Here is a 115,343-nt window from a genome sequence, read left to right as displayed (position 1 = left end):
TCCGATTCGCCGGTGTAAGGTGGAAGCTCCGGTGCTCTGCCCCGATGATTAAATATCAAAATCTAAGTCGGATTAAAGTTTGGTAAACAAGGTGTATTACTGTACCTTTGCGCTCCCTTAATAAAAAACTTGAGCCATGCCCAAGATGAAAACGCACAGCAGTGCAAAGAAACGCTTTAAGATCACCGGTACCGGTAAAGTGAAGCGTTTCCAGGCTTACACGTCGCACATGATGCGCAACAAGTCCAACAAAGCTAAACTTCGTCTTCGTGACGGAGCTATGGTTTCTGTAGCGGACGAGAAGCGAATCAAGCGCCTCCTTTGTAAGTAAGCCGAGACAAACTTACTTCTGGCCACGTTATTAATTTGCCTGGTCAGTGTCTCACCCCAAGAAATTCCCAGCGAGGAATCTCTATTTTTCACGAGAGTACGGGCCTAAAGAACCAACCGGTCTCCGTACTGTACAAAAACAGAGCTATATGCCACGTTCAGTAAATGCGGTTGCAAGCCGCGCGCGCCGCAAGCGCTACCTCAAAGCCGCCAAAGGTTACTTCGGCGCACGTTCCAAAGTATACACCGTTGCTAAAAATGCCGTTGAGAAGGCATGGAGCTACTCCTACCGCGACCGTCGTAACAAGAAGCGCGTATTCCGCCGCCTTTGGATCGCCCGTATCAACGCCGCTGCGCGTCAGAACGGAACAACCTACAGCCGTCTCATGCACGGTCTGAGCACCGCTGGTGTTGGTCTTAACCGTAAGGTCCTTGCTGACCTGGCTATGAACCACCCGGAAGCTTTTACCGCAGTAGTGAACAGCGTGAAGAAATAAGGGTTTACCCCTCTGAATCCCACGAACTTCTTTTTGCAGCCCCGTTGATCCCTCCCGGATCAGCGGGGCTCTTTTTATTTCCTGACCTGATGAACAGCCTGCGGAGAGGAAAGCCCGGTCAGCTCAGGTTCGTCAAACAGGCGACCTACAAGCTCTTTATTGACCTGACAGCCGCAAAGTACAGCTTGGTTTCTTCTATCTTGTTCTGTAGCCAGATGATCACCGACGGATAGTCCTCCCGACGATCAACATTAAAAGTAATCTCCCTGCGCCCGCCCCTTTCCTTCCCGAACACAACCCTTTTATCTCCTTGCCGGAAAATGCTCTTCCCGAGGTATGAACATCAGTTATCCGCCAAGGGAAAACTGCGTAGCAGTTGATTCCCTGGCCCCTGCCGTTGCTCAGGTTCCTCTCCGTACTCTCCAGGTATTGAAGCACTAATATTTCTGCTCATGCGCTGTTTATTTCTTTGTTTCCTACTTTCCCTTGGTTCGGCTCTCTTCGCGCAGGAGAACACATCTTTTTTGTGTGCTGACGGTATTGACAACGATAACGACGGGCTTATTGATTGCGATGATCCGGATTGCGACGCGCTCCCCAACAATGGCTGTGCCGTTTGTCCGAATGGGTTGAGCTTTGCGGACGTAGTCTTGCTCTTCGATCAGAATTGCGGAAATCAGGTCGGAGAGTTAGAGAATTCTCTTGGCGTTGCCGACTGGTCCGAAGAAATAATGATAAATACGTCCGTCCTTTCTCTTGGAAAAGGAGGTACGCTGAGGCTTGGTTTCACCAACAACCAAATGGCCAATTCAGGGAGCAACGCTCCCGATCTTTGGGTATTCGAAGTGGGTACCGCTGCGGAACGGACTTCGGTCGCGTTGCGGCCCGTTAACGCTTCTACCCGTTCTGCACTAATTTCAGCAGGACACGTGGACGAAGAAGGTGACGGCTACTATACCGTAGGTCTGATAGCCGGCTCAACCACGGCTTTCGATGTAGACGCTGTCGTGCCAGGATTTGAGGAAGGCGCGTTGCGTTTCGATGCCGTCCAACTGCAGGATGATCAGGCAGGAGACTGCGCGGGAGCCATAACGGGAGCCGACATTGATGCTGTTTGCGCCCTCTCCACCCTACCACCGGTAGACTGCAGAGGCGTAGCCGGAGGCACTGCACTACTCGATGCCTGCGGGGTATGCCTGGAGCCCGACGACCCCGCCTTCAACCAATCATGCGCTGACTGTGCGGGCGTACCGAACGGGCTGTTTGTAATCGACTCTTGCGGGACATGTTTGTCCGTCTCGAGCCCCGACTTCAACGCTGCCTGCACCGATTGTGCCGGGGTATTGAACGGTACTTCGCTTACAGATCGCTGCGGACTTTGCTTGTTGCCGGAAGACCCGCGTTTTAATCGGACCTGCTTCGATTGTCTGGGGGTTCCCGGCGGGCTTGCGGTAGTTGATTCTTGTGGTGTATGCCAGAGCCCTTCAAACCCAAATTTCAATAAGTCCTGCCTGGATTGTGCCGGCGTACCGAACGGGCTCGCCGTTTACGATGATTGTGGTTTCTGCCTGATACCGACCGATTCAACCTTCAACCAGCGATGTGCAGACGAAGAACCCTTATTTGTCCCAAACGGATTTTCTCCCAACGGAGACGGCATCAACGATACGTTTCGGGTGTTTAAATCGGCGGGGATACGGGCTCAGGTACAGGGCGGCCGGATCTATGACCGTTGGGGAGGAATGGTTAAAGAATTTGGCCAATCACCATTCACTGACCATGCGGAGCTATGGGACGGGAAAGATGCTGCATCCGGTGTCTACGTTTACGTAATTGAGATTCGCTACCAGCGGGGCACCGTGAAGACGCTGCGGGGCCTGGTTACTCTGATGCGGTAAGCTTTCTGAAGTAAGGGTTATTCCTCCTTAAAACAACGGTCAGTTTCATTTTACTTAACCTCAGCCCCCCCCGTTGAGGTAGAATTCAGTTACTTCTTCATGTGTACCAAAAAGCCCCGCTGCTCGGTATCGAGCAGCGGGGCCAGTCATTTTGCCGAATGGTTGGAACAACACTTCGGCAGGTCCGGATAAACCTTAATTACGGATTCTGATCCGCGGAAGTAAGGTTCGGGTTGGCGTTGATTTCCGACAGTGGGATTTTGAAAACCCACTTTGGATTCATGGAAGGCTTCTCCTGGAAGAATCCGTCCTGGTACAGTACTTCAGAAGCACCTGAACCTCCGTTTGCAGCGTGGTCGATCGGGTCGTCCCAGCGGATTTTATCCTGGAACAGGAAGCCTTCACCCCACAACTCGATGCCTCTTTGGAACTTGATGTGTTCGATGAACTCTTCCTGGGTGTCAAAGACAGTTGGGTCGTATGCGCTGTCACGCTCTTCGCCCAGTGGGCGAATGGCTTCCTGGGCGCCGGAAAGGTCGTCCATCATCGCTTTAGCTTCAGCTTCGATCAGGTACATCTCAGAGGCCCGCATGTAGATGATATCATCCGGCTCAATGCCTCCTGGCTGTTGCTGTCTCAGCTTCACGTGCATGTAGGGGTGCGTATTGTGAGCAGATGTCCAGCCCCATACAGTTGCGAGGCGGTCTATTTCAGCCTCAAACTCTTCCTCTGTGGTGTACAGCGGATTCGTGTTGTTGGCAAAACCGCCCATTCCGTTAGAAGCGGAAAGGTTCGAGTTAGGAGCATCCACGAGGAACATGTCCTTTCTGTAATCAGTGTCAGGAGCTGCGTCGATCAATCTCCGGTCAGCAATCTTTGGGTTATTTCTTACCTGGCTACCGTTAAAGGTGTTTGAAGCGAGGTAGAAGTAAGAGCGGAAGAAAGTAGTCTCGGTAGTAATTACGTTGCTACCCCACATCACTTCGGGAAGCAGTGTAGTGTTGAAACCGGCTTTCCAGTCATCTTCGCCCATGATCGGGTAATCCTGGCGTGCGTTTACCGCAGCAGTGGCGGCAGTAGCCCAGTCTCCGGTAGCAAGTGCAGTTCGGGCTTTGAGGCCCCATGCAACGTCAATGTTGAGATTCGCTTTATCGAAAGCGCTACCTGTTGGGCGCGCCGATGCGTTCTCAAAGCTGCTGATAGCAGCATCAAGGTCAGCGTTGATCTGATCGTAAACCTGCTGTACAGTTCCACGTGGTGCACTCTCGAAAGGAGCTTCCGTAGCGAGTAGCAGGGGAACACCCGGATCAGTAGAAGGATTGCCAATCAGGTAACCTTTGGAATAATGCTGAACCAATGAAAGGTAAGAAAAAGCTCTGTAGGCGTAAGCCTGTCCAACAATTTCATTCAAAGTTGGCGTTTCCGGCAACTCCCCTTCAGCAACTTTATTGATGATGGAGTTGGCGTTCGTGATGGTATTATAGCGGTGGTACCAGAGCGTCTCTACGGTCAATGAAGTTTGATCGGTATGAGATGTCCACTGGGCTTCATCTCTCCATCCCAGGTTGTTGGCATTGGCGCTGTGAATCAGACCGCCGGCAAGGTTGTCACCAAGAGGAACCCAGTAGTGGTCTCCTGCTCTGTTCGAGCTGGCAACTGCAGTACCGCCGGGAAGAACTGTTTGTCCCTGAGCGTACATAGTACGGTGCATCCCATTGATTACAAGAGACAGGTTTGCCTCAGTAGCGAGTGCATCGGCCGCTGAAATGGCATCAGTCGGTCTCGTTTCCAGAAAATCTTCGTCACAGGAAAATATCATCAACGCTGTGAAAATCAGAAACGGATACTTTATATAAGAAAACATAATTATCAGTTTTAAAAGTGGTTCTCTGTCAGTCCCTGCAGCCCAGCGGCAAACAGTGACAACGGCCGGTTAAAGTCGTTTTTGCCCCTGTCTGCCGCTGGGCTGCAGAAATTGTCAGCGTGGGTTAAAAGTTTGCGTTCAGTCCAACGGAGATAATCCGTGCCGGATTAAAGTCATTTCCAGATGGGGTTCCACCCAGGTTGTACTGTGGGTCAAGACCTTCCCTTTCGGTGAGCAGTAGAAGGTTTTCTCCGGTAACAGAAAGTCTCAGGCCTTCAAACCCGATTTTGTCGGTAATAGCGTCATCAAATGTGTAACCGAAGTTTACGTTACGAAGAGACACGAATGAGGCGTCGGTCAGGAATCGGGTAGACTGCGTGCGAACCAGGTTCACGTTACCGTTCTCGAGTCTTGGGACGTCGGTGATGTCACCGGGCTCACGCCATGCGTTCAGGATGTCGGGGTGGTAAGAGCTGCCGTAGTTGCCACTGTGCATCATTGCAGCGTATCCGTTGTCGAGGATTTCACCTCCGATGCCGAAGTTCATCAGTACGTTCAGGGAGAAACCTTTGTAAAACAAGCTGGTAGAAACCGAGCCGAGCATGTCAGGGATAGAGCTTGCGCCGGTGTAGGCGAGTTCTGTGTCCTGCCAGTCGTTGGTTTTTTCGTGGTTTCCGTCTGCATCGAGAACGGGGATACTTTCGCCACTCTCGTCAAGTGCGTACTTGAAGAACAACTGGTCTCCTGTTTCAGGATCAACGTTGGCGGCGTGCAACAAGTAGAAGTCAAACCGTGAGCGTCCTTCGGCCCAACGCTTAGAACCATTGATGAATGGATCCGGCAGGCTGGTGATTTCGTTTTTGAAGGTAGAACCGGTTACGGTAAGTCCCCAACGGAAATCACGGGTAGTAACGAGGTTGGCAGTAAGGCCTAACTCGATCCCAGAGTTGTACATATCACCAATGTTGCCGGGGAAGGAGTTGGCACCGTTACTGAGTGCGATCGGCAGGTCGTAGAGCAGGTCTGAAGAGTTTCTCTTGTAGTACTCGATGGAACCATCCAGGAAGTTGTTGAACAAAGTAAACTCAAGGGCTACGTCGAAACTCTCGATGGTTTCCCACTGCAGCAGTTCGTTACCAATCTCAGAGAAGATGATGGCCGGGTTACCGGCGTTGGAAGACAGCGCGTAACGCGGCTGAGACAGGAAGAAGTCCAACAGGTCATCGTTACCAACCTCACCGTAAGATGCGCGAAGTTTCAGGCGGTCTACAAACGTCAGGTTCTGCATGAATGGCTCTCTTTCCAGACGCCAGGATGCTCCAACAGAGTAGAAGTTACCCCATCTTGCATCTCTGGAGAATACGGAGGATCCGTCTCTACGTGCAGATAGGCTGAGGAAGTACTTGAGGTCGAAGTTGTAGTTTGCCCGGGCAAAGTACCCCTCGATTCTCTTGTTGGTGGTAGAACCACCAACGCTGATGGGAGTAGCGAAGTTATCGAACTCGAAAATGCCCTCTGCGGTCTGATCAACGGCCAGGCCGCTGTTGCTCGTGAAGTTCCGGTCAAAACTTTCGTGGCCCAGCGTAACGTCGAAGTTGTGGATATCGCTCAGACTCTTACGGTAAGTAAGGATCTGGTTGAAGTTTTCCACCTGTCTTCTGAACCGGGTCTCGCCGTAGCGTCCGGTTGGCTGTGCATCACCAATGATGTTGTTCTCGTATTCTTTTTCAAGACCTTCGTTGATATCACGACCATAGTTGAGGCGGAAATCTAAGCCTTCCAAAAGGTGGAAATCGGCGTAGAAACGGAAACCGTAGGTGTTGTCCCGGTCCCGCTCGTCGTTCAGAAGCAGTTCCTGAAGTGCGTGACGCCCCTGGTTGATAGGACGTGAACCGATGTTGTACTCAGGGAAACCTTCTCCGGAATCGAAGACCGGGTTGCCTGCAGCATCCGTCACCAGGTTACCCTGCTGATCGTTGATGTAGACAGGGTAGATAGAACCGATGTTTTTCGCGAATCCGAATGGGTTTACGATGCTACCCGTACCAGCAGAGCTGGGTCCTGCAGCATTGGACAGCGTTACGTTTGCGCTACCGCCCATGCTCAGCCATTTGTTGGCGTCGAAGTCCGCGTTTACGCGTGAGGTCAAACGGTCGTACTCAGATGACTTAACGTAGCCTCCTTCCTCGAGGTAAGAGGTAGAGAAAAATACACGGTGAGATTCACCACCGCTCGATACGTTAACGTTGTAGTTAGTTCTGGTGCTGTTAGACTGCTCCAGTGCATCGTACCAATCCAGGCTCTGATAGATCAGGTTGGCATTTGGGTTCAGGAGGCCGTCTGTTCCTACAATCTGATCGTTAGGAACGTCGAACGGGTTGTAACCCAGGCTGTTGAAGATATTCGCAGAAGCGAATGCCGGATCTCCTCCGCCAGCGCTTGAGTTTCTCAGTGCTTCCCACATCGTTTCGTAGTACTGACCAGGAGTTACCTCTTCGTACTGAGGAACGGCTCTGGAAACCGCACCGTGGTTAACCGATACAGACACTTTAGTTCCTGCTTTGGATCCTTTCTTGGTGGTGATCAGTACAACGCCGTTGGCTGCTCTGGAACCGTAAAGAGAAGTTGAAGATGCATCCTTAAGGATGGTCAGAGACTCGATGTCTTCCTGGTTGATGGTACTCAGGTCACCTTCGTACTGAACGCCGTCTACAATAAAGAGCGGATCAGTACTACCGTTCAGGGTACCGACACCACGGATCACGATTCCCGGAGAGGAACCCGGGCCGCCGGAAGCAGAGGTAAACTGAACACCGGTTGCTTTACCTTCGATGGCCGCAATCGGAGAAGTTACGTTTCTGAGTGCAAGGTCTTCAGCACCAACAACATCTGCAGACCCCGAAAAGGCCTCCTTAGTGGTAACGCCGTATGCGGTAACGATCACCTGCTCCAGAATCGCAGCTGAAGGTTCGAGCGTCACATCGATAACGGAGCGGTTGTTGACGTCAATCTTCTGGTTCGCAAAGCCCGTGTAGCTGAAAATCAGGACACTGCTTCCTTCAGGTACGGTAATGCTGTAAGATCCGTCCAGATCGGTCACAGTACCTGTACCAGCTCCTTCAACAAGGATGCTGACCCCGATTAAAGTTTCGCCTTCGTCGTCGGTTACCTGTCCCGTAACAGTCTTTTGTGCCATGGTAATCCCCATGACAAAAAGCATTAGTCCTAAGACTAGTGAGAATCGTCTCATCTTTTAATGGTTTAATTGGTTAAGTTTCGAATGAATATGAATGCTCTGGTGAATGTATCTACAAATACCCGACCTGTCGTCTAACCCGGGTGGGCCATTCAACTAAGTATGCCGAAAGTAATTTCAGGCGAACAGGTTCTCAGTAAATTTCCAGGAGTTAATCAGCGAGTATAAAATATGAATACCTACCCTACAACGGGAAGATATTTTGTGGTTAGTTAGTGAAATTCAGCAGCTCAGCTAAATTCAAATCCATGTATAGGTATGAATATCAGCAATGTCTTTAGTGTCACTTCGATCCAGCACAATGTGTAGATCAACTTTACGCAATGTGCTTTTGCAGGGGTGAGGTATAACTGTAAGTCAGGAGCTGGTATGATTGCCCCTGTTGAGGTTGTAAGTTAACAAACTCATAACGAATGTTCCAACCTGTACGCTGCCTCCAACAATGAAACAACCTGCTGGAAAGTCTGCTCAACTAACAGAAAATTACTCGGTCACCCGCAGGCCGGATCATCCGTTTCAGTATTTACTTTTGGTACCGACCGGAGCTCTCCAACGCAGGTAGAGCCTAACAATCTGCCTGAAAAAGAAGACATGAGTTCACTATTCAGGGGTTACAATAGCATGCTCCGGCAGCCCCCTTCACCGCCAATCTTAGCGGCACCCGCACAGCCAGTCTCAATTGTCACCTTACCGACACTAAAATTTCGTCGGATTCATCCACCATTCACAAAAACAGTTAAGGATTGAAGAGCAGGTGTCAAATTGGGTTTGTCTTCTCAGCAGCTCTGTTGAGCTGGTAAAACACCTCTCAGCAAGTGCTTTACTATCAGGCAATCGTCGGCACCTTACGGGCTTGAGCTAAGGGCGCCGGAGCGCAGGTGCAAAGACTGGTGAAGGAGCGGGGACAGGAAGCATACCGGAAGACTTGACCTGGCCTCGAAACTTCTCCTTGCACCCGCGTTCGCGCCGCTTAATTGAGCTATCAATCACACTACTGTCCGTTTTTGATTCTTTACCTCACCGTACGCCCTCTCCACCATTTTTCGCCTAAGGCTGAACGGAGAGGGAACCAAAAATGCCCAGCAGTGTATCCATCATTGCAAACCGGGTTTGCAAAAACCCTGCTTACGCACCTGAAAGATCGAAAAAGTGAAACTTAGTCAGTAGCCGGGTTAGCTACCACTCCACCCCGCTCCGTATATTCGGCACACCAAACCAAAAGCCACCATGAAAAACTTCCCCCTGTTTGCGCTGTTATGCCTGCTGGCAAGTTGTGCCTCCGACACCCCAAAAGAAGCTATGACCAATAAAACAGTCGATTACCCTAAAATTCCCGTCACCTACACTGAAACAAAAAAAACGGAACACACCGACACTTACGGTGATGTAGAAGTCCGCGACGACTACCACTGGCTGGAAGACGACAACGCCGAAGACACCAAGAGCTGGGTAACCGCCCAGAACGAAACCACCTTTGGTTACCTCGAAAAAATCCCCTTCCGCAAAGCCTTCGAAGACCGGATGACCGAGTTGGTGAATTACCCCCGTATCGGCGCGCCCAATAAAGTGGGCGATTACTACATCTGGAGCAAAAACGACGGTTTGCAGAACCAGTCCGTTTACTACTACCGCAAGGGTGAAGACGGCGAAGAAAAAGTCTTCATGGACCCCAACACCATGAACGAAGAAGGCACCACCGCCATCGGCCTGCTTGGCAGCGACAAAAACGACCGCTACATGGCCTACCGCCGCAGCGAAGCCGGCTCCGACTGGGGCAAGATTTATGTTCGCGACATGGAAACCAATACCGACCTGGAAGACGAACTCGAATGGGTTAAGTTCGGTGGTGCCGGCTGGTACAACGACGGTTTTTTCTACAGCCGCTACCCCGCCCCGAAAGAAGGTGAAGCGCTGAAAGGCAACAACCTGATGCACAGCGTGTACTACCACAAACTCGGCACACCGCAGAGCGACGACAAGCTGATCTACGAAGACAAGACCAACCCCACCTTCTACCACTACGGCGGTACTACCGAAGAGGAAGATTACTTTGTGATGTACGCAGCGCCCGGCACCGACGGCTTCGCGATGTACTACTTGCCGCTCGATGGCAAGAACCTGCCCAATAAAAAGCCCATCGCCCTCTTCCCCGAGACAACGCAGAAGAGCAGCATGATCCACAACGAAGGCAACGACTTCTGGGTAATGACCGACGTAGATGCCCCGAACTACCGCCTCGTAAAGATCAACCTGGACAAGCCCGGTAAAGAAGACTGGACCGAAATTATCCCCGAAGGCGACAACCTGCTGGCCGGTGTCAACACCGGAGGTGGCTACCTCTTCGCCAACTACCTCGAAAAAGCAACCGATCGCTGGTACCAGATGGGTTTTGACGGGAAGGACAAAAAGGAGATCCAGCTGCCCGGCCTCGGTAACGCCGGTGGTTTCGGTGGTGAAAAAGACGAAAAGAAGCTGTACTACGGCTTCACTTCCTTCACCTACCCCTACACCATTTTCGAATACGACGTGGAATCAGGTGAAAGCCGCCCATTCTTTCAGCCCGACCTGAAGTTCGACCCAACCGACTTTGAAGAGAGCCAGGTAACCTACACCAGTAAGGACGGTACGCCGGTAACGATGTTCCTGGTTCACAAAAAAGGCCTCAAACTGGACGGTAAGAACCCGACGTACCTCTACGGTTACGGCGGGTTCAACATCAGCCTGAGCCCGAGCTTCAGTGCCTTCCGCATTCCGATGCTGGAGAACGGCGCAGTTTACGCCATGGCCAACCTGCGGGGCGGCGGCGAGTACGGAGAAGAATGGCATAAAGCCGGGATGTTGAAAAACAAGCAAAACGTATTCGACGACTTCATCGCCGCCGGAGAGTGGCTCATTGCTGAAGGGTACACCAATAAAGACAAGCTGGCGATCGCCGGTGGCTCCAACGGTGGTCTCCTGGTAGGTGCTGCCATGACGCAGCGGCCCGACCTCTTCGCCGTAGCCTTCCCGGCCGTGGGCGTGATGGATATGCTCCGCTACCACAAATTCACCGTCGGCAAAGGCTGGATCCCCGAGTACGGCAGCAGCGAAGACCCTGACATGTTCCCCTATCTCAAGGCTTACTCTCCCCTTCACAACCTGAAGGACGGCACCGAATATCCCTCTACGATGGTCACCACCGCCGACCACGACGACCGGGTAGTTCCAGCCCACTCGTTTAAGTACGCTGCGCGCCTGCAGGAAGCGCACGCCGGGGAAAACCCCGTCCTGATCCGCGTAGCAGTAGACGCCGGCCACGGGGCCGGCAAGCCAATCTCGAAAACCATCGAGGAACAGGCCGACATCTGGAGCTTCTTCTTCTACGAGACCAAGAGCCCGGTTAAGTATGGAGTTGAAGGGTGATCGATATGCGATTCTCGATATGTGATATTTGATATGCGATTTGCTTTGCATAGCAGGGGTTAGGAAGGTTTGGATTTGAAGGCTTACAGAATTTGTTGTATCGATCCTGAAAGTCCTTTGAGCCCTGACAATTCTAACCCCTTTTGCCCGCCACGCTCCTTGTTGCCAGCATCTTCAGGGTATGCGCCATTACTTCAGCCTGTTTCTTGCTTTGTTTGCTGCAATTTTCGGCTTTTACCTGATCTGGCAGTTCGCACAGCCGGAGCTAAACGGTCATTGGGAGATTGTAGAAGGAGGCGCAGAGATGGGAAGCCCGCCAATTACGTCCCTTTATATATGGAGTTGAAGGGTGACCGATATGCGATTCTCGATATGTGATATTTGATGTGCGATTTGCTTTGCATAGCAGGGGTTAGGAAGGTTTGGATTTGAAGGCTTACAGAATTTGTTGTATCGATCCTGAAAGTCCTTTGAACCCTGACAATTCTACCCCCTTTTACCCGCCACGCTCCTTGTTGCCAGCATCTTCAGGGTATGCGCCATCACTTCAACTTGTTTCTTGCTTTGTTTGTTACAATTTTCGGCTTTTACCTGATCTGGCAGTTCGCACAGCCGGAGCTGAACGGTCATTGGGAGATTGTAGAAGGAGGCGCAGAGATGGGAAGCCCGCCAATTACATCCCTTTATATTGGGCCTACTGGCAACGTGATGGCTACTCAACCCGGCATAGAAGGATATACCCTTTCCGGAGAAACCAATCGCTACCGGCATGAAATAAGGTTAGGACCTCCTTCTCATGCTACTTATTTTGATTTGAGTTGGTCGGGAGACACCCTGCTGTTTTCAGCAATGTTCCCTCGTCATTTTTACCTTAATTCGCATAAGCTTACGGGGAAAGTTATGAAGGGAGTTAGAAGGTAACCGGTAAATATCCTCACTTTCCTTCTCAGCCTAATCCGTAACTTTACCAGCGTCCCAATCGTTTCAGAAATATGGAAGCTTTACAACTGGAAAAACGTCGCTACTCGAGAGAGGAGTACTTTGCTCTGCTCAAAGAGTCGGTGTACAAGTTGGAATACCTTGACGGAGAGATTCGGATGATGTCAGGAGGCAGCATCGCGCACAATGATATTATTGATAATGTCTTCGGAAATTTATGGTCGAAGCGCAACTCCTGTAAAGTTAAGAATAGCGAAAATGCTGTTTTCATCGAAACGTTGAACAGCTACTTTTTCCCCGACTTGACCGTTACGTGTAATAAGCCAACCTACGAAGAGGGTGGAATCGCAAAACTCACTAATCCGGAGTTGATCATAGAAGTGCTTTCCGAAAGTACGGCTGATTACGACCGTACAGACAAGTTTACCGCCTACCGCCAGCTTGAAAGCTTCAAAGAATACATCCTCATCGACAGCCGCCGGATGCGGGTAGACACCTTCTACCGGAACACCAATCAGTACTGGCGCATCGGCTCCTACTACGAACCTGAGCACGAGGTCGAAGTGCGAACGCTCGGTTTACAGCTCCCGCTAAGTATTATCTACGACGATGTCGTATTCCCGGTAAAGGACTAATGGTCAACCACTAAAGCACCACCACGCGCCCCGCTGCGGTTTTACCGCCCTCCAAACCGACACGGTATAAGTACAAGCCTGGCGCCAGCCTGGCTTGCCGCAGGTCAACGCTTTGCTGATGGCCGGTTCCTGTGAATTTAGCCACTACCCTGCCCGTTGCGTCCAACAACTCTATTTCGCTGATTTGAGTGGTTCCGGGTAAGCGGAAGGAGAGTTCTCCCGCAGTTGGGTTAGGGAACACTTCCAGGCCAATGGCCTGCGGACTTTGCGGCGCATTGGTATCCGAGAGAACAGAGCTGGTACAGCTGTCGTCGTAGAAGTCTTTTATGCCCTGGGCGGCGGCGAATATCGCTACGGTATCCGGACAACTTCCGTCCGGGTAGTCTACCCCAAAGATCGTGGTGACGGCAAGGGTAAAACTGGTGACTGCTCCCGGTTGCAAGTTGTAGGGCCCGGTACTGTAGACCTGGCGGACGTCGGCAATTTCAGCGGGGACGTTGCACTGCCGCCAGAGGCCGTCCTCTATCTCCCCTCCGTCAAAGACAAATAAGGTTGTATCTCCAACAGTATCATATCCCAGGCTCGAACGGGTAACGGGATGTCCGTCCCGCCAGCGGCCCGTCAGGTAGTTGTAGTATTCATCAGAGGTAGCCGGGGAAGTAGTTGCCGGAAGGGGACTACCTACCGCTGCGTTGTAGACATTCATCAACGAACTCATTAAGGGATCTTCCACTGCTGGATTTCCACCACCAACATCAGAGCTAACAACCTGAAAAATGTTGACGGGCGCGGTATTCCCGTAGCCCTCTACAAAGCCCTCACAGGTCTCCGGGTCGGTGCCGTCCTGGTTGTAGATATAGAACAATTCGTGCTCCGGAGAACTGCCCATGAGATCATTGGTAAAGCACCCGAGATCCGAGTCGATCCAGTGCCCGGCGTACAGTTCCAGTGCGTCTTCCTGCCCGCGGTTGATGATTGTATACTCGTAGAATGTGGTGCGGTGAAGCACACTATCTTCGGAGGCAAAGGCATAAGCCAACAGGTGTATTTCCGCTTGCAACTGGGTCGGGGTATTGCTATTGGCGTGGGGAGCTCCGGCGTCATTGAAAACCGCCCAGATGGCCTGGTCTCCGCAGAAGAGCGGATAATCTCCTAAGCGGGGATTGTACATGCCGTCGAGGTCCACATCGAAAAACGGAGCCAGTCCCTGCGGAGTATCTGGCAGCGCAAAACCGTATACGCTTTCGAACTCCGGGTTCCCTGTAGCTGGCCAGCCCAGCACTTCCAAAGGGATGCGGTTCGCCGGAATCGGCAAATTACCCTCAGCCAGGGCTTCTTCGTAGACGGCCAAAAAGACATCGACGCTGGTTCGGTTTATTTTGAAGAGGCGGTCCCAGTCGGAGCAATCGCCCTCGGCGGGTGCGCCATCTTCGGTTAGCGGACCGGGGAAGTAGTCGAAAAAGCCTTCATCACTAAAGCCCCGGCCGTACTGCTGTGCGGCTACCTTGAGGCCTCCTCCCGGGTCCTTAGCGCCAAGCCACAGGCCACCGGCAAAAATGGCCACTACGGGGTTTTCACCCGGGGAGTCTTCGGCCGCGGTAACTTCGTAGCGGCCATTCTGGCCATCAAACCAAAGGTCGCCGCCGTTGGTGATGAGCGCATGAACGCCGTTGACATCAAGCTCTGCGGTAGCAGTGGGGTTTATGCAGTCCGTAGCGCGTTGTTGCCCCTGTAACGAGCAAGAAAAAAGGAGAAATGTACAAAGTGGGAGCAGGCTCCGTAGGTTGATAAGGGTCATGGTGTAAAGGAGGTTTTCGTTATACTTTCTAATATAAGCTCTCTTCAGAACCGACGTGACCGTTCAATTAAGTTAAGACGTACAACAGACATTATTTGGGCGGGGCCGCAGGTGCAGAGACGGTTTTCCGGAAAAAATCGCCTAAGGGATCAGCAATCAAAAGAGCCTGGTTACCTGACGTTTACGCGCAGCACAAGGGCCTCTTACGCACCTCTACGGATACTCCGTATCTTAGCTAAAACCTCAGCCCCGGTGCCGGATGAGACAAATTCCAACAACCTCCCCTGCACCTGCGCCCGCGCCTTATTGTTCTGTTATTTGCTACCGATCGGCTACTGCTCACTCCCCCACCAGTCTGCATTTGGACGCCAGTTTTCTTCGAACATCTGCGCCCTACGGTCTTCCATCCGGCGCAGCAAAGTATCCCGCCGGAAAGCCGCAACGGCTTCGAATTGCTCCTCGCTGAAATCTGGATCGGGGTCGGGATAACGGGCGCCGGCACCTTCCAACCATGCCAGCAGTTCGTCCCGCATAACTTTAGTTATTTCGGGCTGGTCGCCGCTGATGTCTGTTTGTTCGGCGGGGTCTTTTGCCAGATCGTAAAGCTCATCTTCGTCGTTTTCCCAGTAATGAATGAGTTTGTAATCTCCGTCCATCATAACCGAAGACGGATCACCTCCCTGGTTGCCGTAGTGCGGATAGTGCCAGTAAAGTTTGCGTGTCTCCTGCAGTTCCTTCCCGGCAGAGGGGTTAAAGGGCGCTCCGTCAACGTGTGCTTCCGGTTGCTGAGGCAAGCCCGCAAGGCTAAGCAGCGTCGGGAAAATATCCGCGCCCGTAATCGCCTGCTCCAGCTTATTGCCCGTCATTTCCATCTTCGGGTAGCGTAGCAACAGCGGCACCCGCAGGCCGCCTTCCCACTGGTAGCCCTTGCCGCCGCGCAGCGGCAGGTTCGAGGTAGCGTATGCATCGCCCGAGGCCACACCACCGTGGTCGGAGGTAAAGACGACGATGGTATTGTCCAGCAGCCCCGCGGCCTCGAGTTTGTCCAGCACGATGCCGATGGCCGTGTCCATATCGTTCAGCAAACCGGCGTAAACAGGGTGGTCCTGTTCCGTCCGGACGGGCAGGCGACGCTCCATCGTAAAGCCGTTGGCGGCTGGTTTGCCCTCCACGGCTTTTGCCCGAAAGCGAGCCCACTGGGCCTCGCTCGTTTGCAGCGGCCCGTGTACGGCGTAAAAAGACAGCATCGCGAAGAAGGGTTCTTCGCCCTCCTGCTTCCCGATCCAGTCGGCCGTCTCCCGCGCGAGGCGCTGGCTGAGTTGCTCGCCGGGCTGGCGGTTGGGGAGGTCGGGGTTGGTGTACGGATCGAAGTAGCCGCCCGCAGGGCTGCCCTTGTGGTTGCCTCCTACATTTACCTCAAAACCATGCTCCAGCGGACCGGAACCCTCGCCCCCCAGGTGCCATTTACCGGCGAAGAAGGTGTTGTAGCCAGCGTCCCGAAAAGCCTCGGCCATCGTTACATCGGCCGTGTCGAGCGCATGGATGTATTCGGCGGGGAGTAGTTTGTCGTAGTGGCCGGACTTGCGCCAGCCCGTCCCCGTTTTCGCGCCGATCCAGTCGGTGATCCCGTGGCGGGCGGTGAACTGCCCCGTCATGATGCTCGCCCGTGCCGGCGAGCAAACGCGGGAGCAGGTGTAAGCGCGGGTGAACTGAAGGCCGCTGCGGGCCAATGCATCAAGGTGCGGCGTCTCGTAAAAGGTACTGCCGGTGACGCCGAGGTCGTGGTAGCCCAGATCGTCGGCAAGGATGAAGAGGACGTTGGGTGCTGATGCAGCATGTTCTTTGTCGTTTGAACAGCCTAAAAAAGCGAGGAATAGAATGGCAAAAGCCAGGCGGTATATTTTCATAAGGCTGAATATAGGTCGTTTACCCAAACTGCCATCAATTTCTGGGCACGCAGGTGCCAGCCATAACTTCAGCTATCCGCATCCCTCCTTCGCGCTTTCAGCGCATAACCTGAGGATCTCGAAGCGCTTGTGAGAACGCAGCCGCAGGCGGAGTTACCGCAAGTCTTCGCGCCTCCGGTCTCCAAAAGCAAAACTTCACCCCACCCGCCAAAGAATCCACTACATTTACCCCGTGCAAAACATCCTCTCCCACTTCAACCTCTCCGGGGCTGTCGCCCCGCTCGGCTCCGGCCACATCAACGACTCCTACCGGGTCGGCGACGACTACCTCCTGCAGCGCATCAATCACGAAGTGTTCCCCGATGTGACCGGTCTGATGAACAACATCAACCTGGTTACCGGGCACATCCGGCAAAAGATCGCCCGCTCAGCGGGCGAAGCAGCTGAGCAACAAACCCTCCGGATCATCCCCACAACAACCGGAGAGCTCTTCACCAAAGATGAAGCGGGCAACTACTGGCGTGTCTACAGATTCCTGACCGGCCTGCACTCCCACGATCTGCTGGAAACCCCGGAGCAAGCCTACGCCGGAGCCCGATCCTACGGCCACTTCTTCCGCTTCCTCGACGACTTCCCCGTCGGGCAGATCACCGATGTCATCCCCAACTTCCACAACATCATCTCCCGCCTCGAAGCCTTCGAAATCGCTGTGAAAAACGACTCCGAAAACCGGGTCAGGGAATGTCGCAAAGCAATAGACTACGTTTACGCGTTGGCCGACCGGATGACCATCATCCAGCGCGTATGGGCTGCCGGAAAACTCCGCACCCGCGTCACTCATAACGACACCAAGTTCAACAACGTTATGTTCGATGCCGCAGGCAACGGTCGTTGTGTCGTAGACCTCGACACCGTCATGCGCGGTGTCGTCCATTTCGACTTCGGCGACGCCATCCGGACCGGTGCCGCCACCGCCAACGAAGACGAAGCTGACCTGCAAATTATAGGCATCGACAAAGAAAAAGCGGAGGCCATCACCGAAGGCTACCTCTCCCTAACCCGTGATTTCCTTACCCCCGAAGAACTCGAACTTCTTCCCCGTTCCGGTGAACTGCTCGCCTACCTCATGGCCGCCCGCTTCCTGACCGACTACCTGACCGGAGACCGGTACTATAAAATCGCCTATCCCGAACACAACCTGATACGGGGAAGGAATCAGTTACAGCTTGTTAGATCCCTGGTTCGTTAGTCTATTGGATCGTTGGTTCTTTAGTTCGTTGGGCTGCCGCGGGTACCACTCACTTCGCTTCACTCGTTCGCCTGGAGAGAGCAAACGGTACGCGCGGCAGCCCCAAAAAAATCAACGTTCTAACAATCCAACGGTCCAACAAGCTAACTCCCCAATACATCTTTCCCGAACCGCTTCCGAATCTTGTCCATCGCCGCCAGCAGCGCACTGTCTTCCTCGGTATCGTTGAACAAGTCCAATTGTGTGTGGCCCGCGGCGAGTTGATCAAAACGGACACCAACCAGACGGATACACTGCCGGCGCGTAAACAGATCATCGAACAAACGCTCGACGACAGGCAGCAACTGCTGATCGTGAGCGGTGTACCTGATCCTTTTGCTACGGGTATAGGTATTAAAATCGGTATAGCGGATCTTCACCGTTACCCGGGCGGTGAGTTTCCCCGCCTGGCGGAGGTCGAAACCAAGGCGCATCGTAAGGTCACGGAGGCAGCGCTTCAGGGCTTCCACGTCAAGGGTGTCGGTCTGGAAAGTGTGTTCAGAAGAAAGTGATTTACGATCGGTGTAAGGAACGATCGGCCGGTTATCGATGCCGTTGGCGCGGCGGTGGAGTTCCCGGCCGGGCTTACCGAACTCACGCTCCAGCAGGTTGATGGGCACCTGGCTCAGGGTCCCCGTTTTGCGGATACCCAACAGGCTGAGTTTACGCGCCGTCTCCCGCCCGACCGACGGGATTTTACGGACGGGCAACGGAGCGAGAAAGGCCCGTTCGGCCCCGTCGGCAACCCAGCCTGATCCGTTGGGCTTCGCCTCCCCTGCCCTTACCTTGGCGACCAATTTATTGACAGCTAAGCCCGCAGAAAGTGGCAGCCCCGTCTCTTTCCCTATTCGTTCCCGCAGTTCCTTGCTCCACTGCACGCAGCCGATGTATTTGTCCATCCCCGAAATGTCGACGTAAAACTCGTCGATGGAGGCCTTCTCGAAGAGTGGGCCTTCTTCAGCAATGATCTCGGTGATGATGGCCGAGTGCTTTTCGTAGTCTTCGTAGTCGCCGCGTACCACCTTCGCCGCCGGACAACGCCGCAGCGCAATCGCCATCGGCATCCCCGCATGAATACCGAAGTGCCGTGCTTCGTAGCTGCACGAACTGACCACAGCGCGCCCGCCCGTGCCGCCAACAATAACTGGTAAGCCGACCAAACGGCTGTTTTTCATCACCTCAACGGACGCGAAGAACGCGTCCATATCGAGATGGAGGATAGCTTTCTGAAACATGTGCTTTGGCGAGTGAAGTCAAACAAATAATCGTAAAATTCGACCACCGACAAGCACAATTCAAAACAAAACGTGTTATTTATTTCAGAAAGCGGTGTTTCCTGAAAAGGAAACGGTTGTCCGTTCCCCCACCGGCGTCCTTCAGGCTGAAGCCTGAAGGACAGCGATCCGCTGGTTACCGCACTACGGTAACCGTCCCCACGAAACTGTCCCGAACTCCGTTGACGTACAGTACCGACGCCCGCCAGGTATAGGCTCCTTGCAGGATAAATTCATCACTGTCCGGCTTCCGCCCGTCCCAGCGGCCGGTCGGCGAAGAGTCTTCCAGTTCGCTGGTGGAGTAAACAATTTGTCCCCATTTACTGAAGACCTCAAGCGTGTATTCAGCGACGCCGAAGCCTTTTGCGCCCCAGGAGCGGACCTCGTCGGGTCCGGATTCCGGAGAAATGGCCGTGGGCACGAAAAAGGTCGTAATCCACTCGGGTTCTATCTCTTTCCGGATGGTATCGGAGCAAACAAGCCCCTGCCCGTAGGTTTCGGTAACGGCGTGGGTAACGGTAATATCCCGGTTGATCCGGTATTCGTGGATAAAGTTGGCGGCGGTATTCGTCGTCCCGTCCCCAAGGTCCCAGAACAACTGCGTGCCGCCGGTACTCTCGGAAGTAAAGTGAACGTCGCCCAGGCGGTTCGGAAGTTCGTCTTCCTGAAAACGGAATTCGGCGACCGGTGAAGGTTGCAACTGCAGGAAATTACTGGCCCGCAGCGTATCCCGGCATACTTCGTCGTAGATCGCAATCAGCGTGAGATCGTAGCTGCCCGGCTCCGCCAGAACGGTATCGAAACGCTGCCCGACGCTGGGGCTGAAGGCATCGTTGATGTACCATTCATAACGAATGGCCGCCGTTGGGTCTGCCTCGATACTGAGTGCATAGGGCGAGCAGGAGATTGGTTCTGGCAGCGCAAAATTGGCCACGGGATCGCCGGAAATAACGAGTTCGGCCTCTGCAGTATCCCGACAGCCGAAGGCTGTCGTAGCGATGAGGCGCGGCTGGTAAAGACCTTCCGTTGTGTAAACGTGCTCGGGGTTAAGCGTAGTGGCCGACTGCCCGTCACCAAAAATCCAGTCGTAAGACAATGCACCGGTACTTGCGTTGGTAAACTGAACCGGAGCGGGTGTACCGCAGCGCAAGCTTTCTTCCAGGGAGAAGGCTGCTTCGGGAAGAGGGTGTACAACCACCGTGGCGTAGGCCGTATCTGCGGGGCAACCGTTAACGTCGCTCACAATTACGCTTACGTCGTATGCTCCGGCGGATTCGTATCGGTGCCCGAAATTGATGGAGGTTCGCCCGGTGCCGTCGCCCAGGTCCCACAGCAGGTCAGTCAGGGGGCTCGACCCGCTGGCGTCCAGAACCGACAGTTCGTCGAGACAAACAGAATCCGGCGTCGCCGCTAACATTGCTTCCGGGCTGGGCAAAACAGAGAACACTTCGCTCGTATCAGCCTGGCAGCCAAAATCGTTGGTAGCTATGAGATTTACGGTGATGTCGCCGGGGGTAGTGAACGGAACCACGGGCGGGGTTCCTCCGTAGCTTTGGCCACCGATGGTCCAGTCCAGCATCGTTGCCCCGGTGGAGGAATCGGCAAGAACGAGGCTGTCGTATCCGGTACAGAAGCGATCATTAAGGGGCGCAAACGCAGGTACAGGGTCAGGATGAACAATGATTCTGCTCAGGAAAGTATCGCTTTGGCAACCCGCTGCATCGGTCACCTGCAGGCGTGGAACGTAAGTTCCCGGCTCTTCAAATGTGTGGTTTGGGGTAGCTTCGTTGCTGGCGTTGGCACCGTCGTCAAAGGTCCAGGAGTAGGTTAGCGAACCGGGGTTCGCTGCCGTATTACTGAAGCTGGTGGTAAAGGGAGAGCAACCGGACGAATCCGTTGCCATGAGTGCCAACTCTGGCAGTCCTCCCACCTCCACGGTTGTCGATGCGCTGGCCGGGCACTGGTTGATCGTCGAGAAACCGGTGAAGGAAAGAGTATACGTTCCGACCGAATCGTACCCGACCAGCGGGCTTAGCTCTTCGCTCGTCCGCCCGTCGCCGAAGTTCCACGCTCCTCCGGAAATACCAACGGAGGTGTTGGTGAGTTGTAATAGTTCTCCTTCACAGATCCTCGGCATATCCGCGACGAAGCTCACCTCAGGCGCTGGCAGGACTTCCACGAAGACGGTATCAGCGTCTTCGCCGCAGCGGGCGGCCTGCAGGACAACCCGGTAGGTTCCCGATTCATCGAGCTGGAAGTTTGGGGTAGCATTGTTGCCGGTTGCTACCACCGCCCCGGCCGAGTTGGTTACTTCCCAGGCCAGGGCGGAGCCTGGCGTCGAAAAACTCTCAGGCTGGAAGGTCCACGGCTGGCAGCCCGCAATGGTATCGAGGCCGATGAAGGCCTCTACGTCCGGCGGGTAAACGGTTACGGTACGCGTCATCGTGTCCCGGCCACAATCATTGGTGGCAATGAGCATAATCTCGTAGGTACTCACCGAATCATCCGGCGTTGTGTAGGTAGCGGGCGGAGGGATGCTGTCGGTCCCCGTTGTACCGTTCCCCATATCCCAGCGCCAGCTCACGGGGTTACCCCGCGTTACGTTACTGATCCGGGGCGTGAAGGGGGAACAGTCTTCGTCGAGGTCCAGACCGAAGTTCACCGTTGGGTACGGTCTCACCAACACACTTTGCACCTGCGGCCGCGCCCCGCAAAAATTCTCTGCAATCAGCGCAATGTCGATCGTGGTGTCCGCAAAGAATCCATCGATGGTATAGTTCAGGTTTTGGCCGCCGGGAAAGGTGTCGTTATTGACGATCCAGACAGACGTCAACTGATCGCCCGTGCTTTCGTCCTCCAGGTCAAGAACGAAGGGCGCACAGCCCATGCTGCTGTCCAGCGCAAATGACGGAACGGGCGGCGTGGTTACGTAAATGGAAACGGTGGTATCGGCAAAACACCCCCGGGCAGAAGTGACGCGCAAAGTGAGGTCGTAATTTCCGCCCGCCGTGTAGGTATGGCAAATATCGGCCCCGGTTCCCATCGTTCCGTCGCCAAAACCCCAACTGACGGAGTTCCCCGCAACAGCAGGAACGGAGAGGCAAAACTCCTCGTTGATACACGGTGCTCCGGCCATCGCAAAATCGATCACCGGCCGTGGGTAGTAGCTCACCGTTTTCATTGCCGCAGCGTCACAGCCGGGCGTTGTCGCGCTCGAAACGGAATAAATAAATTCATAATCGGCGCCCGGCACGAGGCTGTCCAGATCAACCGTTCCCGCTACGGGATCGGTAACGCCGGGCCCGGACCACATTCCGCCAGCGGGCGAACTTCCGGTAAGCGTCAGCATCAGATCGTTGCCTTCGCAAGCCTCCTGGTCGCCGCCGGCTTCGATGGAACTGCCGGGGTCTTCTACGGTTACGTTTTGGCTGGTCGTCTGTTCGCAGCTTCCTCCCGGTTGGAAGGTATAGTTGTACGTATGGTCTCCGCCACCGGCCACCATCAGGTCAACTTCGCCGGTAGCAGGGTCAACGCCCGGCCCCGACCACATTCCGCCGCTGAGGTTTGCACTTAGCTGAAGCGTTCCTTCACTGATGCAGACGTTGTCCTGTGGGTCGAGCATCAGCACCGGGTTTTCGATCACGTTAAGTTTGGTAGCTCCGGCAATCATACACGGGCCGCTTTCGTAAGTGAAGGTGAGATCATACACGCCCGGGCCCGGCAAATCGCTTTCCGGATTGAAGGTTCCTCCCGGCAATTCGGTACCGTTGAGTGTCCATACAAAGTTGCCATCATCCGGCACCGGGTTTGCCTCCGTAATCCCGATCAGTTCGACATCTTCGTTCACGAAACAGGCAATGGCGGTGTCCGTCGTTGTCGCCGTAGGCAGGGGAATTACGTTCACTTCCGGGCTGACGGTGACGACACAACCGTTGCCGTCCACATAGGTATAATCGGGGAAGAACATCCCGACGTCGCTGGAATCGGGATCGAAAGTACCGGTGTTTGCGTCGGTGATTCCCGTTCCCGACCATGTTCCCCCGCCGGGGATCGCGGAGAGGTCAGCAGGATCGCCGTCAATACAAAAAGATGCGTCGGTAGCCGTTACGGTTTCGCTTTCCACCACGTTCAGCGTGATGGTATTTTCGTTCACACACAGTCCGTTGTCGATCCGGTAAGTGATTACGTTGTCCCCTATTTCCGCATCACCCGGATCAAACAGACCAAGGACATCATCAATAATTCCGTCTCCGATCCATACTCCGCCGGGGATGTTAGCGCGCAGGGTATCAGGATCGTTGCCGCTACAGTATTGTGAAAGGCCGGTCAGCATCGGTATTTCACTTGACTGGATGATTACATCGGTCCTGCGCACCGTTTCACCACAAAGGCTGGTGACGACAAGTTCGACGGTGCCCGATTCGGTGAAGTCAATGCTGCCGAAGTCTTCGGTACACACATCAGCCAGGCTTCCGTTCGTGAAGCGCCAGCAGATGTCGGTAGTACTACCGGTTACCTCGTAATCAAGGTCCGCAGGCGTCAGGCTCACCTGGTCACAGGCACCGATCATTGGCAACAAATTGACCGTTGGTGCGTCTTCGATAACAATATCGACTTCGCTCCTTTCGGTATCACAGGCGTTGCTGCCCACCAATTCGATGTTGAAGGTCCGGGTCTCTTCGAAGCGGATGACGATGGTATCCGAAAACGCGTTCATGCTCGTATCGATGAACGACCAGTTACTGCCCCCGGCGGAGCCGGGGCTTATGTTCCACTGGATATTGGTGTCTTCGTTGGACCGGTTGATGAAGGTGATTTCGGTGCCCCGGCAGGCCACCAGATCATCATCGTCCAGGTCGAAAAGTGCATTGGGGGGCGTAACAATTTCCACCGTTTGGCTGGTGGAAGTATTCAGGCTGCTGCAACTCGAGATTCCGTCTACCGTAAGGGTGACGACGTAGACTCCCGGGCTGGCGTAGGTATGGGTAGGGTTTTCCTCGGTGGAAATGGGGGAGCCATCGCCGAAGTCCCAACGCCAGTTATTGGCGTTACAGCTGTTGTCCATGAAGGTAAGTTCACGCCCCGAGCAAACTTCCGTTGGTACGATCATCCTTGCCTGAGGCCGCGGTCTGATGGTAAAATCCAGCCTGCCCGACTGGCAACTGAAACCATCATTACACTGCTTGACTCCACGAAATTCGATACCAAAAGAGCGGGGTTCTTTACACTCACCGTCTTCTCCGTCGGGCAGTGTGTAAACGTGACTGATGTTGGAGTAGTCGTAAACCGTGTCTATCGCTCCGTCCTGCCAATCGAGTATGAAGAAATCGAGCCCGGGAGCCGACGTGTTCTCCAGGATAACGGTGGCTCCTTCGCAAAAAACGATCTCCATATTTGCGGCAGCGAAGCTGGCGGGAATGTCTCCACAAACGTCATCGGGGCAGACATCCTGGGCGCGAACGCCGGTGCAGGCGAGGGCTACTAAGAGCAGGGTAAGAAGACTGGTATTCGTGCAAAACCCGGTAAATTTCCTGAATGTAAAAGACATAGTTCAAAGCGTTTGAATGGGTTGGGTGAAAAGCGGAAAATTCTGAAGCTAATGGTCTGTAGTCAATCCCGACGGACGATTTTTTCGCATTTTCTGTCCTGAGGGAATAGTCTGAAATGCTGATTTCTCTGTGATGGTAAAATGGCTACGTGCAGGTTCAGGTAACGTGGCATTCCCCGCAGGACTCACCTGGCGTCCCGGTACCAGATGTTATCGTAAAGGCGGTTACGGGCGGAGGTGAAATTATGGCAGCTCGTCCCGCTTTTGCGGGCCATGTTGGCCTCGCCGTCTACGTCGTAGCCAAGCAGCGCGCAGGCGCCGCTGGTCCCGAAGCTAAAGGTGGCCGTGAGTTCGAGGGGCGGACGAACGGTGTTCTTCAGCCGTCCGTACTGAAAGGAATAGCTGAGAGCAAGGTCAATACGAGATTTCTGTCGCTGGGTGCGCGGACCGGGCAGAATCGAACCGACCTCTACTTGCAGGCTCGTCCAGTTGACATTGGCTCCGGCAGACTGCGGATTCGCCTGGTGGTAATAAGCCCCAACGAGCATGTTCTTGTTCCAGGAAACACCCGCTCCGGCTTCCAGATAGCCCAGGCCTGCCTGCTGCTGTACCAGCAGCAATGGCCGGACCGACCAGTAGCGGCCGTTCACTTTCGCGAAGACATGGTCCAGCACACCCGAGAACACCCAACGCTCACCAAGGGCGTTATCGAGGCCGAGCAGGGAAGCTGTCTGCCGGCTGTCCGGCCCAACCAGAAAGCCGAGGTTATGTACGGACACCCCGACGTCGAAAGTGGTAGAGCGCGTTTTCTGCAGGTTCAGTCCGCCCTTCAAGGCAAAGCCAAGGCTCGGGGTGGTGTAGCGCGGGCTGAGCCCGCCACCCGAAGATGGTTGGAAGCCGGTAGGGTTTGCGTTGCCGTCGGCATCGTTCAGGCCGAAGAAAGGATTGAGTTGGTCCAGAAACGTCAGATCTCCGAAATTGATGGATCGCTGCCCGGCCGTGAGGCCGAAACCTATCCTCAGGTTATACTGGTTACTGGCCCGCTTTCTGGAAAGTGGAAAGGCCGCTGCTACCCTGCCGCCAAATTCGGTGGTTTTCAGTTGGCCCTCGCCTTCCGTTCGTTCGTGGAAGAAGAAGCCGTAGTCGAGGAAGAAGCAGGGCATCGTCTCTTCGTAGGTAAAAGTCCGGGCGGAGTATTCTGCCGCCGTAGCTGCGCCCCACTGGCTGCGGTCGCTTACCGAAAGGCGGACGGCCCCTTTCTTACCCGTGAAGGCCGGGTTGAAGGCCGATTCGTTGTTGTTGAAGTGCTGGGCGCCGTTGGTTTGGGCTTGAAGAACAACAGTACCCACCGTACACAACACGGCGAGAAAAATGAGTTTTAAATCAGGCATTTCTTCAGGTTTATGGGGATCCCTCGCAGAGGTTTCAATTGGGTGTAAAAGGTTTCAGCGAAAACGACAAACTCTATCCAAATTCAAACACGAAACAGCCCTGCCCGGAGGAGGGAAAAACATCCTGCTGGTGTGCGCTGAATATCTTGCACATCCGGCTTTATAGCGGCAAAGGGGAATTTTGGTACGCAGACGACAAATTTCGGAACTTTATCTGACTTTTATGTTAAGGTATCTCTTAATTCAGTCCTCCTGCGTCAACCCCGGTAGTGGGTCCCGCAACCTTGCGCAGAAACAACTATTCCGGCGACGAAAACACGGTACAGCCATCGGGGCTTCACTTTGCACCTGCGGCCGCGCCCGGGACCTGCCCGGGGAAGCACACAGAAGCGATCATTTTGAGCCAAGGCCTCTTCCATTGCAGACAGCAATATGACTGCATGCGCCCGTTGTTTACTTCAGTACTTCACCCAAAATTTTATCGAAAGCCTTTCCCGCCATATCCCGCACCCGCTGGTCGGGGCTCTCGAGGTTGAGTCGCAACAGCGGCATAAAAGTTTCGTCTCCCATGTGCCCGATGAGGTAGATGACGGAAAGTTTGAGCCGGACATCACGCCCCCGCAAGATGCGTTGAAAGTTGCGAAACTGAGCGATCCTGAGCTCTTCGGCATCCATCAGGGTTGATCGTTCATCGATCTCCGCAAGACGGATACCTTGCTCCACGACCGGTATTATGAGGCGCTTGAGATTGTTCTCCAACAGTATATCCAGAAACTCCAGCGCGCTGATTTTTTCCTGGTGGTTCGCGGCGTGAAGGCCGCGAAAAATGGGAATGATGTCGGCCGGCTGGTAACGAAGCCCCAGCAGGCGAAACAGCCGATCCAGATTGCCTTCCTGGCGCTGGTGGAGGAGATTAAGGAGCCCGTTACGTGCTCCCTGAAGCTCTTCGCTCCCCTGGTTGCGCTGCGCAAGCTGCGCCTGAAGATTGTTGATGGTGGTCTGGTAAGTCTTGGTCTCGGTAAGAATTTGCCGAAACACCTTTTTGGTTGGCATTTGCAACAGCGGAAAGTCGCGGCGCATAGCGTTGAGCGCCTTGAGTACCTCCAAGCGTACTTCGAGGTCTTCGGGGTTGTAACGCTCCACCATGGCGAAGAGGAGGTCTACAGTTTGCTGACTGGGGATGCGTTCGAGGACGGCGGGCAGCCTGCGGATATCGGCCAGATCGATGAGGTGTTTCTTGAAATAAGCCGGAAGAAGGTTGACAAGACCGAGCTCGTACTGCACGAGTGCAGATTTGGCGTACGGGCGGTAAGGTGCTTCGGAGAGAAAGTCGATAAGCCGGAGCAGGTAGCGTTCGTCGAGACTTTCCCCGGCGGCAAGGATGGCCTCTTTGGCTACGGCGAGGTTGAGGCTCTCCATTTCTTCGGCGATGAAATCTTTCCCCAGTTCGCTGCCCGATCGGCCAGCTGCTTTGAGGAGTTTCAGGCGCCATGTCACCGCGTCGGGCCCGGTGAGCCAGCGCAGTTCTCCGCGGCGGAAATTAAAGTGTTTCTCCAGTTCCCACTCTTTACGCATGTCTGGGTTTGAGCGGGTTTCCACGAGTAGTTGCACCAGAGCAGTACCGGATACATTGGGGTCAGGATCTTTGAGTTGCTCTTTGATCAACTCCCGGGTTTCCTCCAGGTGGTGAGAAATGCAATACTCCAGCGCTGCGTTCCGGACGACGACTTCGTCATCGATCATCAGCGGGATGATGTGGTCGAGAAGGTTGGGCCCATCCCGCAGAGCGAGACTCCGCAGCGCCTTGGCCCGCACCGCTGGTTTAGCATGACCTAACAGCTTCACGATGGGCTCGTGGAACTTTTCGTCCGACAGGTCATCCGTTCTCTCCAGAACGTAGAGAAGTTGCTTGTCGTCGAGGTTCATTTTGGCATCCTCAAGCACGCGCATGAAACCCGCGAGGACTTCCTTATGGCGGGATTTGAGGCGGCGGGGTTCTTTTTGCGGCCGCAGGTGCCGCAGTTGATCACGAAAAGCCTCCAGGTACTCATCCCGCACCAGCAAAACGCAAACAAACCACGCCGTTACGAACACAAGCACCGGTACGCTGATACCGACAATAGAAACGCCCAGGCCGTCTACCAGCATCAGTAGCAGCAACCCACCGAGGCCACCGGCCACAGAATCGATGAGCACATCGATGTAAGTCTTGATGCGTCCCTTTACCGCAGTGCTGACGGGGAGGAAGAGCATCTCCACTCCGGCACGATGCAGGCTTTGTTTGAGGCTGCCGTCCGTTAGCCGGCTGAAAATGGCCGCTCCGAGCCCCGGCACGAAAAACATCGCAATGGCTCCGGCAGCAAGGCCCGTCGGCAAAAACATAAGTGCCCCCGAAACCCCAAGCCGCTGGACAATACGCTGGGTTAGTAAAAGCTGAATCCCCAGCCCGATTACATTGAAAGTGGAGAACCAGAAACCGAAAAAAGCAGTAAGCTGATCTTCGTCGGCATAACGCTCTGCGGCAAGTGCACTAAACTGATAGTCGACTAATTTGGCCGTGATGACGCTCGTTGCGATAATACCACAAAGCAACATGAGGTGTTTTGAACCGAGGATGAGCCGGTGCGGAGACTCCCGTAACTGTGAAGTCTTCTTTTTCCGCGAAAGCTGGCTCATCTGCTTACTGATGTATTTCCGCCAGATGTAAATACTGATGAGCATCACCGGAACCAGCGCCGCAATCGCTACGAACAACAAAGCCCGGATTCCGAAATTACCCGCAATGATGGTGGCCAGGTAGCCACCGGCAATCCCGCCGGCAATAGCACCGGCACCAATCGGCCCGAACAGTCGTTTGGCCTGCCGTACATCAAAAACGAGGCTTGCCATCATCCAAAACTGAGACGCGGCAAGAACACCAAACAAAGCCACCCAGAGGTACAACCCGACCGCTACAACATCGCGCGAAGAACTGTAAGGTATGATGGTCGCGAAGACCGCCAAAAGCAGCAGGCAAATGCCCAGGCTCCACAGGTTTACCCTCAGGATAGTGAAGTATTTCAACGCCTGAGAGTACGCCGTGGAGATAACCGCGGCGGCCAAAGCCGTAACAATGAACATATAGGGCAAAGCCCCGGAACCAAAGCGAGAAAGAAATATCCCGCTGCCCGCCGGCTTGGCAATCAGCAGGACCCCAATGATCAGAAATATCTGAACCTGTAACAGCAATACAAGCTTGCCTTCGCCGGGGCGAATGCGGAGAACTTTACTGATGAAGCGCTGTAGAGGTTTGATTTTTAGCCAGGGGATTAGCGGTTTGCGCTAAGGTAGAGACTTTAGTTGGGAGTGGATAGTACTGCCGCAAACAGATGCTCGCTTTGCCGGTAAAGAGCAAAGCGAGCATTCACACTACAACCTGCGACAGTACCGGGCACTGCCTTTTGCTGATGGTCTATTGCTTGAGCATACCGTCAAGAACAGCTGCCAGTTCCCGGCAGATCTGCTCTCCGGCAGGATCATCGACCAGAGCGGTCATGATGTAATTACGGCCTGGCCCCTGCACCATCGCCACATCGGCATGAAACGAGCTCCACGAGCCCGATTTGCGGTACACTTTGGCGTCGGGAGCAACACGGTCGAGGGTATTGACAAATTTGTGGTGGAGCTGAGGGTCCACAAGGTAGCGGCGCATTTTCTCACTGCTTTCCTCGCTAACGAGCTGGTTGTTGGCGAGAAGGTAAAAGTACCGACAGATTTGCTCGGTCGTTGCTGCGTGGCTGATGCCCTTCATCGGGTCCGGACTACGCTTGCCGCCGGCAGCATAACGCTTACCCACCCAGAGGCCACCGCCGAAAGCGGGGTCGTAAAGTTTGAGCGAAGGGTCAGTCATTGTGCGCTCGATGTGGGCGAAGCCCACACGGTCGATCATCCTGGTCGTTGCAGCGTTGTTGGATTTAGCGATCATCAGCAGCATATCGCGCTTCACCTCGGCGGTTTCCTTGAGTTCTCCGCGCTCAATGGCGTCGTGAGCAGCTGCCAATACAGCAATTTTCGGTAAGCTTGCCGCGTACATCATGTGCCGGCCGTTGAGAGCGGCGTACTTCACGTTGCTGTCATCGGACATATCGACGATGCCGACAGACATACGCTTTTCCCGAATCAGTTTGCGCCAGGTCGGGTTAGCCTCGAGCTTACGCTTCAGTTCTGATTTGAGCTCCTCATCCGTACGGCCACGGAGGGCGGGGACTGCCTTTTCTTTCACTACATCAGCAAGAGAAACACCCTCCTTAAAGAACGAATCGATAAGGACAGAGGAAGACTCTTCCGCAGGTGAAAGGAAAGTTGGGAGCGTGACGACACCGGCTTCGGTTAGCTGCTGGTTGATCGTATGATCGCCGTCGTACCGAACAGTGCTCATGAAGAGGATGGTCAGGACGGACAGGAGGAAGAAGAAACTACGTTTAAACATAAGTGCCATTAAACCGGCCCAAAACTGTGCAAATGGGGCCGGATGAGTTAAATAAAGACGGTCAGGTCTGTTGTGAGGAAAATGGCTAAAATCGGGTTGGTGTTGGTTTTATTAAGCTGGCGTAAACAATGCTGTTTCAATTAAAGTTCTGCAAATATAAGGCATCTGCTTCTTTTACGCAGACCTTAACGTCAGCTTAACGTATTTTAGTATGCACTGACAACCAAACGATTAGGCCGCTTTGAGGGCGCTGGCGCAGGTGCAAAAAACGGTTAACTCCACCAAATCACGCCGTTAGGCCTCGTAAGTATATTGTTGGACGCTTCTTATGCCTCTGTACCGACATGGGGATCTTTCAAACCCGCTTTGCACCTGCGGCCCCACCATAAAATAAGCCAAAAAGCCCCAAAAGCGGCCCCGGAGCCAGCAACAGGAACAACCACCGGGCGTCAAGCCACCCGTCCGTTCCGCTGAGTAGTTGCAGGCTCACAATAGTTGTAGCGTACCCCAGACAGTTGACGATCGTGAGTGCTGTACCCTTTACTTCCTGCTCCGCACTTTCTGCAACAAGCGTTGAAAACAAAGGCGAATCTGCCACCACCGTCATTCCCCAAACGAAGAGGAAAGGAAGAAACAAGAAAGGGGAAGCACCGAACACCAAAGGAGAGATCAAACAGCATCCTCCGGAAACGGCAAGCGCCAGGGCTGCCACCCGCTTGACCCCGAATGCGCCGGATAAATACCCGGCGAGTACGCAGGCCAGTCCCCCGGAAGCAATCACCAAAAACGTCAGTAAAGAAATGTTGACCGGCAAGATCTGACCAGAAAAGTACGCCGCCAGCCACACTGGGATGAAGGCCCAAAATGTGTACAACTCCCACATGTGCCCGAAATAACCCAGCGCAGCAGCCCGGAAGGGGCCGTTGCGGAATACCCGGATAAAGGCTGTGAATTTGGGCCTGCTTCCGGAAACCCGGTACGGGCCATCGGGCACAAGCCCCAAAATCATGAGTCCGCCCGCGGCTGCAAACGCAGAAGTGCAGTACAGTATCGCTTTCCACGGCAGGGCTCCGCCCACCGCTTTCACCAGATGAGGAAAGGCCGTTCCGAGTACGAGTGCTCCCACAAGAAAGCCCAAAGAGCGCCCCAGTCCTTTCTGGAAATAATCTGCTGCAATTTTCATCCCTACCGGGTAGATGCCCGCCAGAAAAAAACCGGTCAGGAAGCGACCGCCCAGTAAAGTCGCAAAGGTATTGGCGTCCAGCGTTGCGCAAAAGTTGCACAGCGCTGCGGCAAGCGCAGACACACAGAACACCCGCGACGGCGAGAAGCGATCTGCTATGGCCAACATCGCAAAAACCAGGGTTCCGCAAATAAAACCGAACTGAACCGCCGAGGTGAGTCCGCTTAGTGCAGAGGTTGGCAGGCCGAAGGTTTCTATCAGTTCAGTCAGCACCGCGTTGCCCGCAAACCATACGGATGTACAACAGAATTGCGCTAAAACGATGACGGGGAGGACGGTTGATTTCATTTGCTTGCGGTTCTGGCCGTGAAGGTCGTCCTCCTTCGGGTTGATCAGCGAACTTTCATGAATAAAAAGCGATTGCCGACAGATTCGGCAAATCGTGGGCAACTGAAACCTGATGGTGTATGGCGTTCGCTGGAGGTACTGAGTTCCTTTCCGAGGTGGGAGTCGGGAGGTGGGAGTCGGGAGTCGGGAGTCGGGAGTCGGGAGTCGACAGGCCAACTTTTATCCGGCTTCGCCAGGCTAAAAGAATTGGACTGGCGACCCGCCGGGAAAATACCCAACCCGTTTTAGGACTTTAAAACCTTGCAACCTACCTTTGTTTTATGGCAAAAAAACACCTGACCCTGACCATCATCGCCCTGTTAACCGCCTGTTGGTTCTCTGTGGGTTTTCACCAGGGAGACGAACACTTCCAGATCCTGGAATTTGCGGGTTATAAACTCGGTTTCATCGATGCCGAACAACTACCCTGGGAATTTGGAGAGCAGATGCGCCCAGCAACCCAACCCGCAATTGCTTACGCGCTTTATCGGCTATGCGGCGTAGCTGGCGAAGTAAACCCTTACTATTTCGCTCTTCTTTTGCGGTTGCTTTCTGCAGCAGGTTTTCTGTTTCTCGCCACAAGAGTCTACGCACGTTTTTCCGAACGAATGCCAACCGGGCGCCTACTCAGCTGGCTGGCCTTAGGCCTGCTTTTCAACTGGTGCTCTGTTTACTCCGGAATTCGTTTCTCGGGCGAAAACTGGTCGGCGATGGCCTTCGCTTTCGGACTGTTGCTCTACCCGGCTGCCGTACCCGAACGAGAAGATACTTTCACGCCCGCTAAAACGGGCGGAGCAGCAGCGTGCTTCGCTGCCGGCTTACTTTTCGGACTCGCCTTCCTGTTCCGGTATCAGGTAGCAATCATGGTGGTTGGCTTCGGAGCCTGGCTGATTTTTATAGCTCGGGAACGCTGGTCACGACTAGCGCTTGTCATCGCCGGAGGATTGATAATGCTGGGCATCGGAACACTCCTCGACCGCTGGTTTTACGACGACTGGGTAATCGCCCCCTGGCATTACCTCCGCTCTAACCTGATCGAGGGCAAAGCTGCCACATTTGGCTCGGCTCCGGTTTGGGGTTATTTCCAGATGGTCTTCGAGAAAGGAGTACCTCCCCTGAGCTTAATCTACATTGCCGCCCCCTTATGGTTTGCGTGGCGGTTCCGGCGCGACCCGATGACCTGGGTGCTGATCCCCTTTCTGCTGGTTCACTTCCTCCTCTCCCGCAAAGATGTCCGGTTTTTATTCCCGCTCCTCCCCTTCCTTCCCGTTATGGTGATGGCCGGAGCCGTTGCGCTGCGGCGCAACTACGGCACTGACTTCTTCGATAAAAAGTGGGTAGCCCGCGGCGTGAAATTTCTCTGGGGGGTCAATCTGGTATTACTCAGCCTGGTTCTGTTCCGGCCTATGATCAGTGAAGTGAACGTCAATAAATTCGTTTGGGACAACTACACTGAACCGGTAACGATTCTGGCCGATGGCCGGCACGTGTTCACGTACGCTAACCTGACCATGCACTTCTACCAACGCCCCGGCAAAGTAACCATCTACCGAACCGAAGATCGCGCGGAATGGCCTGAATGTGAAACTCCTGTCTGTCTCTATTCCCAACTGACCCGCACGCCGTCGCCTCCGGCCGGCGCACGCCTCGTCTATACCAGCCGACCGACGTGGGCCGATAACCTGGGCCTGGAAGGCCTGCTGGATGGGATGAAATGGTGGTCTGTTTATGAGTTAGAATAAAGCGCTACTGACCTGCTGTAAATTCCTCCAGATTTTTGCGCAAAGAAGCCAACACAAACTGGTGCTCCTGTTCGATCCCCCACCCTTCCAGCGGTTCCCAGTAAATACGCGGATTCAGCAACGATTTATACGAACTGGTTCGGGTGATTTTGGTTTGTCCGTTCTCCCGCGCAAAAGTGTAGGTGGCGTCAACAAAACGAAACCATTCGCGGCCAGTGAGGGAGTAGTCTACTACGTCCATTTCCAGAACTTCCCCCTTTTCATACCTGGTAATTTCGGCAATAATCGAGCCGTTCTCGAACAAACAATGACGCTTAGCTCCAATGGTATCGGCCTCCAATACGCAACGGTAAGGTGAAGGCAGCCCCAACCGGATGCCGAGCGGTTTTTCCGCATCCAGTTTATCCATTGCCTTCACCTGATCGAAAACCAGTTCGGCGGGGTAATCGAGCAGAACTGAGGTAGTGATCGTAACGACTTCTGGTTCTGGCAAAATCATCTGCTCAATGGGGTCCAGCGCGAGCAAAACAACTAAGGGCATAACAGACACGACCAGATGATCCTGGGTACGTTTTGTCTTCCTCACCGACGTCACTTTCCGGATCAGGTACCCAATCCACATAGCAAGTAAAAAAATAGGCAAAGCCATTGCAACACAAATCAGCCCCTCCAATTGCCCCGCCAGCAAAAAACCAAAAAACAAGATCGCCGCAAGGCTAAGCGATAACCAACTTCTTTGCTCCTTTGGGTGAGTTCCCAGCGCAAAACCAACGGCCAGAGGGAAAATGAAGAAGAAGGTAGTTCCGTAGTTCACCAGCCCAAAGTGCAAAAACAAAAAACCAATGCTAAGAATAACAGCGGAGGTGAGCCAGGAGTATTTTGTAAGGCTGGTCATAAGGTGATGGAATTAAACCGTTACAAAGATAAAAATAAACTTTCATTTTTTTCTGAAAATAATGAACAATCATAATTATCAAGGATATATTCAGTCGATTCCTCTTGAATCGAAAGTCCGATGCCCTGCCAGGAAAGGCTTCATTTCCGGATAGTAAAGACTACTGCGGAGTATTTCCAGTTGCTATGATGTAGTTCCAGGCGCGGCCGCAGGTGCAAAGTTGAGAACGGACAACCCGTAAAATTAAATTTGTCTTCCAGCCTGCGAACCAGAACAATAACCCCTCACGTAGGCACACTGTTGGACTAAAAAATTACAAAGCGCCTTTCCGGCCGTTTATTCTACCTACCTTCGTAATTACTTAGGGATAATAACTTTATACATGTCAAGGGATCAGGTTTCATACCTTAACAGTACGTTTTACGTCTGCTACAAAACACTTCTACTACTACTTTTTCTGTTTTCTTTCCAGGCCTTATCCGGTCAGGGTCAGGATTGTGGAGATGCTGGAATCGTCTGCGACGGTAGTCCTATCGTTTACGATCCCGTCGGAGCGGGATCAGATGATTTTTCGGGCGGAACGAACCAGGGATGCATCTCTGGCGGAGAGCACCTTTCTGCCTGGTACTTTTTTGAGCTAAGCGACCAGACCCCTCCGGGAACGGTCCTCACTTTTCTCATCGTTCCCGATGCCGGAGCGGGGCAGGATTACGATTTTGCGGTGTGGGGACCAACCACTCCCAACAACCCGATGGAATGCGGTAACCTTGGCGATCCGATTCGCTGCTCCTGGGCTGCCTCCGGGGCATTTGGCAACGGAAGTACAGGACTCTCTACAAACGACAACCAGAATTCAGAAGGCGCAGGCGGCAACGGCCTGGTCAGAGAACTCATTGTGAACCCCGGCGAAGGTTACTGGCTGATGGTAGATAATTACGATAATAACAACACCGGTTTCTCTCTTTCCTGGAACAGTTCCGGCCAGTACCTCAACTGTGATGAGCCACCAGTATGTGGAGGAACCTTTGTTGATCCGGGAGGTGAATCCGGTAATTACCAGAATAACACCTTCGTAGACTATACCATCTGTCCGGACATTCCCGGCACTTCAGTTATGCTGGACTTTACGTCCTTCAGAGTCCAATGTGACGATGAATTAAACATTTACAGCGGAACCAGTACAGCAGACCCTCTTATAGGTTCAGCTGTCTGCGGAACCGCTATCCCCGGCCCGTTCATTTCTACCGACCCCTCTGGCTGCCTTTACATCACTTTTACTTCAGATGGTGCCAACACCGCCAGAGGCTGGACGGCAGATATAATTTGCGAAGACTGTGTCCCTAATTGTACAGAAACCACCGTGGTTCCCTGTGACGATGGAGATCCGTGTACTGAAAACGACATGGAGACTATAGACTGCGATGACAGCATCTGTATTCCCTGCATGGGAACACCCGTAGCCGCTTGTAGCCTAACCGCCACCCGCTCCTGCGACGACGGTGCCCCTTGTACCGAAAACGACATGGAAACCATCGATGACTGTACCGGTGATGTCTGTGTTCCCTGTATGGGCACTCCTCTACCAGCCTGTACCGACGTTTCCGTTCGCCCCTGTGACGACGGCGACGACTGTACGCAAAACGATATGGAAACCGTAGACAATTGTACCGGTGACATCTGCATTCCCTGTATGGGTACCGATCTACCTGCTTGTACCGAAGTTTCCGTTCGCCCCTGTGATGATGGCCAGGACTGCACAGAGAACGATATGGAAACCATCGACGATTGCTCAGGTGATGTCTGCGTCCCCTGTATGGGAACGCCAGTCGCTGATTGTACAATGACCTCCGTACGCCCCTGCGATGACGGAGACCCATGTACCCTGGACGATATGGAAACCGTGGACGATTGCTCAGGCGACATCTGTGTTCCGTGTACCGGCCGTGCCGCACTCGACTGCGAGATCACCAGCGTTCGCCCGTGCGACGACGGCAACGACTGTACCATCAACGACATGGAAACCGTAGACGATTGCTCAGGCGACATCTGTATTCCCTGCCAGGGAACGCCCATCGATTGCTCTAACGGACCAACCCGAGTGGTTTCCTGCGACGACGGCGACCCTTGTACTGAAAACGACGAACAGACACTCCTCAATTGCGACGACTCCGTCTGCATCCCCTGCCAGGGAACTCCACTCGATTGCTCGACCGGGCCGTCAAGGGTAGTTCCCTGTGATGATGGCAACCCCTGCACCATCAATGATGAACAGACACTCCTCGATTGCGATGACTCCGTCTGTATCCCCTGCCGGGGAACTCCACTCGACTGCTCCTCCGGCCTGACTCAGGTCGTCTCATGTGACGACGGAGACCCGTGTACTATTAACGACGAGCAGACCATCCTCGACTGTGATGGTTCCATTTGTATCCCCTGCCAGGGTGTTCCGCTGGACTGTTCCTCCGGCCCCACCCTTATAGTCCCCTGTGACGACGGAGACCCGTGCACCGACAACGATGAAGAAACAATCCTCGAGTGCGACGGTAGCATCTGTATTCCTTGTCAGGGTCTCCCAGTGGAGTCTTGTTCCGAAACCATCTCCCTGCCCTGCAACGACCAGAATGATTGCACCCAGGCTGATGTGGAAATTGTAGATGCCTGCTCCGGAGAAATTTGCGTTCCCTGCGCCGGCGAGCCCGTCCCTGACTGTAGCATGCGGGAACTACTCCCCTGTGATGACGGAGATCCATGTACAGAGTTCGACTTCATCGAAATAGACGCCTGCACCGGCGAGGTATGCCTGCCTTGCTCGGGTAGTCCTCTGCTTTCTTGCGATCGGACTTTCACCCGACCGTGTAACGACTTTATTGATTGTACCGCCAATGATGTGGAAGTAGTTGACGAATGCACCGGCGAAATTTGCATCCCCTGCGCCGGAGAAGTGCAAGACTGCGCAAACGGCGAAACAACCCTTCGCCTTTGCGATGACGGCGACCCCAACACCATCGATGATGTTGAAACCCGACTCGATTGTGACGGCTCTATCTGCATTCCATGTGCGGGAGTTGCTTCCGGGTGCAGCTCAGGAACCACGACCACTCAGCCCTGTAACGACGGCAACGACTGTACCATCAATGATATGGAAACCGTCCTCAACAGTGACGGAAGCACCTGCGTACCCTGTACAGGAACACCCATCGACTGCAACGACGGCCCCACCGACGTAAGACCTTGCGACGACGGCAACCCATCCACCATCAACGATATGGAAACCTTCCTGCTCTGCGACGGATCGGTTTGCATCCCTTGTGTAGGAGAACCGGCAAACTGTGACGACGACGAAACAATGATGCAGCCCTGTAACGACGGCAACGATTGCACCATCAATGATATGGAAACCGTACTCACAGCCGACGGCTCCATCTGCGTACCCTGTGCAGGAACACCCATCGACTGCAACGACGGCCCAACCGACGTAAGACCTTGCGACGACGGCAACCCATCCACCATCAACGATATGGAAACCTTCCTGCTCTGCGACGGATCGGTTTGCATCCCTTGTGCAGGAGAACCGGCAAACTGTGACGACGACGAAACAATGATGCAGCCCTGTAACGACGGCAACAATTGCACCATCAATGATATGGAAACCGTACTCACTGCCGACGGCTCCATCTGCGTACCCTGCGCAGGAACACCCATCGACTGCAACGACGGCCCCACCGACGTAAGACCTTGCGACGACGGCAACCCATCCACCATCAACGATATCGAGACTTTCCTCCTTTGCGACGGATCGGTTTGCATCCCTTGTGCGGGCGTACCCGCCAACTGCGACGACGATGACACGATGGTCCTCCCCTGCGACGACGGCAACGACTGCACCATCAACGATACGGAAACCGTGCTCACTGCCGACGGCTCCATCTGCGTACCCTGCGCAGGAACACCCATCGACTGCAACGACGGCCCCACCGACGTAAGACCTTGCGACGACGGCAACCCATCCACCATCAACGATGTAGAAACCTTCCTGCTCTGCGACGGATCGGTTTGCATCCCTTGTGCGGGCGTACCCGCCAACTGCGACGACGATGACACGATGGTTCTCCCCTGTAACGACGGCAACGATTGCACCATCAACGATACGGAAACTGTGCTCACTGCCGACGGCTCCATCTGCGTACCCTGCGCAGGAACACCCATCGACTGCAACGACGGCCCCACCGACATAAGACCTTGCGACGACGGCAACCCATCCACCATCAACGATATGGAAACCGTCCTACTCTGCGACGGATCAGTTTGCATCCCTTGTGCGGGCGTACCCGCCAACTGCGACGACGATGACACGATGGTCCTCCCCTGCGACGACGGCAACGATTGCACCATCAACGATATGGAAACCGTACTCACTGCCGACGGCTCCATCTGCGTGCCCTGCGCAGGAACACCCATCGACTGCAACGACGGCCCCACCGACATAAGACCATGCGACGACGGCGACCCATCCACCATCAACGATATGGAGACTTTCCTCCTTTGCGACGGATCGGTTTGCATCCCTTGTGCGGGCGTACCCGCCAACTGCGACGACGATGACACGATGGTCCTCCCCTGCGACGACGGCAACGATTGCACCATCAACGATACGGAAACCGTGCTCACCGCCGACGGAGCTATTTGCGAACCCTGCTCCGGAACGCCCCTGGATTGCACCAGCGGCCCCGCCTCCATAGTCCCTTGTGACGACGGAAACCCCAATACCGAAAACGATGTAGCTACGACCCTCGACTGCGATGGATCAATCTGTATTCCTTGCCAGGGTACACCTGTCGATCCATGTCCGACGCTGACGTTCCAAATCGACGTCATTTCCGGTCACGCTGGCGGCGGTGTCAGTTGTTCTGGCGCAGCAAATGCAGCTCTTCAGGTGAGTAACGTTCCTGATGGCGTAACGCCTGAGAATATCCGCTGGAGCAATGGCCAGACCGGACTCGTACAAACAGAATTAACCGGCGGATGGTATACCGTAACACTGACCGATGCTAACGGATGCTCCGGTACCGATAGTCTGTTGGTCCCCGAACCAGAACCTATTGCCATTGCCCTGACGGCCAACGACAGCCAGTGCTTTGGGGCAGACAATGGATCCATCCGGTTTGACGCAGTAGTTGGTGGCACCCCACCATACTCCTACAGCATCGACGGCCTTCTGTTCAGCGACGAACCGCAGTTCAATTTCCTCTCGCCGGGCATGTATAACATTGCGGTAGAGGATGCAAACGGATGCATGCTAATGCAACAGGTGGGCATCGCCGAACCAGGCGAAATCACGGTGGATTTTGGTCGTGACACCATAATTGATTTGGGAGAAAACATCGTACTCGACCCGGCTTACAACATCGTGGTGGTCGACAGCTTCATCTGGCTGGGAGTAGATTGCATCAATTGTCCGGAGGTTGACCTACTTCCCCTCGACAACAGATCTGTTTCGCTAACCATTACCGACCTCAACGGCTGCCTGGGCGACGATGGCATAAACATCGGCGTAAGAACCGCGCCTGATGTTTACGTTCCTTCCGCCTTCTCGCCCAACGGCGACGGCGTGAACGACCTGATTTTCCCGTTTGTCGGAAACGAAGTAGAGGCCGTAACGGCCTTCAGGATTTTTGACCGCTGGGGCGAGATGGTTTTCGACGCCGGCAACTCAGCGACTGATTTAAGTACCGTCGACGGTTCCATCCCCCGCAACAATCCCAACTTCGGCTGGGACGGAATGCTGAACGGGAAACCGATGAATCCGGCTGTGTTTGTTTTCTACGTGGAGGTTCGCCTGATCAACGGAGACGAAGAAGTTGTGAAGGGAGATTTCGTTCTGATGAGATAACTCCTCGGGCGCGGCCGCAGGTGCAAGGTGACGGATGGAAGAACAAGCGTGTTCCGTTCATTCGGCCTCTTTTTCCTTTTGCTCCTCTTTTTCTTTTTTTCGGGCTGCACGACGCGCCTGGCGGCGCTCCTTGCCGGTCATTTCTTCCTCTTCGCCCTCCTGAAAGGCATCCTGATATTCGATGTCTTCGTCGGGCTGCTCTTTGAAGGCACTGATGAACGCATTTTTGAAGATGCTGGTAACGGTAGGCCAGATGCTCGCCGTGACTGCATTCAAGTCCCCTTCCAGGGGGACTTTGGTCGCGAAAGTGTCCGTTTTCTGGTTCTGAAGTACGAACTTAAAGAACCCGACCAAACCTTCCCAAACTGTTTCCAGCAGGCCATCTTCCTTACTATGAAACTTACCGTTTTCGAGCATTGGCTTGAAGTACCCCTTCATGTAGCCATCCGCGATGGCCACTTCGCTGTACATGTTCACGGTCCCGGACGCAAAGTCGACTCCGGCGTAATACTCCGTATAATCGTTGAGGGCCGGAGCATCGATAGATTCCAAAGAAAACGTCAGGTCCAAATCCGGAATTTCTTTGATCACATTCACATTCCCCTCCAGCACCATATTACCATTACCGATAGACACCGCAGTTGCCCGAAAGGGAGAGGGTAAAGTTCTTTCTTTGGCCACTACGTTACGCAGGTTATCTACCGTCATGTGTAAACTATGAAGGTGGAGGTCGATATTCGGTTCGGTGTTGACTTCTACGTAGGCCAGTTTACCATCGATGATCTCAAAGTGGTTGATGTCCACCGGTACAATATCGGTAATTGCTTTGGTCCAGTCTTCTATCTCAGGTGCTTCGGCTTCGGTCAGGGTTTCCTGGTCTTCGAGCAGGTAAATCAGCTCGGGGTTGTAGACGTAAATCTCACTAACGAATTTCCCTTTGAAGAGCGACTTCCACTCCACCGAAATGTCCGTTCGTGGCAGTTTAAGAAAAGGGACTTGGGTTTGTCCGTCCACTACGTTGAGGTAAAGCCCGTCGATGGCGTAGGCACCACGGTACAGCGCAATGTCAATATCCTCTACATGGCCGTAATAGCCCGGAATGTTGGCAAGGGCTTTATTGACCTCCTTCTTCACGATGCCGGGTAGTAACAACCGAAATACGATCAACAGCACCAGCAGAACAGCAGGAATCAGGAATTTTTTCTTGCGGTAAAAGGGACGTTTCGCAGTACTTGCCATTTTTGGTTTTCCCGTGAAACGTATGTTATACAACGTACGTTCGGTCGGTAAATCAATGGGTTGTCCTCCGGAGAATCAGGTGACTGAAACCACCCTTTAGCCCGTGCGCTCCGGAGGACAACCCCGTAGCCATTAAAACGTCCGGTAGGGCGAGTCCAGAAAAGCATTCGCTTTTTCTTCCCGGAAACGGGCGGAAGCGTTGTCCCAGTGCAGCGTTTCACCAGGGAACCGCCCTGCAATAACCCCCAGTAGTATTGTTTCTGTAAGCCGTGCCGCGTAGTCGAACGGCGCGGTACACTCACCTTCGCCGAGACAGGCATCCACAAACTGGTGGTAATGTTTCGGGCTCTCGGAGGCGTAGTCGCGCACGGGCTCGGGCATATTGTGTTCTTTCTCTACGGCGGTGATCTCCGTACTGATGTCGACGTATTTGCCGTCCACGATCTTACGGGGCAGCTCCATGAAATGGGGCAACAGAAGCGTTCCTTCGGTTCCGATGAAAAGCGCACCTTGTTCCGGCAGCGTTTCTCCGTCGGGGAGTTGCATTTCAGGGTGCTCCGTATCCGGGACGCCGGGGCCATCATACCAAACCCATTGAAACTCATCGGTGGTATACTTCGTTCCGGGGAAGGTGTAGGTTACCACGTTGTTTTCCGGGAAGCCGAACCCGTTGGGCGGGCGGCATTCGGTCTTGATGGTATTCGGCACGTCCAGCGCAAGCGCATTGTAGGGTGTATCGAAGATATGGACACCCATATCGCCGAGGGTTCCACAGCCATAATCCACGAGTTTACGCCAGTTCATGGGGTGGTACACTTCGGCTTTGTAGGGCCGTTCGGCGGAGGTTCCGAGCCAGAGGTTCCAGTCGAGGGTATCCGGCACAGGGTCTGAGCCTTCCGGCGCGGCGGCATCGGTGCCCCAGTTTTTTGGAGACCAGGCGCGTACCCGTTTCACCTTACCGACGATGCCGGACTGAATCAGCAGCGTCGCCAGTTTATAGTCGTAGAACGAATGCACCTGAATCCCCATCTGGGTAGTCAGGCCCTTGTCGGCCGCCATTTTGCGCATCGCCCGCGCTTCGGAGACGTGGTGCGTCAAGGGTTTTTGACAGTACACCGGCTTGCCCATTTCCATGGCCTTCATCGAAGCGGGCGCGTGGGTGTGATCCGGAGTGGAAACGATCACTGCATCTACGTCATCGCCCAACTCCGTAAGCATCACACGGTAATCTTTATAGGTTTTTGCGTCGGGGAATAATTCGGAAGCGGCCCTGAGATAATTGTCGTCCACGTCGCAGAGCGCCGTTACGATCACCTTACCATGAGAGGCCACGGCCTTCAGGTCTTCGAGGCCCATATTGCCGATTCCGATATGAGCGGTCCGGAGGTTAGTTAGTTTTTTCGCTACGGTCGCAGTAGCAGTTTCCGTGGCGGAACCGCCACAGCCGGGCAGGGTTACTGCCGCAAGGGCGGCGGCAGAAGTGGTTATGAATGTTCTTCTTTTCATTGGTTGAAATTTGGACTTGCTGTCCGGAATCAAAAAAAACCGGACTCCGTGAGTGCTTTACTTGATCGACCTTGCCCGGCGTAACGACCTCGTTCCTCCGGGACCTTAATTTCAGGACTACTATAGTCGTTTAATCCTGATGTTCCGAAACCACAGCGCGCTGTCATGGTCCTGCAGGCCAATATAGCCCGTTTTGAATTTTCCGTAGTCGGGTGCGTTGTCCCATTTACCGCTGTTTTTGCGTTCTTTCCAGTCATCTGACCAGGGGACAAAAGAGACGACTTGCTTACCGTTGAGCCAATACTCGGCGCGTTCGGGCGTAAAGATGATCCGGGTAGTATTCCATTCACCGGCTGGCTTCAGGTTCCGCTCATCCATCGGCGCGGGGTACATGGCGTAATCGGCGCCCGTGGATTGCCAATCCTGCAAATCGGCGGAATAGCCGAGGCTTTTGTTGTAAGCTGTAATGTCGTGGTATTTGGTATAGTTCTCGTCGTCGATGAGCTGGTATTCCGGTGCGACTTCCGAAGGAGCGCCGTAGCCTTCCTTCACGTGATAAAAGATACCGCTGTTGCCACCGGGGGGAATCTTCCACTCCAACTGCAGCTCGAAGTTGTCAAATTCCTCGGCGGCGTAGATGATGTCTTTGCCGCCCTCGTACTCTGCGTCGGAGGTTTTTGCGCCGTCGTCGAAGGTGAGCACGCCGTCCTCAATGACCCAGCCGGGGGGCATGGTTTCGGCGTTGTAGCCGCGCCAGCCTTCGGTGGAGGTACCGTCGAAGAGGGTGATCCAGTCGTCGGAGGCGGGAGTGGTGGTTTCGGTAGAGGTAGCTTCTGAAGCCTCATCCGGAGTGGCGTTACAGGCAAAAGTGCCCAGGGCCAATAGTAACAATATTGCTTTTTGCATTGGTTGTTTATTTATAATCTTTGGTCCCCCGACCCTGAGACCGGCGAGCAGAGCAAAAAGCCCAAATCTCCCGCCGGCCTGAAGGTCGAAGAACAAGTACCTACTCCTCAATCACTGCATCCCCACTCTCAATCCAGGCCAGCATCCGGTCTTTATACCGGTTGTGTACTTTCGAGCGCTTGATTTTCAGCGTGGGGGTCATCATGTCGTTCTCCACCGTAAACGGCTCTTTGACGATCACTATGCCGGCAACTTTTTTATAGCTCGCGAGCTTGGCGTTCACGAAAGTAAGCTGGCCCCGCAACGCTTCGTGCACTGCATCCCGCGGCCGCGCCTCCCCGATCTCGCTCAGGGAAACCAGCAGGATAGGCTGCGGCATACCGAGGCCGAGCAGACACATTTGCTCGATGTCGTCGTTGCCAATGAACTTGTCTTCAATTTCGGTCGGAACGATGAATTTCGCCTTCGCTGTTTTGAAGGTATCCTTCACCCGGCCGGTCAGAAACAGGTAGCCGTCGGCGTCGATTTCGCCCTGGTCTCCGGTGTGGAGCCAGCCATCGGCATCGATGGTTTCGGCGGTTTTCTCGGGGCTTTTGTAGTAACCGAGCATGGTGTAGGATGAGCGCGTGAGCACCTCCCCCGTTTCCGGGTCGATCTTATGCTCGGTGCCGTTCTGCGGGCGGCCAACAGAACCTGGCTTGTTTTCCGCAGCGGTGATCATATGGCTCGTTGCGCCGTTCTCCGTCATGCCGTAGGCTTCCGAGATCGGGATGCCCAGGCGTCCGAACCAGGCTTTGGTTTCCGAAGGGATCGGCGCGGCACCGGAGACGTTGCAGCGGCTTTTATCGAGCCCCAAACCAGAACGTATTTTGCGTTTCACCAACATCGAAACAATTGGTATTTTCAGCAGCCGATCCAATTTTTCAGCGGGCATTTTACCCAGAACCCCGAGGCGGAGTTTCGTCCAGATTCTCGGAACGGCGAAGAAGAAAGTTGGCCGGGCATCCTGCAAATTCGCCGCGAAGCGGGCGATGCTTTCGGTGAAGAAGATTTCACCTCCGTGGGTGAGGCACATGGTCTCGATCACGCCGCGCTCCGCAACGTGATTCAGCGGCAGGAAGCTGAAGAAGCGATTACCACCTTTGTAATCGAGCTTCAACGGGTTGGTGGGCCAGAGCTTATCCATCAACTCGATGAGTGCCTGATTGGTCAGCATCACGCCTTTAGGCGTGCCGGTGGTTCCGGACGTGAAGATGATGGTCCAGAGGCCATCAGGATCAGGCAGTGGGCTGTCTTTGATAGGTTCGTATTCCGCCATGATGTCGCGCCAGGCTTTGCCGCGCATGACGTCGGAATTACCCTCGTAATGCGGAAAGCGGATGATCGGCATGTCTTCGGGTACGCCCTTGCGCATATCGTCCCATACTTCCATTTTTCCAACGATCAGCAGGTCGACGTCGCCTAGTTTGAGAACTTCGGCAATCTGTTTTCCGGTGAGGGTCGCGAAAAAAGGAACACTCACGTGACCCGCCATCATGATGGCGAGATCAGCGATGATCCACTCGCGGCAATTTTTGCTAACCAGGCCGATGTGGCTGCCCGGTTCCAGGCCCAGGCTACGCAGGTAGGCAGCGACTTTGCGCGCCATCACCCCGGCTTCGCCCCAGGAGTAAGTCTCCCATTTTTCGCCAAACGGCTGGTGGAGGAACGGCAGTTTGGGATGTTTTTTTTCGCGCTCGTAAAAAGCCTCAAGAGTTGTTTTGTTGTACATGATCTAACTTTAAAAAAGGTAAGGTAGTAAAATAGTTTGTTAGTTCTACCGGTCGGGGACGAGGTGTGCACAACAGATTTCAAGTTCAGATAATGGTGGAGACTTTCCACGCCAAACCATACGCTCACTTGACGTACAGCATCGTAACCAGAGAAATCTAAAACGCGAAGCCCTTATAGACTGGCCTGGTTAAACTCCCCGGGGATTACAATTATTTCCCCTTCGCTCAAACGGACAGATTTGCGGGCGCGGTCGCAGGTGCGGTGGGAAGGCTTGAGTAAAGAGCCTCTCCCTACACTTTGGTCATCGTGATTGTCCGCCCCGAATAAGGATACTCAGGACGCGACCGGGTTTCCGGACCAGCTTCAGTTTGCTGGCCTGTACACCGCCGGGCGCGCCCTGCACCCACTATGGAGTTTAGTTTTTTGCGCGGTCGCAGGTGCGGGGCAGGGCTAACGCATAGGCTAGTTTAGCCGTGTTAAACCCCAGCCCAACCCGTGAACTTCGCTGTTGCCTTCGGCGGGCCCACGGGGGATGGGCTAGCGAAAACGCTACGCGTTTTGGGTTGCAAACTGTTAGGCGGTGACTATGATCTCGGTCTAAAAGCTTAAAATCGAATCCTATGTGTTAGCCCTGCAGGTCCGGGGGGAAGGCTTTTGAGCATTCCTCCACACCATCAATGCTAAAACGTATCTTGCGCTCCACCATTATCCGTAAAAGAATGCCAGTCACTACGGCCGAACAATTGGAAACGCTGCAGGATCAGGTCCGGGCTTCCGTCCTGAAGAACACGTCAAAAGCCCTTCGCATCCTCACCGACAGCCTGCCTTCAGGCAGGGCCAAACACAATCAGGTGCTGGTGCTGACCGGGCGGGCCAACGATATTATCAACCACGAAATCGGCAATACGCTCCCCCCCGACCTACTGGCCATCCTGAACAACGAATTACGCAAAGACATCCTCATTTTTACCGATCACCTGACGCTTGCCGACTTCGGGCCGAAGCCTGACCTCCGCCCCGAGCTTAAACCCGGTCACCTTCTCTACAAAGTGCCGCCGGTCATGGAACTGAGGAAGGCCTACCACTGCATCATCCGCATCGCTCACGAGCTGAACCATGTTCTCGACGGCATTAAGATGGACGAAAGCACCGGCCTGGGGCAAGTCTCCGTTTCTGAGGTCATGGAGATTGAAGTGATCGACCCCAGCGCTCCCGGCAACCCTGCCTTCGACATCGTCCTGCTCTCCGACGGAGAGCAATTTGTGGACGAGTACAGCGCCACCGAATGGGTCTTCAACGTGCGTCCGCTACGGGAAGGAACCCACAGCCTTGCCCTTAAAATTTCCGTACTCCTCACCATCAACGGAAAGGAACGGACCAAGAACATCGTCCACCAACGCGAAATCTCCGTACGGGCCGAGGCTGCAGTGGCTGACGTTGAGTTTGTTCGTTCGCCGGCAGGAACCGCGGCCGAAGAGACCGAAGGAGCGGATTTCCCCCGGGCCGAAAGGCTTCCTCCTAAACCCTACCCTGCACCTGCGCCCGCGCAAAAAACCGATACAACTGCTCTACCTCCGCCGCCGGTTATGGCACCTGCTCCCCACCGGAAAAGTAAGCGGTTCGCTTACCTTTCAGCAGCGGCGACCGTAATGCTATTGTGCGTGGTAGCCATTTTCATGTTACCTAGCAACAAACAGAGCGAAGGCAACAGCGATAAAATCAACGACGGACCTTCTCCGATCAGGCTTCCCGAAGAAGACCTATCCGAAGACACACTTACTTCTATTCCGCTGTCCCGTCCCGACAGCTTGTGATAAATCTTATTTCGATCATATGAAAACCAGCATCAACAACCACATCGCGACCCTCACTTTCGCCAACCCCGACCGCGCTAACTCGCTCGACGAAGCAGCCTGGGAGGCTATGAAAGAGGCTTTTGAAGCAGCAGACGCAAACGACGACGTACACGCTGTCATTCTGAACGGCGAAGGCAAACATTTCTGTGCCGGCATGGACCTCGCGGTGCTGGGCAGCCTCCAGAGTCGTATGGCCCCTACTCCTGAGGAGACAAAAACCCAGCTGATTGCATTCATTGAAGGCATCCAGGCTACCATTACGGCCATCGAGCGCTGCCGCAAACCGGTGCTGGCGGCCATCCACGGCGGCTGCATCGGCGGCGGAGTGGACATTATTACCGCCTGCAATATGCGCTATTGTACCGAAGATGCGTACTTCACCGTCAAGGAAATCGATTTCGGTATCGTGGCCGATATCGGTACGCTGCAGCGTCTGCCGCATATTCTGCAACCCGGCCTTGTTGCCGAGCTCGCCTTCACCGGCCGCAAAATGTACGGCCCCGAAGCGCTCGCTTCCGGCATGGTCAACCGCACTTTCCCAAACCGTGATGCACTCATCGCTGGCGTTACCGAAGTAGCAACAGCCATCGCCGCTAAACCAACAAAAGTGGTACAGGGCATAAAAAACAACCTCCTGTACAAGAGAGAACACAGTACCGAAGAAAGTCTGAAATACGTGGCGCGCTTTTCCGCGGATTTGTTGCTCGGTAATAAGTAGGCGCGAACGCAGGTGCCGGGAAGGTTAATAGTCAGGGTAAATCACGGCACAAACAGCAAACTTTTTGTTTTTTAACACCAATCCAGCATCAAATCAAATAAAAAAACATAAAATTTAAAGATTTTAAAAGGAAAAGTTGCGCAACTTGTTTAAAATGTTTTAATTTGCTGTTGATACCAAAAAACACATCACCATGATTACCGAAGATCGACGCGAATTAAACGATCGCTTCAAAGAGGTTTTCCGCATCCTCGAAGAGCGGGGAGAAATCATCAAGAACGATCGTAACGGTCGGGGTCTTGGTGATTTTGCCAAGCGGATTCTCAACAACCGCTCCTACGGACATATTGTCCGGGCATTCCTCAATGACGACGATAAGCGTTGCATCAACTACGAACAGGCCCGCCGGGTCTGCCACGAATACAACGTCAACCTCGGCTACCTCCTCGAGGGCGAAGGCACTCCCTTTGGCATGGAACTGCCCGAGCCTCCCGTTGTCACCGGTACCGATGTGCCGCTTAACATCATGTTCACTTCCAAGGAAGCCTTCGCCGGTGCGAGCATCGATACCGACAGCTTCGTTCAGGAAGACAATACTGACTTTTTCCGCCTTCCCGGCATCATGGGTTCGGGCTACGTTGCCTTCCCCATCACCGGTAATTCTATGGAGCCCGTCATCAATAACGGAGACGTGGTAATCTGTAAAGAAATCGATGGCATCCGCGAAATCCGCGAAAACCGTATCTACGCCGTGCGCTCCAAAGGGAGCATCTGGATCAAGTACGTTCAGAAGGTTCCTGACTCCAAGGGGCGGATCACCGGCCTCAAGCTCATCTCTGCCAATTACCTCGAGCACGATCCGTGGGTAGAGGAAGTAGAAATGAGCACCAAGCTCTACGAGGTCGTTCGTCGGATCTCCGAGCTTTAAGCCGAAGGTTCAGAGTACCCAAGACCAACAAGTATAAGCAGCCCTGAGGGCTGCAACCGATCAAAACGGTAGCTGAATCTTCGGATCGGCCACCGTTTTTTTCGGGCCTTTTCGGCCCGAAAATGAGATAAAAGCGTGTTTTTCAGCGCTTTTCAGAGCAGGTCGGCGGCTTTTAAGGATTCCAACCCGGCTGCCAGACCGTATTCTGCTGTTTTTTGTTTTGTCTCCCGGCCCGGCGTTTCGCTTGCGGCCGGGAGGTTTTTTCCCCACCTTCTCACCTACGTGGTTTACCGCTATTTACGGATGCACCACAACCATAATTCCCCTTCGATGATCAGTCCGGAACGACTTGCCCTGAATAAACGCTTCGTAGAAGCTTTCGAGAACCTGATTGAGCGTAGAATGATCATACCTAACGACCGCAACGGAAGAGGCATCGGAGATGTCGCTGCTGTTGTCCTCAACAATCGGGGCTATGGACACATCATAAGTGCATTTCTAAAAGAAGGTGATAAGCGTTGTATTAACCACGAACAGGCAAAACGATTTTGCCGGAAATACCACGTCAACGAAGATTACGTATTGCACGGCAGAGGCAGTCTGCTGAGCCCTGACCAATCGGATTTCCCTACACTGGGAGACACAAACGTACGCACCAACGTTACCTTGTTTTCGCGGGAAGCATTTGCCAGTGATCAGCTCGACACCGACCCTTCTGTAAGGGAGCAGCAGGAGCATTATCGCCTGCCGGGCCTCGAGGGCAGTAATTATGTCGCTTTTCCGGTAAAGGGCAATTCGATGGAGCCACTTATCAGGGACAAAGAGATCGTTGTTTGTGAACCACTCGAAAGCCCCAAGGACCTGCAAAGCGATAAGATATACGCGGTTGCTTCCGACGGAAAAGTATGGATCAAGTTCGTACAGCAACTGCCCGACACCAAAAACGCACAAAACAGGCTGAACCTCATTTCAGCGAACTACATCGAACACGCTCCGATTCTGCACGAGGCCAACGAAACCACGCGGTTTTATAAGGTCGTTCGTTGCATCAAAGAATTCAATTAAGACCGTCAGGCGGAACCCGCCAGGCGGGGCTAACGCACCCGCAGTGCTACCGCCTGCAAATCTTCCTTCCGCGAACTGGTACCGACCATAATGTCGAAATCGCCCGGTTCAACGATCCACTTCATTTCCGGACCGAGGTATTCCAGTTGTTCAGGCCCCAGGTCGAAGGATACCACTTTGCTTTCTCCCGGCGCGAGTAATATTTTCTCAAAACCTTTCAACTCCTTTACCGGGCGGGTAACTGTACTGAAGCGGTCCCGGATGTACAACTGGATCACCTCAGATCCAGTACGATCACCTGTGTTTGTAACCGTCACGGAGACCTTGCCCGTTTCTTTTGTCCCGATCTCCGGTGCGGCCAGCGTCGGGGCAGAAACCTCAAAAGTGGTATAACTCAGCCCGAAGCCAAAGGGCCATGCTGCGTTGACGTCATCAAAGAGGTATCCACGGCGGGCGGTTGGCTTGTAATTGTAGTAAGCAGGGATGTGGCCTGCGGAACGCGGGATGCTGATGGGGAGCTTACCGCCGGGATAGGATTGCCCCGCGAGGACGTCGGCCACGCTGTGGCCGGTCTCCTGCCCGAGATAAAAGCACTGAAAGACCGCAGCTGATTTTTCGACGACATTACTGATGTTCAGCGGCCGGCCACCAAAAACGAGGCTCACAATCGGCTTACCCAGTTTCGCCAATTCGTCGACCAATTCGTTTTGCAGCCCTACCAGCTCCAGGCTGGGGCGGTCTCCCCAGTGGCCTTCGGCCCATGCCTCGCGGCTGGTAAGTTCGTTGCCACCAAGGGCCAAAACGATTATATCCGCATCCCTTGCGGCCTTGACTGCAGCGGTAATTCGCAAACGATCCTCCTCTTCCCCTACTGCGATAACGGGGTCTTTGTACCAACTCCCCGGCTCTGTCACCCGTACCCCTTCTGAGTATACAACGTTGGTTTGGCTGCCGTCGAAATGGGCTTCGAGCCCCTGCCTCACTGTGATAAAATGCGCTGGTTCGTTGCTGTATCCGCCAAGCAGCACTTTATCGGCGTTCGGGCCAATTACTGCGATCGTTTCGAAGGTAGAACCAAGGGGTAAGATGCTGTCGTTTTTCAGCAAAATCATTCCTTCGGCGCCGGCTTTTCGTACCAACCGATCGTCTTCAGGAGTATTATCGAGGGCTTTCGCCGGGTCGAGGTACGGATTCTCGAAGAGGCCCCGGTCAAACTTCTGTTTCAGGATTCGCCCTACCGCCTGGTCCAGTACCTCTACCGGCAGGGAGCCATCTTTTACCGACGCAACAAGGGAAGGGTAAGCTTCCCGGTCGGGCAACTCGATGTCGACACCCGCAGATATTGCAGTGATAGCCGCGGCTTTCCAGTCGGGAGCGACCGCGTGGCGGTCAGTCAGTTCCTTCACGCCGTAATAATCCGAAACGACGGCGCCTTTATAGCCCCATTCATCGCGCAGCAGGTCGGTCAGCATCCATTTGTTTGCGTGACTGGGGATGCCGTTGACTTCGTTGTAGCTCGCCATGATGTTTCTTACCTCGGTATTCTTCACGATGTAACGAAAAGGTTGCAGGAACACTTCTCTCAGCGTTCTTTCGGAGATATTAGCCGGGGCGATGTTGTTCCCTCCTTCGGGTTCACCGTGGCCGGCCATGTGTTTGAGGGTGGCGAAGACTTCGCCTTCGTCCCATTTATCATCGTCTCCCTGGAAGCCGAGGACGGCTTGTAGTCCTATTTGTCCGGCGAGGTAAGGGTCTTCGCCAAGTGTCTCCTCTACCCTGCCCCAGCGGGGATCGCGGGCTACATCGACTACCGGCGTAAGGACGACGTGGGCGCCCCTGCTTGCAGCCTGGCGGGCGGCCATCGCGTACAACTCGCGGGTGAGCCTGCGGTTGAAGGTGGCCGCAACCGAAATGGGCTGCCCCCAACTGGTCGCATGCTTAGCGGCCAAGCCGTGGAGGCTCTCCTCGTGCATCAGCGCAGGAATGCCAAGACGGGTTTCCTCCACAAGCCACCTTTGGATGGTATTGACGTAGGCCACTTCCTCTGCTCCCGTCCGGCCGGCGTCTGCTCCGCCAGATGTCTCGCTGGGCCGTGTAATGTGGCCGATACCGTGCGGCATCAGGGTTCGGGCACTGTCTGGGTTGAAGCTGAAATCCTCGTTATCCATCCGGCGCTTATCGTTCCAGACTGCGGTGACCTGAGCGACCTTTTCCTCTACGGTCATTCTGGCCAGGAGGTCGTTGATCCGGTTGGTCACCGAAACAGCCGGGTCACGGTAGGAGGCAGACTCGGACGGTTTACCCGTCTTTCCCGACGGGCCTTCGGAGACTTCCGTCGGCGTGGTTTCGGAACCTGGGTTGTCGTCTCCACAGCCATCGATAGCGGCCAGAAAAGGGAGCATCAGGAATAACAGTAGGCGCATGGGAAAAGAAGTTAAGCAGAGGCAATTTAGGGTTTCCGGACCAGATCGTTGTTCTGCAGGGCGCAATCGCAGGTGCAAAGGCGGTTTTTCAACAGGTCAATGCTGCGCAGGTCACTTCCGTTTACCGGGGTTCCGGGTAAACGCCGTAAAGCCCCGTTTGGTGTGTATCACTTAGTGTACTGCTACCACGAACTTATCCTCTGCCATGTCTTCCCAACGATCAACGCATAGGATGCATTAAGTCGTCTACCCCAACCCCTCCTAACGGGAGACGGGCTCGTGTAAACGCTATACGTTTTGGGGTTGCCAGCTGTTAGCGGTAATTATGCTTTCGAGCTAAAAACTTGAAATCGATTCCTGTACGTTAACCCCCCTCACGTCTTCCTTCTGCAGAAGGCCGCTCAGTAAGAGCGGCAGGGAGAGTCGTGCATTTCATTGTACACTCCCCGATTGTGTCCGCAGACTGTGGTAAACCTGCTCTTACGATAGCTCTGGTGATACATCCTCACTCCAACAACGCCTTGCACCTGCGCGCCCGCAAAGGCCCTAAAGCACTGTATATCACAACTTAACCCAATAAAAAAAGCTCCGATCAAAATGAATTGATCGGAGCCTGGTGAGCCCGGCAGGATTGGGCTTTTAGTACAATTTATGGTAAAAAAGCAGCCTGTTTTTACTAAAATTCTGATTTACAGCATTTTAAGTAAAAACAGTTTTTGTTTTTAGTATTAACCCTACTAACTACCTGATACCTCAAGCGATACCTTTACACAAAATAATTACCATGCGTAGAGCACCAACGTTTATTGTTTTAAACAAAATAGAGGATGAATTTAACCCTATCCGAATGTCCGTTTCACTCACAGAGGGTAAAAGAGCACACGTTGCTACCGGAGAATACGTAAAGGTGAAGCATTGGGATAAAAAGAGTTGCCGCATTAGTGATCGGTACGTTGACCTTTATCCTGACTACTCATTTGTAAATCAACGTTTGGATGACTTAACTCATTTTACGGTTTCACTTATTACTGATTATCGGAGACGTAAAGAACTGTATTTACTTACCCCTGAAAAGTTCCGCTTTCTAGTAAAGAAGTTCTTACGGGATGGCGAAGCTCCAGAAGGATCAGCAACGGACGTACTAACCTATTATAAGAGTTACGTTGACCGAAGGCAGAAAGAGGCCCGGTTGAAGGATGGAACCAAAAAGCACGAATTAGCCAGCTACCGTGCATTTGAGCGTTTTGTAAAATCAGTTGGGTATCAAATCGGAATGGATGAAGTAAAGCTAAGCTTATTTGAGGCTTACCGAGACTTCCTAGGTAACGAGCCGTCCGCACCTTTAGATGTAACAATTTCACGCCACATGAAGCGACTAAAGGAGGCACTTTCTAAAGCCTACGTTGAGGGCTTAATACCTCAGTTCAACCCTAATGAGATAAAGTTATCTGCTCAACTTGGCCTAACTAGGCAAGCACGGGAAAACATTGCATTAGACAAAGACCAGCTAAACCGAATTATTGCTTTAGACCTTTCTCACCGGCCCGGTCTACGGAAACTGCGTGACCTGTTTGTTATCAACTGCTACTTAGGACTTCGCTTTAATCGCTGGCAGGAGATCAATGGTAAAAATATAGTTGAGACAGATGGAGTGAAGTTGTTAGAGATCATCACGAAAAAAGGGAAGGGTAAGAAGATTACCATTCCCGTTCACCCTACCGCAGACAAAATAGCCAGCAAATACGGCTGGAATTTTGGCCGGGTAATGACTAACCAAAAAGCAAATAAATATTTGCAGGAAATAGCTCAGATGGCAGGGTTTACAGAAAATTTCAAACGGGTTGCCCGCCGTGGTCAACGAGACACCGTTGAGCAAATCCCCATGTACAAGCTAATAAGCACCCACACGGCCCGCCGCACATTTGTAACAATTCACGCTGCAAACGGTATGCCCCTGACTGACATACAAGGGCTGACGGGACATGGCACCCGCGAAATGGTAGAGCACTATTCTAAAGAAACCCCAACGGCCCGCGCCGTTAGAATTGCAAAAAAATTCTTCAACAATTAAACCCCATTCTATGCAAAACTTAAATCTTAGCACCTCAGAGGAATTAGCCATGATGCAGAAACGAGTCATGATACTAACCGAAATCCTGAAAAGGTTGGAGCAACTTGAAATTGCAGTCAACAAGCGATCAAAGACCAACTAAAATAAAAAACCCCGCACCGATGCAAAAGCCGTGGAAAGCAACATCGGGCGGGGTATTCACTAAACAGTAAACATTGCAAAGATGAGACTTTTAAAGACAACGCCCAAAGACAGGGCGTTCTATAACGAACACGGTACCAACCTAAAAGCCTATTACACCATTGCTAACATCGGACAGTTCCTATCTGCTGCCTCTTTAGCTCTGGCAGTTTACAGCCTACTATCCGACGCAATCGCTGGCAGAGGGCTAAGTGTTGCCAGTACAGGAGTAGTTGCCGCCGCCGTGCTCATCGGTGTTTTCATCGAGCTGGCAAACAGGAAACTAGCAAAGCCATCTATTAGGCCGTGGGTTGTCAAAGATCAGTTTGCCGACGATCCCGATAAAAGGAAGCGTCACAAGTTGGTGACAGGCTTTAGTCGTGGTGGTTTGGTCATGGTTGGTTTGCTTTCGTTAGTGCTTTCCTTCATGGGTAGTATGGATGCCGGTAAACTGATTACCACAGAAGCACCGACTGCCAACCTTGACAGCCTACAACTAGCTTTTGCAGCAGATACCGCCGCCCTACTTACACCCTACACAATCCGGGCTAACGCTGCCCGTCAGCAGTTCAAAGCGACAAAGGCGAGCAATGAAAAGCTTTGGCAAGACTTCGCAAGTTGTGCGAGCAGAGGTAACGGTTATTGTAAGAAGATGCAACGCAAGTATGCACGGTTGATTGATGAAGCTGAGGCAGCATACAACGCCACCACAGCCATTATCGCTACCGAACGCGGGCAAGCCTTAACAGAGGCAATCAGAGGACGGAACGAAGCGACTAGCACGGTGAAGGCTGAAGCAAGCAAAGCAGCCTCGACAACAGCAGCTGAAGCCACGGCAAACGGTTACATCTTCGCCGTCCTGACCTTTGCGGGCCAACTGGTTTTTTATCTGATGTTCTATCTAATTCTTCAGATAGAAGCTGGTAGTGAGATAGCCGAAGAAATCGAGCCCAACGAGTTCCACAACCAACCATCGGTATGGGCTGACCTGAAGGCAGTAGTTAGCCACAGGATAGAACGTGGTGCACGTCGTTTGATAGCTTACATCTTCGGCACCCGTGAACGTCTGGATAGTGGTTTACCTTACGTGTCGCTGTGGACTGACTCTAAGCCAGATCGTGAGGCAACCACCGCACCACCCATAGCAACAGCACACACAAAAAACGAACCGCGATTTTATCAAAAAGCGGATGACCCACACACACAGAAACCGAGTGCGACCTTTAACACGCGAAATACACGCGAAATACACGCTGCACACAAGCCTCACACACACACGAAAAGCACACAGCAGACCCCTGAAGCGGCTAAAGCCTATTCGCGTCTGATGCAGTACCGTAGAAGGCTGGGTGAGCACACTCAGAAGGCTAAAGTGCAACAGCGTAAGACAGGAGAGATAAAGCCCCGGACAGCTGAAGCCATAGCGAACAACCAGCAATGGGTGAAGCACTACGAGCAACTACTAAACGACCTGACCAATGAGTAAGAGCACACAGCAGCCTGACCTGCTGCACGTCTTTGTTAGTGTAGGCATAGCTTTAATGCTGGTAGCCTTACTGGTTGGTGGGCCGTAGACGATGGGTAGGGGGGTAAAAAGTCTATCATCTTTCCGACAAAACATCGCCGCCCAAACCCCGTGTGAGTAAACGCACTTTTTGGACCTTTTTAACTTGGAACCAATTTTCATTATTAACCCAATACCACCATGTTACCACTATTTGAAATACAACAACTGTTTTCCCGGCTACTATCTGAAGCCAACCCAGCCGCTACCCTGTCAGACCTTGACCCTTTGACATTGGAAATGATACGCCGATTGGCTAAAGATCACGAAAGCCAGCTCCATTACTTCCATCACCTGAAGTTCGATAAGGAGGGCAGTCAATCCGGCTCACTCTGGCATCATACCACCTGCGAAGTTTGCGCGTCACGTCTACTTGATGCAATACACGTTATGACCTACGACCGCCCTACTGCAGAGAGGCATTTAAATGAGCTACCTGCAAAAGAGATAGCTCTTTACTATGCTTACTTGCATAATGCAGGTATTTACCACCCGGCAAATGAGTTTGGGGGGGTACTCGCTGCACATAAAGCAATAGGAGAAAAGCACGGTAAATCGGGGGGAACATTTAAAAATGCATGGGACGAAGTATGCACGAGAGGTCGTAGGGAAGGGGCCAATGGGATAAAAGGAATGATAAACAGAATTAGACATTACTTACCTCCTGTTGCTAGGGAAATAGCTGAGGCAGAATTGGCCCAGCTCAATTAGTGCACACGTGTGCACTCCCCTTTACCCCTACATTTGCAGTACAAGACAAAGCAATCAGGTAAACAGAGTCTGCCGGACCCGATGTGCAATTGCCTCACCTTTGCATTACAGTTAGTTAAAAGCTAAAAAGTACAATACCCTTTAACCAGTAAAAAAAAGATAATGAGAAACGAGAAAACAACCATCACGATGAGAGTAAAAGTTGACCACAAGGAAAGTCTGAAAGCTTGGTCCGAACGGCTGGGAATTAGCCTTACTCAACTCTATATGATTTTAGTTGGGCAGGTTGGCCCAGCTGAACTCAACAAACTGGTCTTGACTGAATTTGCCTGTAAACACCTGCAACGGTTGGGGTTGCCTTTAGATGCAATCCCCATTATAAGCACCTCACCCCATGCTCACAATATGTTTTGTTTTCTTCTGTCGTGTAGTGCGAAGATGGAACTGGCTGAGCTGACTGGTGACCTTGAAACAGCCGGAACAATGGCCCGCCAAATGGAAACTGCCGAAGTTGAATTACTCCGGGCCTTTGGTGCTGCCGTGAAAGAATATTACCCACAAGTATCTGAGTAATTAACCCCTTTTAATAACCCTATTAGTAAATACTGAATTATGAGATCAGAGAAAGAATTATTGGAAACACGAGCAAGAGTTTTGCGCGAACAAAAAACCCTGAATGACGATGTAAAAGGTCGTCAGATGACTGGATCGGAGGAACGCCGATGGAACCAACTGCAAGACGAAATCGACGAGCTTACAAGCGAGATCGAGAGCGGGCGCGTCATGAAAAGACGCATGGCAGCTAAAGAGGAGTTCCGGCAGTCCGGGCAACAGCCGGTAGGCACTATTCCAGCAAAAGCCGCCGGTATTCGCTCAATTATTGAGCAGGGAGTCACGAGCATTACTGAGGGTACTATTCATTCAGCAATGAAACGAGCCGTAACAAGCGCAACAGCAGCGAGTACAATTCAGGATCCAGCCGTTACAGGTGAGGTCATTCTAAAGCCGTTGCAAAATGGTGCACCGGGCAAACTGATGGTCGACATTCGAGACGGGGTTGCACAGAATACCTCTATTGCAAAGCTGACTAATTACGCAGGTTTCAACGTTCACGCTGAGACAGCAGAAATAGCAGCAGGGAACCTAACCGTTGCCCCTATTACGTGGAACCTAGTAAACTTTGCCTCCCGTGTAGACATGGCAAACAACGTTACCCGTGACGCTGTGACAGATTGGCCGGATGTCATTAACAACGCCTTCAACGCCGACCTAGAGCACACTATCACTAAACAGATTTTGTCTGGTGCTGGTGGTACAGAAATTACCGGCATTGACGGTTATATCGGCGTTCAAACTGTCGACGCTTCAGACAGTACGCTGACTTGGGACATGATTTTGCAATCAGTCCAAAAAGTACTGGCTAAAAACGTTGATCCGTCTAAAATTGCTGTCATCATGCACCCGGTTGCATGGCTTCAGCTGCAATCGCTGAAGGACACGCTCGGCCAGCAGATCACTAAGCCCGCTGGTTTGAGTGGAGTACCCATTGTTATACATACTGCGGTCGGCGTTGAGTACGGCGAAGACAACGACCAGACGCGGGTGTACGTTGGCGATTTCTCAACCTGTAAACTCGGTGTTGGTGGGAAGTACGAGATCACTTCTGAGAAATCAAAAGCAGATCATGACATGACCCAGTTCATCATGATTTACCGTGCGGATATGCAGTTGTTCCACCCTGAACATATTGTTCGGATTGAAAATGTAGCAACCGCTTAAGAGCCTTTTTTTCATAATGTGTTTTTGGTTAAGGGGGAGCGGCTGCACATACCGCTTCCCTGACCTAAAAGAATTCAATATGAGAGGCCCGGCTAAGGTTTTGAGACTTCCTGATCCGGGCCACTCATCCTAATGCGTGACGGGCTGTTAGCCTCCAATGCTGACGTGCTAACAGCCCACCCACGCTTTCCCCCGTCTGGCCACGCTGTGGCTTAGATGGCCTATAAAAAGTCTCATGTTAGACGGGCTGCAACGTCCGCTCCAACGTCAAAAAACCACAAAGCAGAAATACAGATTCTGCTGCCTCCCCTAATTTTTTAACCACCCTGTGTGGGGCAATAAAAAAGCCCTACCGGATTGCAGTCCTAGCAGGGCTAATAACTAAACTATGCCTGAACATAGCCTAAAAACTAATGCCATAAAGGTACTAAAAATGCCGATGCCGGGCAAGCTATTTAAGCACCCAGATCGGGTTTCAAATGGCGCGACGACCCCCACTAAGTATATCGGGGGTTCTCAGGACACCGGGACGGAATCAAACGCCACCGGAGGCCCAAAGATTGAGCACGGCCCACAGGCTATTGCTTGTGATAAGTTTGTAGCCACATTGAGCAATGCTCTGTTTTTAAGCGATGGGGAAACGCCACCTGACATTTTGAATTTACGCGATGGGATAGTCATTTCTTACGGGTTGGAAGACGCTGACGGATTGAGGACGGGCCGCACTAAAACTAAGTTTTACCGCGAAGCCTACACCGTCCGCATAGACGGGGAACGTGTGGCGAAGTTGCTGCAACGAAGTAACGACGGTTGTGGATATTCTGAATTGACAATGTACAATCATGTTTTGTACCGAAAGGGATGGACAAACTACGTTGTCCGGTTACTTCGCAAGCTGGATGCAGTTGTCCACCAATATACCGGCATTGATGTTGCAATCGACGGGTATAATTATCTTGACAAAGTGCATCGAATCTGGTTAGAGGAAGACGTAAAGAACTTTGGCCGTAGTAGTCTACGACCTTTCTTCGACTCTACTGGAAAAATATTAACCGGGCTAGATATTGGGGCTAAGTCAGCAGATAACAGACTGACGATTTATGATAAGTCTCCTGAGTTTGAAACGAAGCCCTACCAAAAAGAAAATTGTGAGCGGTTTGGACTAGACACGTCCAAACCTATACACAGAAACGAAGTAAAACTTAGGGCTGCTGTTTTGCGTCGCTTCTGTGGCTTTCCTCCTGATGATGTCCGCACGACTTTTATCGCCTCTAAAGAGTACGAGCTTAACAGCAAGGAAGCCATAAAGGAGTTTAGCCGCTCGATAATCGAACGGAGAGATAACGACATAGCACAGGCGAGAAAGGATGCCAGAGACGCTATAAACGCCCTAGATGACTATTACGGCCCCGAAGCTAACAAGATACGTTTAGAGCGCGAGACGGTTGTCTGTTCGATCCGCAGGAAGTACAGAGAAGAAAGGTTGGTGCTGAATGCTGCAAAAGCCGATAGCAAGGTTGAAGACATCGAGTACATCGAATCAGTAGATAATTCTATTGACGACCTGTTGAACGGGAATTTTGACTTTAGACAATTAGAGAATCTATCTGTCTTGGCTGACATTCACAAACGCAGTTCTCGCAGTCTTTTGAAGATCCGCAAAGGGACAAATAAAAGGGCTGACAGAAACGAAAAGATAGAAGTAGTGAATTACGATGCTTTCGGAGCAATGGATGTACAGTTATCCCCATTGACGAAAGAACCTAAACCTATCTGGGGAGTACAGAGGAAAATATCGTTTGACATCCGCGCAAGCTATGCTGAATTAGACTTAATGACTGGAAATGCGCAGTTTGAAAAAGCCATGGCAGATTGTCAGAAAACAGCCCGTAAATACGGGATTGTGGACTGGTTCACCTCACACATCCCTAAATGGAAGGAAGACAAAGAATACCACGATGCTATCAAAAGAGCAGTACAGTCCGCCCCTGCAAGATGGAATACAGCCAGTTTAGGCTTTTGGATGCCACGGCCCGGAACTACTGAAGGCACACTTAACAAATCACAGCACCCCGAAACCGCCGCATAATGACCTTCCAACAACTACCCACAACCCAACGTGGCGACGCTGGAGAGGCGATTGCAGACAGCTATTTTGCCGCGCAAGGTTGGCACGTCTATTCTCCGCCCATCGGCCCCGCCCACCCTATCGACCGAGTACTGATGACCGAGCACGGAGTTTTTGCCGTAGACGTGAAAACTTACCCGCGCCAATACTCCCGACCATGTACCGGAATAGATACCGGCGATCATGAAAAGTACCTGACAATCGAAGCTACCGGTTTACCTGTGGTCCTGTTTTTCATAGATGCTTTTGAGGGTTGCATCTACTCTGGCAGATTGTCCAGACTGAAGGCAGCAGCAAAGCACCATTCAGGGAAGACGTACTACCCGCTTCAGCTGATGACGTTTACCCGCCGCCTAACAGCAAAAGAACTAAGTGACCTTGCACAACCGCAAGACAGCAGATACCAACTAACCAGACCATTTTTCGCAATCAATAAACCCGCCACCGATGCAGATTAGCACTTTAGCCCACATGGGGGAAGATGACTTTCGGCGGATCGTGAGGGAAGAAATGGCAAACCGCCATCCTTATGAGTTCCCAGGTCAAATTTCAGAAGTTGAAATCTTTGAAAGGTTGGAAGCTGTGACAGTAAAGCAGGCCGCAAAGATGTTAAGGGTAAGCCCAGGCACCGTAAGGAACTGTCTTGCAGATGGTAGACTTGAAGCAATAGACGGCGCACACGGCGCATCAGTAGACGTGCGATCAGTCATAAAATTCGCAAAGGTGAGGGCCGCAAATGGTTTGTGACAGGAAAATGACAATGATACCTAAAAACAAAAAATCGGCCATAAATCATTGATTTACAGCCGATTAGTGTGAGCCCGGCAGGATTCGAACCTGCGACCGCCAGATTAGAAGTCAGGTGCTCTATCCCCTGAGCTACGGGCCCGCTCGGGCGGCGAAGGTAATACCTTTTACTTTTACCTTGCCCGCCAAAAACAGGAAAGTTTACCGGGAAGTTGCATTCATACGCCCTGCGATGCGGATAAACACACTAATAGTAGCGTAAGATTCGAGCGCCACCCCGCGTGGTTCCCGGGTTTTTACGGTGAATGGCATCCGCAGATCGATATGCTCATCGGTATAGGCCAGGATGGGATAATGGCCGGCCGGATTGCCATCTTCACCCAGAGTGATGAGGTAATTGCCGTCTGAAGAAAGCCGCCATTTCCGGTTCATCAATAAGCGATCACGAACAACGACGATGAATTCGCCTCCGGGTATGGCGGAAAACTCCAACTCCGAAAGTTCGTCGAACTCAATGCCCTTATAATCATCCTGATAAGCGTAGGAAACCCTGGACGAATCTATCGGAGCGTAGCTGGTGTCGGCCGTTACAATCCCTGAATTGATCCGGTCGGCAAAATCCATTTCAGTAGCATCCGCACTTACTGGACCTCGTAGTACAAGTGGCATATCTACTCTTTCGTAGCGTCCGTTTTCTACTTCAAAATAGGAAGCAATCACTGTTCCGCGCTCGTCTCTGCTGTAAGTGTACTTCTTTGAGCTGTAGCTCCCAGGTGAAGAGATGAAAGAGAACCGGTCATCCCGCATTCCGATTACCCGGTCTCCGCCGAAGCTCATTCCTCCCCGTTTGAGGTATGACCGTTCGTCCCGAAAACCGGATGATTCCTCAACGAAATACTCCATTTTTTCACCTTTCTTCCTCCCATATCTATGAATAGTGACCCCAAAATGCACCTGCATCGTATCACCGCCGGGGAAAGCGCAGCTAAAGGTTTGTCCCGTAAGCTCGCCGAAAGCAATCTCCCGCCTTTCATTCTTTTTGGCCTCGAACACCCATTCTCCTCTGAGGCTGTCGCCATAGTAAGCCGCTACGCTGAGCGTAGTACCCACACCCTGGCTCAACTTTAGCCCCGCTAATGTGTCCGGGTGGTAATTATCCGTGAACATCCGGTACATCCGCGGCATACCGGTTAATGAAGTTTTGGTTTCGTTGTTCACCATCACGGAATCCCCCTTTATCTCCAGGATGTCTCCCGGAGAGAACAACTCCCGGTGCAACCGAAGAGAAAGAGGTAACTTCTCAGGCACTTTCAGGTTTTCATTGATCGGCAAGGGATTGCTCAACGAGAACTCCCACTCCTGTCCGCTGGGATCAAATGCAGTAGCATCTTTCCCGCCGCAGGCGAAAAAGAGAAGAGACAGGGCCACGAGGGCCAGTTGAGGTTTAGGCATGGGTGTAAGTGTTTAAGGCTGGAACGGGTACAAAAGTCGGGGTCACACGGGCAATACCGGGCGTCACTCCTATGAAAATGCAAAAGTCTGTTTAGTTGGTGTGTGGGGTAGAAAATTAACATTTCCTGAGGCCGTCGTCAACCCTTTCCGGGTGGCCACATCAACGGTTCCCAGTGCTGAATATCACACACAACCTCGCCCGGGGTGGCGAATTGAAGCTTCAATTCAATTCTCCCCGTGCGAACACATGAGCCTGCTATTTTGTATCCAACCAAGATGAAACTCTTCAGGAAACCAAGAAAAAGAAACTTTTTCATTCCCCTTCTGGTGCTCGCCATAATTGGCGCGGGCTATGTCTTTAACCGCCTCAGAGAGGTTACCCGCTCGCAATGGGACGACAACCAAATGACCGCTGTTTTCAACAGCGGCGAATACGGAGAGGCTACCCTAGGTTATCTGGAAGGGCCCAGCCGAAAAATTCGCTTCCTGCAGATCGGCGAAGACCCGGACAAGCCGATGGTCGTTTTCATCCACGGTTCTCCGTCCAGCAGTTCATTCTGGGCCAATATGATGAAAGACAGCGCGCTGAGGGCGGAAGCAAACCTACTGGCCATCGACCGGCCCGGATACGGCGGCAGTGGCCTTGGCCAGGCCATGATTTCGGTGAAAGAACAAGCCGAAAACGTAGCAGAAATCATCAGGCGACGACGCCCCGGCAAGGACAAACGACTCGTCCTGCATGGCAGCAGTTACGGCGGCACCGTCAGTGCCCGCATCGCGATGGATTACCCCAAAGAGATTGACGGCGTGTTGCTGCAATCGGCCAGCACCGCCCCTCTGGAGGAATTCACGTACTGGATCTCCTACCCTTCTAACCACTGGAGCCTCCGCTGGCTCATGCCTAAGTCCATCCAAACGGTCAATACCGAAAAGCTGAATCACCAACCCCAACTCGAAGAGATGGCCGACGGCTGGAAGAACATCACCGCGCAGGTCGTAATTGCGCACGGTACGGCCGACTGGCTGATCTATCCGCCCAATGCTTACTACTCCTGCGATCAGCTCGTCAACGCCGAAGAAGTAATCCACCACATGCTTGCCGGTAAGAAGCACAACCTGATCCGGACGGCCCCTGACCTGCTCAAACATTACATCCATTACCTCCTGCAGGAGCCCGTTCAGGACAGCATCCCGCCCGCGGCGGCAGTATTGACCGATTAGCAGCAGCGGTAAATTTCAAACTTTTCATTCTCAGCAACCACCAGTACCTCGTCGAAATAGCGACGAAGGTGCGTGCCGTAGTTGAGGTGGCGGTTGGCCACCACCACCAGATGACCTCCCGGATCGAGCCGGTCGCAGGCAGCCAAAAACAAATCGGTACTTACACTGATGTCGGTCTGAAACTCGTCGTGAAACGGCGGATTGGTAACGATGAGGCTGAAGCTTTTAGGTTCAGAAATTTCGCTCAGCGCTCCCGCAGAAACAACCTTAGAGCGATCAGAATAGCCATGATCGGCGAGGTTCATCCTGGCAGAAGCAGTTGCTACCCGGGAAACATCGTAGGCCGTCAGCTGTGCTTCAGGATAACGGCCCAGCAGGTAATCACCGATGATGCCGTTGCCGCACCCCGCATCAAGAATCTGGGTGGGAGCAGACAGTTCGGCCAGGTGATCATTGGTCGACCATTCTTCGAGCAAAAACTGGGTAGCGTAGTCTATGTGGCTCGCGGAAAAAACACCGGGGTACTGCTGGTATTTAATCCCCTCGAACTCAGACTCAATCAAAGAAATTTCCGGAGGAGTAACGGCAAAAAAATCATCCAGCATGATCAGCCGGGCCTTTTTGTAGGCACGACTTTGGGTGACGGAAGCGGCGTATTTGGCAGCGATCTCCAGTAGTCGGGGGGTGAAGTGACGGGTCTGGAAGGCACACGCCAGTTTGGTTTCCGGAGTAGCCCTCAGGGCTACGTTGCGGAGGTAGAGTTCGAAGAGCTCCAGGGATTTAGGAATCTGCAGAAGATTGATGCTGGTTCCTCTGGCCGGAGTTTCCAGCAGGTTTTCGTTCGCTGGTGCAGTTCCGGTTTTGTTCCGTTCGTAGCTGGCCAGCAGCCGTTGGTGGTGGAGGTAATTGTTGCTGACGAAGCGTTTATTTTGGGCGCCGACGCAGGTGCAGAGAACGCCTTCCCGGTCGTGGTACACCGAGACGGGCTCCGTTGCAAGATCAGCGCATTGCTCTGCCGCCCAGTTGAGGAGCAATTCATCTGCGGGCTTGAGCTTCGGCTCCTTCGGCGAGCCGCCGAGGGCGTTGGCCGGGAAGGTCAGAGATTGGCCATTATGGTTTACGGACAGAAGTTTCGGTTTGCGCATGGCGCGAAGGTAGCGCCTTAGCGTGGCAGTCTGCATTTCTTCCGCCGGGAAGTGTGAATAACAAATTGCACGAACGAAAACACAGGGGCGAGCCCCTGTGCTACAAGAGACGGACCTCCGGACCTGAACAGTCCCGACATTTGCGTGGATTCCTGCAATTTGTAATCACACCCGCCGGAACCCCCGTTATTCCGTAGGCGCGGCTTCAGCCGCTGGCTTTCACCTGGCGCTACCCTGCGTTGCCGGTTACACCTCTTGGAGCCCTACGGGATTATCTCACCTTGAGGAACAAGCGAATAAAGCGGTCTCCTGGCGGCATTGGAGAGATCAATGTGGCGCTCCCCATCTACGTAAAAACCTCCTGTTATAATATGGCCCCGGAGGGAAATACTGTCCATTCTGAACTCGATCACGTCTCTCAACATCAAGGGCTGAAACTCCGTTCCAGGGAATAAATGATCTGGCAAAAAACCACCTTGTTTATCAATCAATATATCGCCACGCTTCCCTGACCTACTGCGAAAAGAGAGGGTATAATACTGAGAAAACGTAGTACTATCTATCGCTTTTATTTTCAGGACGACAACCCGCTGCTGATGATTCCCCAGCAACCAACCGTTTCGCTGGCAGCCAACAAACGACAACAACAGTATGCCGGCAATTACACGCAGTAGATGGTGTCTCATATCAACCCGTTTTTGCACCCGCGTCCGCGCCCATGTTCCGCATCGCTCTCCGGACGAGGTAAACCAGCCAGATGGTGACTACCACGTCGATTCCGGTAGCCCCGTAGTAAACGCCGTCGAGCCCGAGGTAGCGGGGCAAAACAAGCATCACCGGCACAAAAAACACGAGTTGACGGGCCACGCCAACGTAGCTCGCATACTTGGGCCGATTGATGGCCGGCAGCCAGGTCAGCGCATTGAACACAATCGGGAGAACGGGAAGGATGAACATATACAAGCGGAAAAACACTATATCCTGACTGGTAAAAACGAAGTCGGGCAGTACCAGCCGCAGGCTCAGTTCGGGAAAGATGTTCATGAAGATCCAAAAGGGGAACACCAGTAAAAAACCGGTACGGACAAATAGCCAGTAAGCCGATTTGGCCCGGTCCATTTGCCCCGCGCCGTAGTTCACTCCGGCGATGGGCTGCAACGCACGCATGAGACCAAAAAGCGGGGTCATCAGCAGCAGCATGATGCGGTTAGCCGCCGCGAAAAAAGCAAGGTCCCGCTCTCCGTCCGGGCTTACGCCAACGATGGCGTTGAAGACCACCATTGCCTGAATAAGGCCCATCATCCCCAGGATAAAGCCGGGGAACCCCAGCTTGAGTATCCGTTTGAACACTTCCGGGTGATAAGCCAGCGAAACGATGTCGCTCCGGAAGGAAGCCTTCCCCGACCGGAAGTAACGGACTTCCATGATGCAATACAACAGCATTCCTGCGTTAGACGCCCAGGCCGCACCCGCGATGCCCAGATCGAGGTATTTGATGAAAACTGGTGTGAGTACGAGGTTCAGTACCAACCCGTAGGCCATCATCCGGGCCGCTACATTCATCCGGCCTTCGCCGCGGATGATGAAGTTGAGCGACAGCCCGTAGGTCCACAGCGGAGCGGCCCACAGCGTAGCACGGAAATAGGTGACGCCATAGTTCAGTGCTTCGCCTTCGCCCCCCATCATCGTTACCATTTCGGTGGCGAAGAAATAACTCGGCACGGCAAACAACAGGCTTGTCATCAAAACAATCAGGTTACCGTTGGGCAGGATCCGGGCCTGCGTCTCTTCGTCTTCTTCGCCGATGGCGATGCTGAGCAGGTTGGCCGCCCCGGTCCCCGCGAGGTTTGCCAGGCCCATCGTAAGGCCCACCAGCGGATACGCCAAAGCGATACCAGCCAGGGCCGACTCGTTCATGAGCTGCCCCACGTAAACTGTATCCATGAAGGCATTGAGGCCGTACAGCATCATGGCAGCGATGGCCGGCAGTGCGAGTGTCCACATCACTTTAGGCAAAGGGCCGTTCAATAGGAATGGACGTTGGGCGGTCACAAGCTGTTCTTTTGGTCGGTTAGGGCGCAAAAGTACGGCTTACTGGGTCGGCTTACTCCAATTCCAGCAAATACCATTCAATTGATTCCACATCTAAGCCGGCACGCCGGCCAACATCTTCCGGGGCGTAGTTGGTTGCGAGGTACTTTACGATAATCTCCTCGTTCTCTCCCAGATCGTGCAGATTCTGGGTGGCTTGCATCCAGCGGATGATTTCCGTCCAGCCGGCAGCAGTTGCCCGGTTTTGGGTAATCAGTTTGGCGGAGTGGCACGCAGTGCAGTTCCCCCGGACCGCCTCGAAGCCTTCGGCAAAAATCAGGCCCGTGGCGTCGTGAATTCCGTTGGTGACCTTTTCTTCCGGTTCTCCGCCTCCGCCCGTTCCGGGGCGGTAAGCTTTTTGTTCCATTACCGGCCGGGGGCGCAACATTTCGGTTACGGCATCACCAGCCAGCAGCCAGAAAAGGCAACAGAACAGCACACCGGCCACGAAGTTGATCGTGGTCAGCATTGCTCTCAGGGTATCGTAGGCTGGTCTCATTGGTCGGCTACTTTTACCGCAATACGGTGGCAGGCATTGTTGAGGTAGCCCCGGGGGTTCCATCCGGGCAATAGCATCGGCTGGCTGTTACCGCCGGCATCGGTAGCGCGGGCCCAGACTTCGTAGTATCCGCTTTGGGGAAAGTCTACCCGCGCAGAAAACAGTTGCCAGGCGTAGCGGTTGGCCGCATTCTCGAGCTTGCAGGCCTGCCAGCTTGCCCCGAAATCGATGGAGAACTCCATTTTAGTGATGGCAGCGGCGGCCGTCCAGGCTTTGCCACGGATAGGCAGGGTTTTGCCGGCGGCGATCGTTGCTCCGGTTTTCGGGAAAGTGATGAGGGATTTGACCGGCATTTCTTCGATGATGCACATCTCATCGTCAGGAACCACCCTTCCGGGAGGAACGGGTTTGCAGGGTACGCGGTACGACTGCCCCGTCATCTTGGGCCCGTCGTGTACGCGGTCGCGCACGACTATTTTATCCAGCCATTTACCCGAGCAGGACGCCGGGAAGCCGCCGAAGACCAGCCGCAGAGGATAGCCGTTGAGCATTGGCAGCGGCGCTCCGTTCATTTCCCAGGCGATGAGGCTTTCTTCTTCGAGCGCCTTGCGGATCGGGACGCCACGCGAGATGACCACTTTATCGGGGTCTCCGGAGAGGTGGGTGTCTTTGCCGTAATAACCAACGTACACCGCCGCGCTGGTGAGGCCGGCGTCGTTCAGGACATCCTTTAGCCGCACGCCCGTCCACCGGGCGCAACTGACTGCGCCGGTACTCCACTGGTTGCCCTTTGCGGGCGGGTTGAACTCGGAGCGGCCATTGCCGCCGCACTCCAGGGTGAGATCATAGCTCACTACCGGGAACCGGGTTTTCAGTTCCTGCAGGGTGTACGTTTTCTCGTTCCGGACGGCCTCGCCGCCGATGGTTAAGGTCCACGTTGCCGGGTTGGCGTTTTCGGGCGGCAGGCCGTTGCAGCGCACAAAGAACCGGTCGTTGGGGGTTAGGGCATCGTCCAGCATGTGGGCTGGCGTTTCGGCGTTGGGAGGTCGATCGTTCAAAATAACCATGCCCGGGTCTTTGCCGGGCAGACCGATAAGCGACATGCCATCGGGCAGGTTATCGGCAAAGACGACTTTAGTCCCCAGGGCGAGACCTAAAGTGGTCAGAGAAGCGGTACGAAGAAATTCTCGGCGGGAGTTTTGCATGGTTTCAAGACTTGATCGGGGCCGGAAGGTACGTATCCAGGCCTTGCTCTTCAAAAAAGAAGTCTGCATCCTGCGTCCGCGCCCGAAAATTACCCTCGTAGCGCAAGTGTGAACCTGTAAAAGATCGTGCAACAAGTTTTGGGCGCGCACGCAGGTGCGAAGAAAGTTAAGCGGCAAAGCAGTAACGGTAAGCCACAAAACCTCATCTTTGTGCTCCCCAAAAAACAACGAACTAATGCGTGCCACCATCTCCGCTCTCTTGTTGCTCATCCTGACGGCCTGCGGGCCCACCCCCGATCCGGAGCCCGTCGCTCCGCCCCCCACCCCTACCGACAAGCAGGTCACGGGCGATCCCGTCGTCGACAGTATCCGTACGGAGCAGGCCCGGATTGAGGAACTGTTCACCACCGGAATGTTGCAACAACAGAACGTGATGTACAACTGCGACGGCCTGATGGGAATCGCTGAACTCCACAAGAAGGATGGCCAGGTAGTACTCGTCCGTAACCGGTACGACGACGGTGAAAACCGGATCATCACCGACCGGTTTTACTACAAAGACAGCGTTCTTATCCACCAGTTCTCCGAAACCCTCCGTTGGGAGTTCGACGGTACAACCCGCCCCGATCAAAACGGTAATGAAGTGCCGGGGATAACCAATTACCTCGGTCGGTACCGCTATTACATTCAGGACGGCAAGGTGGTGAAATTCCTTAAGCGTAAGTTCGTCTTCTCCTCTTTCGAGCCCGAACCCGCCGAAGAGAGCTTCCCGCTCGAAGAAGCCACTCCTCCTTCAGTTCTGCCCTACCGCTCGCGCCTCGCTCAGTCTGCCATCGACGACAGTAAAGTCGACTGCTCGGTTTTTAAGTAGCAGGAAACAGCTCAATCCCCGGAGCTTATTCTTTAGGGCGTCGTAATACGGCGGAGGCGTGCCTCTGCGCGCTTACGGCTGCGCTGCGAAGAGGCCAGCTTCCCGGTGGGGTCGTTGCCGGACTATTTACAGTTCTATCCTCGGTTTCTCCCGTAGCATGCGCTGCGGGATGCCCCCGCATTCGTCGGGACGAGGCAGTAGGCCCCGGGCTGTCATTTTCGTCGTGTCCTTACAACCAGGAACTGAGGAGTGAGTAAGCCTGCGCTCAGAGGGCGAGCAGTCTGGGATAAACGAAAAAAGGCCATCAACAATGAAGTTGATGACCTTTTAATCGTCGGGGCACCAGGATTCGAACCTGGGGCCTCCTGTTCCCAAAACAGGTACGCTAACCGGACTGCGCTATGCCCCGATGAACGCCGCGAAGGCGTTCAGAAAATAATGGCGGAGACGGCGGGATTCGAACCCGCGGTACCCTGTTAGAGTACGTCGATTTAGCAAACCGGTGGTTTCAGCCACTCACCCACGTCTCCAAATGCTTGTATTGAGTTAACGACTTTTCGTTAACCGGAAGTTGCAGTGTGTTACTGTTCCTCCCTTAAGCGGACGCAAATTTACGCGCACATTTCCACTTACAAAAACTTTTCACAAGAAATTTTGGAAAAGATATTGATGCATTTCTCTTGCTGCTAACAAAGGCCTAATTATCAGCGGCTTGCAAAAGAGAAAAAAACCGAGCAAACAAACTGCGTTTTTCAGATTCCTGAAACGTGATCTGCTCAACCTTCGGGATGAGCAAAAAAACGACTCATGCATTAATCAGGAAACCACCCACGATGCCTCAAAGAGAGCAATCCGTTTGCGTACACGAATGTATGCATCTGACCGTCACTCGTAGCAGGAATTTGATGCGTCAACTCTATAATCCCCGGCCAGGGTTCCTTTTCTTTCAAATCAGTTGGCCACCCGTTCACACGAAGAAAATTCTCAACTATAACTCTTGCTTGAGCTAGCGAAAGGTCGGGCACCTGTAGTTCGTATTCGTCATCTTCATAGTAGGTATGTTTCAGGTATTGAGCGGGCTTACCGTTACCGTATAGCTGAATCCCATGCCCGCTCTTATCAAGCTCATAATCAGCAATGCTGGCCGACATTACCAACCCCAGGGTTCTGAGCGCAAATTCTTTGATCCCTACTGGCTTCTCAAACACCGGCACCGGCGAGACATACGCATCGAAAACCCAGCCCCGCCCGGCATCAGATCCAATGTAGATCCACTTGCCCGCCATGTCATTGATCGTGGCTTCGTTTCCTTCTTCGGCGGAGATGATGCCGAGGCTTTGTCCGTAATCCAGCTTTGCAACGATTGCCGAGTCGAGGCTGGGCGCAGAGCGCACGTTCAGGCCATCCCAGGCATTGGCGAAATGGTAGGGGTGCAGCACCGTTGGGTCGTAGAATTGATCAAGAGCCCGGTACAGTGCTTCGTGGAGGATGGTGTTGTGGTCTTCGTCCATCAGCGGTTCGAAGGTGGTGCGGCTTTTATCTTCCAGCAAACGGGCGAGCTTGCGTGGGCCGTCCACCATGACGGGGTACTCCACTCCTGCGGAAGTAAAGAGGCGGTCGGGGAAGACATTCAGGGCGTTGACCAAAGAATCCATATCGTTGTAGAGCCTTTCTTTGTCCCACCAGAGTGAAGGGCTTACGATGATGTAGTCATTGAAGTGGCCGGGGTATTTCAGCAGTACTTCGGTGGCCAGCAGGCCACCCAGCGACTGACCGACCAGGGTGCGGTGCTTCGTGGTGCGAAAGGTCTTTTCCACGAAGGCCGGTAATTCCCCCTGAAGGAATTCGATGAACTTCGCTGAGCCTCCGGTAGTGGGAAAATCCCGCTGGTCGCGCGGATCGCTGCTGGGGTAGGTAAAGTCGCGTTTACGGTCTACGTTAGCGATGCCAACCAGGATGGTTGGTGGCATCATTTCGTGATCGTCAAAGTAGCGGAGAAGACCGGCAGCGTGGAAAAAATCTTCGTTCACAGCTCCGTCCAGAAGGTAAACAACCGGGTAATCGTGGTGAACCGAGTCTTTATATTCAGTCGGCAGCAGCACGTTGAGTACCCGCTCTTCACAGAGAACCTCTGAGTGTATTTCGTAACGCTGACCGAAGGCGACGGGACTTTGGGCGCGAACGCAGGTGCAAAAAATGGTTAGCAGAAGCAAAGAAAGAAGGGTACGCATCTATCGGATTTTAAACCGGCCTGAGCAACCGGGCCTTCCGCGAAGATAAGGATTGGGGTAAAGGGCCTTCTTTTGCACCTTTGTCCCCTCCGTCACCCTATCAATATATCACGGCAAGCGTTAAAATCCAGTATTCGGGCCAGACCATGCTGAATCTTCAGTTATACACTACGGAACCCAACCTACACCTTATATGAAACAGCTAATGCAACCCTTTACGTCCTTTCTCCTTATCACCGTTCTCTGCACCTGCGGCCCCGCCCAAAATAAGCTCTGCGCCCAACTCCGCCTCACCATTGACGGCGGCGTTGCGGTGGCCAACTTCGACCACAAACCAGTTCTGCCCTCCAGTACTCAACAAATTTTCGGCCTCACCGATGGTCAGTCTGCAACGCTCGAGCCCCTCGAAAGTGGTTACGTCGGAATTGCCATGGCCCATCACCCGCAGGGAAAACCATGGGGCTGGAGCACCCGACTGCAGTTCATGAAGCGTGGCTATCGCTTCGTCATCAGTGGAGACCCATCAAATTCCGACACAAGTCTTGCACATTCTTATACCAGTTTCATTGACGGCATGGCCCAAATAACAACAACCATCAGCGGAAGACTCTCCATCAACGCAGGCCCCTATTTATCGCTTGCGTTACGGGAGGAAAGGCTTTCCGGCCCACCGCGCAACCGTCCGGGTACGGGTACAGATTACGGTCTTAACGCTGGCCTCAGTTACCGCTTCGGACGCATCGGCGTTACCGTAAATTACCAGCAAAGCCTGCGGCAATACCTAACGATCGAAGTCGACGAAGCATTCATCACCGCTTCTGGCCTTTCCGACTATGTAGCCATCCAACGAAAACTACACATCAGCGCGCTGCGCATTGGCCTGGAATATGCCATTTGGGAATAGCTCGTGGTTTTTGCGCCGTCTCTGCTTACCTACCAGCCGGATATTCGACAAAAATGCTCAGGTTCCTGAAAAATTCAGCAGAAGCGTAAAGCCCTGCAGTTCATCAATCATCGATATTGCCATCGGTCTTAATCTGATTTAGTGTTCTTTCCCCTCATCTATACCTAAGTCAGAGTGGTTTGGGTATAAGAAACGGCTTAGTCGTCATAGATTTTCGGTTCCGCCATCTTCAATTCCTGCGACGACGAACAAGCAGTTGTCGCCGATATTGATGGGATTGTTCTCGAGGCTTATCTTTTTGGAGTACAACGAGAAGGAGGCATCAGCGCAAATATTCTTGCCTGCGCCTCCCACCAACCTCAGCCTTTCTACTGCCTCTATTCCGACGCCCCGAACTGAGGATATCACCGACTTGCAGTACCAGAGGCAACCAGCCCCCTTCGGGATGAGCAGGGAGGGAGAGACCGGCACGTATTACTTTGTCGAAAGTACAAACATCGAAACCGACCCCGACCCGATCAACGAACTGTTCGCTGAATCTGAACGGCCGCCGTTGCCTATCCAACGGCTTTGGTGTATTCACCGGACTGACGAGCGTTCGTGACACCTTCTATGTTTACCCTGGTTAGTCGTTTTCGCTACCTCTTCAACAGGTCCGGCTATAGATCCATCAGGCAAGAGCCTACTTCGCCTCGCCGCTCCACCGCAGGTAAGCCTTGAGGAAATCTTCCAGGTCGCCGTCCAGAACGGCGTCGGTTTGGGAGGTTTGCCAGCCGGTGCGGTGGTCTTTCACGCGGCGATCATCGAGTACGTAAGAACGAATCTGGCTGCCCCATTCGTTGGCGGTTTTACCGGCTTCCACTTCGTCGCGCTCAGCTTGTTGCTTCTTCAGCTCAAGCTCATAGATGCGGCTGCGGAGCAGCTTCATAGCCCGGTCGCGGTTTTTGTGCTGGGAGCGTTCATCCTGGCATTCAGCGACAATACCCGTTGGGGCGTGGGTAACGCGGACTGCAGACTCGGTCTTGTTTACGTGCTGTCCGCCCGCGCCTGAGGCGCGGAAGGTATCCCAACTCAGGTCTGCCGGGTTGATCTCCACCTCGATGGTATCATCTACGAGCGGGTGAACGAAGACAGAAGCAAAGCTCGTTTGCCGTTTGCCCTGGGCATTAAACGGACTGATCCTGACCAGACGATGCACTCCGTTCTCTCCCTTCATCATACCGTAGGCGAAGTCTCCCTGAATTTCCATCGTGGCTGATTTGATGCCGGCCGCGTCACCGTCCTGCCGGTTGGCCATGCTCACTTTGTAGCCAGCGTGCTTCTCGCAGTACATTGTGAACATCCGCAGCAACATTTCCGCCCAATCATTGGCTTCGGTGCCTCCGGCACCGGCGTTGATCTCCAGAATACAGCCCAGTTCGTCTTCCGGCCGGTTGAGGGTAGCCCTGAATTCAGCGTCGTCGAGCACGGCTACGGTATCTTCATAACGGCGCTCTACTTCTTCCTCACTCCCCTCCCCTTCCTTCAGGAACTCCTGCAGGATTTCAAGTTCATCTACTTTATCGGCGACTTCCTGATACTGCTTTACCCATCCTTTATGGCTTTGCAGTTGCTTCATCACCACTTCGGCCTGCTTACTGTCATTCCAAAAATCAGGATCAAGGCTTTGCTGCGTCAAATCTTCAATCTGAAAAGAGCGTTTCTCCACGTCCAGGTAGCCACGCAGTAGTGCAAGTCGTTCTTTTAGTTCCTTAAGTTGATCGTTGGTCATTTGGCGGGGAGTAAAATGAGGGGATAAAGAGGGGCGCGAAATTACGAATAAACTAGCTGAGTTAGTGAGTTGCAGCGGCTGTTACCACTTTCGGGTATCACTCGTTCACCAGCCCGAACGGGGGATCTGGTATCGAATGGTAGCTGTGGCGGCAAATAACTACCCGGCTAATCAGTTGGCAACAATTAAGTTTGCAACTTTTTGCTATCACGGGCTTGTTGTTATGCGATCATCGAAGATCAACCACATGAACACCTGGTTTACTGCCGACACCCACTTCGGCCACAAAAACATCATCAAGTACACGAACCGGCCCTTTTCTACAGTCGGGGAAATGGACGAAGCCCTAATCGCCAACTGGAACGCCCGCGTTGCTCCTGATGACGACGTTTACCACCTGGGCGACTTTGCCCTCAACAGCCCCGGGCAGTGCCGGGGTATAATCGCCCGTCTGAACGGTAACATCCACCTGATTCGTGGCAACCACGAAGAAGCTGCCGACGCCTGCAAAGACCTATTCGTTTGGAGCAAGAACTACCACGAACTGCTCATCGACGATCCCGATGCGTACCAGGGCAAGCAAGCCATCATGCTTTTCCACTACGCCATGCGCGTCTGGAACGGCAGCCACCATGGTACCTGGTCGCTCTTCGGCCACAGCCACGGCGTACTGCCGGATGACCCGACGATGCGGGCCATAGATGCAGGAGTAGACGTTCACGGGCTCGCACCCATCAGTTATGCGGAGGTGAAAGCAATAATGGCCAGAAAAACGTGGGTTTCACCTTTCGCAGAAAAGGAAAAATAAGATTCTTCTTTCCTGGCATCGAGCCCGGATAACAGCAACAACATACTTTCGGTTATTCCCAAATGCAAAATTGCCCGGTTCCGCTAAGCGGACCGGGCAATTTTGCGTTCGTTGGAGAAGTAGATCAGTAATGATACTACTCTTTCATGAACTCGTCGACCTTGTCTTTGTGAACCATAACCTCCTTGTAAGAGTACTTACCAGTGTCAGGGTTCTTGATAGACTTGATAACTTTGATGTAGTCACGACCGGAACCTGCGTTAGCAGCACGTTGTCCGGTACGGGCGTTCTTGGATACTTTAGCCATGATGCTATTGTTTTAGTTACCCTGGTACAACGTGCGTTGAGCCGGATAAGTTGTTTTTACTTGATTTCGCGGTGTACAGTCACTTTCCGGAGGATAGGGTTGTACTTCTTAAGCTCCAGACGATCGGGAGAGTTCTTCCGGTTCTTCTGCGTTACGTAACGGCTTGTGCCGGGCATACCTGAGGTCTTGTGCTCGGTGCACTCAAGGATGATGAGGTTGCGGTTACCTTTAGATTTCTTAGCCATGGTAATGGTAGATTGTAATGGTTAGTGGTTCTGAGTCAGCTGAAACCAGCTTACTAGAACTTAACGCCGGTTTCGATGCCTTTGCTTTCCAGCTTCTTTACGTAAGCGTAAACACCAAGCTTGTTGATGGTACGCATTGCGTTGGTTGAAATGCGAAGGGTGACAAATTTACCGGTTTCCGGCACGAAGAACTTCTTCTTCTGGATGTTGGGTACGAAGCGACGCTTCGTCTTCCGGTTGGAGTGCGAAACATTGTTGCCGCTGATCGGCTTTTTACCCGTGAGTTTACAAACTTTGGACATCGTAAAATACGTTAGCGACCTCAATGGGTCAGAATAAAAAAGCAGACCGAAGCCTGCCTTTAAAATGACAATGAAAGTGAACTTTCGCGTCTTTGTGACCGCGTCAGGATTCGAACCTGAAACCTCTTGATTCGTAGTCAAGTGCTCTATCCAGTTGAGCTACGCAGCCATTCTTCTCTCGAAGCGGTCGCAAAGGTAATACTAGTTTTTAACCCGCACAACAGTAAGACCATTTTTTTCTAATTTTTTTGAGCTCTTTTTGCCGCAAAGCCCCAAAAACCGGTCTTTTCACCTGCGATCGCGCCAAAATTATTTCAAATAAATTTCCGGATGCTTTCTTTTTGCTATTCCTGGCCTCTTCCGGAGAGTAACCACTATGTGCCGGATTTACTCGGGCTGATCTTCCAGTTTCCTGGCGGTTAAATCGTAACGACCGACATGCCCACGGGCCAATCCTGGCTCATTACTTCCACCATTCGTTGCAAAACTGCCTCATCTTCGGCAAAATTCAGATCTCCAAGTTCGAGGACCAGAACGGGTACATCTTTCTGGCTGCCGAAGTAATTGAAGTAGGCCTCCTGTACTGATTTGAGGTAATCGTCTTTCATCTCCTGTTCGTATTCCCGTCCCCGCTTTGCAATATTGGCCTGTAATGCTTCGATCGGACGGTGGAGGTAAACGATGAGTTCCGGATTAGGAAAGCCCGCATCCATTACTTTAAAGAGTCGCGAAAACAGCCGAAACTCTTCGGGCGGCAGCGTATTACGGGCAAACAGGAGCGTTTTTACGAAAATATAGTCAGCGATGACACCGTTCGTAAACAGATCGGTTTGGGCCAGTTCTGCCTGCAGTTGTTTGTGGCGCTCGGCCATAAAGAACAGTTCTACGGGGAAAGCGTAACGCTCAGGTTCGCGGTAAAAAGGAGGCAGAAAGGGATTGTCACTGAACTCCTCCAGGATGAGCCGGCGGTTGAAGTCTGCGGCAAGGCGGTTAGCGAGGGTGGTTTTGCCCGCGCCGATATTGCCCTCGATGGCGATAAAATTGGTCAGATTAGTCAAGGATGAAGTTGGTCAAGCAGTCAAAATAGTTGGAGCACAATCATTCTCCGTAACTTTGGCAATGATAAGGCATCCGGCCCACCTCTCCTATTTTTTGGTAGCCGGAGTCTATTAAGCAATTGCGATAATTATAATTTCACTTTGACGGTAACACTAGCTCTGGGTTCGAACCTCGGCGATCGCCACGCCACTCTCATCACCGCCCGCCGGCTCATTCGCCGCCGTATCGGGCTGGTCATCTACGAGTCTGAGTTGCTGGAGACCAAAGCCTGGGGCGTTGAAGACCAACCGGATTTCCTGAACCAGGTTATTACCGTCCGATACAATCCGGGCTCGGCAGCGGGTGCAATGCAGGCTTCTCTGAAAACCCGGCTTCTCCACCTACTGGACCTTACCCAGGGAATAGAAGCCGCGCTCGGCCGGGAACGGAAAGCCCACTGGGGGCCACGCACCTGCGACATCGACATTATCTTCGTCGACAACATCCGCTTCGAGAGCGAACGACTAAGCCTCCCCCACCCCTGGTGGGCCGAACGTCACTTCGTCAGGAACCTTCTGAGTGAGTAAGCAAGTTGATGAGTTAATGAGTTGCTACCACAAGTACCAACTCAGTGCCCCAAAAACTCACTAGGCGACAGTTCCGCCGCAGGAAGAACCTGCACCTGCGGTACACCCGTAACAGTGCTGGTTGAGGACGATATTGCGGTTGCGCAATTCGGTAACGTCGAAGTCGGTGATGTGCCGGCCTTTGGCGGCCACCTTAAGGTCGAGCATCTGGTTGAAGTCGCAATCGTACAGGAAACCTTCCCAACTGACAGAGATGGTATTTCGGCACATCAGCCCGTCCACGGTCATCGGGTTGTAGGCTTCAACGAGCTTGTACATGTACTCTTCGTAGTTCCCCGTTTCAACCAGATAATCGAGGAAGCGGGCTACCGGAAGGTTGGTGATCGCATACAGTTCATTGAAGATGATCCCAAACTTACGGTCCAGCTGGCGTTTGAACTCAGCTTCCAGCTCTTCCTGTTTCCCCGGAAGGTAAGCTCCCGACGGGTTGAAGACCAGGTCGAGTTTAAGACCGGAGCCTTCTACCCCGTAGCCAACTTCGTTGAGCAGCTGAAGGGCCTTGATTGAGTCTTCGAAAACACCGTCTCCGCGCTGGCCATCGGTCCGTTTTTTGCTGAAATAAGGCAGGCTGGAAACAACCTGCACTTTGTTTTTTGCCAGAAATTCCGGTAAATCGCGGTACTTCGGGTTGGCCATAATGATGGTCAGGTTACAGCGGTCGATGACCTGCTTGCCCATTTTGGTACATTCCTCGACAAACCAGCGGAAGTGCGGATTCATTTCCGGAGCTCCTCCGGTAATGTCCACAATCTGGATGGTTGGGATTTCGCGGATCATCGCCAGGCACTGTTCCAGCGTCTGACGGTCCATATTCTCTACCTTTTTGTCCGGTCCTGCATCAACGTGACAGTGGGCGCAGGTTTGGTTGCACAGCTTACCGATATTGAGCTGGAATATCTCGATCTCAGTAGGTTTAAACGGTTGGTGCCCCTGATTGGCCAACTTATCGCTGAACCGGGGAAATTTCGCATCGGATATATCCTTACCGTTCAGTACGTTGAGCTGTACAAAGGTGTCGCTCATGCGGGAACCTTTGGCAGATAGAGATTTTGTTTTTTGCTTGATAGCCATTTTGTAGTCTTTTAGTCTTGTAGTTCTTCAAATTGCCTTTCGGCCAACCTGCCGGACCTACATAGTGACTTTGTCCACCTGCCGTTGCATTTGGCGGGCATAAATTAATGTTGTACCCGCCTTGACGGCTGCGGCTACGTGCACAGCTTCCATCATTTGCTCTTCATCGGCACCAGACTGCAAACTATTCGTGGTGTAAGCATCGATGCAGTAACTGCACTGAATAGCGTGACTGACGGCTAGAGCAATCAGTGCTTTTTCCCGTGCGGTAAGAGCGCTGTCCCCTTCGGTAACGGTGCTGTAATAATCGAAAAACTTTTCGCCCATTTCCTCCTGCCATTCGGCGATTTTACCGAAGCTTTTCAGGTCTTTAGGGTCTGAGTACTGATTCATTTTCTTGAGGTTATTGAGAGGAAGTGCTTGCTTACCGGGGCGTGTACCTTCATGAGGCGCGAACGCGGGGAGCATAGATAAGTTGTAAGTAGCAGGATCCGACTCTGCTTTTAAGGTAGCGGAGTCAAGAGAAAAGCCTTCTCTTTTCTCCTCGGCGGGAGGCATAATTTCGGTATTATCCCATATCCCGGTGGTGAGGGTCGCTGCGTAGGATACGGGCAAGCGCCGGTCGTCGATCATTTTTGCTTTGGCAGCGCGATGGTCGTAGTTGAGGCGGTGGAAGTTAAAGTCCAGGCCGTCTGCGTCGTCCAGAGTGAGGAACCATGTTTGCGGCGTACCGTCGTTGGCGGGCATCCCGATCACTCCGGCGTTCAGCCAGAGAGATTTATTACCGGCACCGGGGCTTAGAAACTCAGCAAACGGCAGGCCGCAATGCCCTCCAACGATCACGTCTGCACCTGCGTCCGCGCACCATTGGGCTTTTTTGTCAGCATCGGTACTGCGCCAGACGAATTCAGACTGATGCTCCGGCGAACCGTGTACCACCATTACTTTTTTACCAGCGTATTCGAAACGGAGCACATCGGGCAGCCCGGCCATGTAACCGAGATTGCGTTCGGAAACATTCTTCGAAGCGTACGTGTACCAGAGTTTTGCGAACATATCACAGCGTGAGCCGTCCCCGAAGCCGCATCCGCAGTCGTCCGTCCCGTTTACCAGATTGGTTTCAACGTTTCCTGCGATTGCCGGACAGCCCCATTCTTCCATCAGGTCGAGGCTCTCTCTGGGCTCAGCGCAATATCCGGGTGTATCACCACAGCAAATAACATTAGTGGCGGGGATGCCCAGCCGGTCGGCTTCGGCCCGCAAAGATTGCAGGGCATCGAAGTTGGAGTAAGCTCCTCCAAAAATCAGTACAGGACCGGTTAAGGTTCCAAGGTTTCGTTCGTTCATCATCCGTAGGATGCATAGATACGACGAAGTAGGGTGGATGGTTTAGTTTTAAGCAGAGTGGATTGAAGCTTGTGTCTTTTGCAGACGGTACCGATATTAATTCTGGCCTACCTACGGGGTAAGCTGTTCGTCGAAATAACAGACCACTGTATCCAGAAGTTTGCGGGTCAGGTGATCGGGTTCGTCAACAAAATCCAGGGTGAGCAAAGAGTGTCCTTTACCCGGCAGGGAATGGAAAATAATTCGTTGGTTCTCGTTGTCATTGAATGCGTCTTCGAGGCTTTCGAACTTTGCCGACGTGCACAATTTATCCTCCGAGAAACGCCCGCAATGCATGGGGCCAAGGGCATCGAGGCGGGTTTTTATTTCCTCAATGTCTCCGGGCGAAAGGTGGAGTCCTTTCTGGTCATGAACCGGCAAAGCCGGTTGACTGGCGTAAGCGGCCAGTACCGATTCATCAGCCATCAACGAGATGGCAAAATTCCCCGTCAGGCACATTCCGATTACGGCAACTCCTTTTACTCCGTATTGCTGCTTGATGGACCTGCAGAGGGCAGCCAGCCAGTCGACGATCGGGCTTGAACCCCCTTTGCGGAAAATCTTCAATTCCCTCGTCATACAAAACACCCGGACCAGATTTCCTACCAGGCTGACCTTACCGATCGGCCCGAATAAATGAGGCATTACTACCCGATAGCCGGTGGCTACGAACCTGTCTGCCAGGGCCAGTGTTTCCTGCCCTATACCGGGCAGTTCCTGAAGGAGCACCAGCACCTTATCTCCTTCTCCGAGTGTATAAACGTTGTGCCTGACCAAATGCCCCCCGGCCACGGCTGCGGTAAAATCACTTTTCTCGTAGGTTTCAATCTGAGTAATCATGAGACAGGATTAGTTGAGCGGTTGCGGAGTGAGCACGAAAAGAAGATACCTGTAAGTCTTGTGCTGCTTACGTCGCTAAATATCCGTAAATTCTCAGGAACCACCAATAATCCGTGTGCCCTTCCCGGCCTGCAGCGCAGGCAGATCGCCGATTATAACTTCCCCCACGCCTGCGGCGACGGCGGCGAAGGCGTTATCGAGCTTAGGGATCATCCCGCCAACAATCGTCCCGGCGGCCTTAAAGGCCGCGTAGCTCGAAGGCTGCAACTCCGGAATCCAGGATTCCGGGTCTTTGATGTCGTGCATCACGCCCGGGAACTCGAAACAGTAGCGTAACGAGACCTGCTCCTCCGGACGGGCGCGGGCGACGGCGATAGCAGTTTCGTTTGCTATGGTATCGGCGTTGGTGTTCAGCAGTTGTCCTTTTCCGTTGTGGGTTATGGGGCACATAACGGGGGTAAGCCCTGCATCCAGCAGTTGCCACAGCAAGGAGCCATCAGCACCGAGCACATCGCCCGCAAAGCCGTAATCGATCGTTTTCACGGGGCGCTTTTCGGCCAGGACGGCGTTGCCATCGGCACCGCTGAGACCGATGGCGTTTCGGCCACGAGCCTGCAGGTCTGCAACGACCTGCTTATTGATCAGCCCTCCGTAGACCATCGTTACAATCTCGAGGGTGGCCGCATCGGTGATTCGCCGGCCGTCGATCATTTTGGGTTCCATACCCATTGCGGCAATCACTTCGCTGGCTTTACGGCCTCCGCCGTGAACGAGGACGGCCGGACCTTCAAGTGCTGCGAAGTAATCCAGTGCGGCGGCAAGTGCGTCTGGTTTATTGAGGATGTTCCCTCCTATTTTGAGGATGATCATGGGTATTTCTTTTTTGCACTTCCGTCAGGCGTAGTCCATTATCAGTGAATACGGTAATCCGGCACGGGATCACACATTGGTGGTGGCGAACAATCTTCTCAGGCGGTACCGGCCCGAAGTATGGGTGGCGGTAATCAACAACCCACCCGTAATTGCGATGTTCTTCATGAAAAGAATACTCTGCAGCCGGAATTCGGCGGTGCCTGCGGTTTCGGTCCAGAAGTTGTGGACTATGAACGTTAAGGGAACCCAGTAAATCATGAGCATGATGGCACCAAGGCGCATCCGGTAACCGAGCAGAATAGAAAGTGCGCCGATAAAAAGGAAGAATATAGCCCCGTAGAGGAAGAAATCCTGGTTCCAGGTGAGGCCATAAATCATCATAGCCTTCTTGTTCAAGCCTTCGTAGGCAAAGTAGTCGTAAGCTTCGAAAAAGAAGATAAAGCTCAACAGGATACGGCCGAGGAGGTCAAAAATGTCTTTCATTGAGGGCAAAGGTACACCTTGCGTATAATCTGCGAGTGCTTCCTGATGGTCCGTTATGCAACTTGCCCCCCCGTCAGGTGTTTGCGTGGCAGAAAGCGGAGCGACAGAACGCACGCTTAACCTTAATCTTCCGAACCGGGAAACCAATACTACCTACCATCTCTATGCGTAACTTCCTCTATCTGCTGGCATTCATCTTTACTGTACTCATCTCAGCCTGCAGCCCAAAGGCTGGAGAAATGATGACGAAGACGGAGACTTCCGAAGCCTCCCCGGCACCTGCTGCCGAGCCCTCACTTGCTCCTTCTGAAGCAGATACTGCACTGCTTTGGCGTATCTCCGGTGCCGGTCTGGCTCAGGAGAGCTACCTCTTCGGGACTATTCATATCATCCCGGAAGACGATTACTTCCTCCCCAACGGGATGGTCTCTGCACTGAATGACGCCGACGAAGTGGTCTTCGAAATCGATCCGCGCCAGATGCAGGACCCCATGGCCATCATGGGCCTGATGAGTAAAATCAATATGCGCGGAGACACCAGCCTCGAAGACCTCCTCTCGCAGGAGCAATACGCAGAAGTGGAAAGCTATTTCGGGCAAATGGGGCTTCCTTTCTTCATTTTCAAGAAGATGAAGCCGCTGTTCTTATCGGCAATGGTTGGCCAGGATATGCAAGCCATGCAACAAGGCGGAGGAATGGACGCCACTGGCAGCAAAAGCTACGAATTGGAAATGACCGAACTCGCCAATGCCGCCGGAAAAGAAATCAGCGGGCTGGAAACGATGGAGTTTCAGCTGAGCCTTTTCGACTCCATCCCCTACCACGGCCAGGCAGAAATGCTCTACGAAGCAGTACGGGCCGATAAAGCCGGAGAAAACGACGGGGGCGAGAGCGAAATGGACAAGATCGTGAGCATGTACAAACGCAAAGCCATCGCCGAAATGGCAAGTTCCGTCAGCGAAGAAGGCAAAGGTGTTTCCCGCTTCGAAGAATTGCTACTGACCCGCCGCAACAACAGCTGGATCCCCTTGATCGAAGAAAAGATCGCTGGGGAAAACGCTAAACTCTTCGCCGTCGGTGCCGCCCACCTCGGAGGAGACAAAGGCGTGATCGCTCTGCTGAGAAAAGAAGGATATACCGTTACGCCGGTATTTTAGTTGGTCGTGGGTAGAATGTGGTGAGTAGTCGCTGCCGCAAGAACCACTCATTTCGCGCAACTCATTCGCTCAAGGTGAGCAAGCGTAGCGAAACGAATGGCCCTTGCGGCAGCGACTCCAAACTCCCGACTCAAAAACTCACTACCTACTTCTTCAGGCTTGCCATGAACATCTCCAGCATCATCTTGAAGCGGGGATCGTTCAGATTTTCTGAAATCTCATCTACCTGAGCGGAGATATCCACGTCTACGCAGGCCAGGAGGTTCTTGCGCTGGTAACGTTTGGTGTTCGCGTAAACGGGAGCGTAGACATTCATCAGTTTGCGGCAGTACTTCTGTGCGCGGGCCAGTACTTCGTCTTTGGGCAAAACTTCGTCGACCAGGCCGACTTCTCTGGCCTGCTCGGCGGTGTACATCGTGGCTTGCTGCACGGCTACCCAGGCACGGTGTTCGCCCAAGTAAGCAGCGTAAATATCGCCGAACATCTGAGGTATCTGGAGCGACATATTGAACTCGTTCATTCCTACCGTATGCTTGGCGCCGGTGGCCATGACGCGGTAATCGGCCGTGAGGGTCAGGATCGTCCCGCCGGCGGGTGCAAAACCGGTTACGGCACAAACAAAAGGCTTGGAGAGCCGGACCATAGCACGGAGGGCACCGAGGTTGGCGTGCCAGAACTTACGGAGCGTCTCATCGGTAAAACCGGCCATGTGCTTGATGTCCAGGCCAGCGCAAAAGCAGCCGGGACGACCGGTGAGTACTACGCCGGTAACCGAATCATCGGTTTCCAGGGCAGTAAAGGCGGCCAACAGGTCTTCGCTAAGCTGGGTGTCGATGGCGTTAACCTTGCCGTTGGTCAGTTCTACTGTGGCGAGGCCGTCTTCTACAACGACCTTTAGAGAGGGAAAATCTTGCATGTTATTCTTGACTTTGCCGCAAGTTAGCGAATTTTCGCTAACCTATCTCACCCGCGTCTGAAACAACTGCTGTTCTCCGTTTTTGGTCATCAGGAAACCGATCAGCTCATCGCCTTTGGCGATGGGGCCTACGCCCTCGGGGGTACCGGTGAAAAGTAAATCTCCCTTTTGGAGGCGGAAAAACTGGCTGACGTAGCAAATCAGGGCGGTGAGGTCAAAGATCATATTCCGGCTGTGGCCGTGCTGTACTTCCTCGCCGTTTTTCTCCATCCGGAATTCGATGTCGTTGAGGTCCTCAAAGTCTTCGGGGGCGAAGAACTCGGTTCCGAGCGGGGCAGAATTATCGAAGCCCTTTGCGATTTCCCAGGGGTGGCCTTTACTTTTCAGTTCGTTCTGCAGGTCGCGGGCCGTAAGGTCCAGCCCCAGGCCGACGCCGCCAATGTAGTCCATCGCAAACTGCGGTTGTACGTGGCGCCCGTTCTTCGCGATCTTGATGACCAGCTCGGTCTCGAAGTGGATATCGTTGCTGTACTCCGGGTAGTAAAAAGGTTTGTTATTGGGCAGGATAGCCGTTGGTGGCTTCATAAAAACCATCGGGTTTCCGGTCGGGGCTTTGTTTCCCAGCTCGGCGGCGTGAGCGGCGTAGTTTCGGCCTATGCAAAATATTTTCACTTATTGAGATTTTGGTCTGTTGGAATTATTAGTTTGTTGGATTGCCGTACTTGACTTCCTTGATTTATACAATTGCCTTTCTTTGGCGCGGACGCGGGTGCAGAGAAAGTTTCCGGAAATCCGTTGTCCCCCTCAACATCAGAACGTAAACGCTAAGTTAGATCAGGAGCGGTAAACAACAGGTAAATGTTGTATCCCGGCACCAACATCCACCACGGGCTCACTCCTGCCGACCGCAAACGGTTAATACAGGCTACGAACAGGACGTAAACAAGAAATGTACCGCAAACCCAATATCCATAATAAGCAAATTCCCGGGTCAATTCAACCGGAACCGGATTGCCGTCGTCGTCTCCCGCCCCGGCTATAAAAAGGGCAGGAACGCCGATGTACACTATAATGACCATCGCCGCAAGCAACAACATCAGGGACGGAAAATACTCCAGGCTGACCTTCCGGCGCGGGTCCACCAGGTCAGCGGCATAAATGGGAGCAGGTTCCGACATCGGTAGAGATATAGTTTGAAGCATCACTTTAGTAGGCGAGCAACGCTTAATGCAGGGAGGGCAAATTCACTGGGGAAATCACCACCCCGTCCCGGCAAGGTTTGCCTTGATCCGTCCCTCGATATCCGACGTATCCGCTGGTTCAAAAGTTTTACCGGTAATGGTTTCGTAGAGTTCGACGTAGCGCTTGGTAACGAGTTCAACGAAGTCATCCGGCATTTCCGGCATAGTTTGTCCTTCAAGGCCCTGGAAGTCGTTCTCCATCAGCCATTCGCGGACGAATTCTTTGGAAAGTTGCTTCTGCCGTTCGCCTTTAGCCTGGCGTTCCTCGTAACCATCGGCGTAGAAATAGCGGCTGGAGTCGGGGGTATGGATCTCATCGATGAGGTATACTTCGCCGTTGAGGAGGCCGAACTCGTACTTGGTATCAACGAGGATGAGGCCGCGTTCGGCGGCCATTGCCTGGCCACGGCTGAAGAGGCGGCGGGTGTAGTCTTCGAGTTTGGCGTAGACCTCGGGGGCGACGATGCCTTTGGCGAGGATGTCTTCGCGGCTGATGTCCTCATCATGCCCTTCCTCGGCTTTGGTGGCGGGAGTGATGATGGGTTCGGGGAAGGCATCGGCTTCCCGCATCCCGGCTGGCATTTCAACCCCACACAGCACCCGCGGCCGCGCCTCCTTCTCCGCTTTCTCGTACGTTCTCCAGGCATGGCCCACGGCGTAGCCGCGGATGACCATCTCTACCGGGATCGCATCGCAGGCCTTACCGATGGCTACGTTAGGATCGGGAGAAAGCTCGAGCCAGTTCGGGCAGATATCGCGCGTAGCCTCCAGAAAGTGGATGGCCGTCTGATTGAGGATCTGGCCCTTGTGCGGAATAGCCTTGGGTAACACGTGGTCGAAGCTGGAAATCCGGTCGCTGGCCACCATGAGCAGTTTGTCGCCACGGCGGTAGACATCACGGACTTTGCCCCGGTAAAATTCGGCGGGCGGATCAAAAGTTAAGTTGGTTTCGCGAAGGGCGGTAGACATAGTGGGCAATTTGCGCCAAAGGTAAATAACTGGCTGCAGGTTTTCAGGTTACGGCCGCTCCAAAACACAAGCGGCCCGCCCCGGATATGGGACAGACCGCTTGTACGATAATTTATTGGCAGGAACGGCCTCGTTTAGAGCTGCTCCTCGGAGAGGAGGATATCCTCCGCTGCCTCGGGATCATCCACCTGTGGGATGTTCGCCGCTTCGGGGCGTGAGCCGTGGTCGTTGTTTTTCTCCTTGTGCTTCTTGATCTGGCGGCGCAGCGCTTCGGCTACGTCGGCAATGGCACGTTTGATGGAGGGGTCGGTGTACTCCGCAAAGAGGTCAGGGCCGGGGATGGAGAGGCGGGCTTCTACCGTGTAGCCGTTGGCGGCGTTTCCGTCGCCTTCTTTGATGTAGACGTCTGCTCTTTCTATGCGATCGTAATAGGTCTCAAGCTTGGTGATTTTTTCGGTAATAACCTGCTTGGTGCTCTCGAGGAGGTCACCGGACTGATGAATGGTAATTTGCATATACAAAGGTTTTGGTCATCGCAGCCGGCCGGAACCCATTCTGATTCCGGGAGCATTTTATGCTCCAATTCGCCGGGCGATTTGGTTAACAATATCGAGACGGATAACTGATCCGCCTCGCTGTTTAGTCTATCTCTAAAACCCCGGGCGATGCTATTTCGTTCACAATTGCAGTGATTCACCGCGAAACACACTGAACTAATCGACGAACGTTTGTAAAATCCCGAAGCGCTGACTAAAGCTACACTTTTTTTCGCAGAATGTCAAGGCCATCGCCTCGCTTACAAAGCCTACATTCACCCTACCTCTGACTTACAGCCAGTTATATGGATTCATGGCCTGACCGGTAGCGTGAATTTCTGGGAAGCCGCGATGTTTCCGGAAATTTACCGCGAAAGATCCTGGTACTCGATCAGCCTTCCACTTCATTTTCCGAGTACTTTTAACGGAACACCCACCAAAGATTCTTTGAGTGAAACCTTACTTGCCGACCTGATCGATGCCGTTGTGCGCAAAATTCCGACCGGCAAGGTGTCTATCGTCGGCTATTCCGTAGGTGCTTTTGCGGCCCTTAACTATGCCGCCAAATACCCAGACCGGGTTGCATCGATTGTATCCGTTGGTGGTTTCCTGACCGGCAAAGCGAAAGGCATCGAAGGAATTGTTCAGTTCCTCGCCAGAGGCACCAGGCTCCGTAAAGCCGCATTTCACCTGGCTTACCGGACGCTGCAGCTACACCCTCTCGTTTTTAAGCTTGCGACTTTCGCTTACGCCCGGAAATGGCGCAGACTGGCGTCTTATCCTCAGCTCGACCCTACGATCAGAAACATCTTTCCTGATGTCCGCCGTCACGACCCCGAAGGCCAGCGCATCTGGTTTTATTACCTGCTGAAAATGAATCTGCTCGACGAGACCTGCGTGATCGACTGCCCCGTGCTCGTTATCGCAGGAGATAAAGACCCCATCATCCCGTTCGAGCATCAGGTCAAGTACGCTTCCCTGCTCCCAAACGCAGAAACTTTGGTGCTACCGGGTGTCGGCCACGTTGCCTTCGGTGAAAGCCCGGACCAGTTCAGGGAGGCCGTTCTGAAGTGGTTTTCCAAACACGCCGGCTAGAGCTCTGTTAACCTTCATCACTGACAACGATTGTACTAAACCCATCGCCTACCGGCTCGAGCCGGATCTGACAATAAATGCGTTCCCTCAGAGATGCGACGTGACTGATGAGGCCGATCGTTTTACCCTGGTCACGGAGTTGCTCCAGCGTCGTCATTGCCTTTTCGAGCGTCTTGCCGTCGAGGGTACCGAAGCCTTCGTCGATGAAGAGGGACTGGATGAGATTCTTTCCGCTCGCCAGATCACTCAGGCCGAGGGCAAGCGCAAGGCTGATCAGGAAAGTCTCTCCGCCGGAGAGCGTTGCCATCGTCCGTTTGTTTTCATCGTGGTAAGTGTCACTGATGATAATTTCGAGGTTTTCACTCCCCCCTGCTTCCGGTGCTGCATACTCCATCCGGTAGCGCGGACTGATGCTGCCAAGGTGACTGTTGCCCACGTCGATCAGCCGCTGCAGGGTGATGGCCTGGGCGTACGAGCGGAATTTCTTGCCATCGGCGGAGCCGATGAGTTTAGACATCACCGTCCAGCGGTCCATCTCCTTGCGGAGGCCTTCGAGTTGCCTGCGTTTTTCGGCGGTAGCGATGATGCGCTCATCGTCTTGCCTGATCTGTAGTTCCAGGGCTCCGATCAGGCGGTCTGCCTCGGAGATTTTGAACTCGCTTTGCGCGCGGCTTTTGTCCAGCGCATCACGATCCGGCAAGTCCGCTACTGCGGCGGTGGCGGCTTCTGTTTCCTGCTTCAGATTTTGGTTGACGGTGTTGGCCGTAGCCAGTTCGCCGGCCAGTTTACTCAGGCGCTCACGCAGGTGCAGGGCTTCTGTTTCGGGGAGCAATGCTTCGCGCGCAGCCGCTGAGGTCAGCTTTCGTTCGGCAAGGCTTGTGGCCAGCCGGGCGCGTACCACCATCAGCTCATTGGTAAGTTTTCCGGTTTGCTCCGCAAGGACTGACTGCCGGGAGGTTAACGCGGAAAGCTGCCCCCGTCGGTCGATCTCGGCTTTTTCAGCTGCGGCGAGCGCGGCTGTCAGTCCGTCTTTTTTCTTACGGGTCATTTCCCGACACTGTTCGGCGGTCAAATCCCCGACTTCAGCTTTGATCCTATCCTTTTTCTGTGTTAGTTGCTTATTGTTTCCCGCTAATGCTCCGGTTACGGCGGCTAGCTCTGCTTCCAGTTCGGTCACCCTGCTGGCGACGGTCACCAGTTCGGTTTCAAAGGCAGTCAGGGCCGGCAGTTTTGTTTGCAAGGCCCGCAGCCGTGCCTGCTCCGTGGAGTATTTCCTGAGCTTTTCAGCGAGTGCTGCCCGCTGTTGCTGCAGTTCTTCCAATGGTTCCGTTACGGCGGGCGTTTCCGGTCCCAGCTGAGTGGTCAGCTCTCCGATCAGTGTGGCGAGGTGTTCATGGCGGCTTCTGATGGCCGCTTCGTTCTGACGCGCCGTTTTCAGGTATTGGCGCTGATTCTCGACCAAGTCGAGTGCCTTGTTCACATCCGCTTTGGTTCTCTCGATTGCAGAGTCCGTCACCGGTGTGAAGTTCTCGAGTGCGGGGTGGTCCGTTGCTCCGCAGACCGGGCAATTCTCCCCCGGCTTCAGGTTTAGTTTGTGTTCGGCGAGGCTGGCGCTGAGGCGCAGATTGTTCAGCACCAGCCGGCGGTCAGCCAGGTTTTCTTCTGCTGCGGCGAACGCCTTTTCGGCTTCGTTCAGGGCGGCAGTGGCTGCCGCCAGGTCTTCTTCTGTTTTACGGAGAACTGTAGTTTCGGCGGCTATCCGGTCGGCCAGTTTACGGCTGACGATGCGCTGATCCAGCGCTTCTATCTTTTTGGTTTCTGCCGGGATTTCCTCGTCGTACTTTGCCAAATGTTCCCTGATCTGTTCGGGCTCCATCCCGGCCAGGTCTTTCCGGAGGCGGGTTACAGACGCGTTCAGTTCCGCCTGTTTCTCTTTGCGCTCTTTCAGGCTACCTGCCGTACTTTCCTGGCGTTTCCCGTCCAGCTCCAAATCACGCGACAGGGCCGCTATTTCGCGTTCCAGATCAGCGACGATCGCGATCTTTTTCTCCCGGGCGGGCAGCTTTTCGTAGTAATCATTCAGCTTGTCCTGCGCAGCGACGATTTCTCTACCGGCTGCGGCAACCGCAGCCTCTAACTCTTCCTGCTTCGCTTTGGTAGTTGCGGTATCGGCAGCAAGTTGCTGTATTTCGGACTCCAGCCGGACCTCCGATTGCAAATCTGAACGCAAAGGTTGCAGGTCTTCGCTTTTGGCCAATCGTTCGCGGTCTTCTTTGGCTTCATCGAAAGCTTTTTCCAGGCGGATGCTTTCTGCTACAGCGGCGGCAGACTTAACCTTCAGTGCCGCAAGGCTGTCGTAAAGCCCCAGTTGTTTTGCCTGAGCCGCAAGAGCTTCTTTCAGTACTTCAAGCTCTGCTTTTCGGGTAATGACCTGATCATCGAGTCGCTGGCGGTCTTCGGATGCCAGCGGTGGCATGGTTGCGAGTGCCTCGGTGGCCCGCTCGTGGGCTTCGCGGGCGAGTTTGGCGCGGGTGAAGGCAGCAACACTCAGGTCGCGGTAGATTTCGGTACCGGTTATTTTCTCCAGAATCTCCGCCTTATTTCCTGTATCGGATTTGAGGAAGCGGGCAAAGTCGCCCTGCGTCAGCATCACGGAGCGCACGAAGCGTTCGTAATCGAGGCCAACAATCTCCTGGGTTTTCTCGGCAACCTCTCGTTTTTTGGTGGCAAGGATTTTCCACGGATTTTCGCTGGGGGCTTGCGGGTCGAACTGGCTGATGGAATGCTTAGAAGCGGTCAGGTTAGCATCGGGTTTCTTGTGGGCGCGCTGGCGGGTCCAGGCACTGCGAAAGCGCTCCGTTTTGCCGCTCACTACGACTTCGTACTCAAGTTCGGCCATGCACTCACCTTCGCCGTAAGTGAGTACAGTGCCCGATCCGTCTTTGCGGTCTACCTCAGATTTGTTGCGCTCGGTCTGCCCGTAAAGCGCGAGGGTGATCGCATCCAGAATCGTCGTTTTCCCGGCCCCGGTGGGGCCGACGATGGCGTAAAGGCTGTGATCGGCCAATGGCGGGGCCGTGAAATCGACCCAGTGGTCTCCCCGCAGGGAGTTCAGGTTACGGATATGGACGCGTAGTATTTTCATTCGGCAGCGTCGTTCATCCAATTACGGAGGTTACGGAAATCAGCCATCAGTTCGGTGGCGCGTTCGGGGGTGTAGCCATCGGCGGTTATGATGCCGGAGAAGACTTCTTCAGGGTCGAGTTCGCCTAGTTGTTTCTTTTCCGCCGGCGCGGCCGCAGGTGCAGGGGTGAGGCGCTCCTGACTTACCCTCAAAATTTCAACTGCCGGACCATCACTTCCTGCTTCGGTTGCATCCGCAATGACTTCAAGCAGGGTTTGCCGGAGGTTGGGGATGTGCTCGTCGGTTTTTATCCTGATTTCGGCCCAGGAAGTTGGGAGGCTGTTGTTGAGAGCTTTGGGGGTATTCCGGTGGGCGACCGCTGCGGTTCGCAGCGCTTGTTTCACTTCGTCGAGTTCGGCGTTGAGGCGCAGGAGGGTTCGGAAGTAGGGCACGTTGACTTGCCGGCTGGTGATCGGCTCTCCCGCCTTGCCGATGTCGACGATGCGGACGGAACGAACTTGCTGCCCCTCCACAAAGGTGAGCGGAATGAGGCTTCCGCAGTAGCGGATGTGCTCAGCACCTCCTACCCGCTGGGCACGGTGGATGTGGCCAAGGGCCACATAATCAAACACCTTCGGAAACTGACCGCCTTCGATGTTGTGCTCGTCGGCCTGGTAGATGTACGACTTCTTCTCCGCGTGGTCGCTCGCTCCGCCGGCAAAAAGGTGGCCCGTAGCGATGATCGGCGTCTCCGGATTTTTGCGGACCGACTCGGCCGCTGCCGCTACTTCCCGGTAATGATTACTGATACCTTCCTGCAGCCCCATCAATCGCTCCTCGGAGGTTTCGCCCGATTTGGCTCGGCGGATGTCCCGTTCACGGAGATACGGTACAGCGGCTACGATCAGATCCACGGCTTCGTTTCCTGGCTTTGCTATTAAAACGACCTCCTCCTGCACCTGCGTCCGCGCCGCCCCTACCACGTGGAGGTTCAGCCATTTCAGGACTTCCTTCGGCGCATCCAGCATCGCCGGAGAGTCGTGGTTGCCGCCAACAATTACCGCCGCCGCGCACTTCGTGCGTGCCAGTTGGCCAAGGAATTCATAGTACAACTCCCGCGCCTGATTGGACGGGTTGGCGACATCGAAGATGTCGCCTGCCACGATCAACACATCTACGTTTTCCTCCTCTATTGTTTCCAACAACCACGCCAGCGCCGCCCGGTGCTCCGGGGTGCGGTCACGGTCGTAAAGGCGGTGGCCAAGGTGCCAGTCTGCGGTGTGGAGGATTCTCAAAAAAACATTAATTTAAATGATGGTTTGCTGTACGGATGGGAGCCAATTCATCGGGCCGAAGGTAGACAATTAGGTGTTTCGCCGGTACATCACATCCGACCGAAGTACATATTTCACACCAGCAATCACCTCTGCACCTTCGTGTAACAACGCGTGCTTAAAGATCAAGAGCATCCCCGCTTCGGGAACGACAGTAACGTCATCAAAGTTAGTAGTACCGCCCTCCATCTCATCGTTGAGGTAGACCATAAAGGTGTATTCACTCCACTCGTTAATGTTGCGAATGTAGGAGCCATCCTTGTGCGGCTTGAAACGATGGCCGGGCTGATATTTGTAAAAACGAAACCGTTCATTCAATCCGATCGCGCTACTGATCTTAAGCTTCCTGGGAACATAATCTTTCACCCGCTCCCACAATTGACGTTCCAAAGCGACGTCATCCAAAATATACCGCTCGTTATTGCGGACAGACTTGGCCATCACCTGCTTACGGCCGACCGTAATTTTAGCATCTTCATATCCGGCAGCTTCGGTACGTTCAATCCAATACTCACATTCGGCGGGCGTAAGAAAACCGCGAACGGTAAAGATGTGGGGAGATAGGGTAATGAATTCCATACGTCAGAGAATTTATTGCGAGGCAATAAGATGAATAGCGCTAAGAGTCGCCATTACTCCCCATTCACGAACCGCCCGTGATCAGCGTTGCCCACGTAATAAGCCGGGTAATCACCCTTGGGTATCAGCTGTTTGCCTTCGGTTTCTCCCATAAAAACGTAGGTTTCGGCCTTGAAGGTTCCTCCACCGCTTACCTGAACAGCAATTTCAACCCTCGAGTATTCGTCCTCCGGCTCACCGGTAACGGATTCATAAGCGTCGAGCATTTCCATCGTCAATGCTTCACTTTCGGGGTTGATGTGGTAGAGTTCCCCCTTTACCAATTCCTCCCCGCCGGGCACGAAACCTGGGTACATTCCGAGATCATACAAGCTTCCGGGAGTAGTAGCTTTACCGATCAGCGTTGCCCGCCGACGCAAAAACTTACTCATGGAACTGGGGATATTGCTTAGAAGTGAACCGTAAACGAATAGATGCATAGTCAGGTTATTTTATCACTATTTGTCTTGAAGAATGAATGTCCGGCTTGAAGAAGCCCCGGCTTGGGGAAAATCTTCCGGTAATTCCTGAGTGACCGATCCCGTTGCAGCCCATTCCACGCCCCGCAAAAAAGAATAGATAAAACCGACACTCTCGAACGACCGTGTATCATGCCCAAGCGTAGAATGAAAAACACGACCTTTTCCGTAATCGAGCACCATCAGTACCGGTTCGTGTCGGTCTGTAGGTGCGGTCTCGGACTGGTCTTTGCCCGTGGCGAGAATTGTCATCTGTTCTGCGGGGCCTCGCAGCTTTGCGTAACACTCATCCGCCGTAGTCATCCAAACAGGAGGCATCCCTTTAGTTATGGGATGCGCGCTATCACGAACCGTTATCGGAAATTCATGACGCTTTCCATGCTGCCCTGCATTTCCGGGGGAAGTATCTCTTCTAAGTTCTCCCTCATTTGTGTAGTAGACGTAGGGGCCCGACTTCTCATTGCGACCTCCCCAACCGCCTAAACCGATCATCCGGTTATAAGCCGGCCAATGGGGGAAGGAATTGTCTGCAGCATGGATAGACACAAAACCACCGCCTTTAGCCACAAATTTCTCGAATTTTTTCCTGGTCGATTTCGGCCAGGGTGCTGCTTTCCACCCGAAGTTAGAAACAACAACATCATAGCGTTTGAACTTAGGTTTGAAGCCGGGGTCACTCACCGGCTCGTTCAAATCTTCGGTTTTCTGACGGGTCGCCAAGGAAAGGTACTCGGCCTGAGTCTTCCCCTTCCAAGTAGTACCTGTTCGTTCCACATCGACGGTAAACAACCCAGTAGACTCCAGGTACTGCTTCATCATCACCGTAGACTTTGGCCAAACAACATGGTTATTCTGACCGTCAATGATCAGTACCTTTATCTGAGCACCTCCCGATAACGGAAAGAACAACAGCGCGCAAAGAAGCAATAAGGTATTTTTCATAGTTATATTTTCTTATTGGGATTAAGGTGTGACTTCGTAAGGAACTGGCTTGAAAGCCAGTAGGATGAAGTTCAGACGTCTCCTTTCCTGGCTTTTATTGGTATCCATATTTTTTCTTCCGAATCCGAAGATAAAGGGTCATACCCCTCCGGCATGGTATCAAAATGAGGTCGATTATCCAACGAATAGCCCGAAGATGGCAACCAATGCTGCAAGATATAACCAAAGACCATGGGGGCATCGGCGGCAGGCCCTTTGTGGTGAAAACAAGCGTACAGTCCGCCGGGAATTGTGATGATTTCAAACCCTTCCTGACCGGGGCAATCATCGCTTACCGCTACCGCAGCCCACTTTAAGAACTCAGTTGCGGGCCCGAACTCGGCAAAGCTGATGTTTTCAGGGTATATCCTCAGGTCGTAGACCCAGGCATCTGTTCTTCCGGGGACATTGTTTCTCACTGGCATAAAGCGCTGAAACAAGGCACTTGTCTGGTCCTGTTCCATTGACATTTTCCGGGAGTGACCAACTAGCTTTTGCGGCCTGAGCGTAAGAATTTCGTGTTTCATGGAGTTTTAGTTTATCCGAAAGAGCAGAGCTTTAAGGATGCTTGTCCCGGGCTGCCACAGCCCTTAACCAAACACTTTTCAGCTTACCGACTCAGCTCTTTTGCGCATCGCCCAAACGAAATGAATCTGTCCGTAATCAAGTGCATCCGGCCCGTGTTTTTCCGTAACCCATTCCAAAACGGCTTTGGCTCCGGTTCCCTCTTCGGGTAGCGCGGCGAGGGCTTCTTCGACCCATCCGGGGGCTTCAGGGCGGAAAAACCGGGTCACGTCCAAATCTGCTCCTTCGCCGTAGCACTTTGCCAGATGACTGGTAACGGTACTTTCTGCAATACCGCGACGCTCCGCGATTTCCCGGATGGATGCTCCGTTCTTAAAGGCCTGCAGGCTCGCTTCGTGACTCGAAAGATCTCCCCGCGATGCTTTATCCTCACGGCGCACGTGCTTTTTAATGACCGCCATAAACTGCTCCCCGAAGCGGTGGAGCTTGCGCTCCCCAACCCCGCTGATGCGGCCCATCTCGGCATCGGTAACCGGTTTTTGGGCGACCATTTCGTTGAGGGTTACATCGTTAAACACGAGATAAGGCGGAATACCGAATTCACGTGCAAGTTCCTTGCGGAGTTCGCGGAGTTCCTCGAACAGACCGAGTTTTTCCCGCTTTGCGGCAGCGCGTTTGGCGGTCTTCTGCTTCTCGACCTCCCGGCGTTTTTTCACCGTCGTCATTTTCACCAATTCCACTTTATCCCCTTCAAAAAGGACGCGGCGGGCGGCGGGGGTAAGCTTCACCTTATTATAGTCTTCGTGGGCGATGTAGAGGTACCCGAGGCTGATGAGCTGGTTGAAGTACTGGGTCCAGTCGAAGGTAGAAATGTCCCGGCCAGCGCCGTAGGTCTTAATTTGATCGTAGCCATTCTTGCGGAGATCCGCCCGGCCGGAGCCGCGCAGAACATCAATCACCATACCTACCCCAACGCTCTGTTTCAGGCGGGCAATGGCAGACAGAGCTTTTTGCGCCAGCACCGTACCGTCAAAGTGCTCCGGCGGGTTGGCGCAGATGTCGCAGTTTCCGCAGTTTTCCGAACTCTCTTCGCTGAAGTAATTGAGAAGTATTCTCCGCCGGCAGGCAAGGCTGTCGGCGTACTCTTTCATCCGGTCCAGTTTGGCCAACTGAAGTTCCGACTGGCCGTTGGAGCCGATCATATCTTTCAGGACGTTGTAATCGTTGTAGGAATAAAACAGCAGCGTGTCTGCCTTCGCTCCGTCCCGCCCGGCACGACCAATTTCCTGGTAATAGTTTTCCAGGTTTTTCGGCATGGAGTAATGGATGACCCAACGGACATTGCTCTTGTCGATTCCCATCCCGAAGGCGATGGTTGCGCAAACGATGAGGGTTTTGTCGTTGATGAAATCCGACTGGACCTCAGCCCGGCGCTCGCTCGGTAAGCCGGCGTGGTACGCCTCGGCGTTGTAGCCCGCTTCCCGGAGTTTTTCGGCCAGGTTCTCGGTTTGCTTACGGCTCAGGCAGTAAACGATGCCGGCCTGATCGGGCCGCTCCCGCAGGAAATTGACAATCTGCTCCCGCCGCTTTTGGCCCGGCCTGACGGAAAGGCTCAGGTTGGGCCGGTTAAAACTGGCAATGTGCTGCTCCGCTTCAGGAATCCCGAGTTGTTCGGCCATATCCCGGCGGGTCAGGCGATCGGCCGTTGCGGTCAGGGCCATGATGGGCACGTCCGGGAAGACCTGTTTCAGGCTTTTCAGCCGCGTGTATTCGGGCCGGAAGTCGTGGCCCCAGGCGGAAATACAGTGGGCTTCGTCGATGGCGAAGAGGCAAACCTTGCGGCGTTTCAGGAAGCTGAAAAAACCAGCGGAAAGGAGTTTTTCCGGGCTTACGTACAACAGGTGAAGTTCTCCGTTTTCGTAGGCATTTTCAACCCGGTGGCTGTCGGTTCCGCTCAGGCTGGAGTTAAGAAAGGCAGCACGGATACCAACGGCATTCAGCCCGTCTACCTGATCTTTCATCAGCGAGATCAACGGACTGACCACGACCACGGTCCCGTTCATCGTTACCGCGGGAATCTGGAAACACATCGACTTTCCGCCCCCGGTTGGCATCAGCACAATGGCGTCTTCGCCTTTATACGTCCGCTCAATGATGTTGAGTTGAAGAGGGCGAAAGTCGTCGTAACCAAAGTATTTTTTGAGCGCCGTGCGGGCTAGTTCGGGTGTCATATCGATTGAAAAACTGCTGTTCTCGCAAATATGGGTAAAATTACCGAATTAATCATCTTTTGTTTTAAACATCCGTTTTCCACCACCATAATTCATAAAAGTAACCGGCATAACCGGTTTCTCCGCGGATTCATTCAGCGGCGCGGACGCAGGTACAAAGAACGGTTTCCAGACGGAGCTCCGCGGCCTCAGGCAGTATGACTTTGCACTTTCAGCATCACTTCGTCGGCCGGATTTTATATCCGTTGAAGGTAGTCGCGGCCTTCTGCTGCGCTGCGTGAATGATGACGGGTAAAGTAGCTGACAAGACGGCAACATACCCTATCTGCCACAAAGCAACGGTAGCCGCTACGCCTACGACCCCACCAACGCCCGTAATTATCCTGTTCGGTTCCGCATGCACGTCATTCACATGAATGGTCTTTCGGTCGTGGCAGTTGCTACAGGCCGCAAGGAAAGTTTCTCCCAAATCGCGCTCCATCTCCACCCGGTCGGTGGCCATGGATCTGACTCTGGTGTTTTCGTGGCAGTTTTTGCAGGTAAAGTATTTCGAGGTCATGGTGCTAAAAATTATGTCCCTGCGAGCCATCGCAGCTCGCAGGGACATAAAGATAAATATCTGGTAGAAAGCAGGATAGTCTACCGCTTAACCACCTCCAGCAGTACGCGGCCGTTGCGGCCCTGCACATCGATGGTGTACATGCCAGCGGGCAGGTTGCCCAGGGAAACGTCGCTGATGCTTACGCCTTCGGGCCAGCGGCTCTCCGACATCCGGCGACCGTTCACGTCGAAAACCCGTACCGTTGCTCCGCTGAGCGGAGCAGCCAGTTCGATCCGCAATACATCAGTAGTTGGGTTCGGGAAGGCGCGCAGCGTCCGGATACCAAAGTCGTTGATGCTGTTTACCACGGCGTTCCCGGTAAGAGGGATCACCAGTTCGTCGGTGATTTCTGCATTCAGCGTCAGCGCAAGCACGAGCGTGTCTTCGTATGCCGTAACGGATTCGGGCGCAAACGTGACGAAGATGGTATCAAACCCTCCGGCTTCAATCTGCGTAGCGTCAAGGTCGTCAGCGGTGAACTGGTCACCAACGCTGAGGCTGGGAACGTACATCAGCGGTCCGTTACCGGTGTTGTTCAGCACTACCGCGATGGTAGAGTCCTGGAAGTTAAGCACTTCGCCGAAATCGACGGTTTCGGAGCCGGTGAGTACTACCTCATTTGCGCTGGCCTCGAGGGCACCAACGAGTGCTTCTGCAGATCCTTTGAGGTAGAAGGTCAGCTCTTCGGGGCCGTTAGCGCCATAGACAGAAACGGTCATACTGTCCAGAAAGTCTCCTCCGGAGGCAGGGCTGAAGCTCACAGCCAGGTTGCGCATGGCAGCGGGAGCGATGCTGTCGAGTCCTGCGGGCAGCGTCAGGGCAAAGGTTCCGTCAAGGGCTTCAGCGTTGGTTACCACTGCGGCCGTTGGGCCGGTGCCGGTACTGGTGAGGGTGATGAGGCCGTTGGCAACTTCACCTTCCAGTACCAAACCAAAGTCGAGCGTATCGCCGCTGCTCAGTGGAGCGGCCGCCGCGTCAGCAAAGCTGTATCCAGCCACATCTGCCGGCAAAGACCATAGTTCGCGGCCAAGGCTATCGGTAGCTTCGAAGACAATGAAGTTGCCCGCCCGGGCCAACTCGTTGGGCGAAGCATTTGCCTCTCCTGCGTTGATGTCCGTTACCCGTTCAGGTACTGAATTTCCGATCAGGCTGAGTTTCCACATCTCGATGCCAAATTCATCGTTCTCCCCCCCGAAGTAGAGGCACGACCCGGTATTGATCATATCGTTACCGCGGGTAACGGAGACTCCGTAGCGGTCCAGGATCGATTCAACGACCGGCTCACCCGCGTCGTTGAAGGTCAGGAAATGGTACTGGTTGGCAACGCTGTCTTCAGCAACGAAGGCCAGCTGATCAGCGCCCGCCAATCCCGGGATGATGACAAAAGCATTCGGACGGCTGTTGCGGGTTCCGATTCCGTTGGTGTTCGGGGTCAGGTTGATGTCGATCAGTTGGTGACCGTCAGGCGTACCGTTACTAACGTAAAGCTCTGTGCCCAGACTATCTGAATTGGCGGAGAACACCAGTTTACCGCCAAAGGAAGTGATGTTGCCCGGAGCTCCGTTAGACTCTGCAGCCCGGAGGTCTGAAATTCGGCGGACAGAATCTCCGTCATAAACGTGGAGTTCCTGACCGAAGAACTCTGTTGCCGCCGAGAAGTACAGCAAACCATTGTGGGAAGTGAACCCGTTCGGCGACAGGATCGGCTCAACCTGATTCGTCACCTGCATTGTCCCTGCTTCAGTACCGTCGCTCTTCCAGAGGTGAGTAGGCGGGCGGAAACCGGGGGTTCCGTCGAGGGCAGCAAAGTAAAGTGTATCGTTATGAACGATTTTCGACAGCGGCTGGCCACCGCTCAGTCCTGGTACGATTTCGGCAGCAAGGATTGTACTGTCTCCAGCGTCGTTCAGCAGGAACAATTCGGCGTTGGTAAAGGTGTCGATGGCCGTAAAGTAAAGGCGATCATTGTACGTAATCGGATCAAGCACGCCTCCCGTTGCACTGCCGGTGTTGAGGTCATACACCAGTTGCGTCCCGGCGGTGGTACCGTCGGTAGACCACAGCTCAGCGCCGTGTATTCCGTCTGTCGCCTGGAAGTAAACACGACCGTTGAAGAGGTGGAAGTTGTCCGGGTTACTCGATCCGCCCGAGACAGAAGTACTGTCGTTGATGTGCTTAAGGACCGACGTTCCGTCGGCGGTTCCGTCGGTGATGAAAAGTTCGGTACCCAGCGAGTCGGTTGTAGCACGGAAGAGTACTTTATCATTGTATTCGAAGAACCTTGTGGGGCTGGAACTCAGGCTCCCGGTTCTTATGTCCTGCAAAAGCGTTGCCTGCGCAGACAGGGTGCCGCAAAGAAGGACCGCGGAAAAAAGTGATAAAAGTAAACGCATTCGAATTGAATTTTAGTGAGCGAATTCCCGGTTCCCGGCGCACTCCCGGCTGAAGGAAGACCTTTGGAAAAAGGGATAGAAAAAAGCGGGCAAGCTGTTTATTTCTGGCGTTGGGCCCGGACGGGGTTTTTCAACCTCTCCTTGCACCTGCGCTGCGGCGCCCTGATGCATCATACTGCCCGTAAATATTTACCGCAGTAAAGTGATACTTCCGGAAACTGAAACCGGAGTCGTTGTCGTGGTTCCTGCCCCGTCTTCGGCACGGTAAGTGAGCACAAAGAGGTAAGTGCCTACGTCTGCCGGCTCCCCGTCGTTTCCACGGCCATCCCACAGGATGTTTTGATCGGAAGAGGTGAATACGACACCACCCCACCGGTTGAAAATGCTGAGTTCGTAATCAGTAACCCGCCCCGCAATGCCGGGCTGAAACTGATCGTTGATGCCATCGAAATTGGGCGAAAAGGCCGTTGGGAGGTACACCTTCGCGTCGGGCAAAACCGTCACTGCCTGGCGGATACTGTCCGAACAACCGGCGGCATCGGTAACTTCCAGAAATACATCATACTCTCCGGCAGATGTAAAATCGTAGCGTGCTTCGGGGCCATCGCTGCTCGTCAGGCCTGCCACGTCCCAGTACCACTCGGTGATCATCCCTTCGGAGCGATCACTGAATACGGCGGAACCTTCCAGATTGGTGAGCCTCGTCGGCGTGGTGAGGAAGTCAGCAACCGGACTTTGGTTCACCCGAATCGCCGCAGGTAGCGTAGCGGTAACTTCACAAACCGGAGAATAAACCAGGGTGGCCGACACTTCGTACTCGCCTCCTTCGTGGAAAGTATAGGCGGTTTCAGCCGTGGTGGAAATGATCGTTGTGTCGCCGAAAGTCCAGCGAAATCCGACTCCTGGCTCGGTGGTGAGTTCCTCGGTTATGTTCACCGTAAGGGGCGTGCAACCTTCCACCAGGTCCACTCTGATTTGTGGCGGAGCAACTTCCCGCACTATTATTTCGTAGCTGCCACTCTCTGCGCAGCCACCTTCTGCCAGGAAGTAAACCGTGTGTACCCCGGAGCCGGCCACCACCGGATCGAAAATCCCTGCAACCTCATCCGTAATTCCGGGTCCTACCCACCGGCCGGGGCCAATGCCTTCATCGACAGCAACCGGAGCTGAATAGTTACAGAGTTCCTGCGGATAAATGCTGCTGACGGGGAAGTTAACCTCCACGGTTACCGAATCCGTTTTGGTACAACCGGTATTCCCCGTTGCGGTAACGTAGTAGGTTGTGGAAACCAGCGGAGTCACCTCAAATGACCGGGTGGTATCGGAAATCTCACCGTCGGTCCAGTTGATGCTGTAATCGGATACGAAGTCGATGGTGGTGGTTTCGCCCGCACAGATGTTGAGGGTTTCGGGAACCTCTACGTCTACGTGGCGAACGTACAATTCGTCGAACCAAACGTAGCAACCCAGCTGAGGGTCATCGTTGTAAAGGCGCTGCGTGGCATCGCTCACATTACCCATAAATCCGAGAAAGAGGTATTCGTAGGCTTGATCTGCTTCGAAGTTGAGTTCCACGAGCGTCCATTCCGAGCCATCAATAACCTGGTCGGAGGCTACCCACTGGTTGGCCACGATGTCGAAGTTGAAAAGATTAGGATTGAACTGGGGCTGCATCGTTTCGGAAAAAAACACACCCCACTGATTGGTCACCAATTCCCTGGCGGGGTCATCTCTTTTATTCTGCACCCAGAAAGAAATTTCGTAACAATCTCCTGGCACCATCGGCTCCGTCAGTTGGGCGCCGGCCCATTCTTTGGAACCATCAGCGCCATTGGCTTTGTAGGCACCCATTACCCCGCTGCCGGCAACCGGGAAGCCGCAGTCGGTTCGTCCGTTGCCCAGCGGGCAGGGGTTGAGCCCCGATAAATTTGTGCCGGGGTTACGGCTGGTGTGGTGTAGGTCTGCCGTGCCGTTGGCGTTGTACCAATCCGTCATTCCGTCCAGTGTATTCCCTCCGTTGTTGGAGCCGGTCCAGCCTTCGAATCCCGGATCAGCGATGATGTTTTGCCCGGCGGCAGTTCCTGCCAGGTATAAGAGGAGGGAAAGAGCGAAACAGACTTTGGTGGCACAGAAATTCATAGACTGAGCGTTGAGTTGTTCCGTTCTCCCACTCAATAGAGCAGGAGAACGGCGTTGAGAGACAATATGAACAACACTAAAAACAATTAGAAGGCAAAAGCCCGAATCCTACAATTTCACGATTCTTTTCACCGCAGTTCCGGTTTCGGTCTGTACGCGTATAACGAGCATTCCGGCAGGAAAATCTCGTAGGGAAACGGTGGTATTAAGAGGCCCGAAGGCAGGTGCAAAGCTGCTCAACAAGCGGCCATTTGCGGTAAAGACTTCGATTTGGAGCGCTTGCAATGAGGGGTCATTGGTACGAAGTACGACTTCATCCAATGCCGGGTTAGGGTATGCTTCGAAGCTTGAAGACAGATCAACAAAGCGGACCGCTACCGGGCTGTCTTCCCCGTTGCAATCTTCATCAATGCCGTTGTTGGCGATATCGAACGCGCCGGGGTTGATCTCGAAGACGAAATCATCGCAATCGTCCACGATGCTGTAGCCGTCGCCGTCGGCGTCGATGAAGTTACCGTAACGAACCAGGGTAAGGTCGTTGCCGGTGGTTTGGGTTGCAGACGCGCCGCCGAGGACGATCTTGCCGTCGGACTGAACGAGGATGGCGTTCGGGAAGGCGAAGAAGTCGGAAGTCATCGTGGTTACAATTCCGTTGTCTCCCCAGGTAGAATCGATCACACCGGTGATGTCCATACGAACAGACAGGAACTGGCGCGGAGGGCCGGAGAATACCGTTCCGCCGGTTTCGCCGCAGACAACAATCATACCATCGGGCTGAATGGCAATGTCCAACCCTGCTTCATTAATGCCAGGGTTTACCGTCACGACGCCAAAAACACCGAAGTCGGGAACGCTGACTCCGTTGCCATCGAAGGCAGCAACGACGAGGTCGTTGCCATCCGTGGTTAGGTTTTGCCCGGTAACCAGGATGGTACCGTTGGGGTGCATCGTGAGGCCGTAGCCGTACCCCTGCAGCGGAGAGAGCAGCTCTCCGTTTACCGCGAAAGAAGAGTCGAGGCCGGAGCCATCGGGCTTAACTTTATAGAGCGATATACGGTCTGTCCCGCTTGGTTTTGTACGTCCTGAGGTGAGCAGATCGCCTTCAGGGGTTATAAGTAACTGACGGAGGCTGCTGGTGGCAGCACCTTCGAGGTGATCGTTCCACATGAACACACCGTTGGTGCCGAAGGTAGAATCAACCAATCCGGCAGCGTTCAGTTTCATGATCACGTTGCGGCTGCGACTGAAGCCAGGCACCTTGCTGTCTCCACCGAGGTAGATTTCTCCGCTGTTGGTAACAGCGATTGCGCGGGCGTAGTCTTCACTGCTGTCGATTTTCATGACCGTGCTTCCGTTGGTACCGAAAGCGGAATCAAGCTCTCCCTGAGGGGTGAGTTTGAACAGATGAAAATCAGTATCCGCCGGATCCGGAGTTGCCCACGAACCTGCGACCAGGAAGCTACCGTCGTCCAGCAACTCGAGATCATAGCCCAGGTCGCTGCCGCTGTCGTTGCGGTAACGGAAGACGCCGTTGTCGGCGAAGGTCGAATCATTGGTTCCGTCAGGGTTGAACCGCACCACTTGAATATCGAATGTCTCCGGATTAGGGTAACGCGAAGACATCACCGCAACCAACTTCTCGTCGGGCTGCTGAACGATGTCGTTGATGGTTTCTGTCCCCTCGGCAAAATCGGCGAGGAGGATGCCATCACCGGCAAACGTAGAATCGAGTTGGCCGTCCTGAGCGAATAATCCGCCGGTGCAACAAAATATTACTAGTATGAGCGGGGTAAACATTTTAAACATCATAAACTGAGTTGATTGTAGCAAAGCGAATTAACAGCAACAAATTTAATTGGAAAACAAAGCAGCTACAAGTACATTTTACGTCATTTTTAGAGTACATTACACCCTTAAGGTCATGCAAAAACCTAAAAACCAGTAGATTAAAAAAAACTCACCGGTACAATTTTAGAGCATGTCGAACCTTAACTCCAGTAAATTGCTGCGAAACCTGAGAAAGCTTTCGGGGCGGGAACAAAACCGGTTTCTGGCTTATGTCGAATCGCCTTTCTTCAACAGCCACCCTGGCACCTGCGTCCTCGCCCGTTTCCTGCTTACCGGCGGCCGGGATTGGGACAAACTCGATAAGCAACAACTGAGCAAGGCCCTGTTCCCCGGTCAACCCGTCAACGAGACTGCAGTAAGCAACGTGATGAGTTACCTGATGAAGCTGCTGGAAGGCTTCCTGGCCCAACTGGGGCTGGAAGCGTCCGACCAGACCGACATTCTGATGCTTCAGGCCGCTCACCAACGACAAATGACCAGGCTGGTAAGCCTGGGACTCAAAAAAGTACGCAAAGCAGAAGCTGAAGCAAAAAAACAGGGAAGTGACCACCTCATGAGGGCGTACCAGATCGATCTTTTGCACCACGACACCCTGCGCCAGGAGGAGCGACATCTTGCTGACAGCAGTATGCAACGGGTTCTCAACTCGCTGGACAACTGGTACCAGGCAGTTCAACTCGAGAAAAACTGTGAGCTACTGGCGATGAAAGGGCAAAGAGGAAGGAAGAGCGAAACTTCGGCTTATTTGCTCAACCAGATCCAACGGCACAGCCCTCAGGAGCCGCCTCTCATCAGTATCTACCGGCAGTGCCTCCTGACCATCATCCAGCCTGAGGAACCAAAACACTACTACGCGCTGAAGGAATTGATGAATGCCCACCGGCATTCCTTACCCGACGAAGACCAGGTAGAAATACTCCGCCACCTGCTGAACTTCTGCGCCAACAAAATCAACCAGAACGAACTGGCTTACCGGCAGGAAATGCTTGACCTCTACAAGCAAACCATAGCAAATGGGATGATCCTTCAGGACGGGATCATCTACCAGATAACCTACAGCAATGTTGTCTCTCTGGCCTGTTCCCTCGGTAATTTCGACTGGGCCATCGACTTTATCGAATCGTACCGTAAACACCTGCTGAAGGAAGCCCGGCAAAATGCCTACCGGTTCAACCTGGCCAAAGTCATCCTGTTCAAAGGCAATTACAGCGAAGCCATCACTATGCTCGGCAACGTAAAGTTCACCAACTCTTTTTATCAGATGCGCAGCCGGCTATATCAAATAATTGCCTGGTACGAGCTCGGCGAATTCATGGTTGTAGACTCCTCGATCGAAAACCTGCGGCTCTACCTGATTCGGGCACGGGAAATGGCGAAGTTCAAGAAATCAGCGAACCTGTTTCTTCGCCTCACTAAATCTCTGGTTTCCGTGCGGAAGCAAAGAGAGGGATTGGGCAAGAACGCGTACTTCCAGCAGCTACGGGAGTTACAGAAGAAAATAGAGGACACGAAAGGCGTGATAACCGAAAGGGAATGGCTTCTGAAAAAGATAAAAGAGGGTCTTAGAGACTGAAACATCCGGCCCATCGGGTCTTCCTTATGTATCAGTCGACACTGATCTCGAAGGGCGTTACGGGAAGTCCTTCCCGGCTGAACAGGTTGGCACGTTCCGGGTTGCTCGCCCAGGCGTAACGCACTCTCCGGACCGTAATCCCCGGCGGTGTAATCAGTACTACACCATTGTCGTCTTCTCCCACGAGCCCTGAGGCGAAGTGCCATTTGCCGTTGGCATCCTCCACGGTAAAGCCTTCGGCCAGGTAAGGGTAACGCTGATCGTTGGCGGCGTTGGGCCGTACGACCAACCCTCCGCCAATACCAGAAAAGCGGACAACTACGCGGTCATTGATCACTTTGGCCGAACTTACCGCAGGGCTGCTGGCCACAACATCTTTGTCGTAGATATCCTTCAGCGCGTGCAACGACAACCGGCGCCCTACTTCCCATTTGTTTTGAGGATGAATTTCTCCCGCTTCGCCGATGTCCGTAATCACGGCCTGGCCGGTGAAGGGCAGCTCGAGAGCTTCCGTTTGGCTCCGACGAAGTACCGCCCAACCGGGCTCGTTGGCAGATGCTGGCGGAGCGGTATAATTAGCAAGTTGTACCCAGTAAAACGGCAGGTCCGGATTAGCGAAGAAATCTCTCCAGTCTTTGATCAGTCCTTTCATGAGCTGCGCGTAGTTCACATTATCGCCAGGGCCGGCGTTCGATTCCCCTTGGTACCACAGTATGCCGGTAAGGGGATATTTTGCCAGCGGAGCAATCATTGCGTTGTACAGGATGACGGGCATTTTATTGAAGTTGCCGCCCACGGAGAACTCCCCGATGTTGAACTTCCAGCCTCCGGCCAGTGGGATGCTCCCCTTCGCAGTTTCCAGTTTCATCCCTTCGGCTTCGGCGGAGAAGCCTCCGCCGCCACCGCCGTCGTTTACGCGGATGGCGATGGTATTCCGGCCGGCCCGCAGGGTACCGGCGGGTACTTCATACCTCCGCTTTGCGGCGTGAGCATCGGGGTGAGTGCCAACAAACTCACCGTTTATGTGGGTAATGTCTCCATCATCGATTGCTCCCAGATAGAGCGTTGCCGCGCCAGCCGCCTGGGCTTCGGTCAGGGAGAAAGACCGGCGGAAATAAAATACGCCATCTACGTTGGGGTAGCCTGCCCTTTCCCAAAACGTGGGCAGTGTCATCGTCGGCCAGCTGGCGGCGTCGAAATCATCGGTAAGCCAGCCTTTGGCCTGGCCGTTGTCTTCGGTGGGGACATTGCGACCGGGAAAGTCCTGAGCGAAGCGTTTGCGGCCGGGAATGCCTGCCTGAGCCATCATATCTTCGGTTTCGTCGAGGTCCGGGTTCATACCGTCTGCCGTTGGCCGCATCCACGGTTCGATCCGGCTGCCACCCCAACTGCTGTGCAGCAACCCGACAGGAACGTCTACTTCTTCGCGCAGGTAATGGGCGAAGTAGCTGCCTACGGCGCTGAAATCCTTAATTCCCGCAGCGGTGCCTACAATCCATTCTTCGCTGAACTTCTCGTCGATGTCCAGGCGGGTCCGTGGGGAGCCATCGTAGGCTCTTTTTACTTTCAGTTCCCGGATGAGGGGATCAGCGATGGCTTTGGCCCGGCTGCCATCGGCGTCTGACTGGCTCAGGCGCCACTCCATATTAGACTGGCCGGAAAGGAGGTAGACATCACCGAAGTAGACGTCTTCCAGTAAAATGCCTTCGTTTTTAGCCTGCACGGAAATCTTATGTGGCCCTCCGGCCGGCATTGGGGGCAGGCTGACTTCCCAGCGTCCGGATTTATCCGTTTTAACGCTCAGCTTTTGCTCTCCGATGAGGACCTTCACTACCGTTCCCGGCTTTGCCCAACCCCACATCGGATGGTCGGTATTGCGTTGCAAAACCGCATGGTTCGTGAAGCTTTCGAATAGTTCGAGCTTCTGGGCGCTGACGCAGGTGCATAGGAAGGATGAAAGGAGAAAGGTCAGGAAATACGGTCTCATCGGAAGGATTTTATTTTTGAGTTGGGAAGATAGGTATAGTACCCTTACTTACCTGACGAATGCACAAAAAGACATTTCCCATCACTGTTCGGCAGCCTTCAGGCTACCGTTCTCCGGGCCTCATCCCGGAGGAGACGTGATTTATTGTTTCCTGAAGCCACCGGCTAAAGCCGGGGCTGCTGTACCAATGTGAGCTGTTAGTTCAAAAACCGCAGCCGACCGGTCAGGAACACGCCTCAACCAACTTTGCACCTGCGACCGCGCCCGTATGCTTACCTTCGCGCCCGTTAACGAAACCACAGGTTAAACGAACTAAAAGATCAACGATGTCTCCATTACGCGCAATTGGCCCGATTGATGGCCGCTACCACGGCAAAACCAAAGAACTGAGCGAATACTATAGTGAATACGCCCTGATCCGCTACCGCGTGCTGGTGGAAGTACGTTACCTGCAGGCACTGCACCAACTCGGCCTGCCGCAGTTGCAACGCTTCTCGGCCGTACAGATGAAGGACCTTGAGCAGATGGTCACCGACTTCAACGTCGCCGACGCCGAAGAGATCAAAACAACCGAGCGCACCACCAACCACGACGTGAAGGCGGTGGAGTATTTCGTAAAAGCACGGATGGAAGAAGCCGGCATGGAAGACATTCTGGAATTCGTTCACTTTGGTCTCACCAGTCAGGACATCAACAACACCGCCATTCCGTTGAGCATCAAAGACAGCCTCAACGAAGTGATCTGCCCGGCTCTGGAAAGCCTCATTAGCCTAATTGACCGCCACGCTATGGAATGGGCCGAAGTACCGATGCTCGCTAAAACCCACGGGCAGCCAGCCTCTCCTACCCTGCTGGGCAAAGAATTCAGCGTGTGGACCCATCGCCTGCGCGAACAGATGCGCCAACTCCAGGAGGTGCCCATGCCCGCCAAATTCGGTGGTGCCACCGGCAATATGAACGCCCACTACGTTACGTTCCCCGATTACGACTGGCACGCCTTTGCCGACCAGTTCGTCGGCAAAAACCTGGGGCTGAAACGTTCTTACCCCACCACCCAGATCGAGCACTACGACAACCTCGGCGCAGTGTTCCACGCACTGACCCGCATCAGTACCATCCTGATCGATCTTTGCCGGGATCTCTGGCAGTACATCAGCATGGAATACTTCCGCCAGAAAACCATCAAGGGAGAGATTGGCTCTTCGGCTATGCCCCACAAAGTCAACCCTATCGACTTCGAAAACGCTGAAGGCAACCTCGGTATCGCCCGCGCCCTGTTTACGCACCTTGCCGACAAACTTCCCATCAGCCGCCTGCAACGGGACCTTACTGACTCTACCGTTCTGCGCAATGTCGGGTTACCTATGGCACACGTTCTGCTGTCGATCAAAGCCATCGAAAAAGGGTTCAGTAAGTTGTTACTAAATGAGGAGAAGCTTTCTGCCGACCTCGAAGCCAACTGGATCGTTTGCGCCGAAGCCATCCAAAATATCCTGCGCAGAGAAGGCTACCCTAAGCCGTACGAAGCCCTCAAGGAGCTTACCCGGGGACGGACACAGTTCAGCGAAGCCATCCTGCACGAGTTTATCGACGGCCTCGACGTTTCAGACTCCATAAAGGCCGAGCTCAAACTGATTCGCCCCGAAACCTACGTGGGAAAATTCTAAACTTTCGCTAAAAAATGCCTTGAGGACAGATCGGCTGACAGCAGACATCTTCAGGCAAAACATCCGTTGTTCCGGCTAGAACCGGGGTTGGTTCAATCTCTCACAGGATTGGTCGACCAATATTGGCGTTTGCCTCAAGGGCGAATATGCCCCTGTCAACCTGCGTCAGAAGTCTCTGAAAGTCAATAATAGAGTGACTAACCGTCTTCATTCCGGATTTAAACGCGTCAAACCCCCAATTGGTCAACCAAAATTTGGTCAACCAATTTTATTCATATATCTTTGGCTCAACGTCGAACTATTGCTTTTCAGATCATGCTAGACAACTTCAGCGAAATTAAGGTGGAAAGCCCTGTAGATATGATCATCCGTCAGATTCGGAATCTTATCTCATCGGGCCAGCTATCTTCCGGAGACCGCCTGCCTGCGGAACGGAAAATGGCCGAGCGATTCGGCGTTAGTCGTAACCACGTCCGTGAGGCCCTCCAGAAACTGGAATTTTATGGCATTCTGCGCACCCTTCCGCAAAGCGGAACGGTTGTTGCCGGAATGGGCATTACGGCACTGGAAGGTTTGATCACGGATGTACTTCAGATCGAGGAGCACGATTTTTCCTCTCTGGTTGAGACCCGCGTTACGTTGGAGGTCAAGGCTGCTCAGCTCGCCGCTCAGCGGCGCACGCCAGAAGACATTATTGCCATTCAGCAAGCCTTACAGTCTTACGAAGTCAAACTCCGAAGTGGCAGCCCTGCGGTTGAGGAGGATCTCCTCTTCCACCTGAAAGTAGCGGAGGCCGGCAAAAACGGGGTACTTAAGTCGTTGATGCTCGTCATCACTCCCGACATTATCAACAGCTACCGCAAATACAACGTATGCGAAGGCGAAGTTGAGCTTAAGACCCTTCACGAACACGAAGAGATACTTCACTACATCCGTACTCAGGACACCGTAGGTGTAGGAGAAGCGATGCAAAGGCATTTGCGGGATGTAACTGATTTCAGTCGCACACTCATATCATAGTGTATGTTCCCGTAAACTACTTCGGGCGCATCATTTACTTATTTAGCTTAATTATCGATCATGTCAATCACTACAGTTATTCATTTATCATCGGGTTAGCTTTTCACGAGCTAGCAGCCAACACCACCCGGGATTCTTTCCGGTATTTAACTTCACTCACGCACTAATTTTTCCGGCTACTGCCTAGCGAACGTAATTGCTTTTTCGCCAGGTCAGAATTTCCCCCCTTGCTACGCCCTGCGACATAGCAAGCAGGCCGATCTATGTCCGTGCTTTATTTATCAACGCCTCTGGCAAATGTTGAACAAATGAAAAACTTCCCCCTTCGTGGCCCACGTGGTCGCACTTTCCTTCTCTTCACCCTGCTGCTTTCCTTCAGCCTGCAACCTTTGTTTGCTGGCTCGACGGACTTCAGGGTTATTACCGGTACCGTGACCTCCGCTGAAGACGGCGAGACCCTTATTGGTGTTTCCGTCATCGTTCAGGGTTCCAACTCAGGTACTGTTACAGACCTCGACGGCAAGTACAGCCTCGACGTTCCGGATGGGGCCACCCTCATCTTTTCTTATACAGGTATGAGCTCTCAGACCATTCCTGTCGGCTCACAAACCGTCATCGATGTTCAGTTGATGCCCGACGCCGAATTACTCGATGAAATTGTAGTAATCGGTTACGGCAGCCAGAAGAAATCACACTTAACCGGTGCTGTTTCTAAGGTAAAAAACGAAAACCTGGATCAGATAGCCGTTTCCAGGGTTGATGATGCGCTGATCGGGCAAGTCTCCGGCGTAAACATACAATCCACCTCGGCGGAAGCCGGCCAGGCCCCAACTATTACCATCAGAGGTGTGGGGTCTATAAACGCAAGTTCCGGTCCCGCAGTAGTTGTTGATGGCATAGTTGTTGACGCATCTTTTCTCGGCAACCTCGACATGAACAGTGTGGAATCCTTCGAAATTCTGAAGGATGCTGCATCCGCTGCTATTTACGGTAGTGAGGGTTCAAACGGTGTTATTCTGATTACCACCAAGAGCGGTAAAGAAGGTAAAACCAAGTTCAACTACGAGACTTTCTTCGGCCGGAAGGAGGCATTTGGCAGCGATGCTTACAGAAAAGACCTCGACTCGTGGGCTGCTCAAGAGCTTGCAGCAACGGGAGAACTTTCCGACGAAACCCTTTACGCTCAGGCAATTGTAGACGTAACCGGCGTAAGCAGGGATTGGCAGGATGTATTCTTCGACGGAGGTAACATTACCAGTCACTCCTTGTCTGCACGCGGCGGAACGGCTAAAACCAAATTCAGCACCAACCTGAGGTACCTGGACGACCAGGGCGTTGTACTTGACGACAACTACACGCTCTACTCGCTTAACCTCAAAATGAGCACAGAGTTAACCAATCGGTTAAAGCTTGGGCTTAGCCTGACGCCGTCTCACTCGAAACTCAGACGGTTACCGACCTCTATCCACAACGTACTCCGGCAGTCACCATGGCTCCCGATCTACCATACGCAGGAGACCATCGATCAGTTTGTGGATCAGGACATCTATCCGAACCTCCAACCGGGAGATTACTTTTACGAGAACCACCTGGTACGTTTAGATTTCGACGGCGACGGTAGTACCGCAAGACCTCGTACTACAGGAGACGCCAACGCATTCGCTCAGCATACCGAAAGACAGCACTACGAATACAAAACTAACCTGCTAAGCTCGGCTTACTTACAGTACAAAATCGCCGATGGCCTTGTTGCCAAGACTTCATTCGGGGTAACCATCGAGCAGCGGAAAAGAACCCGTTACGACGGCGTACTGTACCACGCAGCGGGTACAAGCCGTGCGCTTTACAACCTGCAGAACAGGTTCAGTACCCGACTCATTTCGGACAACACCCTTGATTACAACAAATCTGTCGGCGCTCACGAATTTGGCGCACTCGCGGGTCTTACCATTCAGGAAAGACAGCGTGAGAACAGTGACATCACCGGTATTGGTTACACAAACGACCTGCTCAGGAATCTGCAGGGAGCGACCAGTATCTCCGAGTTTCTGGAAGTTGACATCACACGGCGTAAAGTAGGTTACTTCTTCCGGGCCAACTACGCTTATGATAACCGGTACTTACTCAATGCCACCTTCAGAAGAGACGGAAGTTCTGTCTTCGGCCTTGATTCCAAGTGGGGTAACTTCCCCGCTGTATCCGCCGGCTGGAACGCGCACAATGAGAGTTTTCTCAGCGGAAGCAACCTCGTAAGCCTCCTGAAACTGAGAGTGAGCTATGGTCTTACTGGTAATGAGAACTTCAACGTAGGAGACGACATCGTAAATACCTACCCGTACCTGGCGCTGCTGAACTCCTCTAACGCAATCGTAGACGGAGGCATCGAAAACGGCGTAAGTGCCCTCAACGTAGCAAACGAGTTGCTGCAGTGGGAAGGAAACGAAGAATTCAGCGTTGGTGTTGATTTCGGATTACTGGAAAACCGCGTTAGTGGCTCTATTGATTACTACAAACGTACCAGTGACAACCTGCTACTTGAGAACCCTGTTTCTTACGTTACCGGCTTTAGTGGTGGTATTGTGAATCTGGGTGAAGTTCAGAACCGCGGCTTCGAAGGAGAACTGCGGACAGTAAACATTGCAAAACAGAACTTCAAATGGAGCTCAACCTTCATTGCATCGACCAACAAAAACGAGCTGTTAAACTTCGGCGAATCGAACGGTGCACTTGTTGAGGACAACTTTGGCCGTAACTCACAGTGGATAAACCTCGTGGGGCAACCGATTTCTGCTTTCTACGGCTACGTTGTAGACAGAGAAGTTCCACTCGAGTACATCAACACACCATTCCACCCCATCAACAGTTCTCCCGAAGATGTCATCGTCAAAGATTTGAATGGTGACGGCATCATCACGGATGCGGATAAAACAGTATTGGGTGACCCCTACCCCGAGTTGGTTTGGAGTATTACGAACGAATTCAAACTGGGCAACTTCGACCTTTCCATCATGATCCAGGGAAGTCAGGGAGCAGAAGTAAGAAATATTGGTGACCAGTACTTCTTCAACTGGTTCGGACAGGCTACTCAGGACCCCCAACAACTTGTCGAAGACGGACTAATCTCTGATATATCCTTTATCCAGGAAAAAGTATTGACCAACGAGGTCATTCAGCCCGCAGGGTATTTCTCTCTGAGAAATGTAAACCTGGGATATAATTTCACTAGTAATCAGTTAAGTCGCTTCAAAATTGGTGGATTGAGACTGTACGTATCGGGTCAGAACCTGATCTACAAGACATCCGATCGTTACAATGGCTTTAATCCTGAGTTTA

Annotated in this window: 83 protein-coding genes, 4 tRNA genes and 1 pseudogene (1 of these 88 only partly in view); 33 read left to right on the top strand and 55 right to left on the bottom strand. The window is 53.3% G+C overall.

Translation table 11 applies throughout. The annotated features are described in order from the left end of the window. Positions 1-136: 136 nt before the first annotated feature. The 3 genes from rpmI to FUA23_RS03210 all read left to right on the top strand — a co-directional run bounded on the left by rpmI (position 137) and on the right by FUA23_RS03210 (position 2,725). Entirely contained in the window at positions 137-331 is a 195-nt protein-coding gene (gene rpmI, locus FUA23_RS03220) for a 50S ribosomal protein L35 (RefSeq protein ID WP_147929266.1), read from the top strand. A 148-nt stretch (positions 332-479) separates the two neighbouring features. After that, the gene (rplT, locus tag FUA23_RS03215) at positions 480-827 is read left to right on the top strand and encodes a 50S ribosomal protein L20 (protein WP_147929265.1); all 348 of its coding nucleotides are present in this window, start codon (positions 480-482) and stop codon (positions 825-827) included. Between the two features lie 452 nt (positions 828-1,279). Then, complete coding sequence (locus FUA23_RS03210) at positions 1,280-2,725, top strand: T9SS type B sorting domain-containing protein (RefSeq protein WP_147929264.1); 1,446 nt, start codon at positions 1,280-1,282, stop codon at positions 2,723-2,725. Between the two features lie 199 nt (positions 2,726-2,924). Here FUA23_RS03210 and FUA23_RS03205 read toward each other — a convergent pair whose 3' ends face one another. Together FUA23_RS03205 and FUA23_RS03200 are read right to left on the bottom strand one after the other, a co-directional pair. Continuing rightward, positions 2,925-4,589 carry a RagB/SusD family nutrient uptake outer membrane protein gene (locus FUA23_RS03205; protein ID WP_147929263.1) on the bottom strand — a complete coding sequence of 555 codons (1,665 nt, stop codon included), beginning with the start codon at positions 4,587-4,589 and terminating at the stop codon, positions 2,925-2,927. A gap of 124 nt (positions 4,590-4,713) precedes the next feature. Continuing rightward, on the bottom strand, positions 4,714-7,839 hold the full coding sequence (locus FUA23_RS03200; protein WP_147929262.1) for a SusC/RagA family TonB-linked outer membrane protein: 3,126 nt from the start codon (positions 7,837-7,839) through the stop codon (positions 4,714-4,716). A gap of 1,233 nt (positions 7,840-9,072) precedes the next feature. Here FUA23_RS03200 and FUA23_RS03195 point away from each other — a divergent pair. The 4 genes from FUA23_RS03195 (at position 9,073) to FUA23_RS03185 (ending at position 12,821) form a co-directional block, all read left to right on the top strand. Then, the gene (locus FUA23_RS03195; RefSeq protein WP_147929261.1) at positions 9,073-11,247 is read left to right on the top strand and encodes a prolyl oligopeptidase family serine peptidase; all 2,175 of its coding nucleotides are present in this window, start codon (positions 9,073-9,075) and stop codon (positions 11,245-11,247) included. Between the two features lie 181 nt (positions 11,248-11,428). Beyond that, positions 11,429-11,593, top strand: coding sequence for a hypothetical protein (locus FUA23_RS22220; protein WP_187270868.1), 165 nt, complete (start codon positions 11,429-11,431; stop codon positions 11,591-11,593). A 188-nt stretch (positions 11,594-11,781) separates the two neighbouring features. Further along, a complete protein-coding gene (locus tag FUA23_RS03190; protein WP_147929260.1) occupies positions 11,782-12,168 on the top strand; it encodes a hypothetical protein in 387 nt (128 codons plus the stop codon). A gap of 71 nt (positions 12,169-12,239) precedes the next feature. Beyond that, positions 12,240-12,821, top strand: a complete 582-nt coding sequence (locus FUA23_RS03185; protein ID WP_147929259.1) for a Uma2 family endonuclease — start codon at positions 12,240-12,242, stop codon at positions 12,819-12,821. 10 nt (positions 12,822-12,831) lie between these two features. Here the strand turns inward: FUA23_RS03185 and FUA23_RS03180 are convergent, their stop codons facing one another. After that, positions 12,832-14,619, bottom strand: coding sequence for a T9SS type A sorting domain-containing protein (locus tag FUA23_RS03180; protein ID WP_147929258.1), 1,788 nt, complete (start codon positions 14,617-14,619; stop codon positions 12,832-12,834). Positions 14,620-14,951: 332 nt separating this feature from the next. Then, the gene (locus FUA23_RS03175) at positions 14,952-16,526 is read right to left on the bottom strand and encodes a sulfatase (RefSeq protein ID WP_147929257.1); all 1,575 of its coding nucleotides are present in this window, start codon (positions 16,524-16,526) and stop codon (positions 14,952-14,954) included. Between the two features lie 232 nt (positions 16,527-16,758). On the opposite strand from FUA23_RS03175, the gene FUA23_RS03170 reads away from it, so the two are divergent. Further along, positions 16,759-17,775, top strand: coding sequence for a phosphotransferase enzyme family protein (locus FUA23_RS03170; RefSeq protein WP_187270867.1), 1,017 nt, complete (start codon positions 16,759-16,761; stop codon positions 17,773-17,775). 143 nt (positions 17,776-17,918) lie between these two features. On the opposite strand, the gene dinB is transcribed toward FUA23_RS03170, so the two are convergent. The 6 genes from dinB to FUA23_RS03140 form a co-directional block, all read right to left on the bottom strand. Then, complete coding sequence (gene dinB, locus FUA23_RS03165) at positions 17,919-19,049, bottom strand: DNA polymerase IV (RefSeq protein ID WP_147929255.1); 1,131 nt, start codon at positions 19,047-19,049, stop codon at positions 17,919-17,921. A gap of 175 nt (positions 19,050-19,224) precedes the next feature. Further along, a complete protein-coding gene (locus FUA23_RS03160) occupies positions 19,225-24,636 on the bottom strand; it encodes a PKD domain-containing protein (RefSeq protein ID WP_147929254.1) in 5,412 nt (1,803 codons plus the stop codon). 185 nt (positions 24,637-24,821) lie between these two features. After that, entirely contained in the window at positions 24,822-26,027 is a 1,206-nt protein-coding gene (locus tag FUA23_RS03155; protein ID WP_147929253.1) for a type IX secretion system membrane protein PorP/SprF, read from the bottom strand. Between the two features lie 453 nt (positions 26,028-26,480). Further along, positions 26,481-29,090: an Npt1/Npt2 family nucleotide transporter gene (locus FUA23_RS03150; RefSeq protein WP_187270866.1), complete on the bottom strand. Its 2,610-nt coding sequence runs from the start codon at positions 29,088-29,090 to the stop codon at positions 26,481-26,483. A 388-nt stretch (positions 29,091-29,478) separates the two neighbouring features. Continuing rightward, entirely contained in the window at positions 29,479-30,495 is a 1,017-nt protein-coding gene (locus FUA23_RS03145) for a serine hydrolase (protein WP_246144009.1), read from the bottom strand. A 355-nt stretch (positions 30,496-30,850) separates the two neighbouring features. Further along, complete coding sequence (locus FUA23_RS03140) at positions 30,851-32,026, bottom strand: MFS transporter (RefSeq protein WP_147929251.1); 1,176 nt, start codon at positions 32,024-32,026, stop codon at positions 30,851-30,853. A 320-nt stretch (positions 32,027-32,346) separates the two neighbouring features. Between FUA23_RS03140 and FUA23_RS03135 the strand changes: the two genes are divergently transcribed. Further along, positions 32,347-33,807: a glycosyltransferase family protein gene (locus FUA23_RS03135; RefSeq protein ID WP_147929250.1), complete on the top strand. Its 1,461-nt coding sequence runs from the start codon at positions 32,347-32,349 to the stop codon at positions 33,805-33,807. Positions 33,808-33,811: 4 nt separating this feature from the next. Here the strand turns inward: FUA23_RS03135 and FUA23_RS03130 are convergent, their stop codons facing one another. Further along, positions 33,812-34,702, bottom strand: coding sequence for an SRPBCC family protein (locus tag FUA23_RS03130; RefSeq protein ID WP_147929249.1), 891 nt, complete (start codon positions 34,700-34,702; stop codon positions 33,812-33,814). Between the two features lie 382 nt (positions 34,703-35,084). On the opposite strand from FUA23_RS03130, the gene FUA23_RS03125 reads away from it, so the two are divergent. Continuing rightward, positions 35,085-40,592, top strand: a complete 5,508-nt coding sequence (locus FUA23_RS03125) for a T9SS type B sorting domain-containing protein (RefSeq protein ID WP_147929248.1) — start codon at positions 35,085-35,087, stop codon at positions 40,590-40,592. A gap of 57 nt (positions 40,593-40,649) precedes the next feature. Here FUA23_RS03125 and FUA23_RS03120 read toward each other — a convergent pair whose 3' ends face one another. From FUA23_RS03120 to FUA23_RS03105, 4 genes are all read right to left on the bottom strand, one after another. After that, positions 40,650-41,831, bottom strand: coding sequence for a DUF748 domain-containing protein (locus FUA23_RS03120; RefSeq protein ID WP_147929247.1), 1,182 nt, complete (start codon positions 41,829-41,831; stop codon positions 40,650-40,652). Positions 41,832-41,963: 132 nt separating this feature from the next. Next, a complete protein-coding gene (locus tag FUA23_RS03115; protein WP_147929246.1) occupies positions 41,964-43,337 on the bottom strand; it encodes a Gfo/Idh/MocA family oxidoreductase in 1,374 nt (457 codons plus the stop codon). A 120-nt stretch (positions 43,338-43,457) separates the two neighbouring features. Continuing rightward, positions 43,458-44,243, bottom strand: coding sequence for a 3-keto-disaccharide hydrolase (locus FUA23_RS03110; protein WP_147929245.1), 786 nt, complete (start codon positions 44,241-44,243; stop codon positions 43,458-43,460). 100 nt (positions 44,244-44,343) lie between these two features. Further along, positions 44,344-46,014: an AMP-binding protein gene (locus FUA23_RS03105; protein WP_147929244.1), complete on the bottom strand. Its 1,671-nt coding sequence runs from the start codon at positions 46,012-46,014 to the stop codon at positions 44,344-44,346. A gap of 679 nt (positions 46,015-46,693) precedes the next feature. On the opposite strand from FUA23_RS03105, the gene FUA23_RS03100 reads away from it, so the two are divergent. The 4 genes from FUA23_RS03100 (at position 46,694) to FUA23_RS03085 (ending at position 50,583) form a co-directional block, all read left to right on the top strand. After that, complete coding sequence (locus tag FUA23_RS03100) at positions 46,694-47,830, top strand: hypothetical protein (RefSeq protein WP_147929243.1); 1,137 nt, start codon at positions 46,694-46,696, stop codon at positions 47,828-47,830. Positions 47,831-47,849: 19 nt separating this feature from the next. Continuing rightward, entirely contained in the window at positions 47,850-48,590 is a 741-nt protein-coding gene (locus FUA23_RS03095; protein WP_147929242.1) for an enoyl-CoA hydratase-related protein, read from the top strand. 193 nt (positions 48,591-48,783) lie between these two features. After that, entirely contained in the window at positions 48,784-49,518 is a 735-nt protein-coding gene (locus FUA23_RS03090) for a S24 family peptidase (RefSeq protein ID WP_147929241.1), read from the top strand. 303 nt (positions 49,519-49,821) lie between these two features. Next, the gene (locus FUA23_RS03085; protein ID WP_147929240.1) at positions 49,822-50,583 is read left to right on the top strand and encodes a S24 family peptidase; all 762 of its coding nucleotides are present in this window, start codon (positions 49,822-49,824) and stop codon (positions 50,581-50,583) included. Positions 50,584-50,612: 29 nt separating this feature from the next. Here the strand turns inward: FUA23_RS03085 and FUA23_RS03080 are convergent, their stop codons facing one another. Continuing rightward, positions 50,613-53,006 carry a glycoside hydrolase family 3 N-terminal domain-containing protein gene (locus tag FUA23_RS03080; RefSeq protein ID WP_222706983.1) on the bottom strand — a complete coding sequence of 798 codons (2,394 nt, stop codon included), beginning with the start codon at positions 53,004-53,006 and terminating at the stop codon, positions 50,613-50,615. Between the two features lie 784 nt (positions 53,007-53,790). On the opposite strand from FUA23_RS03080, the gene FUA23_RS03075 reads away from it, so the two are divergent. The 8 genes from FUA23_RS03075 to FUA23_RS03040 all read left to right on the top strand — a co-directional run bounded on the left by FUA23_RS03075 (position 53,791) and on the right by FUA23_RS03040 (position 62,186). Continuing rightward, a complete protein-coding gene (locus tag FUA23_RS03075) occupies positions 53,791-55,077 on the top strand; it encodes a phage integrase SAM-like domain-containing protein (protein WP_147929239.1) in 1,287 nt (428 codons plus the stop codon). 223 nt (positions 55,078-55,300) lie between these two features. Then, positions 55,301-56,743 (top strand): hypothetical protein, encoded by a 1,443-nt coding sequence (locus FUA23_RS03070; protein WP_147929238.1) that lies wholly within the window; start codon positions 55,301-55,303, stop codon positions 56,741-56,743. A 219-nt stretch (positions 56,744-56,962) separates the two neighbouring features. Next, the gene (locus FUA23_RS03065; protein ID WP_147929237.1) at positions 56,963-57,532 is read left to right on the top strand and encodes a hypothetical protein; all 570 of its coding nucleotides are present in this window, start codon (positions 56,963-56,965) and stop codon (positions 57,530-57,532) included. Positions 57,533-57,694: 162 nt separating this feature from the next. Continuing rightward, positions 57,695-58,105: a hypothetical protein gene (locus FUA23_RS03060; protein WP_147929236.1), complete on the top strand. Its 411-nt coding sequence runs from the start codon at positions 57,695-57,697 to the stop codon at positions 58,103-58,105. Positions 58,106-58,144: 39 nt separating this feature from the next. After that, entirely contained in the window at positions 58,145-59,311 is a 1,167-nt protein-coding gene (locus FUA23_RS03055) for a phage major capsid protein (protein WP_147929235.1), read from the top strand. Positions 59,312-59,699: 388 nt separating this feature from the next. After that, entirely contained in the window at positions 59,700-61,400 is a 1,701-nt protein-coding gene (locus tag FUA23_RS03050) for a hypothetical protein (RefSeq protein WP_147929234.1), read from the top strand. Continuing rightward, positions 61,400-61,897 carry a nuclease-related domain-containing protein gene (locus FUA23_RS03045; RefSeq protein ID WP_147929233.1) on the top strand — a complete coding sequence of 166 codons (498 nt, stop codon included), beginning with the start codon at positions 61,400-61,402 and terminating at the stop codon, positions 61,895-61,897. Before FUA23_RS03050 ends, FUA23_RS03045 begins: the two co-directional genes overlap by 1 nt. After that, positions 61,887-62,186: a helix-turn-helix domain-containing protein gene (locus FUA23_RS03040; protein ID WP_147929232.1), complete on the top strand. Its 300-nt coding sequence runs from the start codon at positions 61,887-61,889 to the stop codon at positions 62,184-62,186. Before FUA23_RS03045 ends, FUA23_RS03040 begins: the two co-directional genes overlap by 11 nt. Before the next feature lie 69 nt (positions 62,187-62,255). Here FUA23_RS03040 and FUA23_RS03035 read toward each other — a convergent pair. Beyond that, a tRNA-Arg gene (locus tag FUA23_RS03035) sits at positions 62,256-62,328 on the bottom strand. A 59-nt stretch (positions 62,329-62,387) separates the two neighbouring features. After that, positions 62,388-63,638, bottom strand: a complete 1,251-nt coding sequence (locus FUA23_RS03030; RefSeq protein WP_147929231.1) for a hypothetical protein — start codon at positions 63,636-63,638, stop codon at positions 62,388-62,390. Between the two features lie 276 nt (positions 63,639-63,914). Between FUA23_RS03030 and FUA23_RS03025 the strand changes: the two genes are divergently transcribed. Then, a complete protein-coding gene (locus FUA23_RS03025) occupies positions 63,915-64,859 on the top strand; it encodes an alpha/beta fold hydrolase (RefSeq protein ID WP_147929230.1) in 945 nt (314 codons plus the stop codon). On the opposite strand, the gene FUA23_RS03020 is transcribed toward FUA23_RS03025, so the two are convergent. The 5 genes from FUA23_RS03020 to FUA23_RS03000 form a co-directional block, all read right to left on the bottom strand. Further along, positions 64,856-66,004, bottom strand: coding sequence for a class I SAM-dependent methyltransferase (locus FUA23_RS03020; protein WP_187270865.1), 1,149 nt, complete (start codon positions 66,002-66,004; stop codon positions 64,856-64,858). The genes FUA23_RS03025 and FUA23_RS03020 overlap by 4 nt on opposite strands. Before the next feature lie 263 nt (positions 66,005-66,267). Beyond that, entirely contained in the window at positions 66,268-66,690 is a 423-nt protein-coding gene (locus FUA23_RS03015; RefSeq protein ID WP_147929228.1) for a hypothetical protein, read from the bottom strand. 1 nt (position 66,691) lies between these two features. Continuing rightward, positions 66,692-68,056: an MATE family efflux transporter gene (locus FUA23_RS03010; protein WP_147929227.1), complete on the bottom strand. Its 1,365-nt coding sequence runs from the start codon at positions 68,054-68,056 to the stop codon at positions 66,692-66,694. 52 nt (positions 68,057-68,108) lie between these two features. After that, positions 68,109-68,594: a hypothetical protein gene (locus FUA23_RS03005; protein ID WP_147929226.1), complete on the bottom strand. Its 486-nt coding sequence runs from the start codon at positions 68,592-68,594 to the stop codon at positions 68,109-68,111. Continuing rightward, positions 68,591-69,799: a sulfite oxidase gene (locus FUA23_RS03000; protein WP_246144006.1), complete on the bottom strand. Its 1,209-nt coding sequence runs from the start codon at positions 69,797-69,799 to the stop codon at positions 68,591-68,593. The genes FUA23_RS03005 and FUA23_RS03000 overlap by 4 nt, the downstream gene beginning before the upstream one ends. 235 nt (positions 69,800-70,034) lie before the next feature. On the opposite strand from FUA23_RS03000, the gene FUA23_RS02995 reads away from it, so the two are divergent. Beyond that, on the top strand, positions 70,035-70,670 hold the full coding sequence (locus FUA23_RS02995; protein ID WP_147929224.1) for a hypothetical protein: 636 nt from the start codon (positions 70,035-70,037) through the stop codon (positions 70,668-70,670). A 334-nt stretch (positions 70,671-71,004) separates the two neighbouring features. On the opposite strand, the gene FUA23_RS02990 is transcribed toward FUA23_RS02995, so the two are convergent. The 3 genes from FUA23_RS02990 to FUA23_RS02980 form a co-directional block, all read right to left on the bottom strand. Next, a tRNA-Pro gene (locus FUA23_RS02990) sits at positions 71,005-71,079 on the bottom strand. A gap of 30 nt (positions 71,080-71,109) precedes the next feature. Then, a tRNA-Ser gene (locus tag FUA23_RS02985) sits at positions 71,110-71,200 on the bottom strand. Positions 71,201-71,482: 282 nt separating this feature from the next. After that, on the bottom strand, positions 71,483-72,901 hold the full coding sequence (locus FUA23_RS02980; RefSeq protein ID WP_147929223.1) for an alpha/beta hydrolase-fold protein: 1,419 nt from the start codon (positions 72,899-72,901) through the stop codon (positions 71,483-71,485). 193 nt (positions 72,902-73,094) lie between these two features. On the opposite strand from FUA23_RS02980, the gene FUA23_RS02975 reads away from it, so the two are divergent. Further along, complete coding sequence (locus FUA23_RS02975) at positions 73,095-73,805, top strand: porin family protein (RefSeq protein WP_147929222.1); 711 nt, start codon at positions 73,095-73,097, stop codon at positions 73,803-73,805. Positions 73,806-74,487: 682 nt separating this feature from the next. Here FUA23_RS02975 and prfB read toward each other — a convergent pair. Next, a complete protein-coding gene (prfB, locus tag FUA23_RS02970) occupies positions 74,488-75,576 on the bottom strand; it encodes a peptide chain release factor 2 (protein WP_147929221.1) in 1,089 nt (362 codons plus the stop codon). A 247-nt stretch (positions 75,577-75,823) separates the two neighbouring features. Here prfB and FUA23_RS02965 point away from each other — a divergent pair, with 247 nt between their 5' ends. Beyond that, positions 75,824-76,384 (top strand): metallophosphoesterase, encoded by a 561-nt coding sequence (locus FUA23_RS02965; RefSeq protein WP_147929220.1) that lies wholly within the window; start codon positions 75,824-75,826, stop codon positions 76,382-76,384. Positions 76,385-76,520: 136 nt separating this feature from the next. Here the strand turns inward: FUA23_RS02965 and FUA23_RS02960 are convergent, their stop codons facing one another. The 5 genes from FUA23_RS02960 to FUA23_RS02940 all read right to left on the bottom strand — a co-directional run bounded on the left by FUA23_RS02960 (position 76,521) and on the right by FUA23_RS02940 (position 78,296). Beyond that, complete coding sequence (locus FUA23_RS02960) at positions 76,521-76,691, bottom strand: DUF4295 family protein (protein WP_187270864.1); 171 nt, start codon at positions 76,689-76,691, stop codon at positions 76,521-76,523. Between the two features lie 56 nt (positions 76,692-76,747). Next, positions 76,748-76,936 (bottom strand): 50S ribosomal protein L33, encoded by a 189-nt coding sequence (gene rpmG, locus FUA23_RS02955; protein ID WP_147929218.1) that lies wholly within the window; start codon positions 76,934-76,936, stop codon positions 76,748-76,750. A gap of 53 nt (positions 76,937-76,989) precedes the next feature. Continuing rightward, positions 76,990-77,238, bottom strand: a complete 249-nt coding sequence (rpmB, locus tag FUA23_RS02950; RefSeq protein WP_147929217.1) for a 50S ribosomal protein L28 — start codon at positions 77,236-77,238, stop codon at positions 76,990-76,992. A gap of 95 nt (positions 77,239-77,333) precedes the next feature. After that, a tRNA-Arg gene (locus FUA23_RS02945) sits at positions 77,334-77,407 on the bottom strand. Positions 77,408-77,657: 250 nt separating this feature from the next. Next, the gene (locus FUA23_RS02940) at positions 77,658-78,296 is read right to left on the bottom strand and encodes a deoxynucleoside kinase (protein WP_147929216.1); all 639 of its coding nucleotides are present in this window, start codon (positions 78,294-78,296) and stop codon (positions 77,658-77,660) included. Between the two features lie 141 nt (positions 78,297-78,437). Here FUA23_RS02940 and folK point away from each other — a divergent pair, with 141 nt between their 5' ends. Beyond that, positions 78,438-78,863: a 2-amino-4-hydroxy-6-hydroxymethyldihydropteridine diphosphokinase gene (gene folK, locus FUA23_RS02935; RefSeq protein WP_187270863.1), complete on the top strand. Its 426-nt coding sequence runs from the start codon at positions 78,438-78,440 to the stop codon at positions 78,861-78,863. A gap of 60 nt (positions 78,864-78,923) precedes the next feature. Here the strand turns inward: folK and arsS are convergent, their stop codons facing one another. The 6 genes and pseudogenes from arsS to FUA23_RS02905 form a co-directional block, all read right to left on the bottom strand. Beyond that, positions 78,924-79,994 carry an arsenosugar biosynthesis radical SAM (seleno)protein ArsS gene (arsS, locus tag FUA23_RS02930; RefSeq protein WP_147929214.1) on the bottom strand — a complete coding sequence of 357 codons (1,071 nt, stop codon included), beginning with the start codon at positions 79,992-79,994 and terminating at the stop codon, positions 78,924-78,926. Between the two features lie 57 nt (positions 79,995-80,051). Next, positions 80,052-80,387 (bottom strand): arsenosugar biosynthesis-associated peroxidase-like protein, encoded by a 336-nt coding sequence (locus tag FUA23_RS23050; RefSeq protein ID WP_147929321.1) that lies wholly within the window; start codon positions 80,385-80,387, stop codon positions 80,052-80,054. 321 nt (positions 80,388-80,708) lie between these two features. Beyond that, positions 80,709-81,341, bottom strand: a pseudogene (locus tag FUA23_RS23045) (metallophosphoesterase family protein); the annotation flags it as partial. 111 nt (positions 81,342-81,452) lie between these two features. Beyond that, a complete protein-coding gene (locus FUA23_RS02915) occupies positions 81,453-82,220 on the bottom strand; it encodes a dienelactone hydrolase family protein (protein ID WP_147929213.1) in 768 nt (255 codons plus the stop codon). Between the two features lie 93 nt (positions 82,221-82,313). After that, positions 82,314-83,090: an acetylglutamate kinase gene (argB, locus tag FUA23_RS02910; RefSeq protein WP_147929212.1), complete on the bottom strand. Its 777-nt coding sequence runs from the start codon at positions 83,088-83,090 to the stop codon at positions 82,314-82,316. Between the two features lie 69 nt (positions 83,091-83,159). Continuing rightward, the gene (locus tag FUA23_RS02905) at positions 83,160-83,576 is read right to left on the bottom strand and encodes a DoxX family protein (protein ID WP_147929211.1); all 417 of its coding nucleotides are present in this window, start codon (positions 83,574-83,576) and stop codon (positions 83,160-83,162) included. A gap of 164 nt (positions 83,577-83,740) precedes the next feature. Between FUA23_RS02905 and FUA23_RS02900 the strand changes: the two genes are divergently transcribed. Next, entirely contained in the window at positions 83,741-84,733 is a 993-nt protein-coding gene (locus tag FUA23_RS02900; RefSeq protein WP_147929210.1) for a TraB/GumN family protein, read from the top strand. 145 nt (positions 84,734-84,878) lie between these two features. On the opposite strand, the gene FUA23_RS02895 is transcribed toward FUA23_RS02900, so the two are convergent. The 5 genes from FUA23_RS02895 to hpf all read right to left on the bottom strand — a co-directional run bounded on the left by FUA23_RS02895 (position 84,879) and on the right by hpf (position 88,374). Then, complete coding sequence (locus tag FUA23_RS02895; RefSeq protein ID WP_147929209.1) at positions 84,879-85,649, bottom strand: enoyl-CoA hydratase/isomerase family protein; 771 nt, start codon at positions 85,647-85,649, stop codon at positions 84,879-84,881. Positions 85,650-85,691: 42 nt separating this feature from the next. After that, entirely contained in the window at positions 85,692-86,321 is a 630-nt protein-coding gene (locus FUA23_RS02890) for a fumarylacetoacetate hydrolase family protein (protein ID WP_147929208.1), read from the bottom strand. Between the two features lie 152 nt (positions 86,322-86,473). Then, complete coding sequence (locus FUA23_RS02885) at positions 86,474-86,827, bottom strand: hypothetical protein (protein ID WP_147929207.1); 354 nt, start codon at positions 86,825-86,827, stop codon at positions 86,474-86,476. A 78-nt stretch (positions 86,828-86,905) separates the two neighbouring features. Next, entirely contained in the window at positions 86,906-87,859 is a 954-nt protein-coding gene (locus FUA23_RS02880) for a phosphoribosylaminoimidazolesuccinocarboxamide synthase (RefSeq protein ID WP_147929206.1), read from the bottom strand. Positions 87,860-87,993: 134 nt separating this feature from the next. Further along, positions 87,994-88,374: a ribosome hibernation-promoting factor, HPF/YfiA family gene (gene hpf / locus FUA23_RS02875; protein WP_147929205.1), complete on the bottom strand. Its 381-nt coding sequence runs from the start codon at positions 88,372-88,374 to the stop codon at positions 87,994-87,996. A 231-nt stretch (positions 88,375-88,605) separates the two neighbouring features. Here hpf and FUA23_RS02870 point away from each other — a divergent pair, with 231 nt between their 5' ends. Further along, entirely contained in the window at positions 88,606-89,490 is an 885-nt protein-coding gene (locus FUA23_RS02870) for an alpha/beta fold hydrolase (protein WP_147929204.1), read from the top strand. A 7-nt stretch (positions 89,491-89,497) separates the two neighbouring features. Here the strand turns inward: FUA23_RS02870 and FUA23_RS02865 are convergent, their stop codons facing one another. From FUA23_RS02865 to FUA23_RS02815, 11 genes are all read right to left on the bottom strand, one after another. Continuing rightward, entirely contained in the window at positions 89,498-92,635 is a 3,138-nt protein-coding gene (locus tag FUA23_RS02865; protein ID WP_147929203.1) for an AAA family ATPase, read from the bottom strand. Beyond that, the gene (locus FUA23_RS02860; RefSeq protein ID WP_147929202.1) at positions 92,632-93,909 is read right to left on the bottom strand and encodes an exonuclease SbcCD subunit D C-terminal domain-containing protein; all 1,278 of its coding nucleotides are present in this window, start codon (positions 93,907-93,909) and stop codon (positions 92,632-92,634) included. Before FUA23_RS02860 ends, FUA23_RS02865 begins: the two co-directional genes overlap by 4 nt. A gap of 69 nt (positions 93,910-93,978) precedes the next feature. Next, positions 93,979-94,527, bottom strand: coding sequence for a prolyl hydroxylase family protein (locus FUA23_RS02855; RefSeq protein WP_147929201.1), 549 nt, complete (start codon positions 94,525-94,527; stop codon positions 93,979-93,981). A 53-nt stretch (positions 94,528-94,580) separates the two neighbouring features. Next, positions 94,581-95,006, bottom strand: coding sequence for a gamma-glutamylcyclotransferase family protein (locus FUA23_RS02850; RefSeq protein ID WP_147929200.1), 426 nt, complete (start codon positions 95,004-95,006; stop codon positions 94,581-94,583). A gap of 18 nt (positions 95,007-95,024) precedes the next feature. After that, positions 95,025-95,987 (bottom strand): ThuA domain-containing protein, encoded by a 963-nt coding sequence (locus FUA23_RS02845; protein ID WP_147929199.1) that lies wholly within the window; start codon positions 95,985-95,987, stop codon positions 95,025-95,027. Between the two features lie 71 nt (positions 95,988-96,058). Then, complete coding sequence (locus tag FUA23_RS02840; protein WP_147929198.1) at positions 96,059-96,553, bottom strand: GyrI-like domain-containing protein; 495 nt, start codon at positions 96,551-96,553, stop codon at positions 96,059-96,061. A gap of 78 nt (positions 96,554-96,631) precedes the next feature. Further along, positions 96,632-98,782, bottom strand: a complete 2,151-nt coding sequence (recQ, locus tag FUA23_RS02835) for a DNA helicase RecQ (protein WP_147929197.1) — start codon at positions 98,780-98,782, stop codon at positions 96,632-96,634. 217 nt (positions 98,783-98,999) lie between these two features. Further along, positions 99,000-99,341, bottom strand: a complete 342-nt coding sequence (locus FUA23_RS02830) for a hypothetical protein (protein WP_147929196.1) — start codon at positions 99,339-99,341, stop codon at positions 99,000-99,002. Positions 99,342-99,421: 80 nt separating this feature from the next. Next, positions 99,422-101,776: a T9SS type A sorting domain-containing protein gene (locus FUA23_RS02825; protein ID WP_147929195.1), complete on the bottom strand. Its 2,355-nt coding sequence runs from the start codon at positions 101,774-101,776 to the stop codon at positions 99,422-99,424. Positions 101,777-101,965: 189 nt separating this feature from the next. After that, positions 101,966-103,915 carry a T9SS type B sorting domain-containing protein gene (locus FUA23_RS02820; RefSeq protein WP_147929194.1) on the bottom strand — a complete coding sequence of 650 codons (1,950 nt, stop codon included), beginning with the start codon at positions 103,913-103,915 and terminating at the stop codon, positions 101,966-101,968. A 108-nt stretch (positions 103,916-104,023) separates the two neighbouring features. Then, positions 104,024-105,724, bottom strand: coding sequence for a T9SS type A sorting domain-containing protein (locus FUA23_RS02815; protein ID WP_147929193.1), 1,701 nt, complete (start codon positions 105,722-105,724; stop codon positions 104,024-104,026). 169 nt (positions 105,725-105,893) lie between these two features. Between FUA23_RS02815 and FUA23_RS02810 the strand changes: the two genes are divergently transcribed. Next, on the top strand, positions 105,894-107,336 hold the full coding sequence (locus tag FUA23_RS02810; RefSeq protein WP_147929192.1) for a hypothetical protein: 1,443 nt from the start codon (positions 105,894-105,896) through the stop codon (positions 107,334-107,336). 31 nt (positions 107,337-107,367) lie between these two features. Here the strand turns inward: FUA23_RS02810 and FUA23_RS02805 are convergent, their stop codons facing one another. After that, positions 107,368-109,323, bottom strand: coding sequence for a sialate O-acetylesterase (locus FUA23_RS02805; RefSeq protein WP_147929191.1), 1,956 nt, complete (start codon positions 109,321-109,323; stop codon positions 107,368-107,370). A 326-nt stretch (positions 109,324-109,649) separates the two neighbouring features. On the opposite strand from FUA23_RS02805, the gene purB reads away from it, so the two are divergent. From purB to FUA23_RS02790, 3 genes are all read left to right on the top strand, one after another. Beyond that, entirely contained in the window at positions 109,650-110,990 is a 1,341-nt protein-coding gene (gene purB, locus FUA23_RS02800; RefSeq protein WP_147929190.1) for an adenylosuccinate lyase, read from the top strand. A gap of 282 nt (positions 110,991-111,272) precedes the next feature. After that, positions 111,273-112,010, top strand: coding sequence for a FadR/GntR family transcriptional regulator (locus FUA23_RS02795; RefSeq protein ID WP_246144004.1), 738 nt, complete (start codon positions 111,273-111,275; stop codon positions 112,008-112,010). A gap of 308 nt (positions 112,011-112,318) precedes the next feature. Beyond that, a protein-coding gene (locus FUA23_RS02790; RefSeq protein WP_147929189.1) for a SusC/RagA family TonB-linked outer membrane protein crosses the window boundary here: on the top strand, positions 112,319-115,343 show its 5' portion. Its footprint extends 92 nt past the window's final position; the window shows 3,025 of its 3,117 coding nt (coding positions 1-3,025); it begins with the start codon at positions 112,319-112,321; its stop codon lies beyond the right edge, outside the window.

The organism is Neolewinella aurantiaca (assembly GCF_008014675.1).
Classification (GTDB): domain Bacteria; phylum Bacteroidota; class Bacteroidia; order Chitinophagales; family Saprospiraceae; genus Neolewinella; species Neolewinella aurantiaca.
Note: the sequence above shows the minus strand (reverse complement) of the source record. Positions and strands in the feature narration are given on the sequence as shown.

What these genes read in the sequence shown, in the direction of transcription:
- FUA23_RS03210 (WP_147929264.1), top strand. Translation starts at nt 1,280, where the DNA reads ATGCGCTGTTTATTTCTTTGTTTCCTACTTTCCCTTGGTTCGGCTCTC.
- FUA23_RS03025 (WP_147929230.1), top strand. Translation starts at nt 63,915, where the DNA reads ATGAAACTCTTCAGGAAACCAAGAAAAAGAAACTTTTTCATTCCCCTT.
- FUA23_RS03105 (WP_147929244.1), bottom strand. Translation starts at nt 46,014, where the DNA reads ATGTACAACAAAACAACTCTTGAGGCTTTTTACGAGCGCGAAAAAAAA.
- FUA23_RS02880 (WP_147929206.1), bottom strand. Translation starts at nt 87,859, where the DNA reads ATGTCTACCGCCCTTCGCGAAACCAACTTAACTTTTGATCCGCCCGCC.
- FUA23_RS03080 (WP_222706983.1), bottom strand. Translation starts at nt 53,006, where the DNA reads ATGCGCCTACTGTTATTCCTGATGCTCCCTTTTCTGGCCGCTATCGAT.
- FUA23_RS03135 (WP_147929250.1), top strand. Translation starts at nt 32,347, where the DNA reads ATGGCAAAAAAACACCTGACCCTGACCATCATCGCCCTGTTAACCGCC.
- FUA23_RS03190 (WP_147929260.1), top strand. Translation starts at nt 11,782, where the DNA reads ATGCGCCATCACTTCAACTTGTTTCTTGCTTTGTTTGTTACAATTTTC.
- FUA23_RS03020 (WP_187270865.1), bottom strand. Translation starts at nt 66,004, where the DNA reads ATGCGCAAACCGAAACTTCTGTCCGTAAACCATAATGGCCAATCTCTG.
- FUA23_RS03065 (WP_147929237.1), top strand. Translation starts at nt 56,963, where the DNA reads ATGTTACCACTATTTGAAATACAACAACTGTTTTCCCGGCTACTATCT.
- FUA23_RS03040 (WP_147929232.1), top strand. Translation starts at nt 61,887, where the DNA reads ATGCAGATTAGCACTTTAGCCCACATGGGGGAAGATGACTTTCGGCGG.
- FUA23_RS03200 (WP_147929262.1), bottom strand. Translation starts at nt 7,839, where the DNA reads ATGAGACGATTCTCACTAGTCTTAGGACTAATGCTTTTTGTCATGGGG.
- FUA23_RS03005 (WP_147929226.1), bottom strand. Translation starts at nt 68,594, where the DNA reads ATGAGACCAGCCTACGATACCCTGAGAGCAATGCTGACCACGATCAAC.
- FUA23_RS03000 (WP_246144006.1), bottom strand. Translation starts at nt 69,799, where the DNA reads ATGCAAAACTCCCGCCGAGAATTTCTTCGTACCGCTTCTCTGACCACT.
- FUA23_RS03095 (WP_147929242.1), top strand. Translation starts at nt 47,850, where the DNA reads ATGAAAACCAGCATCAACAACCACATCGCGACCCTCACTTTCGCCAAC.
- FUA23_RS03075 (WP_147929239.1), top strand. Translation starts at nt 53,791, where the DNA reads ATGCGTAGAGCACCAACGTTTATTGTTTTAAACAAAATAGAGGATGAA.
- FUA23_RS03055 (WP_147929235.1), top strand. Translation starts at nt 58,145, where the DNA reads ATGAGATCAGAGAAAGAATTATTGGAAACACGAGCAAGAGTTTTGCGC.
- FUA23_RS03050 (WP_147929234.1), top strand. Translation starts at nt 59,700, where the DNA reads ATGCCTGAACATAGCCTAAAAACTAATGCCATAAAGGTACTAAAAATG.
- FUA23_RS03110 (WP_147929245.1), bottom strand. Translation starts at nt 44,243, where the DNA reads ATGCAAAAAGCAATATTGTTACTATTGGCCCTGGGCACTTTTGCCTGT.
- FUA23_RS02845 (WP_147929199.1), bottom strand. Translation starts at nt 95,987, where the DNA reads ATGAAAAATACCTTATTGCTTCTTTGCGCGCTGTTGTTCTTTCCGTTA.
- rplT (WP_147929265.1), top strand. Translation starts at nt 480, where the DNA reads ATGCCACGTTCAGTAAATGCGGTTGCAAGCCGCGCGCGCCGCAAGCGC.
- FUA23_RS02840 (WP_147929198.1), bottom strand. Translation starts at nt 96,553, where the DNA reads ATGAAACACGAAATTCTTACGCTCAGGCCGCAAAAGCTAGTTGGTCAC.
- hpf (WP_147929205.1), bottom strand. Translation starts at nt 88,374, where the DNA reads ATGCAAATTACCATTCATCAGTCCGGTGACCTCCTCGAGAGCACCAAG.
- FUA23_RS03205 (WP_147929263.1), bottom strand. Translation starts at nt 4,589, where the DNA reads ATGTTTTCTTATATAAAGTATCCGTTTCTGATTTTCACAGCGTTGATG.
- FUA23_RS03180 (WP_147929258.1), bottom strand. Translation starts at nt 14,619, where the DNA reads ATGACCCTTATCAACCTACGGAGCCTGCTCCCACTTTGTACATTTCTC.
- FUA23_RS02805 (WP_147929191.1), bottom strand. Translation starts at nt 109,323, where the DNA reads ATGAGACCGTATTTCCTGACCTTTCTCCTTTCATCCTTCCTATGCACC.
- FUA23_RS03100 (WP_147929243.1), top strand. Translation starts at nt 46,694, where the DNA reads ATGCTAAAACGTATCTTGCGCTCCACCATTATCCGTAAAAGAATGCCA.
- recQ (WP_147929197.1), bottom strand. Translation starts at nt 98,782, where the DNA reads ATGACACCCGAACTAGCCCGCACGGCGCTCAAAAAATACTTTGGTTAC.
- FUA23_RS02895 (WP_147929209.1), bottom strand. Translation starts at nt 85,649, where the DNA reads ATGCAAGATTTTCCCTCTCTAAAGGTCGTTGTAGAAGACGGCCTCGCC.
- FUA23_RS02855 (WP_147929201.1), bottom strand. Translation starts at nt 94,527, where the DNA reads ATGGAATTCATTACCCTATCTCCCCACATCTTTACCGTTCGCGGTTTT.
- FUA23_RS02825 (WP_147929195.1), bottom strand. Translation starts at nt 101,776, where the DNA reads ATGCGTTTACTTTTATCACTTTTTTCCGCGGTCCTTCTTTGCGGCACC.
- FUA23_RS02965 (WP_147929220.1), top strand. Translation starts at nt 75,824, where the DNA reads ATGAACACCTGGTTTACTGCCGACACCCACTTCGGCCACAAAAACATC.
- FUA23_RS03030 (WP_147929231.1), bottom strand. Translation starts at nt 63,638, where the DNA reads ATGCCTAAACCTCAACTGGCCCTCGTGGCCCTGTCTCTTCTCTTTTTC.
- arsS (WP_147929214.1), bottom strand. Translation starts at nt 79,994, where the DNA reads ATGGCTATCAAGCAAAAAACAAAATCTCTATCTGCCAAAGGTTCCCGC.
- FUA23_RS02815 (WP_147929193.1), bottom strand. Translation starts at nt 105,724, where the DNA reads ATGATGTTTAAAATGTTTACCCCGCTCATACTAGTAATATTTTGTTGC.
- FUA23_RS03015 (WP_147929228.1), bottom strand. Translation starts at nt 66,690, where the DNA reads ATGAGACACCATCTACTGCGTGTAATTGCCGGCATACTGTTGTTGTCG.
- FUA23_RS02975 (WP_147929222.1), top strand. Translation starts at nt 73,095, where the DNA reads ATGAAACAGCTAATGCAACCCTTTACGTCCTTTCTCCTTATCACCGTT.
- FUA23_RS03155 (WP_147929253.1), bottom strand. Translation starts at nt 26,027, where the DNA reads ATGCCTGATTTAAAACTCATTTTTCTCGCCGTGTTGTGTACGGTGGGT.
- FUA23_RS02885 (WP_147929207.1), bottom strand. Translation starts at nt 86,827, where the DNA reads ATGTCGGAACCTGCTCCCATTTATGCCGCTGACCTGGTGGACCCGCGC.
- FUA23_RS02830 (WP_147929196.1), bottom strand. Translation starts at nt 99,341, where the DNA reads ATGACCTCGAAATACTTTACCTGCAAAAACTGCCACGAAAACACCAGA.
- FUA23_RS03140 (WP_147929251.1), bottom strand. Translation starts at nt 32,026, where the DNA reads ATGAAATCAACCGTCCTCCCCGTCATCGTTTTAGCGCAATTCTGTTGT.
- FUA23_RS03125 (WP_147929248.1), top strand. Translation starts at nt 35,085, where the DNA reads ATGTCAAGGGATCAGGTTTCATACCTTAACAGTACGTTTTACGTCTGC.
- FUA23_RS02820 (WP_147929194.1), bottom strand. Translation starts at nt 103,915, where the DNA reads ATGAATTTCTGTGCCACCAAAGTCTGTTTCGCTCTTTCCCTCCTCTTA.
- FUA23_RS03085 (WP_147929240.1), top strand. Translation starts at nt 49,822, where the DNA reads ATGCACCACAACCATAATTCCCCTTCGATGATCAGTCCGGAACGACTT.
- purB (WP_147929190.1), top strand. Translation starts at nt 109,650, where the DNA reads ATGTCTCCATTACGCGCAATTGGCCCGATTGATGGCCGCTACCACGGC.
- FUA23_RS02850 (WP_147929200.1), bottom strand. Translation starts at nt 95,006, where the DNA reads ATGCATCTATTCGTTTACGGTTCACTTCTAAGCAATATCCCCAGTTCC.
- FUA23_RS02905 (WP_147929211.1), bottom strand. Translation starts at nt 83,576, where the DNA reads ATGAAAGACATTTTTGACCTCCTCGGCCGTATCCTGTTGAGCTTTATC.
- FUA23_RS02960 (WP_187270864.1), bottom strand. Translation starts at nt 76,691, where the DNA reads ATGGCTAAAGTATCCAAGAACGCCCGTACCGGACAACGTGCTGCTAAC.
- FUA23_RS03195 (WP_147929261.1), top strand. Translation starts at nt 9,073, where the DNA reads ATGAAAAACTTCCCCCTGTTTGCGCTGTTATGCCTGCTGGCAAGTTGT.
- FUA23_RS03115 (WP_147929246.1), bottom strand. Translation starts at nt 43,337, where the DNA reads ATGAAAAGAAGAACATTCATAACCACTTCTGCCGCCGCCCTTGCGGCA.
- FUA23_RS03120 (WP_147929247.1), bottom strand. Translation starts at nt 41,831, where the DNA reads ATGGCAAGTACTGCGAAACGTCCCTTTTACCGCAAGAAAAAATTCCTG.
- rpmI (WP_147929266.1), top strand. Translation starts at nt 137, where the DNA reads ATGCCCAAGATGAAAACGCACAGCAGTGCAAAGAAACGCTTTAAGATC.
- prfB (WP_147929221.1), bottom strand. Translation starts at nt 75,576, where the DNA reads ATGACCAACGATCAACTTAAGGAACTAAAAGAACGACTTGCACTACTG.
- FUA23_RS03145 (WP_246144009.1), bottom strand. Translation starts at nt 30,495, where the DNA reads ATGTTTAAACGTAGTTTCTTCTTCCTCCTGTCCGTCCTGACCATCCTC.
- FUA23_RS03160 (WP_147929254.1), bottom strand. Translation starts at nt 24,636, where the DNA reads ATGTCTTTTACATTCAGGAAATTTACCGGGTTTTGCACGAATACCAGT.
- FUA23_RS03060 (WP_147929236.1), top strand. Translation starts at nt 57,695, where the DNA reads ATGAGAAACGAGAAAACAACCATCACGATGAGAGTAAAAGTTGACCAC.
- dinB (WP_147929255.1), bottom strand. Translation starts at nt 19,049, where the DNA reads ATGTTTCAGAAAGCTATCCTCCATCTCGATATGGACGCGTTCTTCGCG.
- FUA23_RS02915 (WP_147929213.1), bottom strand. Translation starts at nt 82,220, where the DNA reads ATGATTACTCAGATTGAAACCTACGAGAAAAGTGATTTTACCGCAGCC.
- argB (WP_147929212.1), bottom strand. Translation starts at nt 83,090, where the DNA reads ATGATCATCCTCAAAATAGGAGGGAACATCCTCAATAAACCAGACGCA.
- FUA23_RS03185 (WP_147929259.1), top strand. Translation starts at nt 12,240, where the DNA reads ATGGAAGCTTTACAACTGGAAAAACGTCGCTACTCGAGAGAGGAGTAC.
- FUA23_RS22220 (WP_187270868.1), top strand. Translation starts at nt 11,429, where the DNA reads ATGCGCCATTACTTCAGCCTGTTTCTTGCTTTGTTTGCTGCAATTTTC.
- FUA23_RS02980 (WP_147929223.1), bottom strand. Translation starts at nt 72,901, where the DNA reads ATGCGTACCCTTCTTTCTTTGCTTCTGCTAACCATTTTTTGCACCTGC.
- FUA23_RS03175 (WP_147929257.1), bottom strand. Translation starts at nt 16,526, where the DNA reads ATGAAAATATACCGCCTGGCTTTTGCCATTCTATTCCTCGCTTTTTTA.
- FUA23_RS02900 (WP_147929210.1), top strand. Translation starts at nt 83,741, where the DNA reads ATGCGTAACTTCCTCTATCTGCTGGCATTCATCTTTACTGTACTCATC.
- FUA23_RS02865 (WP_147929203.1), bottom strand. Translation starts at nt 92,635, where the DNA reads ATGAAAATACTACGCGTCCATATCCGTAACCTGAACTCCCTGCGGGGA.
- FUA23_RS03045 (WP_147929233.1), top strand. Translation starts at nt 61,400, where the DNA reads ATGACCTTCCAACAACTACCCACAACCCAACGTGGCGACGCTGGAGAG.
- FUA23_RS03090 (WP_147929241.1), top strand. Translation starts at nt 48,784, where the DNA reads ATGATTACCGAAGATCGACGCGAATTAAACGATCGCTTCAAAGAGGTT.
- FUA23_RS03130 (WP_147929249.1), bottom strand. Translation starts at nt 34,702, where the DNA reads ATGACCAGCCTTACAAAATACTCCTGGCTCACCTCCGCTGTTATTCTT.
- rpmG (WP_147929218.1), bottom strand. Translation starts at nt 76,936, where the DNA reads ATGGCTAAGAAATCTAAAGGTAACCGCAACCTCATCATCCTTGAGTGC.
- FUA23_RS03070 (WP_147929238.1), top strand. Translation starts at nt 55,301, where the DNA reads ATGAGACTTTTAAAGACAACGCCCAAAGACAGGGCGTTCTATAACGAA.
- FUA23_RS02995 (WP_147929224.1), top strand. Translation starts at nt 70,035, where the DNA reads ATGCGTGCCACCATCTCCGCTCTCTTGTTGCTCATCCTGACGGCCTGC.
- FUA23_RS23050 (WP_147929321.1), bottom strand. Translation starts at nt 80,387, where the DNA reads ATGAATCAGTACTCAGACCCTAAAGACCTGAAAAGCTTCGGTAAAATC.
- FUA23_RS02810 (WP_147929192.1), top strand. Translation starts at nt 105,894, where the DNA reads ATGTCGAACCTTAACTCCAGTAAATTGCTGCGAAACCTGAGAAAGCTT.
- rpmB (WP_147929217.1), bottom strand. Translation starts at nt 77,238, where the DNA reads ATGTCCAAAGTTTGTAAACTCACGGGTAAAAAGCCGATCAGCGGCAAC.